The following is a 114,617-nucleotide window of genomic DNA, read 5'->3' as shown; positions in this document are numbered from 1 at the left end:
CCCCCATGCCGGGGGGGGCGGGGTCGACCAGCACGACCTCATGCCCCGCCTCAAGCAGGTCAAGCGCGATGGTCAAACCGACCACACCAGCGCCGATCACTGCGATTTCGGTTCGTTCCCGGGTAAACATTCACCTACTCCGATTCGCCCGCCGCACTGATGGGTGTGGCGGGCGCTGGCCCTTAGATGCAGGCCTGATAGAGCGCGCGGGTGTTGTCGCGCGTCATCGCCACCGGGTTGCCGCCGCAGGACGGGTCTTCCAGCGCCATGTCGGTCAGCATGTCCAGATCGGATGCCTTCACCCCCATCGCCGTCAGGTTTTCCGGGATCGCCAGCATCTTGCGAAGCTGCATGATACGGTCACGGAACCCGTCAAAGCCGCCCTTGATGCCAAGGTAGGCCGCCGCTGCCTCGATCCGCGTCTCGATGGCGGGGCGGTTGAAATCAAGAACCATCGGCATGACGACGGCGTTGGTGGTGCCGTGGTGGGTGCCGTAAACCGCGCCGACGGGATGCGACAGGGAATGGATCGCGCCCAGCCCCTTCTGGAACGCAACCGCGCCCATCGCTGCCGCCGACATCATATGCGCGCGGGCGTCAAGGTCATCGGGGGTGCCATAGACGCGCGGCAGGTTTTCAAAGACCAGCCGCATGCCTTCCAGCGCGATACCCTGGGACATCGGGTGGTAGAAGGGGGAGCTATAGGCCTCAAGGCAATGCGCCAGCGCGTCCATGCCGGTGCCTGCGGTGATGAACTTCGGCATCCCCACGGTCAGCGCCGGGTCGCAGATGGTGACAGCGGGCATCAGCTTGGGGTGGAAGATGATCTTCTTCTTGTGGGTTTCGCTGTTGGTCAGCACGCCCGCCCGGCCAACTTCGCTGCCGGTCCCGGCCGTGGTCGGCACCGCGATGATCGGGGCGATCCTGCCTGCATCGGCGCGGGTATACCAGTCGTCGATATCCTCCAGATCCCAGACGCTCAGGTCTTTGCGCTGATGCGCCATCAGGGCGATCATCTTGCCAAGGTCGAGCGCAGAGCCGCCGCCAAAGCAGATCACCCCGTCATGACCACCGGCAAGGTAGACCGCGATCCCGGCGGTCATGTTCGCCTCGTTCGGGTTCGGGTCCACGTCCGAGAACACGGCCCGGCCCATGCCCGCAGCGTCCAGCACATCCAGAGCTGTGGCGGTGATCGGCAGACTGGCCAGCGCCTTGTCGGTGACCAGCAGAGGCTTTTTCAGCCCGGCGCTGGCGGCGTGGTCGGCCAGTTCGGCGATCCGGCCGACGCCGAACTTGATGGCGGTGGGGTAGGACCAGTTGCGGCTGGGAACAGAGTGGCTGGCGGTTGCCATGGGGTCAGACCTTCTTCAGATGATAGGATTTCGGCCGGGTCACCGAATGGAACCCGAGGTAGGAAAGCGAGCCGCCGCGACCGGTGTCCTTGCAGCCGGTCCAGCAGAGCGCCGGGTCAAGATAGTCGGCGCGGTTCATGAAGACGGTGCCGGTTTCGACCTGCTGCCCGAGCTTTTCAGCGGTGTCGTAATCCTGCGTCCAGATGCTTGCGGTCAGGCCATAGGGCGAATCGTTCATCAGCCGCAACGCTTCGGCATCGTCCTTGACCTTCATGATGCCGACGACGGGGCCGAAGGATTCCTCGGTCATGACGCGCATGGAATGGTCAACGTTCACAAGCACTTGCGGTGCAAGATAAGCGCCGCCATCATCTGCCGGAAAGAGGGTCGGGTCGATCAAGGGCTTGGCCCCCTTGGCAACCGCCTCGGCGATCTGGTCGCGCACGACCTTGGCAAAGCGCTTGTTGGCCATAGGGCCAAGCGTGCTTTCGGGGTCAAAAGGGTTGCCCAGCTTCAGCGTCTTAACCCATGCCACGGCTTTTTCGACGAAGGCGTCGTAAAGGCCTTCATGGACATAGATCCGCTCGATCCCACAGCAGCATTGGCCCGCGTTATACATCGCCCCGTCCATCAGCGTATCGACCGCCGCGTCAAGGTTTGCATCGGCGCGGACATAGCCGGGGTCTTTGCCACCAAGCTCCAACCCCAGGGGGGTAAAGGTGCCGGCGGCGGCGCGTTCCATCGCCTGTCCGCCCGCGACGGAACCGGTAAAGTTCACAAACCCGAAGGACCGCGCGGCGATCAGCGCTTCGGTCGTGACGTGATCAAGGACGACATTCTGGAAGACATCCTCTGGCACGCCAGCGGCATGGAACGCCTCGGCCAGACGCTCGCCGACCAGCATGGTCTGGCTGGCATGCTTCAGGATCACCGTATTCCCGGCGATCAGAGCCGGGACCAGCGTGTTGATCGTGGTCAGGTAGGGATAGTTCCACGGGGCGACGATGAAGACGACGCCGACCGGATCACGCGCAATGTAGCGGCGGAAGTGGTCGCTGTCTTCGACCATCTGCGGGGCAAGGGTCGTGGCGGCAATGTCCGACATGTATTCGGTGCGGGCGTTCACGCCGCCGAATTCGCCGCCAAAGCGGGTGGGGCGGCCCATCTGCCAGGCGGTTTCCTCGACCACCACGTCCTTCATCTCGTTCAGGCGGGCCACCCCGGCCTTGACCAGCGCGATGCGGTCTTCCAGCGGGCGGGCGGCCCAGCCCTTCTGTGCGGCCTTGGCGCGGGCGACGGCGGCCTTTGCCGCGTCGGGGGTCAGAGGGGTGCGCGTGGCGTAGACAGAGCCATCAACGGGGGAAATCAGTTCGATCGGTTTCATTTGGTCCTCGTAGGTCGGGGCCTGCCCCGACATTCAGAAAAGAGTCGGGACGCAGGCCCCAACCTACAGTCTCGCGCCCGTTCAAGCCCGTTCCAGCAGTCGCTCGCGTTCAAAATCGGTGACGACGCGGTCGGTCTCGGCGATCTCCCACTGGGCGGCGTGGTGATAGTGGTCGACCACGTCGTCGCCAAAGGCCGCCCGCAGCATCTTTGAGCCGTGCAAGAGCGCCGCGGCATCGCGCAGGTTGTGCGGAATCTCGCGGATGCCGTCGGTATTGTACATGTCGCCGGACATTTCCGGTTCCAGTTCCATCTTGCCCTCGATCCCCGCCAGACCCGCCGCCAGAAGGGCGGCACAGGCAAGGTAGGGGTTCACGTCGCTGCCGGGGATGCGGCATTCGACGCGCACGGCCTTGGAATGGACGCCGCAGACGCGGAAGCCCGCGGTGCGGTTGTCCGCGCTCCATACCGCTTTCGTCGGGGCGAACATGCCCACGGTAAAGCGCTTGTAGCTGTTTACATATGGCGCAAGGAATGCCGTCAACTCTTGCGCGTGGACAAGCTGCCCGGCCATGTAATGCTTCATCGTCTGGGACATGCCGTGCGTGTCGCCCTTGTCGGCAAACACGGGCTTGCCGTCCTTGGTCCAAAGGCTTTGGTGGATGTGGCTGGAAGACCCGGCCTTCCTATGGTCATATTTGGCCATGAAGGTCACCGACTTGCCCTTGGTCCAGGCGATTTCCTTGATGCCGTTCTTGACGATCACATGGTTGTCGGCGGCATCCAGCGCGTCGGAATAGCGGTAGTTCACCTCTTCCTGACCTGCGTCCGCCTCACCCTTGGAGTTTTCCACCGGGATGCCAGCGCCATAAAGGCCGTTGCGGATCGCGCGCATCACGTCTTCTTCCTTGGTGGTCTGGAAGATGTGGTAATCCTCGTTATAGGCGCTGACGGGCTTCAGCGCGGCAAGGCCACCGTCGCGAAGGTTTTCGTAGCTGTTTTCAAACAGGTAGAACTCCAGCTCCGTCGCCATCATTGGCTCGAAGCCCAAGGCCCGCGCCCGTGCCACCTGACGTTTCAGCATCGCGCGGGGGGAATGGGGAACCTCATGGTGGTGGTGATCCAGCGTGTCACCCAGAACCAGCGCCGTCCCCGGCAGCCACGGGATCAGGCGCAGCGTCGCCATGTCGGGCTTCAGGATATAGTCGCCATATCCGGTCTGCCAGCTTGAGGATTTGTAGCCCTGAACGGTGGTCATCTCCATGTCCACGGTCAGAAGGTAGTTGCAGCAGTGGGTTTCTTCCCAACCGCCATCGACGAAGAACTGCGCGTGAAAGCGTTTGCCCATCAGGCGGCCCTGCATGTCGATGCCGGCCACCAGAACGGTGTCGATGTCGCCGCGTTTCACAGCGGACTTAAGGTCTTCAAGCGTCATGTTGCCGGGCATGTGTTGCCTCTTTCAAATATCAGATGTGGTGTCAGGAACCGCATGTTCCCGGTGGCGTGGCGGATGGGAAATACCCCTCTCCGCCGCCAAACTCGGGCTTGCGTGGCCAGCATGGACCACGGCTGGTGTCTTGCGGATCAGACCGCATCCTGACGTTCTCCCCAAACCACAGGTAACGACCCGTGAATTTGATCATTCATTCACAGGTCGGGCCCGGTTCGCAACCCCTTCCGCCATCTGTGACCGCGCGCCCATCACCGCATTCAGCGCGACGGCCGCCAGCAGCACCCCGCCGCCAACGAAGGTTGCGGGGCTTGCCGTCTCGCCAAGGACCACAAAGACCCACATAGGTGCCAGCAGCACCTCGATCAGCGACAAGAGCGTCAGTTCCGCTGCCGGAATGACCCTGCTGCCCAGCGTGTACATCACCATGCCCAGCGCAACGATCAGCGCACCGATGCTCATGGAGATGCCGATATCCCAGCCCGAGACAACGATTGGTGCGCCCTGTGCGGCCAGAACGCCGGCCGCGACACCGGCCGAGAATACCCCCCCAAGCATCGACACCGGCAACATCTGTTTCACCTTCCCCCAGCGCAGCGCGACCGAGAACGCCCCGAACCCCACTGCCGAAAGTAGCGCCGCGATGTTCCCTGCAAGCGCCCCCATCGCCAGCCCTTCGCGCACCATCAGATACATGCCAAAGACCGCCAGCCCGATCGCCGCCCAGGTCCATGGCTTCACCCGTTCACCCAAAAGGATCCAGCCGAAGATTGCCGCGACAAAGGGCGAGGCGGTGAACAGGAACACCGCATTGGCTATGGTGGTGGTCTGGATCGCATAGATCGCGCCGGCAAAGGCGAAGACAAGGCCGAAGCCCCCCACCGCGCCGGCAATTCCCACAGAACGTATCGCCGCAATCGGTCGGCCGTCAGAGGTGACATGGATGAAAAGCCATAGAACCGGCACCATGCCAAGCGACCGCCAGAACAGGATAGCCCAGACCGAGGCATCCTCGATCTGCCGCAAGCCAAGGCCCATCAGCGACCAAAGGCTGCCCGCCGCCAGAACCAAGGCAACACCTTGCCCATAACGCATTTTGCCCTCCGTTCAGCTATTGCTTGCACGGGGGCAGGGCTCAGGCTGTTCCGTTCCCGACCTCTGGATGTCAGTAGCCGCGCGCCCGGTCGACCAGATGCAGAAACGGCTCACCGGTCTCGCCGCGGCGGATGTTCTCGGCGATCACCCGTGCGGCCGAATATGCGCGGGTGTCGGCGGCGATATGTGGTGTCACTGTCACGCGTGGGTGGGTCCAGAAGGGGTGATCGGCTGGCAAGGGCTCCACCCGGAACACGTCCAGTGTGGCATGGCCGACATGCCCCGCATTCAGTGCCGCCAACAGCGCGCCATCGTCGATCAAGGCCCCACGCCCCGGGTTCAGGATCACCGCCCCTTGTGGCAACAGCGCCAGCCGTTCGCCGTTCAGCAGGTTTTCCGTCTCGGGCGTCTTTGGCAGCAGCAGAACCACGATCTGCGCCGAAGCCAGCGCCTGACGCAGCCCGTCTTCTCCATGCAGGCAGCCGGGCTTTTCGGTCCGGCTCCACCCCGTCACCGGAAAGTTGAGCGCCCGAAGCGCGGCCGCGCAGGCCGCCCCGAGCGCCCCCATGCCCAAGACCGCCACCGGGTGTTCGCGCGCCAGGGGCGGGCAGGTCGGATCCCAGACATGGCCGGGATTCACGATATGCCGGTCCATCCCCAGATGATGCCGCAAGGCGTGACCGACCACCCATTCCACCATGCCTTCGGTCAGGCCGGGATCGACCATCCGGCACAGTGGCTGGGTCAGGGTCTTGTTGCCGACCACGCGCTCCACCCCGGCCCAAAGGCTTAGAACAGCCTTGGTGCGGTGGTAGGCCGTGAAATCCTGCAAGGGCGAGGAGGGGGCATAGACGATGTAATCCACCACCTCTGGCGCGGCATCGATCACCACCTTGGCCTGCACCCCCGCCTCGGCCAGCGCCTTTGGCAATTCCGCCTGATATTCGGGCCAAAGGCTTGGCGCCGCGAAAAGGACCGTTGTCATGTTCTACCCTTGTCTGATCATCGCGGCCTGTGGACATGCGCACTTTGCACAAGCCCAAAGCCCACCAGCAGCACCAGCATCGCCGACCCCCCGTAAGACAGAAGCGGCAAAGGCACGCCCACCACCGGGGCCATGCCCATCACCATCGACAGGTTCACCGCGATGTAGAAGAAGAAGTTCGCCGCCACGCCCACGATCAGCAGGGCTGAAAACCGGTCGCGGTTCTGGAACGCCGCCACCAGACAGAACCCGATGATCAGCGCGTAAAGGCCAAGCAGGGAAAACGCCCCGATGAAGCCGAATTCCTCGGCCAGAGTGGTGAAGATGAAGTCGGTATGCTTTTCGGGCAGGAAATTCAGCCGGCTTTGCGTGCCTTGCATGAAACCCTTGCCCGACCAGCCGCCAGAGCCCAATGCGATCTTGGCCTGAATGATGTTGTAGCCTGCGCCCAATGGGTCTGCCGTCGGGTCCAGAAACGTGTCGATCCGCCGGTATTGGTAGTCATGCAGGAACTGCCATTCGGTGCCGCGCAGGGTGAAGACGCTGACCACGACTCCGACGCCCAGTGCCAGAACCGCGCCGAAATACCACAGGCTTACCCCGGCCGCGAACATCACCGCCGCACCCGCAAGCAACAGCAGAAGTGATGTCCCAAGGTTCGGCTGCATCAGCACCAGCACCGTTGGTGCGACCGTCAGCAGCACCGGGATCAGCACATAAAGCGGGCGAGAGACCTTCTTGTGATCCAGCCAGTCGTAATAGGCCGCCAGCATCATCACGAGGGTGAACTTCATCATCTCTGACGGCTGCAACCGGATGAAGCCAAGATCGATCCAGCGCTGCGCGCCCATCCCGACTTCGCCAAAGAACTCGACGAAGAGCAAAAGGATGAAGGCCACCAGATAGGCCAGCCCCGCCATGTTGCGCCAGAACCAGATTGGCACCATGGCGACGATGAACATCAGGACCATTCCGGCCGCAAAACGTTCCATCTGTGGCCGCGCCCAGGTATCAAGGTTGCCGCCTGCGATCGAATAGAGCATCAGGAAGCCGACGGAAGCGACAGCCGTTACCAGAACCACCAGCGGCCAGTTGATGAATAGGATCTTGCGCAGCCCCGCCGGTGCCTGTTTGAGGCGGTATTCAAGAAAGCTCATCCAGCCCCCCTACGCCCGGGTCCGGACAGTGGTGACCCCGGTTGCCGGGTCGCGCAACGGCAGTTCGTTGAGCATGCTTTCGATCCGGCCGCGCTGGCTTGCGGGGTAGGCGTCAAGCGGTGGCAGCCCGTCGGACAACGCGCGGAGCAGGATGTCGCGTGCAATCGGCGCGGCTGCGGTGGACCCGCCGCCGCCATGTTCCACCACAACGGCAATCGCATAACGCGGCGCGTCATAGGGCGCATAGCCGACAAACAGGGCGTGGTCCCGCCGGTTCCATGGCAGCTGGTCGTTCGAGATCACCCCCGCCTCACGCTCCGCCGCCGAGATGTTGCGAACCTGGCTTGTCCCGGTCTTGCCAGCCATCACCATGGTCGGTTCGACAACGCGGCTGGATTTGGCCGTTCCCTGATCGCTGTTCACGACCTCGTACATCCCGCGCTGGATCGCGGACAGGAATTCGGCCGTGATTCCCAAGGGGGCTGCCTCGACAACTGGCAATTCCCGATCATTCACCGTCCGCACAAGGCGCGGGGAAACGGCCCGCCCGGTGGCCAGCCGCGCGGTCATCACCGCCAGTTGCAGGGGTGAAGTCAGTACATATCCCTGCCCAATCGAGGCATTGATCGTATCGCCGATCCGCCATTCCGCCTTGTGCCGGTCCTGTTTCCACTGCTTGTCCGGCATGATGCCTTCGGTGATTGCCGACATGGGTATGTCAAAGCGCTGCCCCAGACCCAGCTTGCGCCCCATCTCGGCGATCTTGTCGATCCCCACGCGTTGCGCGATGTCATAATAGTAGACGTCACAGCTTTCACTGAGGCTGCGCGCAAGGTTGACGGACCCATGCCCGCCACGCTTCCAGCAGTGGAAGCGCCGCCCGCCAAACTCGATGTAGCCCGGACAGCGGACGCGGGTATCGGGTGTCGCTACCCCCGCCTCCAGTGCCGCCAGCGCGGTGACCATCTTGAAGGTCGAGCCGGGGGGATAGGCCCCCGAAACGGTCTTGTTGGCAAGCGGGCGGTGGTCATTTTCCATCAGGGCGTTGTAGTCGGTGTGGCTGATACCGCGCACGAAGAGGTTTGGGTCAAAGGACGGCGACGATGCGATGCAGATTACATCCCCGTTCGTCACATCCATGACCACCGCTGCGGCGCTTTCATCGCCCAGACGTGCCTGTGCGAAGTTCTGCACCTCGGCATCGATGGTCAGCCGGATGTCCGTTCCGGGGTCGCCCTCTTGCCGTTCCAGTTCGCGCATGACGCGGCCGGCCGAGTTCACTTCGATCCGCTTGGTCCCGGCGCGGCCCCGCAGGGTATCTTCCATCCACTTCTCGACGCCGATCTTGCCGATCTGGAACTTCGGAATCCGTAGCAAGGGGTCCGGCGTCTCCAGCGCCTCAAGATCCTTGTCGCTGACCGGGCCGACATAGCCGACAACATGCGCAAAATCGTGATCAAGGGGATAGCGCCGCGACAGACCCACCTCTGGCACGATGCCGGGCAGGGCGGGTGCGTTCAGCGCGACCTTGGAGAAATCTTCCCAGCTTAGCCGTTCGGCCACCGTGACAGGGACAAAGGCCCGCAGCGCCTTGACCTCTTCGATCGTGCGTTCCAGCTCCTCGGGGGTGATGGGGATGATCCCGGCCAGCCGCCGCAGCACCAGTTCGGCGTCCCCTGCCGCTTCCCGCGTGATCACGACCCGGTAGTTCTGTTCGTTGGCCGCGATCAACTGGCCGTTGCGATCCTGGATCAACCCGCGTTCAGGCGGGATCAGGCGGATGTTGATCCGGTTCTCCTCGGCCAAGAGCCTGAATTCGTCGGCCTGATCGACCTGAAGATACCGCATGCGCACACCAAGGACGGCGACCATTGCCGACATCGCGCCACCCAGCATCAAGGTGCGGCGGTTCAGGACGCGGGATGTCTCTTCGCTGTCGCGTGCCGTCCGTCTCACAGCCGCCTCCCGAAATCGTCCACTTCGCCCATCGCGGGCTTGCGAAGGTCAAGGACCAGCCGCGACAGGGCCACGACCAGAGGATAAAGCGCAATCGACCACAGAAACTGGACGATGGCAAAGCCGAAGGCCGGTTGGGGCACGACGGCCACCGCCAGTGCCAGACGGTAGGACAGCATCATCCCCAGCATGACCCCGGCGATCAGCATCCATTCGACCAGAAAGTTCAACTCGCGCGTCAGCGCCACGCGCGACCGCAGGAATTCGCTGGCCAGAACCACGATGGCGGTCCAAAGCCCCGGCGGGCGCATCAGGATCAGGTCTTCGGCCAGCATGACCGCAAGGATCAGCGGCATCGGCAGGAAATCGGGCCGCCGCACGACCCAGGCCATGATCAGGCAGATCAACAGATCCGGCCCCGGCAGCGCGCCCGGCTCGTGGCCCAGAGGCAGCAGCCGCATGAACAGCAGCACAAGGGCCAGACCAAGAAAGAGCCCGCGAAAGATCCAATGCTCCTGCCGCCAGAAATCACCCATCCCCGGCCTCCGATGCTGCACCTTCGGCAAGACCGGAACCGCTGGCCTCTACATCGCCGCCCTCGGTCCCTGTCGGCTGCGCGCCTGCTGCGGATTCGAGGGTCTCGGCGGAAGTGTCGGGCAAGGGCGACAGCAAGGGCGGGGCCACAAGGTTGCCTGGGTCGGTGATCGGTTCGAGCGCATGGCTGCGCAGCACGCGCAGGAATTCCAGCCGCTGATAATCGGCAGCAAGCACCACGCGCAGCCGCTTGTCGGTGCCGAGCGCCACCTGCCCGACCAGAAGCCCGGCCGGGAACACGCCGCCATCGCCAGAGGTCACAACCCGGTCGCCGGGGCGCACTTCATCGGTGTCCTCGATGAAATCCAGCGGCGGCAGGGGCGAGTTGTCGCCGCTGAGCAGCGCTTTTTGCCCGGAAGGCTGGATCGTCACTGGAATCCGGCTGTTGGAATCGGTGACAAGGATCACCCGCGCCGTCCGCGCCCCCACACCCGAGATCCGGCCCACCAGCCCGATCCCGTCCATCGTGGCCCATCCATCGCGAATGCCGTCGCGTTCGCCCACGTTCAACAGCACCGATTGGCGAAACGGGCTGCCGCTGTCGGCCATCACCACCCCGGTGACATAGGTCAGCTTCGGGTCCAGCCGCACCTTGTTCAGGTCCAGAAGCCGGGCGTTCTTCTGCTCCAGCTGCAAGGCGGCCTCTTTCCACGCCTTCATCTGCTGCAACTCACGTTTCAGCTCTTGATTCTGTTCGTAGATCCGGGTGTAGGACTGGAAATCGTCAATCATCCCGGCAGCCACGGTGACCGGACGCATCGCCCAGTCAAGGTTTGGCACCACGGCATCGATCAGCGCGGCGCGGAACCGCTCCACGCGCGGGCTGTCGACCCGCCACAAGAGGAACAGGCCAAGCAGCAAAAGCACGGCAATCGCCACCAGCAACCGTCGCAAGGGGCGTTGAAATTCTTCCGGTCCGATGCGTGTCTTCGCCACGGGTCAGCCTTTCCAAGCGGCGCGCATGCGCCCCGGTTCAGGTATCGTAGTCGATCACATGCCGAAGCTGCTTTTCATATTCCAGCGCTTTCCCGGTGCCGAGGGCAACACAATTCAGTGACTCGTTTGCCACCGAGATCGAAAGCCCGGTCTGTTCACGCAAGGAAAGGTCCAGATCGCCCAGCAGCGCGCCCCCACCCGTAAGCATGACGCCCCGGTCAACAATATCGGCTGCAAGGTCCGGCGGGGTGGCCTCCAGCGCCTGCATCACCGCGTCGCAGATCTGCTGCACGGGTTCGGCAAGGGCTTCGGCGACCTGCGCCTGATTGATCTCGGTTTCCTTCGGCACGCCGTTCAGAAGGTCGCGGCCCCGGATCGTCATGCTGGCGCCGCGCCCGTCATCGGGCATCCGCGCCGTGCCGATGGATGTCTTGATGCGTTCGGCCGTCGATTCCCCGATCAGCAGGTTCTGGTGGCGGCGCAGGTAGCTTACAATCGCCTCATCCATCCGGTCGCCACCAACGCGGACCGACCGGGCATAAACGATGTCACCCAAGGACAGCACAGCCACCTCGGTGGTGCCGCCGCCGATATCCACGACCATGTTGCCGGTGGGTTCGGTGATCGGCATGCCAGCCCCAATCGCTGCCGCGATGGGTTCGGCAATCAGCCCGGCCCGCTTTGCCCCGGCCGACAGCACCGACTGCCGGATCGCCCGCTTTTCCACCGGGGTCGCGCCATGCGGCACACAGACGATGATCTTGGGCTTTGAAAAGGTGGACCGCTTGTGAACCTTGCGGATGAAATGCTTGATCATCTCTTCCGCCGCTTCAAAGTCGGCGATAACGCCATCCCGCATCGGGCGGATCGCCTCGATCGTGCCGGGGGTCCGGCCCAGCATCAGCTTGGCATCCTCACCCACCGCAAGGACGACTTTCTTGCCATCCTTCACGTGATAGGCCACGACCGAGGGTTCGTTCAGCACGATCCCCTTGCCGCGAATGTAGACCAGTGTATTCGCCGTGCCGAGGTCGATCGCCATGTCAGACGAAAAAAGGCCGGAAAATAACGACATTCAGGTGGTCCCCACATGTAAGCCGCCGCGCAAGCGGCATTGTCCCGGCGACTCAAGGTCGAAGGCGGGCGCCTTCATATAAGGACCTGTGCTGGGGAGCGAAAGACCTTGTAGCACAGCGCGCGGAGCGCCGCCTACACAATCGTGGAGTTGCAGAAAACTGCTGTTTTCAGCCAGATTTCGGTGATCTGAAACGAGACAATTGACCTTCTCGAACCTTAGGCTGATCCTGATCTGGCCGGGTGCAGGAATTGGGGTGGGAAATGGCAGGCTTTGCGGGGCGTATTGCGCTGGTTACGGGGGCCGGATCGGCGGGGGGAATCGGCTTTGCCATCGCCCGGGGGCTGGTTGCGGGCGGGGCAAGGGTCTGCGTCACCGCCACAACGCCACGCATCCATGACCGCGCGGCAGAGCTGGGCTGCATGTCCCATATCGCCGACCTGACCGACCCGGCGCAGGTTTCTGGTCTTTTCGCGGCCGTCACGGACAGGCTTGGCCCGATCAGCATCCTGATCAACAATGCGGGCATGGTGCAGACCGGCAAGGACATCGACCGCCAGCCTCTTGCCGGGTGGACCGACGCGGCCTGGGCGCATCACATGGCGCTGAACATCAACACCACCTTCCACTGCTGCCGCGCCGCCCTTCCCGGTATGGCCGCCGCCGGCTATGGCCGCATCGTCAACATCAGTTCTGTCACCGGCCCGGTCGTCACCATCGACGGCAGTTCCGCCTATGCCACCGCCAAGGCCGCGATCACCGGCATGACCCGGTCAATCGCGTTGGAATACGGGCCCCACGGCATCACCTGCAACGCGGTGCTGCCCGGCTGGATCGCCACCGACAGCTCCAGCGCCAGCGAAATCCGCGCGGGCAAGCGCACCCCCGCAGGCCGCCCCGGCACCCCCGACGAGGTGGCGGCCTGCGCGCTGTTCCTTGCCTCGGCCGAGGCGTCTTACGTCACGGGTGCAATGCTGGTTGTGGACGGCGGCAATACGCTGCAAGAGATGAAAGGATGACCGATCCCGTTTTCCTTCCCGGCGTTCCCGCCGATGCCGTGCTTGCCGCGCTTGGCCGGTCCCCGGGGGGGGAGATTGCCTCGGGCAAGTTTGCCAGCCCCGAATCTTCGGCAGCGCTGGTGGCCAATACATTTGGCTGGTTCCTGAACCGGCCGCGCCAGTTGCCCGCCTTGCCCGGCGTTCCGATGGGCCCGGTGCAGACGGTCGCCATCGAAGCGGAAATGCGCTTTCCCTGGTCGGGCGGCCGCCATCCCTGGCTTGATGCCGAGATCACGACGGCCACCACGCTGGTCGGGGTGGAATCGAAACGGTACGAACCCTTTCGCCCCGGCAAGGCCGCAGAGTTCTCTGAAGCCTTCGATCGGCGCGACTGGGGGCCGGGCATGGCTCGCTATACCGGACTGAGAAAAGCTTTGGCGGCAGGGCAGCTGACCTATCGGCACATCGACGCGGCACAGCTTGTCAAGCACGCCTACGGGCTGAAGACCCAGGCCGTCAAACGGGGGCTGGGCGGGGTGCTGGTCTACTTGCATGCAGCGCCCACGCATTGGGCCAGCGGCAAGCCTGTCGACCCCAAGGCGATCAGCCGCCACGCCACCGAAATAGCCGACTTTGCCGCCCGCGTGAAAGGTGACGATGTGACCTTTGTCCCCCTGCGCTGGGGTGACATTCTGACCCAATGGTCCCAGACCCCGGCCACGGCGGCCCACGCCGCAGCCGTCCGGGGCTGGTTCGGCGGCCTTTAGGGGCCTCTTCGGTCCCTTGCGGTCCCTCATCGCCGGATCAGCGAAAAGGGACCGCAAGGGACCGATGAGCGGCCCTATTCGCCGTGATAGCTGACGGTCTTCACATCCTCGCCCGGGGCGGTTTTCTGGCGCCGCACGATCAGCCGGTTCAGCGCGTTTATATAGGCGCGCGTGCTGGCCACGATGGTGTCGGTATCGGCGGATGAACCGGTCACGATCCGTCCGTCTTCCTCCAGCCGGACGCTCACGGTCGCCTGTGCGTCCGTGCCTTCCGTCACCGCATGCACCTGATAGACCTGAAGCCGCGCCTTGTGCGGGAACAGCATCTTGACGCAGTTGAACGCGGCATCGACCGGACCGTCACCGGTGGCGTCGATGTGGTGCTCTACCCCGTCGATGGACAGGATCATGTCCGCCTCTTGCGGACCTTCGGTGCCACAGATCACCCGCAGCTTTTTCAGTTGCAGGAATTCATAGGCGTCGTTCGTCTGTTCATCCGTCACCAGCGCGATAAGGTCGTCATCGTAGACCTCTTTCTTGCGGTCGGCCAAGGCCTTGAACCGCACGAAAACATCGTTCAGCTGGTTGTCGGCCAGATCGAAGCCCAGATCCTTGAGCTTGGAACGCAGGGCCGCCCGACCGGAATGCTTGCCCATCGTCAGGTTCTTCTGGGTCAGGCCGATGTCTTCCGGTCGCATGATCTCGAACGTCTGGACGTTCTTGAGGACGCCATCCTGATGGATGCCGGATTCATGCAGGAAGGCGTTCTTGCCGACGATGGCCTTGTTGAACTGGACCGGAAAACCGGAAACCTGGGAAACCCTACGCGACAGGTTCATGATCTTCGTGGTGTCGATGCCGGTCTGGAACGGCAGGATGTCATTCCTTACCCGCATGGCCATCACGACTTCCTCGAGCGCGGTATTCCCGGCGCGTTCGCCAAGGCCGTTGATCGTGCATTCGATCTGCCGCGCGCCCGCCTCGACCGCTGCAAGGGCGTTGGCGGTCGCCATGCCAAGGTCGTTGTGGCAGTGGGTGGCGAAGATGATGCCGTCGGCACCCGGCACCCGCTCCAGCAGCATGCGGATGATCTGCGCGGATTCCATCGGGTAGGTGTAGCCGACCGTGTCGGGAATGTTGATCGTGGTCGCCCCGGCCTTGATCGCGATTTCCACCACGCGGCAGAGGTAGTCATGTTCCGTCCGGGTTGCGTCCATTGGCGACCACTGGACATTGTCGCAAAGGTTGCGGGCATGGGTCACGGTGTCATGGATCCGTTCCGCCATCTGGTCCATGTCGAGGTTCGGGATCGCGCGGTGCAGGGGCGAAGTGCCGATGAAGGTATGGATGCGCGGCGACCGGGCGTGCTTCACAGCCTCCCAGCAGCGGTCGATGTCCTTCTGGTTCGCCCGGGCAAGACCGCAGATCGTGGAGTTCTTCGCCCGCTTGGCAATCTCGGACACGGCGGCAAAGTCGCCTTCCGAGGCGATGGGAAAGCCCGCCTCGATGATGTCGACGCCCATTTCGTCAAGGAGGCCGGCAATCTCCAGCTTTTCCTCATGGGTCATGGTGGCGCCGGGCGATTGTTCGCCATCGCGGAGCGTGGTGTCGAAGATCACGACACGGTCTTGAGCGGTTCTGGTCATGGATGTGGTCCTGTTTTCCTAGCTGCGATCCTTTTGGGCGCTGGTCACCTCTGAGCGGTCGCGCCCGCAGGCACGCTCAGAGGCGGCTAAGAAGGAGGGCGCCAAGGGGCAATGCAGGGCGGATCGCCCCGGCGGTGGAGTGGATATGGTGTCCCTTGGTCATGGGCCGAGACTATACGAAGGAAATCGGGGAAGGGAAGGGGATTTCTGAACGGTCATGCCGCCCTTGGGGGCATCGAGCCCCCGCGGCCGGCGCTGCCGTGGGGCGTGTTGTGGGCTGGGCATGCCGTGGACGGTGCGCGAGCTGGGGTCGTCGGAGCCTCCGGCGGGAGTATTTCGGAAAAAGAGCAAGGCCATGGTCGGGCAGAGGCCTTGCCCTATCTGTGGGTGGGATGGGACGGAGAGATGATGCGGTCCTTGGTACTTGGGGCGTCGGGCGGAATCGGCGGGGCGCTGGTGGCGGAGTTGCGCGCACGCGGCGAGGTGGTGGCGTTGTCTCGCCGCGACGATGGTCTGGATGTGACGGATGAGACCTGCGTAGCCCGCAGCCTTGGCGCGCTTGTCGGGCCGTTCGACGTGGTGATTGTCGCCACGGGCGCCCTGGTGCTGGAAGGGGCGGGGCCGGAGAAGTCGCTGAAAGCGGTGACGGCGGAAGGCCTGGCGCGGCAGTTTGCCGTCAACGCGATCGGGCCAGCACTGGTGATCAAGCATGCCGTGCGATTGATGCCTCGGGACCGGGTGGCCAAGCTGGCCGTCCTGTCGGCCCGGGTGGGATCGATCGGGGATAATGCGCTTGGTGGCTGGTATGGCTACCGTGCCGCAAAGGCGGCGCTGAACCAGATCCTTCGGACTGCAAGCATCGAGGTGGCTCGGAGCCATCCGCAATCCGTGTTGGTGGCCCTGCATCCGGGGACGGTGGAGACCGGGCTGGCCCCGGTGCAGCGGGCAGGGCATCCCACGGTGGTGCCTTCGGTCGCGGCGGCGAACCTGCTGGCGGTGCTGGATGGTCTGGGGCCTGCGCAGTCTGGCGGGTTCTTCGACTGGCAGGGCAAGCCGGTGCCATGGTGAGGCTGGTTCTGGTTCTGGGCGACCAGTTGACGCCCGATATCGCTGCCTTGGCGGTGGCGGACAAGCGGCAGGATGTGGTCGTCATGGCCGAGGTGATGGGGGAAGGCCAGTCGGTAGCGCACCACCCGCAAAAGATCGCGCTGATCCTTGCCGCGATGCGCAAGTTCGCGGCCGTTTTGCAGGCCGAGGGTTGGCGCGTGGCCTATTCGCGGCTCGACGACCCCGAGAACAGCCAGACGATTTCGGGCGAGCTTTTGCGCCGGGCGGATGCGTTTGGCGCGTCCGAGGTTCTGGCGACCAGGCCCGGAGAATGGCGAGTGCTGCGGGATCTGGAAGACCTGCCGCTGTCCGTCAACCTGCTGGAAGATGACCGTTTCATCTGCCGGGAGGCCGAGTTTGCGGCTTGGGCCGAGGGGCGCAAGCAGTTGCGGATAGAATGGTTCTACCGTGACATGCGCCGCAAGACCGGGCTTTTGATGGCCGGCGGCAAGCCGGTTGGCGGCCAATGGAACTTTGACCATGACAACCGGAAACCTGCAAAGCGGGATCTCTTGCGGCCGCGTCCCGGGGATGTGGTGCCAGATGCGGTTGTCGAAGACGTGCTGACGCTGGTCGAGAGCCGGTTCGGTCATTTCGGACGTCTGCGACCGTTTCGCTGGGCGACAGACCGGGCGGGGGCCTTGGCGGCCTTGGCCGAGTTCGTGGCGGAGCGTTTGCCGCGCTTTGGCGAGGAGCAGGACGCGATGCTCGAGGGGGAGGCGTTTCTCAGCCATGCGGTGATCTCACCCTACCTGAACCTTGGACTCTTGTCGCCGATAGAGGTTTGCCGGGCCGCCGAGGCGGCGTGGCAGGCCGGAAAGGTGCCGATCGCGGCGGCCGAGGGGTTCATCCGGCAGGTCATTGGTTGGCGGGAATTCGTGCGGGGTATCTGGATGCAGGAAGGCCCGGCGTATCTTGAGCGGAACGAACTGGGACACGGGCGCGACTTGCCCGCGGTCTATTGGGGCGGAGAGACACGGATGGCCTGTATGGCCGCCGCTGTCGGGCAGACGCGGGATCTTGCCTATGCGCATCATATCCAGCGGCTGATGGTGACCGGGAACTTTGCGCTGTTGGCGGGGGTGGCCCCGGCCGCAGTGCATGAGTGGTATCTTTCGGTCTATATCGACGCCTTCGAATGGGTCGAGGCACCCAATACCATTGGCATGAGCCAGTTTGCCGACGGCGGGGTGTTGGGGTCAAAGCCCTACGTCTCGTCGGGGGCCTACATCGACCGGATGTCGGATCATTGCGGCGGCTGCGCCTACAAGGTGAAGGAAAAGACGGGTGCCGGGGCCTGTCCGTTCAACCTGCTTTACTGGCATTTTCTGAACCGTCACCGGGAAAGGTTCCGCTCGAACCCAAGGATGGGCCAGATGTACCGGGTTTGGGACGGGATGGACGAAGCCCACCGTGCGCGTGTTCTGGAGGGGGCGGGCCAGTTGCTGGAACGGCTGGACCGGGGCGAGGTGGTGTAAGGGGCGCCCCGGGGTGACCTGCCCATCCCGTTTGCGCATGTGGAAGCCAGTTTGATTGGTGCCTCCCTTCATGCGGCGACAGTCGTTTTGCGTCGACCACGCGGACCATCCGCGCAATCCGCACAACGACCGGCAGGCCAGCGCAGACAGGGCTAAGGGTCTGCTGGCTGCCGTCCGTCGGTCTGACAAACCCAGTGGGCCGCGCGCACCCGGTCGGGTGCATGTTCTGCCGTGCCTATCGGTCACGCCGGATCCACGCAGAACAGTGGTGCAATTTGTCCACATGTGGTAACAAATATGGAGAAATCCACAGTCATTAGCAGCTAACGCCTTCCATTGTGGAATGGCTTTGATACAATCCTATTCGGATGTTTTTGACTGACCGCGACGTAATCAAGAAGGAAAATCGCCATGAAAACCTTGCTCACCACGACGGGGATGCTTTCCGGGCTGCTGCTCGCAACCTCAGCCTCGGCCGAGGGGCTCAGCTTCGGCCTCGAGATCCCGATCCTGACCATCTATGCCGACCACGGTGCCGGCGAAATCGACGGCGGCAACGCCTGGTTCGATGAAGATGGTTCGGCCAACGCCTTCCGCATCACGGCCGCCTACGACATCTCCGAAAGTTTCGGCGTGCGTGGACGCGTCTTCAAGTTCGATGGCGAATTCGATGATCCGGACGATCAGTTCGACGCGCGCACGATCGACGTCGAAGCGGTCATGAACACGGATCTGGGCGGCCTTGACCTTGATGTCTTTGCCGGTCTGAGATCGGGCAGCGTCGACTGGTCGGACGAAGACGGAAGCACCGGCTATGGCTTTGACGGTGTTGGTCCGACCATTGGCCTTCAGGTCACACATTCCTTCGGCAACGGCCTCGGAATGATCGTCGGGGGGCGCTATTCGGCCATGCTTGGCGACACCACCGAACTTACCTCGGACGACACGGCTGACAACGTGGTTGTGTCATCGGTCGATCTGCGCATCGGGCTTGACTATGCGCGCGATCTGGCCAGCGGCGGGTCAATGACCTTCGGTGTCGGCGTGGAAAGCACCAGCTTCCTAAGCCTGTCTGGCAATGTGGACAACGACATCGACCCGGAAGACGTGAGCGTGACTCTGGCTGGCCCGTATCTGAGCCTTGGCTTCACTTTCTGATCTGAGGCCCGTGCCGGACAAGCGGTCCGGCGCGGGCGCCCCGGTCCTTCATCGGATCGGGAGCCCGGGCCTGCACGGGCAAAGTCGGCAGGGCTTTGCGCCTCTGTGACCGGCGATCCGATCCGGGCCGGTCATCCGGGGATCAGGGCTCTGTTCCCCCTTCCGGCACTGGCGCGGCCGCATCGGGGGCCACTTCGGCCGGTGACTCGGGCGGGGCGGTCAGGAGGCCGTTCTGCCAGATACCTTCGGCCACGTCGCCGCTGGCATAGGTCAGCTTGCCCTGCCCCTCGCGCCGGCCCGCCTTGAACGCCCCCACATAGGTATCGCCCGATGGATAGGTCGCGGTGCCTTGCCCCTCGATCTGGCCGGCGACCCACTGACCGGTATAGCGAAAACCGTCGGTGGTGGAAAACTCGCCGTCGCCATTCCGCAGCCCGGCCTTGAAGCCGCCCCTGTAAAGGCTGCCATCGGGGTAGACAGCCGCCCCCACGCCTTCGCGCTGGCCATCAAGCCAGTCGCCTTCATAGCGGTAGCCGTCGGGATGGGTCATCGTGCCGGTGCCATGCGGCTGGGCGTTCAGGAAGGCACCCTCGTAGACGCGGCCATCGGCATAGGTGGCGCGGCCCTGCCCGTTGATCAGCCCGCGCTCCCATGCGCCCTGATAGGTTGATCCGTCCGGATAAGTGATCGCGCCGGTGCCGTTCGGCTGATCGGCCAGCATCGCGCCGACATAGACCGCACCATCGGGATAGGTGATGGAGCCGGTCCCTTCCATCCGGCCCTCGACCCAGGACCCTTCATACTTGAAATCGTCAGCGGCGACGAAGGTTCCGGTGCCATGGCGGCGGTCGTTCAACCAGCTTCCGTCATAGACATCGCCGGAACTGTGGGTCAGGCGGCCCTGACCTTCGCGCTGGCCGTTGACGAAGTTGCCTTCGTAGACATCGCCGTTCGGCTGGGTCAGTCGGCCTTGCCCGTTGATCTGCCCATCAGCCCAATCCCCTTCGTAGACAAGGCCGTCCGGCATTGACAGCCGCCCGGAGCCGGACCGCTGGCCCTGCACGAGTGTGCCGTCATAGGTCGCGCCGTCGGGATAGGTGATCTTTCCGGTGCCTTCCTTGACACCCATCACCCACTGGCCTTCGTAGGTGTAGCCTGAAGGATTGGTCAGCTTGCCCCTGCCGTTATGGGTGCCGCGGGTGAAGGTGCCTTCGTAGGTCGAGCCATTGGCATATCGCGCGGTGCCTTGCCCGGTCATCTGGCCCTGCACCCAGGCGCCCTCGTAGGTGCGCCCGTCGGGGGCGGTGATCTTGCCGCGACCCTCTGGCTGGCCATTGACGAATGCGCCTTCGTAAATGGACCCGTTGGGATAGCGGGCGGTTCCTTGACCGATGATCTCGCCGTCAACCCATTCTCCCGAATACTCAAAGCCCGAGGGAAGGCGGTAAGTGCCGGTGCCATGCTGGCGACCATTGAGGAAGGTGCCTTCGTAGACGGACCCGTCATCATACTGCTTGGTCAGAACCTCGCCGTCCTGCGCCTGCGCCGGAGGGGCAAGGGTGGGAGCCGTGGCGAGGCAAAGTAGAACGGCAAGGCGGCGCATGGTCGATTCCCGTGGCTTTGGTCTGGGCTGGAACGGTAAGCGGGCGACAGGGGTGTGACAAGCAATGGTTGGATAGGCAATGGTCGGATGGGCAATGGTCGGATGGGTGGGGCGGCTTTCCCTTGGGCGTCAGTCTGCTAGAACAAGCCGATGTGATGGGGGATCCCGATGACCGACACGTTCCGTCTGATGCTGGCGCAGTTGAACCCCACCGTGGGGGATATTGCCGGGAACATGGCCAAGGCCCGCGCAGCCTGGGCTGAGGCGCGCGACGCCGGGGCCGATATGGTGGCGCTGACCGAAATGTTCGTGACCGGCTATCAGACGCAGGATCTGATCCTGAAACCTGCCTTCGTCAGCGCGGCCATTGCGGCGGTTGAGGCGATGGCGGCGGACTGTGCTGATGGCCCGGCGGTGGGGATCGGCGGTCCGGTGCGGATGGGCGGGCGCCTTTACAACGGGTATTATGTCTTGCAGGGCGGCAAGATTTCGGCCCGGGTCTTGAAACACCACCTGCCGAATGACGCGGTGTTTGACGAAAAGCGGGTCTTCGCCTCGGCGGATGTGCATGGGCCATATGTGGTCAACGGTGTGCGGATCGGCACGCCAATCTGCGAGGATGCCTGGCACCCTGACGTGGCCGAGACGCTGGCCGAGACGGGGGCAGAGATATTGCTGATCCCCAACGGCTCGCCTTACCATCGGGGCAAGCCGAACCTGCGGCTGAACCTGATGGTGTCGCGGGTGGTCGAGACGGGGTTGCCGCTGGTCTACCTGAACATGGTGGGCGGGCAGGATGATCAGGTGTTTGACGGGTCATCCATGGTGTTGAACCCTGGTGGCCGGCTGGCAGCGCAACTGCCGCAGTTCGATGAGACGCTGGTGATGGTCACCTTCCGGCGCGGGGCCGAGGGGTGGGAGGCGGACCCGGGCGAGATCAGTGACATCCCCCCGATTGGCGAGGCGGACTATCGCGCCTGCGTGCTGGCCTTGGGCGATTACATGCGCAAGACCGGGTTTTCGAAGGCGCTTCTGGGGCTGTCTGGGGGGATCGACAGTGCCATCGTGGCGGCGATGGCGGTGGATGCCTTGGGGCCGGAAAACGTGCGCTGCGTGATGCTGCCGTCCGAGTTTACCTCGGCCCATTCGCTTGAGGATGCGTCGGCGGCCGCAAAGGCGCTGGGCTGCCGGCTGGATACGGTGCCGATTTCGGGCGCGCAGGTGGCTGTGGGTGAGGCGCTGGGGCCACTGTTCGCCGGGACCGAACCAGGGGTGACCGAGGAAAACATCCAAAGCCGGTTGCGCGGGCTTTTGCTTATGGCGCTGTCGAACAAGTTTGGCGAGATGCTGTTGACGACCGGCAACAAGAGCGAAATGGCGGTTGGCTACTGCACGATCTACGGCGACATGAACGGCGGCTATAACCCGGTCAAGGACATGTACAAGACGCGGATGTTCCTGACTGCGAAGTGGCGGAACGACAACTACCGGGCCTGGATGAAAGGCCCGCCGGGCGAGGTGATCCCGAAGCGGATCATCGAAAAGCCCCCGTCAGCCGAGTTGCGCGCCAACCAGACCGATCAGGACAGCCTGCCGCCCTATGAGGTGCTGGACGCGATCCTTGAGGGGCTGGTGGAAAAGGAAATGTCTGTGGCCGAGATCGTGGCGCTGGGCTTTGACCGGGCCGTGGTCAAGAAGGTCGAACACCTGCTGTATCAGGCCGAATACAAGCGCTTCCAGTCCGCGCCGGGGGTGCGGCTGACGCAAAAGGCCTTCTGGCTGGACCGCCGCTATCCGATCGCGATGCGGTGGCGCGATGATAGTGGCGCGTGACGGCCATGCAGGATGGCGAGATCACCGTGGTCAATCATTACCGGATTCAGTCGGGACGTCCGGCCTTTCTGGCAGCGGTGACCGCCCTTGCCTGCCGCGTCGAGGCCGAAGGGCATCCGGGCGTTCCGGGCTACCGTTTCTTTTGCCCCGACGGCACGAATGATGCCCGCGCGGTCGTGCGATATCGCGACGCCGAGGCATGGCTTGGGCATCATGATCTGGTGATGGGCTGGCCGGAAATGACCGCGCTGCGCTCGGTGGCTGACCTTGACGAAATCAACCTGTTCGGTCCGATCACGGACCCGATGCGGGAATGGTTCGGTCGGATGGGTCTGGCTGGCAAGGTCCGGCATCATGGCGAGACTCTGGCGGGGTTTCGCAGGTGATTGCGGGATTGACCGCCTTGATCGGGTTGTGATCTGCGGCGGCGCGACGGATGGGCAAGGCCGGGGCCGTTGAAGGCTCCGGCACGATTTCTTCGAAGAAATCGGCCCGGTCAAACCGCCGACACCACACATTCCGACAAAAGGCGCATCACGTCTTCGGGGCGGCAAAGCTGGGTGGCGTCGCTCATCACGGCGGCAGAGGCGGCGGCAGAGCCGAGGGCCAGCGCATCGGCGTTCGATTGACCGCGTGACAGGGCAAGGACGAAGGCGGCGACAAAGCTGTCACCCGCGCCAACGGTGGACTTGACCTTGACCCTGGCGGCCTTGGCAAAAAGCCGGCTGTCCTTGTCGGCCAGCACGTTGCCTTCCGCTCCGCGGGCCACGATCACGATTTTCGCCACTCCGGCGCGGACCAGCGACTGGGCGAATTCGGCGGTATCTTCACGGGTGGGAAGCGGGCGATCGGCCAGCGCCTCACCCTCTTCGCCGTCCATGCGCAGGACTTCCAATCCGGGGATCGGGTGGCGCACTGCCTCGGTCAGGGCGGAGCCGGAGGTATCCAGCACCACCCGGCTTTCGGGCATCGAAGCGGCGAGTTGTGCGGGGAAATCGACCGGCACACCGGGCGGTTGGCTGCCCGAGATCACCGAAATGCCTCCGGGGCGCGCGGTGGCGCGCAGGAGGGTGAAGACGCGGGCGCGTTCGGCCTCGCCCCAGACGGGACCGGGCAGCATGAAGCGGAACTGCTTGCCGGTGGAGGCTTCGTTGACGGTCAGGGACTGGCGGGTTTCGCCGGGGCCAAGGATGGAGAGGAACGTCACCCCTTCGGCGCGGATCAGGCCGGCCAGACGGTCACCGGTAAGCCCGCCAATGGCCACCAGCGCCAGACTGTCCCCCCCCAGCGCCTTGATCGCGCGGCTGACGTTCAGCCCGCCACCACCGGGGTCAAGCTGTGGTTCGGAACAGCGCAGCTTGTGGCCGGGGATGATGTCATGCACCTCGGTCGCCATGTCGAGCGCGGGGTTGAGCGTAAGGGTCAGGATCGGGGCTTGGGTCATGCGGCACCTGTTCGTGTTACCGCTATCATAGAGCCTTCTGGCGGAAATGGAACTGCCCCCGACGCGGTGCGCCGGGGGCAGGCTGGGGCGCAAAAGTCTTCGAAAACTCTTGCAAGATCCTTCGAAGGATTTTGGGCCCGGGGTCAGCCGTTCAGCATCAGCTGGTAGCTGGCCGGGACGTAGCGGAAGCCTTCGCCCTGTGCCTCGACAAAACCCACGCCCGGGAAGGGCATGTGGTAGCCGATGAAGGGGATGCGGTCGGCGGCGATCATGCCGAACACCTGCTTGCGGGTTGCGGCCGCGGCGGCCTTGTCGGCGTCAAAACGCACTTCCCAATCCGGGCGCTGGAGCGACCAGACGTAGTGGTTGGCGGTGTCGGCGGTGATGGCAAGGCGCTGGCCTTCGGATTCCACCATGTAGATCATGTGGCCCGGGGTGTGACCGGCGGCGGCCATGGCGGTGATGCCGGAAAGCGGGCTGCCGCCATCGTCAATGAAGGTGATCTTGTCGTTCAGCGGCTTGACGGATCTGTCGAAGCCCTCGTTGGCGGCGGTGGACCAGTTGTTATGCTCGACGCTGCCGGTGACGTAGCGGGCGTTGGCAAAGGTCGGTGTCACGCCGTCAGCGCCCATCAGGCCGCCGATGTGGTCACCGTGCATGTGGGTCAGCACAACCACATCCACCTGATCGGCGGTGATTCCAGCGGCGGTGAGCGCGGCAAGCGTGCCTTCGGCGGAAAGTCCGGTGTCGAACAGCACCAGTTCAGCGCCGGTGTTGACCAGCGTCGGCGTAAAGAAGTTCTGCGTCAGGTCGGCGGGAATGAAGTTCGCGGCAGAAATCGCGGCAAAGTCTTCCGGCGTGGCGTTCATGCCGAAGGTTTCCTGCGGCTTGTCGCCTGCACGGGTGCCGACAAGAAGCGTTGTCACCTCAAACCCGCCCAGCTTGAATCGGTTCCACGGCGCAAAGCCCGACCCTTGCAGCGGTGCGTTGGCAAGGGCGGGTCGGGTCAGGAAGGAAGCGGCAAGCGGCATGGCGATGCCGGCGGCAAGGGCCTGGCGGCGGGATAGGGTGGTCATGTCGTCCTCCGATCGGTTGCGGTGAACTGCAAAATAGTGCGCTTTCTCCTCAAGTCCGGTCACGGACGCGTCAGGGCGAGTGCAGGGGCGCACAAAGCTTGTGCGGTCACTCCCACCAAGGGTCGATGTGGGCGATATCTTCGTCGGACCAGCCGAAATGATGCGCAAGTTCGTGGATCACGACATGGGCAACCATTTCGCCGATCGAGACATTGCCGCGTTCCGCCCATTCATCAAGGATCGGACGGCGGAACAGCCAGATCACATCGGGTCGGGTCATCTGATCGGCGGTGGATTTTTCGGTCAGGGGGATGCCTTCGTAAAGACCGGTCAGTTCGAACGGGTCGTTCAGGCCCAGCTCCTCGACCATCTCATCGGCGGGGAAGTCCTCGATCCGCAGCAGGATATGGGTTGCCGGTTCGCGAAACGGGGCGGGCAGGGTCGAGATCGCCTCATGCGCAAGCTGTTCGAGAAGGGCAAGCGAAGGGGCGATGCTTTCGGGGGCTGGGTTGGTCATGCTTGCAAGATAGGGGCGGGCGATGCCGGGGGGAAGGGGCGTGCGAAGCCGCGCATGGCTGCCGAAAGGGCGGCCAGCCTGCGGGGCATCGAGCCCCGCAGGCTGGCGTTGCCAAGGCATGCGGAACCGCCGGAGAGGGTTTTGCCGCAAACTGGACAAATGCGGGGCCATGTGACAGGGAGAAGCGCTTGAAGGAGCCCGTTTCATGCCCAGCACGCCCGCCACCGTCATCACCCGTTTCGCCCCCTCGCCAACCGGCTGGATCCATGTGGGCAACCTGCGCACGGCGCTGATGAATTATCTGATCGCCCGCAAGGCCGGGGGCGAGTTCATCCTGCGGTTGGACGACACCGATCAGGAACGGTCGAAGCAGGAATATATCGACGGTCTCAAGGCGGACCTCGATTGGCTGGGTATCCGCTATGACCGGATCGAGCAGCAGTCGAAACGGATGGCGCGCTATGCCGAGGCGGCCGAGCAGCTAAAGGGCGCCGGGCGGTTCTACGAGTGTTTCGAGACCCCGGTGGAACTGGACCTGAAGCGCAAGAAGCAGCTGAACATGGGAAAGCCCCCGGTCTATGATCGCGCGGCGCTGGGGCTGACCGAGGCGCAGAAGGCCGCATACCGCGCCGAGGGGCGGCAGGGCTATTGGCGCTTCAAGCTGGATCTGGAGCGGATCGAGTGGAAGGATGGGATCATCGGCGACATCTCGATCGATGCCGCTTCCGTCAGTGACCCGGTGCTGATCAAGGCAGACGGGCAGGTGTTGTATACGTTTGCTTCATCGGTCGATGACGTCGACATGGGGGTCACGCATATCGTGCGCGGCGCGGACCATGTAACGAACACGGCGACGCAGATCCAGATCATGAAGGCGCTGGGCGGCACCCCGCCTGTCTTTGCGCACCATTCGCTTCTGACCGGGCCGCAGGGCGAGGAATTGTCCAAGCGGCTGGGCGTTCTTTCCTTGCGCGACCTGCGGGCGCGGGGGGTGGAGCCGATGGCGCTGTTGTCCTTGATGGCGCGGCTGGGGTCATCAAAGCCGGTGGAACTGGTGGGGTCGATGGAGAAGCTGATCGAGGGCTTCGACGTGGGCAGTTTCGGCGCGGCGCCGACCAAGTTTGATGCCGAAGACCTGTTTCCGCTGACGCGCCACCATGTGCAGGGCCTGCCCTTCGCCGCCGTGAAGGCGCGGATTGCCGCTTTGGGCGTGCCGGAAGATCAGGCTGAGGCGTTCTGGGCGGTGGCCAAGGGCAATATTACCGTGCTGGCAGATCTTGAGGGCTGGTGGACCCTGTTCCGCGACGGCGCGGAACCGGTGATCGATTACGCGGACCGGGAATTTGTAGCGACCGCGCTGGCGCTTCTGCCAGCGCAGCCGTGGACCACTGCCACCTGGGGTGAGTGGACGGCGGCGGTGAAAGAGGCGACGGGGCGCAAGGGCAAGGATCTGTTCCGTCCCTTGCGCCGGGCTTTGACGGGCCGCGACGCGGGGCCGGAGATGGCCGATGTGATGCCGCTGTTGCGCAAGGTGCCGAACGTCGCAGCGGGCTGAAACGGCTGGGGGGCCGTCTGCCCCCCAGACCCCCCGAGGATATTTGGAGAAGAGAAAGGGTTTTGGCCGGTTTCTCTTCGGAGAGCGGGAATGGCCGAGCAACAGGCGAAGTTCGTCGAGGGGAACCTCTTCCGGCATGTCTCGGTTATGGCGCTGACCTCGTCGGTCGGGCTGATGGCGGTGTTTGTCGTCGATCTGATCAACATGCTTTACATCGCCATGCTGGGGCAGGCCGAGTTGGCGGCGGCGATCGGCTATGCGGGCGCGATCCTGTTCTTCACCACCAGTTTCGGAATCGGGATGTCGATTGCTGTGGGGGCATTGGTCGCGCGGGCGCTGGGGGCGCGGGATCCTGCCTCGGCCCGGGCGCGGGCGACGACGGGGTTGATCCTTGGGTTCGTGTTCGGGTCGGTCTTTGCGGCGTTGGTCTGGCTGATGCTGGGGCCATTGGTGGCGCTTTTGGGGGCCACGGGGCGGACGGCAGAACTGGCGGTGGATTTTCTGGCCATCGTGATCCCCTCGCAGCCCTTGCTGATGGTGGGGATGATCGGGGGCGCGATCCTGCGCAGCCATGGCGATGCGCGGGCGGCGATGATGGCGACGGTCTGGGGGGCCTTGGCGACGGCGGTGCTGGACCCGATCCTGATCTTCGGTTTCCGGATGGAGCTGACCGGGGCGGCCATTGGTTCTGTGGCGGCGCGGGTGGTGATTGCGGCGATGGCACTGCGGCCGATCGTGAAGCACTATGGCGGGTTTGACCGACCCACGCCGGGACAGGTGGTGGCCGACATGGGGCCGATCTGGGCGATTGCGGTGCCGGCGATCCTGACGCAGGTGGCAACCCCGGTGGGGCAGGCCTTCATCACGCGGGCGACGTCTTCCTACGGTGAGGCGGCGGTGGCGGGGATGGCGATTGCCGGGCGGCTGACGCCGGTGGCGTTCGGGGTGATCTTCGCGCTGTCGGGCGCGATGGGGCCGATCATCGGGCAGAACTTTGGTGCCGGGCGGATGGACCGGGTGCGGCGGGCGTTCCTTGACGGGCTGATCTTTACCGGGCTGGTGATCGTGGCAGTGTCGGCGCTGCTGTTTCTTTTGCGTGCCCCGATTGCGGATGCGTTTCAGGCCGAGGGGCTGACGCGGGATATCGTCTATCTCTTTTGCGGGCCGCTGGCGCTGTTGTGGTTCTTCAACGGCGTGATCTTTGTCGGCAATGCGGTCTGCAACAACCTTGGGCGGCCGTTCTGGTCAACCATGGTGAACTGGGGGCGGCATACGCTGGGGACGATCCCCCTTGCCCTGTGGCTGGGCGGCATCTGGGGCGCCGAGGGCGTGCTGGTGGGGCAGGCCTTGGGCGGCGTGGTCTTCGGCCTGGCAGCGGCCTGGCTGGCCATGCGGGCGATTGCTGCGCCTGCCGTAGCGCCCGCATCGAGCCTGCGCCCGGCAGCACCGTCTGCGCCAGAGGCAGAGTCGATCGCAAGCCCCGGAGAACGGCGCGCCTGAAGGGTTGGCCTTGCACGGCATACAGTCGTATTCCGATTTCCCCTTGCCCGATTGTGGGGCGATAGGCTAACCATCTTGCGTCAGGTTCGGGAGAATCCGGTGGGTGCGCAGCACCCGTCGGTGCCGAAGGAGCAACCGCCCCGGTAAACTCTCAGGCGCAAGGGACCGTATCTGACGTCAGACTCTGGAGAGTTCCCGGATCATCGGGACGCCGAAGGGATAACGATCTCAGGCGCGCCATCTGGCGCAAGGACAGAGGGGGCATCGCAGGGCAGGGATCAGCCTGTCTGACGGTGCCGGTATGCTTCCGGCCAGAAATGGAGGGGCGGCGATGGCCGACCTTGAGGGCGACAAGTTGCAGCGGCTGGGGCTGCATGACCTGCATGTGGAATTTGGCGGCAAGATGGTGCCGTTTGCCGGCTATGAGATGCCGGTGCAATATGCGCCCGGCGTGATGAAGGAACACCTGCACACCCGAGAGGCGGCGGGGTTGTTCGATGTCAGCCACATGGGGCAGGTGATCCTGCGGCCCAAAGGCTCTATGGCAGAGCTTGCGTCGGCATTCGAGGCGCTGATGCCCGTAGATGTGCTGGGACTTGCCGAAGGTCGGCAGCGTTATGGGCTGTTGACCAACGACACCGGCGGCATTCTTGATGACCTGATGTTCACCAACCGTGGCGACCATCTTTATGTGGTGGTGAACGCAGCCTGCAAGGCCGAGGATATCGCCCATATGACGGCAAGAATGCCTGAGGTGACGGTGGAGCAAGTGACCGAACGGGCATTGCTTGCGCTTCAGGGTCCGGGGGCCGAGGCGGCGCTGGAAGCGGTGTTGCCGGGGGTTTCGGCCATGCGGTTCATGGATCACCGGGTGTTCGGGGATGTCTGGGTGTCGCGGTCGGGCTACACCGGCGAGGACGGCTTCGAGATTTCCTTGCCGATGGCCGCAGCAGAGGGTTTTGCGCGCAAGCTGCTGGCAGAGCCGGGTGTGGCGCCGATCGGTCTGGGCGCGCGCGACTCGCTTCGGCTTGAGGCGGGGCTTTGCCTTTACGGCCATGACATCGACACCACGACCAGCCCGATCGAGGCGGCGCTGACCTGGGCGATCCAGAAATCGCGGCGGGCTGGCGGGGCGCGGGAAGGTGGTTTCCCCGGTGCCACGCGCATCCTGAGGGAACTGGCCGAGGGGCCAGAGCGTCTGCGCGTGGGGCTAGCCCCGGAAGGCCGGGCGCCGATGCGCGAGGGGGTGGAGCTTTTCGCCCCGAACGACACCCCTGTCGGCCGCGTGACCTCGGGCGGGTTCGGGCCTTCGGTCACGGCACCGATTGCCATGGGCTATGTGGCCTTGGCCTTTGCCACCCCCGGTACCCGACTTGCGGGCGAGGTGCGCGGCAAGCACCTGCCGCTGACTGTCGCCGAACTTCCCTTCCATCCAACCAGCTACAAGCGTTGAGGCATAGCGATGAAATACACCAAGGATCATGAATGGCTGCGCGTCGAGGGTGACCTTGTCGTCGTCGGCATCACCGAACATGCCGCGACCCAGCTGGGTGATGTGGTTTTCGTGGAGCTGCCGGAAACAGAAACGATGGTGGCCGAGGGCGATGAGGTCTGCGTGATCGAAAGCGTCAAGGCCGCATCCGACATCCTTGCCCCGATTGATGGCGAGATCGTCGCGGTGAACGAAAAGCTGGTCGATGCTCCGGCGCTGGTGAACGAGGATCCGACGGGTGCGGCATGGTTCTTCAAGATGAAGGTCGACGACCTGAGCGTGCTGGATCAGTTCATGGATGAGGATGAGTATCTGGACCTGATCGGCTGATTGCGCTGCCTTGTGACCGACCCCGGGGGCTGTCTGCCCCCGGACCCCCGAGGATATTTTCGGACAGATGAAAAAGGGAGCGGGTCAGATGTGACCCGATGCATCGCATGACCTTCACCCCCACCGACTACAACCCCTACGACTTCGCCAACCGCCGCCATATCGGCCCCTCTCCGGTCGAGATGGAGGAAATGCTGGCCGCCGTCGGGGTCCGCACTTTGGACGAGTTGATCGACCAGACCGTCCCGCCCTCGATCCGTCAGGCGAAGCCTTTGACTTGGCTGTCTTTGGCGGAACATGAATTGCTGGCCCGGATGAAAGAGGTCGCCGGCCGGAACCGGGTGATGACCAGCCTGATCGGGCAGGGCTATTATGGCACTGTCACGCCCCCCGCTATCCAGCGCAACATTCTGGAGAACCCGGCGTGGTATACCGCCTATACCCCCTATCAGCCCGAAATCGCGCAGGGCCGGCTTGAGGCCTTGTTGAACTATCAGACCATGGTCTGCGATCTGACCGGCCTTGATGTGGCCAACGCCAGCCTACTGGACGAGGCGACGGCAGCAGCCGAGGCGATGACCATGGCCGAGCGGTTGGCGAAGTCGAAGGCGCGCGCGTTCTTTGTGGACCGGTTCTGCCATCCGCAGACCATCGCCGTGATCCGCACCCGGGCGCTGCCCTTGGGTATCGAGATCATCGAGGATGTGGTGGAGAACCTTGACCCTGCGAAGGTCTTCGGCGCGGTCTTCCAGTATCCCGGCAGCTATGGCCATGTCCGCGATTTCACCGCCGAGATTGCCGCCTTGCACGCGGCGGGGGCAATTGCGGTGGTGGCGACGGACCTTCTGGCGCTGTGCCTGCTGAAGGAACCGGGCGCGATGGGGGCGGATATCGCCGTTGGCAGCGCGCAGCGGTTTGGCGTGCCGATGGGCTATGGCGGGCCGCATGCGGCCTTCATGGCGGTCAAGGGCGCGCACAAGCGGCAGATGCCGGGGCGGATTGTGGGCGTTTCCATCGATGCGCAGGGGGGCAAGGCCTACCGCCTTAGCCTGCAAACGCGCGAGCAGCATATCCGGCGGGAAAAGGCCACGTCGAACGTCTGCACGGCGCAGGCGCTTCTGGCGGTGATGGCCAGCTTCTACGCGGTCTTCCACGGACCCGAAGGCCTGCGCGCCATTGCCGAACGGGTGCATTTCCTGACCCAGCGCCTTGCGCGGGCGCTGAAGGCGGCGGGGGCGAAGGTCAGCCCGAAGGCGTTCTTCGACACGATCACGGTCGAGGTGGGCGTGGGGCAGGCTGGCATTCTTGCCGCCGCGCGGGCCGAGGGGCTGAACTTCCGCAAGATCGGCAATGACCGGGTCGGGATCAGTCTGGACGAGACGACGGATGAGCGGGTGCTGATCAAGGTGCTGCGCGCCTTTGGCATCGACGGCGTGCCACCGCACCGCGCGACCCTTGGTTTTCCCGAGGCGATGCTGCGGACCAGTGATTACCTGACCCATCCGGTCTTTCACATGAACCGGGCGGAATCCGAGATGATGCGCTACATGCGCCGCTTGTCGGACCGCGATCTGGCGCTGGATCGGGCGATGATCCCCCTTGGATCCTGCACGATGAAGCTGAACGCGGCGGCCGAGATGATGCCGATCACCTGGCCGGAGTTCGGGTCATTGCACCCCTTTGCCCCGCGTGATCAGGCGGCAGGCTACACCGAGGCGATTACCGACCTGTCGGAAAAGCTGTGCGAGATCACGGGCTATGACGCCATGTCGATGCAGCCGAACTCGGGCGCGCAGGGGGAATATGCGGGCCTTCTGACCATTCAGGCCTATCACCGATCGCGCGGGGACATGCACCGCAACATCTGTCTCATTCCGACCAGCGCCCACGGCACGAACCCGGCAAGTGCGCAGATGGCGGGGATGGAAGTGGTGGTGGTGAAATCAGCGCCGAACGGCGATGTGGATCTTGAAGATTTCCGCGCCAAGGCCGTGGCTGCGGGTGACAAGCTGGCCGCCTGCATGATCACCTACCCCTCCACCCATGGGGTGTTCGAAGAAACGGTCAAGGAGATCTGCAAGATCACCCATGACCACGGGGGGCAAGTCTATATCGACGGGGCGAACATGAACGCGCTGGTCGGTCTGGTGAAACCCGGAGAGATTGGCGGCGATGTCAGCCACCTGAACCTGCACAAGACCTTTGCCATCCCGCATGGCGGCGGGGGGCCGGGGATGGGGCCGATCGGCGTGAAGGCGCATCTTGCGCCGCATCTGCCGGGGCATCCGGAAACCGGGGGGGACGGCGCGGTTTCTGCCGCGCCCTATGGGTCGGCCTCGATCCTGCTGATCTCTTGGGCCTATTGCCTGATGATGGGCGGGCCGGGGTTGACGCAGGCGACGCGGGTCGCGATCCTGAACGCCAACTACATCGCGGCGCGGCTGGCTGGCAGCTATCCGATCCTCTTCATGGGCAACAAGGGGCGCGTGGCGCATGAGTGCATCCTTGACACCCGGCCCTTTGCCGAGGCCGGCGTGACGGTCGATGACATCGCCAAGCGACTGATCGACAATGGTTTCCACGCGCCTACGATGAGCTGGCCGGTAGCCGGAACGCTGATGGTGGAGCCGACGGAATCCGAGACCAAGGCCGAGATTGACCGCTTCATCACGGCGCTTCTGGCGATCCGCGAGGAGATTGCAGCCGTCGAGAAGGGTGAGATTTCGGCCGAGGACAGCCCCCTTCGGCATGCGCCGCATACCGTGGCTGCCTTGATCACCGACTGGGACCGCAAGTACAGCCGCGAACAGGGCTGCTTCCCGCCGGGCGCATTCCGGGTAGACAAGTACTGGCCTCCGGTTGGCCGGGTGGACAACGTCTTTGGCGACCGCAATCTTGTCTGCACCTGTCCGCCAGTGGAAAGCTACATGGCGGCGGCGGAGTAGGCCTCGCCCGGCCGTCGACGCCGGAAAACACCAAGGCCCGGTCATTTGTCCGGGCCTTTCGCTTCGTCCGGCCAGCGGCGGCGGTGTTTCCCGCCCATCTTTGCGGTCCCTTGGGCCGAGACGCGGCTTGCGCTGTTGCCCGGTCTGCGCGACCATGCGCAATGTCACGCAAGGGTGGGAGACAGCGACATGTTGGAAATCAGCCCGGCCAAAGTTGTCCACGTCATCTTCCTTGCGCGCGAGGCGGGGGTGGGTGAGGGCGAACTCCACGCCTTCATCGACGCGTTGAACGTCGAGGAAAAGGCGCAACTTACCGCCATTGCCTGGGTCGGCCGGGGTGCGTTCGAGCCCGAGGATTTTGACGAAGCGGTCACAACGGCAACCACCGAGGCAACGGTCCCCACCTCTGATTACCTTATGGGCATGCCTCATCTGGCCGAGAACCTTGAGGCGGGCCTGGATGCCCTTGGTGTCGATGTCACGGGCGAAGAGGAAGATTTTCTCTGATCATCAGTTGATTGGTGCAAGGGGGGCTTGTGCCGCGCGGCACTGCTCCACATATCCGCATGAATTGGAATATGAGGTGTGCCATGGCAGTTGCTGAAGCCGTCAAACTGACTTGCCCGACCTGTGGGCAGGCAAACCGGGTGCCGGTGGCCCGGCTTGCCGAAGGGCCGAAATGCGGGGTTTGTGGCAAGACACTTGTCGACGGTCTGGTGGCCGAACTTGACGCGTCCACGCATGACAAGGTGACGCGCGGTGACGGGATGCCGGTTCTGGTCGACTACTGGGCGCCCTGGTGCGGCCCGTGCCGGATGATGGCCCCAGAGTTTGCCAAGGCCGCCAGGGCGCTGGCCCCTGCGGTGCGGCTGATGAAGCTGAACACCGAAGATCATCCCGAAATCTCGGGCCGGGCGGGGATCCGTGGCATCCCCGCGCTGATCCTTTACAAGGGTGGTCGCGAGGTGGCGCGGCTTGCCGGCGCGCGGCCGGCCGCCGACATCATCGCCTTTGCGCGCCAGCACGGGGCGGGCTGAAACGGCGGTTTGGGCAGGCTTTCGGGCCGCTTGACAACTTTCAGCCGATGCGCGACACACCCGCGGGTGTGCTGACGGCACTCAGGTCTTTGGGGCAGTAGCTCAGTTGGGAGAGCGCGTCGTTCGCAATGACGAGGTCAGGGGTTCGATCCCCCTCTGCTCCACCAATGACCCTCAGCTAAGAATATGAAAAGACAGGAAAACCCGAAAGGGGATCAGCGCTGTCCCACCATCTAACCCACCACCGGGCCGCCGCTTCCCCATCATATCGTCCGATCAACCGCCGCAAGGCAATCGAGAGGATGAGACCATGCAGACCATTGCCGAAGCCTTCACCGCCTGGACCCAGATCGAGGCACAATTCCCCGAAGCCGACGAAGTGACCTTCAACCACCTCGCCCAGGAGCAAGCGCGGATCGAGGATGCCGCTGTCCTGCTGCCGGTGACTTCTGCGCTGGACGGGTGGCGGCTTATCGCCATGACGACCGAGGACGAAGTAATCCTCGTCCACCGACCGCACAACATAGGTCTTGCGCGCCCTACCGCGACCTCTGCATCACCGCCATTCAGGCCCGCAGCCTCACAAAGGCCTGACGACCAGCGGCACCGAGAAAAGCACATTCGCTCCCAAAGCGGTCGTTGACTTGGATCAGAGTGAACGACCGCTCCCCGCCCAACGCTGCCAGGCTTGTCTGCCCAAATCGCGAAAATCGAACGTGCGTTTCTTGCAGCTTTGTCGCATCCTACCACGTCAACCAACGGGCTGGCGGGCTGATCATCGGGATCGCCGGTGGGATGCTCTTTGCCCGAAGCGAAGGACGTCGATCTTTCATGACACGACGACAGCAGTACCTTATCCCCGCGGCGGCGGCATCTGGCGTGATCTACACAGGTCCGCGGCGTCAATGCCCTGTGTCGTCAATTCGACCGTTAGATCGTGATGCCGGGCTAAGGCAGCAGCGGCTCTGCCCAGTGCCGGTGCCATCATGATCCCGTAGCCACCTTGCGCCGCAAGCCAGAAGAAGTCCGGCACGGCATCGTCAAATCCGACGACGGGGCTGTCGTCTGAAACGAACGTGCGCAGGCCCGCCCAGCTGTGGCCGATCCGCTTGACGCTCAGTAGTGTCTCGCGCTGCAGCCAGTCGGCCAGCACGGCAATCTCCCACTCGTCGGGCTGGATATCCTGTGCCTCCACCGGGTCCTGATCGCCAAGCGAGGCCATGATCCGGTCGCCGTCCGGTTTGAAATAGGCATCTGTCGCGGTGAAATCGACGGTTGGCATGGACCGTGTATCAACGCCGGAAAGCCCATCGACGATAATCGCGGTGCGGCGCTTCGGGACCAGACCGATGGGCCGCACCCCGGCGAGGGCGGCCACATGGTCGGCCCATGCCCCGGCGGCGTTGACGATAACGCGGGCCTGAAACAGCGCGTCCGGCACACGCGCGGTCCACAGGCCGCCTTGATGGTCCAGCGCGCTGATCCGCTGGCCGCAGATCAGCTTTCCGCCCCGCCGCTTCAGTTCGCGCAGATAGCCCTGATGTAGCGCGGCTACGTCGATGTCGGCGACTCCCGGCTCATGCACTGCGGCCCCGATCCGTTCGGCACGCAAGATTGGGGCCAGCTTCAGTGCGGTCTCGCCGTCGATTGGATGCACGTCCCGACCTGGCGCGGAAAGGGCCAGCAGATCCTGCAGCAGGTGCTCCTGTCCAGGTTCGGCTATGGTCAATCCGCCGCGCAGAGCTAGAAGCGGATGATCGGTGAACCCGACGGGGGGCTTGGCAAAGAATGCAGCACTGGCACGGTTGATCGCCTGCACCAGCAGTGTGCCCTGATGCGGCGTGAACAGTGCCGCCGACCGTCCGGTGGCATGATAACCTGGGCTTGCCTCGGCCTCGACCAAAAGTACGCTGCCGTGGCTTGCAAGCTCACAGGCTGCAGCGGTGCCCGACAGGCCCGCCCCCACAACCAAGAAATCGTACTGCATGCTGGTGTCCCTTGGGTTAGCGGCGCGCGCCTGCTCTGGAAGGCCGCTCGACCTGCGTCGCACAGGGGCCCACCCTCCTGACAGAAGCGCCTCAAATGGGACGATGTGCAAGAAAAATAAAATCATTTTGATATCTGAAAGTTTACTGTCAGGGTTGCTGCATACGAAAGGAAGCCGCCAGATGCCCGATTCGCTACGCCATCGTCTGTCGGACTGCCTGACGGGGGCATCAAAGGCCGACCGCGCCATTGCGTCCTACATGCTGGCCGAGATGACGACGGTTCCGTTTGAGACAGCGGCCAGTCTTGCGGCAAAGGTGGGCGTGTCCGAACCAACCGTTGGCCGGTTCTGCCGGACGCTGGGCTACAAAAGCTTTCGCGACCTCAAGGACCATCTGCAACGCGACATCGGGGACCGGCCGTGGCTGATCGCCGATCGTCTGCGCGACTTCGAAGAACAGGCGCGCGGCGGTGAGGATCAGCTTGCCCGCGGCTTGAAGCTGGAAATGGCGGCGCTGGTCGCGGTCTACGAACTGGCACGGACGCCGGAGTGGACGGGCGTGGTCAAACGGCTGGCAACGGCCTCGGCGGTGTTTGCCGTCGGGTTCCAGACCGAACGGGGTATCGCACAGGTCTTCGTCAACCAACTGCAATACATCCGCGACCGGGTGCATCTGCTGGACCTTGCCGGGGGCAACTTTGCCGAACTGCTGGCGGGCGGGCAGGAGACCCCCTGCCTCGTGATCTTCGAAGGGCGGCGCTATTCGCGCATGGCGCAACTGCTGGCGCAGGATGCGAAACGGGCCGGCATCCCGGTGACGCTGGTCACCGACCCCTTCTGCGACTGGGGCCGCACCCTCGCCGACGAAATGTTCGTCGTGCCGACCGAGTTCAACCTTTTCTGGGAATCCGCCGCCCAGATGGCAAGCCTCGCCAATCTTCTGGTCAACGGCGTCTTTCTGGAACTGGGCCATTCCGTCGAACAGCGCATGAACGAAATTGCACGTCTTTACAGTCGGTTCACCGGGTATGTCGGCGATCCGACCGGCCCGGCCAGACCAAGTGATACGCCTCCGTCCGATAATTGAAGCGCCAAACGATACTTGAAAACGACAGTCAAAAGTCACACTCAACAGGGATACCAAAAATGAAAATCTTTGCCAGGCGCCTGCTCGCAGGGGCGCTGCTGTCTTCGACGTTTCTCATGTCAGGCTTTGCCGCCGTGGCGCAGGACGTCACCATGGTGCTTCCGGCCCGCGAGGTTGGCGCACCGACCTATGACCCGATCAGGGGCACCAAACTGAACGTCGCCACAACGCTGATCTATGACCGGATGATGTTGCAGGACGCCGACCAAAGCTTTCATGGCCAGCTTGCGACCGAATGGTCGGTGACCGAGGATGGCATGGAATGGGTCTTCAAGCTGCGCCCCGGCGTGAGCTTCCATGACGGCGAGCCCTTCAACGCCGCCACTATTGCCTGGTGGATACCGAAATTTGCCGGAACCGAAAACGCCTTCATGACCGAGGCGATTGCATCGGTCGAGATCATCGATGATCTGACCGTCAAGTTCACGATGAAGAACCCCGACCCAAACCTTCTGTCGAACATGGCCACCACCTTCATGGGCGTGCCCTCGCCCAAGGCTTATGACGCGATGGGCGATGGCTACGGTGTGACCGGCGCTGTCGGGACCGGGCCGTTCAAGCTGGAAAGCTTTACGGTCGGGCAGGAAACCGTGCTGGTGCGCAATGACGCCTATACCTCGGGGTCTGCCCTGTCGGAAAACAAGGGTCCCGCGCACATCGCCCGCCTGACCTTCCGCGAAATTGCGGATGACAGCACGGCATTTCTGGAACTGAAAACCGGCGGCGTCGACATGCTGCTGTCGGTGCCCGCCGACTTTCGCACCACGATGGAGGCCGAGGCCGGTCTGACCGTCGTCACCATGCCGGGGCGTGAGTTGTTCTACATGCCGATCAACACCACTGTCGCACCGTTTGATGACATCAAGGTGCGGCAGGCCGCAGCCCTTGCGGTCAACCAGCCCGAGATCCTCGCAAATCTTTATGGCGGCATCGGCGCTGTGGCCGACACGTTCCTGACCGCCGCCCTGCTGGAAGGCAAGGTCAAGGACGAACTGCGCATCAGCTATGACCCGGACCGCGCTAAGGCGCTGCTGGACGAAGCGGGCTGGGTTGCCGCCGCTGATGGCACGCGGTCAAAGGACGGCACGCCGATGACGGTCAAGCTCTGGACCCAGAACGGCACCGAGTTCCGCCGCATCACCGAGGTGATCCAGGCGCAGCTTGCTGCCGTCGGCATCACCGCCGAGATCACGGTTCTGGACCCGGCCAGCATCAACGACGAATACAAGAAAATGACCGAGCATCAGCTGGCGGTGCGCAGCTATTCCTATGAGAACGCCGATATCCTCGACTGGTTCTTCAGCGCCGAGCGGCTGGGCTATCCCAACGTGTCGATGTGGACCGATGCCGTGGCCGAAGAGCTGCGCATCAAGGCGATGACCGGCTCGCGCACCTGGGACGAGCGGGTGGTGAATTTCACCGCCTATCACGAATATGTCCTGACGCAGTTCGTCTTCGCGCCGATCTATCAGCCGGTGCAGTCCTATGCCTTTACCACCGACGCGCTGATGGTGCCCGAGGTGATCCGGTCAACCCGTGTGCAAAGCCAGACCTTCCTTGACATCATGGTCAAGTAACCCCCAGATCCGGGCGCGCCATCCGGTGCGCCCGGGCATTTTCGAACCACCGGGGGCCCGATGCTGCTGTTCATCGTCAAGCGACTGCTGCTGCTGATCCCGGTGTTTCTGGCGATCTCGGTGGTGATTTTCATGCTGGTGCATCTGGTGCCCGGCGATCCGATCGACAGTATCCTGCGCGTCGGGGCAACGCCTGCGGAACGCGCCGCGCTTGTGGCGCGGTATGGCCTCGATCAACCGATCCTGACGCAATACGTCACATGGTTCGGCAAGATGGTTCTGGGCGATCTGGGCGATGCGATCATCCTGCGCCGCCCGGTCGCCGACCTGATCGCGATGAACCTGCCGCATTCGCTGGCGCTGGGGTCGTTGGCCTTGGTGTTTTCCACCGTGGTCGGGATCACCGCCGGGGCGCTGGCAGCGATCTTTCGCGATACATGGTTTGACCGGGGGGTGATGACGCTGATCCTGCTGGGGTCCACCGTGCCCAGTTTCTGGCTTGGCCTCTTGATGATCATGCTGTTTGCCGTCACCCTTGGCTGGTTCCCGGTGTCGGGCGCGCGCACGGCCTCGGCGCTGGTGCTGCCGGTGCTGACCATCGGCCTTGGTGGCGTGGCACTGGTGGCGCGGGTGACCCGCGTTGCGATGATGGACATCGCCCGGCGCGATTTCGTGATGATGCTGCACGCAAAAGGCGTGTCGCGCTGGCGGATCGAGCTTGGGTCGGTCCTTCGCCATGCGATGATGCCGGTGGTCACCATCCTCAGCCTGCGGATCGGCTGGATTCTGGGCGGCGCGGTGGCGGTGGAGTTTGTCTTTGCAAGACCCGGGCTTGGGTCCCTGTTGATCACCTCGCTGAACCAGCGGGATTATCCGGTGGTGCAAGGCTGCCTGCTGATGCTGGCCATCGCGGTGATGCTGGGCACGCTGCTGGGCGACATCTTGCAGGCCATGATGGACCCGCGCATCCGCGAGGGCATGAAATGAGCGCGTTGCGGTTTCTGTGGGGCGTGGCCCGGACGCCGCGAGGTGCCGTATCGGCAGCGGTGCTGGTGCTGGTCATCCTCTGCGCGCTGTTTGCGCCGTGGCTGGCACCCTACGACTACGCGATCCAGAATCTGCCGGGCGCCAATACGTCCCCCAACGCCGCGCATTGGATGGGCACCGACGAATTCGGCCGGGACCTGATGTCCCGCATCATCCACGGCGCGCGCACGTCGTTGTCGGTTGCGATCACCGCCATCGGAATTTCGGTGGTTGCCGGCATGACGCTGGGGGCAATGGCGGGCTATTTCGGCGGCATTTTCGACCGCGTGGTGACGGCGGTGGTCGACCTGACATGGTCCTTCCCCGAGATTCTGATCGCGCTTTTGCTGATTGCCATCATCGGCACCGGCACCGAAAGCATCATCATCGCGATTGCTATCGCCTACCTCGCGCAGTTTACCCGGCTGACCCGTGCCCAAGTCATGGCGCTGCGGTCCGAGACTTATGTAGAGGCGACGGTGAACCTTGGCGCAGGCCATGCGCATGTGATCTTTCGCCACCTTTTGCCTAATGCGATCACGCCCGTCATCGTGGCCGGCATGCTGGCCACGGGTGATGCGATCATCCTCGAGGCGACGCTGGGCTTTTTCGGCCTTGGCGCGCAGCCCCCCACCCCAAGCTGGGGGGCGATGATGTCGTCGGGCACCGCGCAGATATTCATCGCGCCATGGATCATCCTGTTTCCGGGGGCTGCCATCGCGGTGACGGTGATCGCGATCAACCTCTTTGGTGACGCACTGATCGACGCGCTCGATATCCGCAACCGGCTGAGGGAGGTCTGACATGGCCCTTCTGACAGTCACAGGGCTTGGCGTCGCCATCGGCAATGTGACCCCGCTGGATGGTATATCGTTCGAGGCGCGAAAGGGCGAGATTCTGGGGCTGGTCGGCGAATCCGGGTCCGGCAAGTCGCTGACGGCCTTGGCGGTGATGGGCCTTTTGGGCCGCATCGGCGGGCGGGTTACCACCGGGTCTATCCTGTTCGACGGGCAGGAACTGACCATCTTGGCCGAACCCGCATTTCGCCGCCTGCGCGGCAAGCGGATCGCGCTGATCAGCCAGAACCCGATGACCTCGCTGGACCCTATCGTCCGGATCGGCGCGCAGATCGATCAGGTCTCACGCCTGCATCTGGGCCTGTCGAAACCGGCGGCAAAGGCGCGCAGCATCGACCTCATGCAGCAGTTGCGCATCCCTGACGCCGAAACCCTGCACGGCGCCTATCCGCACCAGCTTTCTGGGGGCATGAAGCAGCGCATCGTCATTGCCATGGCGCTGGCCGCCGACCCCGACCTGATCATCGCGGACGAACCCACAACCGCGCTCGATGTCACCATTCAGGCCCAGATCATCCAGATCATAGTGGACCTCGTGCGCGACCGGGGGCTGGCGCTGCTGCTGATCACCCATGACATGGGCGTCGTGGCGCAGGCCTGTGACCGGGTCGTGGTGCTGTATGCCGGGCGGGTGGCCGAGATGAACACCACGCAAGCCATCTTTGCCGCCCCGCGCCACCCCTACACCGCCAGCCTGATCGCCTGCATCCCCGCGCATGACCAGCCGGAAGGCACGCTTCTGGGCATTCCCGGCACCGTGCCTGGCGTGCTGAACTATCCGCCCGGTTGCCGGTTCCACCCGCGCTGCGCCCGGGCGATAGATGTCTGCCATGCCGAGGTTCCGGTTCTGCAAACGCTGACTGCGGGCAGCGTTGCCTGCTACCTGCAGGGGGTGCCCGCATGACGCCGCTTGTGTCCCTCAAGGGCCTGACCCGCGACTTCGCCTCCGGCTCGGGGTTTCTGAAACCCCGCCGCGTCATGCGGGCGGTGGATGATGTCACCCTCGACATCCCGCGCGGCAGCGTGACCGGGGTGGTCGGCGAGTCCGGTTGCGGCAAGTCCACGCTGGGGCGGCTTGTGCTGCGGTTGCTGGCCGCCACCTCCGGCTCGGTCACCTACGACGGGGCCGATATCGGCAGCCTGCCGCCTGCCGCCCTGCGCGCGATGCGCCGCAACATGCAGATGGTGTTTCAGGACCCCTATTCCGCCATCGACCCGCGCTACACCATCGGCCGCGCGGTAATGGAGCCCTATCAGGTGCAGCGCATCGCAGTGCTCGACCCCAAGGCAAGGCTGGCCGAGTTGATGGCCATGGTCGGCCTGAACCCCGGCCTTGCCGCCAGCTATCCGCATCAGCTTTCGGGCGGGCAGAAACAGCGTGTCGGCATTGCGCGGGCGCTGGCGCTGAACCCGGCGTTTCTGGTGCTGGACGAACCCACCGCCTCCTTGGATGTTTCAATCCAGGCCCAGATCATCGGTCTTCTGGAAGGGCTGCAGCGTGACCTTGGCCTGACCTATCTGTTCATCAGCCATGACCTCAGCCTGGTGCGCTATTTCTGCGACCGGGTGGTGGTGATGTATCTTGGCCGCGTGGTCGAGGTGCTGCCGCAGGCCCGCGCCACCCCGCGCCACCCTTATGCCCGCGCCCTGATGAACAGCCACTTCGAGCCAGACCCCGCCCGGCGCAAGACGGTGCAGATGCTGCGGGGAGTGATCCCCAGCCCCTTCAACCTGCCCCCCGGCTGTGCCTTTGCCGCCCGCTGCCCCGCCGCCACCGCCCTTTGCCAAACGGACCGGCCCGCGCTGGTGACAGGAACCGATGGCCACCAGATCGCCTGCCACCACCCCCAAGGCTGACCCAAGGACCCATGATGACCTTTACCGTTCTGACTGCCGAATTCGCGCATGAGTCCAACACGTTCAGCATCCGGCCAACCGACCTTGCTGCATTCCGGGCGCGGCTGTTCCTGCAGGGCGATGCCGCCGTTGCGCAGCGCGCGGATGCCAACACCGATATTGCGGGCTTCATGGATGTGGCGCGCGCGCAAAGCTGGCAGACCCGCCACGCCATCAGCGCCGCGGCCTCGCCCGCCGGGCCGGTCACCCGCGCAGCGTTTGACGAAATCGCCGGGTGTATCCTTGCTGCGGCCAAGGCTGGCCCACTGGACGGCATCCTTTTGGGCCTGCATGGCGCGATGGTGGTCGAGGATCATCCCGACGGCGAGGGCCTCCTTCTGGAACGCCTGCGTGCCGTCGTCGGCCCCGATATGCCGATTGGCATCACGCTGGACCCGCATGCCAATGTCACAGCCCGGATGTGCACCCTCGCGCAGGTCATGATGTCCTATTCGACCTATCCGCATGTCGACATGCGCGACACCGCCCGCCGCGCTGCCAATCTTTTGCACCGAACGATGACTGGAGAGATCGCCCCCCGCACCCTGCGCGTGACCCGCCCGATGCTGGAAGAGGCCAACAGCGGCCGCACAGATGAAGGCCCGATGATCGCCCGCCACGCCCTTGCCCGCGCGCACGAAGGCACCCCCGGCGCGCTGGCGGTCAGCATCAATGCGGGCTTCGGCAATGCCGATATCCCCGAGCTTGGGCCCACGGTTCTGGTCACTCATACTGGCGACGCGGGCCCGCATCTGGCCTTTGCCGAGGCGCTGGCCGATGACATCTGGGCCCGGCGGCATGACGTGTTGAACCGCTTCCTCACCCCGGCCGAAGCCGCGGCCGAGGCGCTGGCCCACAGCAGTCCCGGCCCGCTGGTGATCGCCGATTATTCCGACAATCCGGGCGCCGGCAGCTACGGCGACGCGCCGGGCCTCTTGTCCGCCCTGCTGGACGCGGGCGTGACCGGGGCCTGTTTCGGCCCGATGGTGGACCCCGAGGCTGCCGCCCTTCTTCACGCACAGACGGTCGGGGCCGAAGTCACCCTGCCCCTCGGCGGCAAGACCGATCCCCGCTTCGGTGGCGGGCCGATCAGGGTGACCGGAACCGTGGTACTGCTGTCGGACGGGCGCTATACCGGCGATGGCCCGATGATCGGCGGCCTGCCGGGGGACTGGGGGCCTACGGCAGTGCTGCGGGTGGGCGGTGTCGATGTGCTGGTCGTGACCAACCCCGGCCAGATGCTGGACCTGCAGCAATTCCGCGCCTTTGGCATTGACCCCGCGGCGCAGCGGATCGTCGCGCTGAAATCGCAGCAACACTTTCGCGCGGCATTTACGCCCATCGCCGCCAAAGTGATCGTCTGCGACAGTGGCGCCCTCTGTTCGCCCGACCTGCGACGCTTGCCGTTTCATCGCGTGCCACGGCCGATGTATCCGTTGGATTGACCCCGACATGGCGCAAGCGGTCGGCTGTTGTTCAGCAGCTTCGACTTGGAAAACGCGACCAGCGATCGGCACCACGTCGAATGACCGCAATTGAGGTGAGAGGCCACTCTATCGCGATAGGGCGAACGGCTGCTTTCCGCCCGACGCTACGACTCGACGCCACTAGCATGGTATCCTGTTGCTGTCGGCATGACCGAAGAAGGGAGGGCTTGGTGGACAGGAGGTACTCCTATGTCCATTGATCTTCTTCCTGCCCTCCGTCCTGACCGCGTCGCCTGGAACAAGGGCCGCATCATCGGTCAGAAGCGGCCGCTGCTGCCCCGGCATGTCTGGTCGATCAGGGTTCGCCTCGAGATGGCAGACAGCGCGCGCGACCTCGCGCTGTTCAACCGGGCCGTCGACAGCAAGCTCAGGGGCTGCGACTTGGTGAGCATCCGGGTCACTGACGTTTTCGCGGCTGGGCACGTGAAAGAGCGCGCATCGATCGTGCAGACCAAGACGGGCAAGCCGGTCCGGTTCGAGATCACCGAGACCACCCGCCTGTCCCTCGAACGGTGGATTAGCGATCCCTAGATGACCGGCCTTCAGTTCCTGTGGCCAAGCCGGCTCCACGGCAGCCCGCACCTGTCTACTCGGCAATATGCGCGGCTCGTTCGTGGCTGGGTCTCGTCTCTCGGTCTCGAGCCGAGCGCGTATGGCACCCATTCCATGCGCCGAACCAAGGTGGCGCAGATATACAAGAAGACAGGGAACTTGCGCGCCGTGCAACTGCTGCTGGGGCATACGAAGATGGACAGCACCGTGCGCTACCTCGGCGTAGATCTTGAGGACGCCTTAACTCTCTCGGAGGGGATCGACCTGTAAACGACTGCCCCGGCCGGCATGCTAGGTGCCGGTCGGCCCAGACCGGTCCTTCAGACAGGCTGCGGTAAGGCTCCGCTCCGTGCACTAATGTGACATTCGACCAAGTCGCGGCGGGATTGTGCACTTCGAAGCGAAACTGACGAGAACGGCACACAACGGTGGTTCGCTGCGAACTGGCGCGAATTCGGACGACGACGTAGCAGAACAATGTCGCCTTTAGTCGGAGGTCGAACAACGATCGAAATGAGCTGGATGCCGATCCTGGCCTTTATGCCAAGTTCACCGGCAAAAGTACCGAGATCTCAATGCCATTTGGTGCGCCTCATTTGCGAAAGGACGATCATGGTCAAGGTCATTGGAACCGGCTTCGGGCGAACAGGCACAGATTCCATGCGCGAGGCCTTGAACCTCTTGGGATATGGGCCCTGCCATCACATGCGGGAACTTTTGGCCGATGATGCGCATCGCGATCTGTGGAGGGAGTTGAACGCAAATCTGGATGGGCCCGAGCCTGTTCCTAGTTGGGGTGAGCTTCTTGGCGCTTACGGCTCCTGCGTTGACTGGCCTTCCGCCGCGTACTGGCCCTTACTTGTGGACGCCTTTCCTGAGGCAAAGGTTCTGCTGACCTATCGTAGCGCAGAGAGCTGGTGGGGCAGCTTCGAAAAAACTATTCTGCCGCTGATCTCGGTGGATCCGTCAGTCCCACAACCGCGGGGCTCTGACCTGATCAGTGGGCGGGTTTTTGGTGGCAATCTGGAGCGCGACCATTGCATCGCTCAATACGAGGCCAATGTGGCGCGCGTGAAGCGCGAAATTCCGGCGGACCGTCTGCTTGTGCATACGATCGGCGATGGTTGGGAGCCGCTCTGTGAGTTTTTGAACGTGTCCGTGCCAAGTGTGGCTTACCCAAGAAGCAATTCCACCGACGCATTCAATCGTGAACACGACAAGGACAGGTAACGGATCTCGCCTTTGCGGTGACGCTACTCTCCGTGCGCCTGCCACCGAAGGAGACGGACTTCCGCCAGTGGTAACCGTCGGCCTCGTCGGTCGTAGGCGTGCGATACGCCGCCAATGCAAGCCAACAATTTCGGCCCAAAGCTGCCGGTCAATCCTTTCAAACTCTGCAGAGCAGCATTGGCAAAAGTGGCCACTTCCCGCCACTGGGGTGAAGCTGGTTGGAACCGCCATATGTCTTCTTGCTGCCTAAAGCGGCAGAGAGGCCATCGCCGGTTCCGGTGGTATCGAAAGCTCTGCTTTCACGGCTAACCCCGCTGCGAGGATCACCGACTCAAGGGGCGCGCAGCGTTCAATCCGATAGCATCCTGCGGTTCTGCGCGATCCGTTGCTTCCGCGACTTTCTCAGGAACTCAGCCGTTTGGCTTGCCGATGTCCTTAAGGTTCTCAGAGGCGCTTTCCATGCTTGCCAGATAGAATCGGGCAAAACCCTTGGCCAGCGCCGCAGCATCAAGCGGCAGGCCCAAGGTGGCCAGCGACGTCTTGACCAAGGGCTTCGGGAAGACCGTGACTGCGGTGCCGGTCAGCAGGCCGCGTACATAAGCGGAGTCAAGCTCGGGGTGGACTTGAACCGACAGCGCCGGAAAATCATAGCGAAGGCCGCCATTTGGCGAGGCAGGTGAGGACAGAATGCCTGTTGCACTCGGGGGGGCGTCGATCACCTGATCCTGATGGAAAGACAGCGCAGCCAAGGGCGTGGCACCAAAGAGCGCCTGACCGGCGGGTTGAACGGCATGCAGATGTCGGCCGATGGTCCAGCCTGCCGGTGCGCGGTTTACACGACCGCCAAAGGCCTCGGCCAGCAGTTGATGGCCAAAGCAGATTCCCCCCATCGGAACGCCCGCGGCGCGGAGGGCGACGACATGGGCCTTCAGATCGGCGATCCAGGGGTCGCCGTCATGCACGCCAGCCCGCGAACCGGTGATCAGCACCGCATCCACAGCGCCGGGGTCGGGCGGCGCTTCGCCCCCGGCGACTAAGACCCGCGAAAACCGGGCCTGCGGCAAGGCAGGTGCCAGCCAGCGTTCGAACATGTCGGCATAGCTGCCAAACCGCGCCTGATCTTCAGGCGTCGGGCGGTCCGCCTCATAGATGCACAAATGCATAGGGGACCCTAACTCCGTTTGTCGCGTGTCACCACAACTGAGATCACGATCAGCACCAGCGATGCCAGCACGATCAGCGTGCCAACCGCGTTGATCTCTGGCGTCACGCCCCGGCGCATGGTCGAGTAGATATACATCGGCAGGGTATTGTCGCGGCCGGTCAGGAAGAAGGTAACGGGGATCTCGTCGAAGGACAGCACGAAAGACAGCAACCCGGCCCCGATGATGGCCGAGCGCAGGTTGGGCAGCGTGACATACAGAAACGTCCGCAGCGGCGTGGCGCCAAGGTCTCCGGACGCTTCGGCCAGCGATCGCGGCAGGCGTTGCAGGCGGGCGTAGACCTGCGTCACCACCACCCCCAAAAGCGCCGTCGCGTGACCAAAGATCACGGTTTCCAGCGACAGGGGAAAGCCGAACAGGCTGAACATGTTCAGCATGGAAATGCCGGTCACAATGCCGGGCAGCGTGATCGGCAACAGGATCAGGCGGCGAAACAGCGTCTTGCCGGGAAAGTCATAGCGGTGCAGGGCCATGGCGGCCGCCACGCCCACCATCAGCGCCAGCAGGGTGGCAAAGGTGGCAACGTAAAAGCTGTTCCAGACCGCTGTCTGCAGATCGGCGTTGGCGAACAGCTTGCGATACCAGTCCAGCGTGAAACCCGGAATGGGCCAGGTCAGTGAACGCGAGGACGAAAAGCTGAAGGTGATCAGCACCCAGATTGGGACATAGAGAAATGCCATCAACAGCGCCACAAAGGTCATGAAGGCCGTATCGGCTCCATAGCGCGAGATCAGACTGCGAGAGGATCGGCGGGCCATCCTAATGTGCTCCTATCCGGGACGACCGTTCCAGCCGGTCTGAAAGCGAGACGATCGACAGCACGATCACCAGCATCACGATGGACAGGGCAGACCCCAGCGGCCAGTTCAGTGCCGAGCCGAACTGCGTCTGGATCACGCCGGCAATCAGGTTGCCGTCCGGCCCGCCCACCAGAAACGGGGCGATGAAATCGCCGAACGACAGGCAGAACGTCAGGGTGAACCCGGCCGCGATGCCGGGTGTGGACAGGGGAAGTGTGACCTTGCGAAAGGTTTGCCACGGGGTCTGGCCTAGATCGGCCGAGGCTTCGGCAAGGTTCGGCGGAATACGCTCCAGCGCGGTATAGATCGGCATCACCATGAACGGGATGAAGATATAGGTCAGCGTCAGGATCATCGCGAATTGGTTATACAGAAAGATGTCAGACGGCGCGTCGGTGAACCCGGCCCACATCAGGAACGAATTCAGGATGCCTTCGGTGCCAAGGATGGTCTTCCAGATATAGGCGCGCAGCAGATAGCTGACCCACAAGGGCGCGATGACGGCCATATAAAGCCATGTCCGCACCCCGGCCGAGCGGCAGCGGAACACCAGCCAATAAGCAAAGGGATAGGCCAGCGCCAGCGATGCCACCGACACCAGCGCGCTGATCTTCAGCGTGCGCAGAAGAACCTGCAGATATTGCGGATCGGTGAACAGGGTAGCGTAATTGCCGAACTGGAAGTCTGGCTGGAAGGTCGGGTAGGTCTTGGTCCAGAAGCTGTAGGTGCCGATGATCGCATAGGGCACCAGCATGAAGATCACGATCCAAGCCAGGGGAATGCCCAGAACCAGCACACCTGCAAGGTGACGGCGCAGCAAGGTCATGCCTGCACCTCGCCGGCAAAGACAAAGATGTTGCACGGCTCTACCGCGGCGCGGGCAGGGGCTCCGGTCTTGGGAATGGCGCTGCGCCGCAGGGTATCGGTCAGCAAAGTGTCGATGAACAGGCTGCCGCCATCGGGCAGCGTGATTGCCGTGCGCAAGCCAAGACCATAATAAATGACTTCGGAAATCTTGCCCTCAAGCATGTTGGGCGCGGTCTCGCCCTCGGCCAGCAGGCGGGTCTTTTCCGGGCGAAAGCCCAGCGTCACCCGTGCGCCCGATTGCGGCGGTGTGTCTGTCAGCACCTCCAGCCGCGCCCCGGCGCAGTTAAAGGTGGCGCGGTCCGCCTGCACATCGGTCACCGTGGCAGGCAGGAAATTCGTCGTGCCGATAAAGTTGGCAACATAGGGAGAGATCGGGCGATCATAGATATCTTGCGGCTGCCCATCCTGCGCGACGCGGCCGTTCTCCATCACTACGATGCGGTCTGACATGGTCAGCGCCTCTTCCTGATCATGGGTGACCATAATGAAAGTGATGCCAACCTTTTCGTGCAGATGTTTCAGCTCGATCCGCATCTGGTCGCGCATCCGCGCATCCAGCGCTGACAGCGGCTCGTCCAAAAGCAACACTTTGGGTCTGCGCACGATCGCCCGGGCAAGCGCGATGCGCTGGCGCTGCCCCCCAGAAAGCTGGTCCGGCCGCTGGTCAACCTTGTCGGGCAGCCCCACAAGCTCCAGCGCCTCAAGGGCCTTGGCGCGCGCGGATTTACGGTCGGCACCGGCCATCTTCAGGCCATAGGCGATGTTCTGGCCCACGGTCATGTGCGGAAACAGGGCGTAGTCCTGAAACACCATATTCACCTCGCGGCGGTAGGGCGGCTCCCATGTCACGTCGCGACCTGCCAGATGGATCGTGCCTTGCGTCGGTTCTTCAAAGCCGCCGATCATCCGCAGCAACGTGGATTTGCCACAACCCGAAGGCCCCAGCAGGGTGACAAACTCGCCATCTTCGACAGACAGCGAGACATCGTCGACGCCGATGATGGTTTTCGAATAATGCTTCGAGAGCCCCCGAAGCTCAATGATCGCTGCCATGTCGGCCTGTTCCCCAATTGTCGGTCGTGATGGCGGCGGCGTGCCACATTCGGGCCGCCGCCGCCCGGTCTTGCCGGCCTATTGCGCCTTCACGGCGTTCCAGGCGTTGGTATAGGCTTCGAACCGTTCGCCAAGCGGGGTCCAGATGAACAGGCTGTCCAGATAGTCGGGATCATCCTGATGCAGGGCGGCAAACTGTTCGGGCGACATGCAGGCCTTGGCCGCCGCCGCATTGACCGCCGAATAGCCGTTCACATTGGCCACGCCGCATTGCCCCTGTTCGGACAATTGCATGTTCAGGAACTTATAGGCGCATTCCTTGTTTGGCGTTTCCTTCACCACCATCCATGCGTCCATCCAGCCCTCGGCGCCTTCGGTCGGGATGAACTCCACCACCTCGATGCCCTCGGCCGCCAGCAGACTGGACTGATAGCCCGCCCAGGTGTTCGAGATGACAACCTCTCCCGCCTTGTACAGATCAACCAGCTCTCCGGCAGTGGCCCAGTATTTCCGAACCAGCGGCTTTTGTTCCACAAGTGCTGCCTTGGCGTTTTCGATCTGCGCGTCGGTCAGGTTGTAGATATCCATATCGCCATTCTTGCGCGCGGCGACATAGATCGCGCTTTTGTCATCCCAAAGCGAGATCTTGCCAGCCAGCTCGGGGTTCCACAGATCCGCGATCGAGGTGGGCGGGGTGGTGAAGGCATCCTTGCGATACATGAAGGCAATCGCGCCCCAACTGTAGGGCATCCCGTAATAGGCCCCGTCCCGCTGGATGCCCTCCAGCGCAAGGAACTTGGGATAGATGTCATTCCAGCCGGCAAGGGCGGCCGTGTCCAGCGGCTCGACCACGCCCAGATCGATCATCAGCGCGGTGGTGTCGATGGATGGGGTGATAAGGTCATAGACGCCGCCGCCAGACATCAACTTGGGTGCAAAATCGTCGTTCGAGCCCACATAGGTGGCGCTGACCTTGCAGCCGCTGTCTTCTTCGAATTTGGCGATGAAGGATGCGTCGGTATACCCCTCCCAGGTCAGCACGTTCACGGTGCCTTCGGCCCAGACGGGGCCTGCGGCCAAGGACAGGGCAAGGGTGGCGGTCAATGTTCTTTTCATGGTGTTCTCCTTTGTTGGTTGAGGCCCGGCCCATTCAGGGCTCTTTTCGTTTGGTCTTTCTTACGATCGTTCCGATATCGACGCCGAGGGCCGTCGCGGCCTTGCGTTTGCTGCCATGCTCCTTGATTGCGGCAGCGATGATGTTTGACTCGACGGCGGCAATGCGCTCGCGCAGAGTACCCGCCCCGCCCGCGCCCGGATCTGCGACCTGCACCGGATTTTGCAGCCGGCGCGGCAAATCCTGTTCGTGATCGCCCAGAACGCTGATCTGTTGCAGAAGGTTGGCCAGCTCGCGAATATTGCCCGGATAGCGATAGGCCTTCAGCCGCTGCATCAGACTGTCGGAGATTTGCAGCGGTGTTGTCCGGCGTTGATTGATAGCCGTCAGGAACCGCTCGATCAGATGTTCCAGCAGTTCCGGCATCTCGCGCAGCGGCTTGATCGGCATGTTCACAACGGCCAGCCGGTAATACAGATCCTCGCGAAAGCTGCGGTCTTCCGACATTTGCAGCAGGTCGCGGTTGGTGGCCGAGATAAAGCGCATGTTCACCCGGCGCGGCTTGGTGGAACCCACCCGCAGAAAAAGACCGTCTTCCAGAAAGCTCAGAAGCTTGGCTTGCATGGTCAAGGGGATTTCGCCGATCTCGTCCAGGAACAGCGTGCCCCCTTCGGCGGCTTCGATCAGGCCCTTCTTGCCATCGGTCGACGCCCCCGTGAAGGCGCCCTTCTCATAGCCGAAAAATTCGGTCTCAAAGAGGCTTTCGGGAATGGCCGCGCAGTTGACGGCCACAAATGGATCCGTCGCATTGGCCACGAAACTGTGCAGATGGCGGGCGATTTCGGTTTTGCCCACGCCGCTTTCACCGGTGATGATGACGCGCGCGCCTTGCAAAAGCGCCCGCTCGCCACGCGCGATGATCCGGTCAAGATAGGGGGACAGCTGGCGCTGGCGCGAGAAGTCGGGCCGCAAGCGCCGTTCGACCGTAGAGGTGAAGCTGGCCGGATCGCGCTGCCCCGAAGCCATGCGCCGGGCATGATCCAGCACCGCAAGATCGCGCAGGGTGATGACGACCGCGCCGGGCACCTCTGCCACACGGCGCAGGGTGACAAAGATTGATCCGATGGTTTCGGACCGGATGATAACCTCGCCGGTGCGCGCCTCGGCCAGCATCTCCAGAACAGGCGTCCAGTTCAGCGGGCTGTCGGGGGCCGCCTCGGGCAACGGCCGGCCGATCACGCCCTTGGCGGACAGACCCGCAATCGCTGCAGCTTCGCGGTTCATCTGCACGACGCGGGCGGCAGGATCCAGCACCACGATTCCATCGGGCGACGCATCAAACGCTGCCAGCAAAAGCCGCGCCCGGTCACGCTCGGCGGCCGAGGCGCCGTCAAGGGCTTGTGGGGGGCGTGACATGCTCATCCGCCCCCCACAATCGCAGAAAGGCGGGCACCGCGTTCCACCGCGCGCGGCACATGGCGCAGACAAACGGCCAGCAGGGTATCGCCCCGCATCCCAAAGGTCTGGGCCGTTCCTTCGACCTTCACCCTGCCGCCGGGAAGCCGCACTTGCGCGACAAAAGGCTCTCGGGCGGTGGAGACGGCGGACACGCGCGCATCGGCAAAAAGCCCCGCCAAGGATCCTGCCACTTCGATCAGATCGTCAAAGCGTCGCAGGCTCAGCCGGTCTGAAGGGGTTTCGAACAGTGCCTCGGCGGCCATGTTGGCAAAGACCATGCTTCCTTCGCTGTCCAGCACCAGCACCGGGTCGGGAAGGGCGGCCAGCACCACCTGCAAAAAGGCAATCTCATCGCGCAGTTCGGTCTCGCGGCGGATGTGTTTTGATACATCGCGGACCGTGCCCCACATGCGGAACAACCGATTGCCGCGAATATGCCCACGGACATCGTTTTCCACGTCGATGAACAGCCCGTCATACCGCAGATCGCGCGACGGCGACCCGTTCATGTCGAAATCCGCGCGGATCAGGCGGCGGATGAAATCCTCGTTTTCCGGCGTGCGGGGAAAGGTTTCGGCTACCGGACGATCATTGAAATCCGCGCCCGGCGGTGTGCGATAAAGTCGCGCCATGGCGTCATTGCAGAACCGCCAGCGCGGGCCGTTCTCGAACACCTGACGGACGATCTCATGCTCGGGCGCGGACAGATCCACCGGATCGGCCCATTCCATGCACCACCCGGCATCGGCCGATGCCGCGACGATGCCCGACAGAACCTCGTTCGCTTCGGCCAGGGTGGCCACATCATCCAGATCGCTGCCCGCAGGCCATTTGCACAGGCGCAGGCAAAGCCCGCGCCCGGGATTGTCAAAAAGCTCGGCCACCGCCGTGGTGGGCACCAGCGTGCCATCTGCCGCCCGCAGGGTCAGCGGAAGAACCCTCGGCAGCGGCGACAGAAGGGAGAATTGCGCCGCGATACGTTCGCGCGCCTCAAGCGTGTAGACCCGCGCCCAAGGCTGACCCACCAGATCCGCGCCCCCAAGACGTGCGGCCTGAGCGTCATCCATGGACACGAAACTGCCATCGGATGACAAGACATCGACCATCCGGCCCGACTTGAACGGGAAGGGGGGGGGTGTTCGCGTCACGTCGTCTCCTTTTCTGTCGCCCGGTGCGGGCTGTTACGGCACGCAATGCAGATAGCGCTCGACGTCCCAGTTGGTGACTTCGCGCAGGAACCGGGTCCATTCATCGCGCTTGTAGTCATCGAACACCTCATAAAGCCGTCCGGGAAGCGCTGATTTGACCACCTCGTCCCTCTTCAGGGCCTCCAGCGCATCATGCAGGTTCAAGGGAATCAGCTTTACCGGCTCGCCAGCTTGCCAAACCGTGGTAACATTGCGCGTTTCGGGGGGGCCGGGGTCAATCTTATTCTTGATGCCGTCATCCATCGCCTTCAGCAGCGCGCCGCAGAACAGGTGCGGGTTGACCATGCTGTCTACTGCCCGGAATTCGAACCGGTCGGGCGAAGAGATGCGGATGGTGCAACTGCGGTTCTGCAATCCCCAGTTGGCCCCGATCGGTGCCCAGAGGCCATAATCGTTGAACCGCCGATAACTGTTGACGGTAGAGGCCCCAAGGCAGGTCAGCGCGTCAATGTGTTTCAGGCTGCCACCCAGAATATGGTGGCCCAGTTCTGTCGGCAACCAGCCGCCGTCCTTGTTCTCAAATTCGTTCACGCCGCCTTTGGAATAGTGGAACAGCTCTTCCATCCCCGGCAAGTCGCCGGGCACCAGCTGCTGCATCTCGCGCGATCCGCCGGTCCAGACAGAACAGTTGTGATGGCACCCGTTGGCGGCATAGCCCATGAAGGGCTTGGCCATGAAACAGGCGATCAGGCCCCGCTGGCGGGCCACTTCGGCGCAGATCTGGCGATAGGTCGTCATCCGGTCACAGGTGGGCAGGGCGTCGTCGAACTGGTAGTTCAGCTCGATCTGGCCGGGGGCGTCTTCGCAATCGCCCTGAATCATGTCCAGACCCATGGCCAGCGCATAGTCTGACACCTGTTTCCAGACCTCGCGGGCGTTTTCAAACTGGCCGATGTGATAGGCGAAAGGCTCGGTGATGCCGTCATAGGGGCGCACTTCGCCATCCTTGGGCGTCAGCCAGACCATTTCCGGTTCCAGCCCAACCCGCAGGTGCAGGCCGTTGTGATCGGCCCGGAACTGCTGGTCGAACCGCTTCAGGTTTCCGCGCGTATCATGTTCGTAATACTGGCCGGGAGAGGTGTAGTCTTCAAGGCTGTAATACAGCGTGCAAAAGACACGGGCGATCCGCTTGTCCCAAGGCAATTGGCAAAACGTATCGGGGTCCGGCAGCGCGATGCATTCCATCGCGTTGGAATCGAAACCGATCAGATTGCCCTTGAAATCCGGCGTTACGTTGGCCACGCCGCCCATCCAGGTCTGCACCCCCTTGCGGGCCTGCGTCTCCCAGTGGCGCGCCGGGGCGGCCTTGCCCATCACCCGTCCGGTGATCGAGATGTATTGGTAATAGATATAGTCGATCCCCATGGCGTCGATCTTCTGACGCACGCGATTGACCAGTTCAGCCCGGCCGGGGGCTTCGATATCGCGGTGATAGTCGGTGTCGGTATGCACTGTTTTTCTCCCTGTTGTCTCTTAGGCCTCAAGGTAGCGGGCGCGCTCTTCGGCGCTGACCGCTTTGGCGAGGCTGGCGTATTCGGCGCGGCAGGCGGCCACGAAATTGTCGGTAAAGGCATCGCCCCAGATGCGGCGGACGGTGGCGCTGTCGGCCATCCGGTCGGCGGCATCGGCAAGGTCGCGGGGAAAGCGCTGGGCGCCTTCGGGCACATGGTCCGGCCCACCGGACAGGGTGGCAGCCGGGGCGGGCAGATTGCGCTCAATCCCGTCCAGCCCGGCACCCAGCATCATCGCCAGCGTCAGATAGGTGTTGCAATCGGCGGGCGGCACCCGGAATTCCAGCCGCGCCGACGGCCCCGCATGCGGCGCGGACCGCACCGCCACGGTAAAGGGATGCTCCGCCCAAGTCAGCGATTTCGGCGCCCAACTGCCCGGAGCCAGACGGCGATAGGCGTTCACCGTGCTGGTACACATGGCGAAGGCTTGCGGCACGATCTCCATCATGCCGGCGATGAACTGGCCGGCCAGCGCATTGGTCTTGCCATCAGGGCTGGAGAACAGGTTCTTGCCGGTTTTCGCATCGCGCAAGGACAGGCAGCAATGGCCGCCGATGCCGGGATATTCCGCACCCAGATAGGGCATGAAGCTGGCGGTCTTGCCGTGCTTGCGGGCAAAGGACCTTGCGGCCAGACGGAAGAACGCCGCATCATCCGCCGCGCGCAGCCCTTCGGTCGCGGCCAGCGTGCCTTCCAGACAGCCCGGCCCCAATTCGACGCCAAGGCCGTGCAGCGCAATGTCGTGGCCCAGCACTTCGGCCTCGAACGCGGCAATGAAGGCGGCTTCGGCATTGGCCGTGGTGCCGGACCAGCATTTGTTGTCGGGGGCGAATTTCTGCAGGCCTTCAAATCCCTTGGCCCGCACCGATTGCGCGTCTTCGTCCAGCAGGATCACTTCGAATTCAAAGGCGGCATCCACCTTGAACCCCATCTTCGCCGCCCGCTCGATCTGGCGGCGCAGCACCTGGCGCGGCATCAGCTCTTTTGCATCGCCGGACAATTCCGCGATCATCGTTACCGCGCCCGGCTCGCTGGGGTTGCGCCGGATCGATGAAGAGTCGATTTCCACCGTTTCGGTGTAGAACCGGTTGCCGCCGAACAGACTGTCGGCGATGTCCCAATGCGCGATCACATTGGCAAAGCGCGGGTCTTCGGCCCATTGCACGAACTGTGCCCGGCGCAGGCGGCGCTCGCGGAAGACCGAGGCAAGGTCGAACTGCCCCACATGCACAACCTCGGCGCCAAGCCGGTCCAGAGCGTCCTTCAGGTCCGTCATCACACTCTCCCTTTCGGTGCGGTTCATGCCGCCACTGCTTCATTCAAGACGCGATCAAGGCGCGCGCGGTGCTGCGCCAGTGCAGCGGGTGCAGCACCAAGGCCAAGGATGCCGACGGGCCGCCCTGCGCGGCGGTATTCGACCAGACAGGGTGATTGGCCAACGGCGGCCAACTCGCCTTCCAGCACCCGAATTTCGTCGCCCAGACCGGGCGCGCCAAAGCTTTGCAGCCGCAGCCCGTGCTGATCACTCCAAAAGCCGGGCAGCGGGGCAAAGCGCGCTGGCGGTTCTGCCCCGGCGGTTCGCGCCGCGATGGTTTCGGCAGCGCGTCTGGCGGTCAGACCGGGGATCGACCAATGTTCCACACGGCGTGGCGTGGCGTCGAACAGCGCGTTCGGAAAGCGCGCCACGTCGCCCACGGCAAGGATGCGGTCGCTGCCCAGTGCGGTCAGCGTGGCATCACACAAGACACCATTCGTCAGATCCAGCCCGGCGCCGGATAGCCATTCGACATTCGGCACCGATCCCACCGACTCGACCGTCAGATCCCCGTCGATCCGGCTGCCGTCCGACAAGATCAGCGCGCCGTTCTCATCCCCGGTGACCGATAGGCCGCAGCGCAGATCCACCCCTCGCGCCCGATGAAAACCGGCCATCGCCGCAGCCACATCTGGCCCCAGAGCCGCCAGCATCGGCTGTGCTGCCGGCTCGATCACGCTTGCGGAAAGGCCCAGCTTCATCGCCGTTGCGGCCAGTTCACAACCGATGAACCCGGCACCGACCACAAGCATCCGCGCGCCGGGGCGTATCGCTGCCGCCAGCTGCCGGGCATCGTCAATGCCGCGCAGCACATGCCGCGCCTCGCCCCCCGGAAAGGCCAGCCGTCGGGGCCGCAGGCCCGACGCGGCGATCAGCCAGTCATAGGGCAGCGCCTCGCCATCGCCCAGCCGAACGGCACGGTTCGCCGCATCGACAGAGATCGCCCGCGCCCCCAACCGCCACGTTACCGCGCCTGCGTCCAGCCGGTGCCGGAAGGTTAGCTTGTCCAGCCCTGCGTCGCCCGCAACTAGCCCGGCCAATGCCTCCTTTGACAAGGGCGGGCGATTGTAGGGCGCGTGCGGCTCGTCGCCTACCAGCGTGACCCGCGCGTCCGGCAGTGCCGCCAGCACCGCCTCGGCGCTGCGCAACCCGGCCAGTGAGGACCCAATGACAAGGACGCGCGGACCCACCGTCAGCCGTCGATCACTATGGCCTGCTCGGGGCAGGCATCGGCGGCGGCCTCGGCATCACTGCGCAAGCCTTCGTCGCAATCGGCAATCCAGACCAGACCGCCGTCATCATTGAAGGAAAACACCTGCGGGGCCGCAATGACGCATTGTCCATGCAGCAGGCAGATCGACATATCGACGTGAACCTTCATTCAAAACCCCAGTTTTATTGACATTTCACCGCATCATGCCTTGTCGAAAGCCAACGGCATGCTGACTGCGCCCGTATTGCCGCTATCGGGCAGCCATACTACCTCGCCGGCAAAACGCGGGTTCTTCATCCGGGCCGCCATCAGCGCCAAAGCCGCCGTCATGTCACCGCGAGCGATGAAGTGGCCAAGGCAATGATGCGTGCCGCCGCCAAAGCCGAAATGCGGTTTGCGCGCGGCGGTGATGTCAAAACTTTCGGCATTCTCCATCGCCGCAGGGTCCATTGCTGCCGCTTGACCCCACAGATGCAGCGTGGTGCCTTCGGCGATTTTCAGGCCCTGAAATTCGAAATCCTCGGTCGCGGCGCGGGTGACCCAGGTGGTGGTCGGGCGGGTGCGCATCACCTCTTCGACCGCGGCTTTCGCCAGTTCGGGCCGGTCGCCGAGCAGCGCCCATTGGTCGGGGTGTTGCACGAACATGTCCATCGCCAGCCCGATCTGGTTGCGCGTGGTGTCGATGCCGCCAAAGATGGCCAGCACGATCATGTCCAGCATTTCCTGCCGCGACAGCTGATCCGGATTTTCGCGGTTGGCCTTGACCAGCAGGCCGATGAAATCTTCGGACGGGTTGGCCTCGCGGTCGATCACCAGCTGTTCGGCGTAATCGAATAGGCGGGCGACGGCGGTTTCGATCTTCGGAAGGTCTTGCTTGAAGGTCACCCCCAGCGCCAGCCCCATGTCGGCGGCAATATCGGCCAGTTCGCGCCATTTCTCAAACGGCAAGCCAAGCAGGTCGCAGATCACCCCCGTGGCATAGGGTTCGGTGAACTCGGCGATGAAGTCACATGTCCCACGGTCGATGAAGGCGTCAATCAATCGGTTTGCCAGCACCTGAAACTTGGGCTGCAGATCGGCAATCAGCTTGGGGCTGAACGCCGGGTTCGCCATCCGCCGCAGGCGCCCGTGCGTGTCGCCCTCGACGCAAAGCAGCATGTTGCACCACCATGTCGCGAACTTGCCGTCCGTCACGCCATTGTGCTGCGGCCAAAGATGGCTTCCCTGCCGCAGTTTCGGATGGCGCAGCATCTTCTGCACTTCGTCATAGCGCAGCACTGCAAGGCCATAGGGCGTGCGGGCATACCAATTGCGCGCTCGCGCATCGCTGACCTGTTGAGAGCGGATTGAAAAATCAGGGTCAGCGACGTTTAGGTAAGCAGCATCAGCAAGCGGAGCATCGGTCATGGCGGTCTTCCAGGTTTGGCCTCTTTCCTTCCTGTGAGCATATTTCGTGCCAGAACTGCCATGGCAGGCTTAAGTATATCTAAAATCGTTAGAAATTTCTTTTGCTGGCAATTTCTGAGTCCCGAATGCCGGTATCGCGCATGGGGCATTTGCTGCGGATTTCCACTGCCGCTGCACGTCTGCATCAGTGAGAGCGCTATTTGCTACCGGCACCGGCCCTTGCAGCTCACCGTCATCTATCAGGTTTGGTGCGAACCGGATTTGGATGCCACAGCCCGGATGGCTGCTGAAGTGAGGCCTCCTAAGTGCGGTTCGGCGATCTGATGAACGCTTGGTCTCGGTTCGCTACAGGCGCCACCTCGGGCGAGGTGGTCCAGTTGGTGCGGGCATGAACGAGGACGAGGGGCCACCCGACCTGGAAGCGCTGGCTAGGTTTCGCAAAGAGCAGCGAGCCTATCTTCGCGAATACGAGGCGGACCTAGAGGCGACCCAGACGATCCTAGACCGCATGGTGTGCCTGCTCGCGTGGCTTTACAGGCAGAAGTTACGATCGGAAAACCTTCTAGACCCGAGGACCTGGCCCGATGTGTGGCTGATGGATTGGCCGGTACTGCGCGATCTGGTTTTCGTTGATCCGCTACTCTTCGACCTTGCGCGCTATCAGGCAGCGACCGACTTGACCGAGGAGGCGCGCGATCCTCTGGTCGAACCCGCGCTTGACGGATTCGACCAGTCCGGCGGGGAAGCCCGCAGGCATCTGCGCTAAGGCCTCGGCAAACGCCTTTTCGGCGTCTGCTTCGATTTCCTTGAAAATCTGACCAAGTTGCTCGCGCGAAAATCCTGCGGCCAGACCTGTTTCGATGAAGTGACGCCCCAGAATTTCCGAGACCTTGTAGTGGCGGCTTTTGCCCACCCGCATTGCGATCTTCATGTCCTTGATCTGAAGCTGACCCGCCTCCAGCGTTGGCTGCACGGTGAGGACATCATAGAGCGGGGTCATCGTAAAACGCCCGCCTGGTGTTAGTGCTATGCTGAAGTTCTTGGCGTGACCATCTGTAGCGCCGATCAGCCAGAACAGCACATTGGCCTTGAAGAAATTGGCGCGGTCGCGGAGCGGCTCGTCACTCCCTTGGAGCAGTTCGCAGATTTCGACGATCCCAGGACCGCCTTCATTCTGATATTTGCGCGTCGGCGGCACAGACAGTGCCTGGCAGCAATCCTCTTGCGGCAGGCGGATCAGCCTTCCGTCGCGAGTGCGCAGCCGGTCGAAGCGCTCAATGATCAGCACCTTCGTGTCTGCGAAGGTAGCAATCTCGGTGCTGGCAACCGGCAAGCCGAAACCAGCCAGCAACCGCAAGCAGAAATGCTCGTTCTCGATACTGTCGGTCAAGTCCATCCCGTTCGGCAGCCTGCCGATGGCAGGCTTGAAAATATGCGTTGTTGGCGTCGTGCCTGTGGGCTCGATCCATTGCCCATCATGAAAGAGCAACGCTGTCTTTTCCTGCGCACCGGCGACCGAAATCCGGAAGTCATTCTCTCGCCGGATGCCGAGCGGCGTAAGTTTGAGGTCTTTCAGCATGGCGGCGATCTGATCGTCGCTCAGGGGCTCACCGCTCAGGCCTTCTGAAGCCTCTGGGACTTCGCCTTCCGGCAAAAACTGCAAAGCGCCCACACAGTCCCGTCCGATGCGAGCGAGCAGGCTGTAAGCATCCAGCCCGTCTGCGCCGATGCGTTCAGCAACGCGTCTGCGGATATCGTCATTGTCGGGCAGCAGGTTGTCGAAGACGGCTATGACCGGCGGGCCAACATAGCGCTCCTTTCGCAGCGGAAGGGAGCGCGAGATTGGCAGGGTGTTGCTCCAGTCCAGCCACTCAGGCGCATAGTCGAAGGCAAATGCCCCGTCAGGCTCGCGGAAGAACTGCCCGACCTTGCGGCGGTTCATGAAGACATCGAGCGGCGCGTAAGTCCGTTTACGGCCCATCAGAAGATGTCCTCAAGCTCGCCAGGCTTCATCTTGCTGCGCGGTACGATCTGGATTTCGAGGTCAAGTGCGGCGAGAAGGTCGAAGACCGTGTCAAGCTTCGCACCGCTGGCATTGGTCTCGATGGTGGAGACGGTGCGCTGCCAGATGCCGGAGCGGCTGGCTAGCTCCGCCTGAGTGAGCTTCTTTGCCTTACGCGCGGCGCGCAGGGCGTGGCCGATGTCCTTCGGTGTGCGTGCAATTTGTTTCATGACGATGATCCTTCTATCCGATATTATGATCTAAGGATCATACCTTGTCAATATGTCCTGTGGATCATAATGAAGTAAAATGTTCTTTGGATCATAAACCAAGAGCATGATCTATGGGACATAAGTAGGTGCGGACCGTGCCGATGCCGCTGAACCATCTGCTCGCGCTGAAACTGTGCTGCGAGGTTTTGCTTTTCGGCTAGAGCTTCGGCTTCTTTAGCCCAGGCTTTCAGCTTTGGCGTCATACGCTCCGAGACAAATGCCTTTGCTTGCTCGACCGATTGAAGGTCGAGCGCGTCACCGAGACGGGCTTGCAGGTCCTTGGCCTTGGCTCCGGTGGTACGGCTTAGGGAGTAGATCTCGCCGCGCCAGTCCACGGCGACGTAGCCGCGCTGATCACCGCGCGCGAGGAAATACCCACGCTCCCGCAGGGCTGTTTCGAACGCTTGGCCGCTATCCGATCCGGCCCAACACTGCTGCATGGTTTCCATGATCGCTTTGGGGTCTTGCTTTGTCCGCTTTGAGCGTCCCAGCGCAGCGAGCACTCGCCCCAATGCTAGATGGTCTTCCACAGGGTTGGTGTTGCGACGCCGAACCTGCGGGAGGTCGCCATCAAAGAGCCTGGCCTTGATGTAGGCAGCTAGCGGCACGCCATTCGCTGCCGCTTCCAATTTGGCGCGCTCTTCAAAGGTCAGGCGCACCGAGAACGGAGCCTCGCGCTTGCCTTTGGCTATCTTGTTGAAATCATGGCGCGTGATGGTCATTGCCGCACCCCAGACCCTCAAGGTCTAATGATGCGAGATGGTGCTCCCAGTCCTGAAGAACTTGGAAAAGGAGGTTCGAGCTTTCCTCGCTCAAGTCCACCAATGACCGCATTGTGTTCCCGCATCACGATGCCTTCGCGCCCCGGACATCAAGCCGGGCTGCGTAAACACAGGGCAATCACTCGGCCACTTGCACGGCGGTTCCCCATGCCTCGCATTTCCGCATCAGGTCGGGCGGCAGGGGCAGGTCGGTGAACAATGTGGTGATTTCCGACAACGAGGCCAGCCGCGCTGGGGCGGAGCGGTCCAGCTTGGAGTGATCGCAGACCAGAAAGGTCTTGCGTGATTGCTGGACGATGGCCTTGGACACCCGCACTTCGGCAAGGTCGAAGTCCAAGAGATCGCCGTCGCGGTCCAGCGCCGAGACGCCGATCACCGCGTAATCGACCTTGAACTGCTCGAAGAACTGGGTGGTCAGTTCGCCCACAAGGCCACCGTCGGTGCGGCGCAGGGCGCCACCGGCCACCACGATTTCGCAGCCCGGATTGGCGACAAGGATGTTCGCCACGTTCATGTTGTTGGTGATCACCGTGATGTTGCGGTGGGTCAGCAATTCCCGCGCGACGGCCTCGGTCGTGGTGCCAAGGTTCAGGATCAGGCTGCAATTGTCGGGGATCGCCGCCGCGCAGGCCTTGGCGATGGCGGCCTTGGCGCCTTCGTGCATTCGCCGCCGCGCTTCATAGCCGATGTTGGCCACCCCGGTGCGCAGAACGGCCCCGCCATGCACCCGGTCCAGATGGCCTGCATCGGCAAGATCGGACAGGTCGCGCCTTATGGTCTGCAAGGTGACATCGAAACGGTGGGAGAGGTCTTCAACCACCACGCGGCCTTCGGCGCGGGCAATCTCCAGAATCTCGGTCTGACGGAAGTTGAGCGCCACCCGCTATCCTTTCTTTTCGTTCATTCAGGTTTTCTGTTCTGCCATGATGCGAAGCGTCTGTCAGCGCCTTTCTAAAGCGTGAAACGTTTCGTTTGTTTGCTTCTGCAGCAAAGAATGGCAGCGTGTGCAGAAATGTCGTTGAGAAACTGCGCGATAATGTTCGCTTTGGGAAAAAGCGCATCAAAACGAAAAAAGACATTGACGGAATCGTCGCAACTGGGACAGGTTGGCGCCGGGGGAGGAACCCAGTTGAAAGATACGCAGTCAGGGGTCGTCAGCGACCTTTTCATCATCGGCGGTGGCATCAACGGCTGCGGCATTGCCCGTGACGCCACGGGTCGGGGTCTGTCGGTCACTTTGGCCGAACAGGGCGATCTGGCGCAGGGGACGTCGTCGGCCTCGACCAAGCTCTTTCACGGCGGGTTGCGGTATCTGGAGTACTTCGAGTTTCGTCTGGTTCGCGAGGCGCTGGAAGAGCGCGAGACGCTGCTGGTCGCCATGCCACATATCAGTTGGCCGATGCGCTTTGTGCTGCCGCTGTCGCCTGAGATGCGGTTTGAAAGCGATACGCCCACCTCTCGGCTTCTGCGTTGGGTGATGCCTTGGGCCAAGGGTCGCCGTCCGGCGTGGCTGATCCGGCTGGGGCTGTTCATGTATGACACGATGGGCGGTCGCAAGATCCTGCCCGCGACCCGCAGCCTTGACCTGACCCGCGATCCGGCGGGCAAGCCATTGAAGCCAGGCTTTCGCCGCGCCTTTGAATATTCCGATTGCTGGGTGGAAGATTCGCGCCTTGTGGTTCTGAACGCCCGCGATGCCGCTGCGCGGGGCGCGCGGATAATGACCCGGACGCGGGTGATCAGCGCCGAACGGCAGGGCGATCTGTGGCAGATCACCACCGAAGGCCCGCAGGGCCGCCAGTTGCATCAGGCCCGCGCGCTGGTCAACGCGGGGGGGCCGTGGGTCGAGGATGTGATCCGCAACGTCGCGCGCATCAACTCGACCGAAGGGGTGCGGCTGGTGCGCGGCAGCCATATCGTCACGCGCAGGCTTTATGACCATGACCGCTGCTATTTCTTCCAGGGTAGCGACGGGCGGATCATTTTTGCCATCCCCTATGAGCAGGACTTCACCCTGATCGGCACCACCGACAAGGTTCATGCCGGCGCCCCGAAAGAGGCGGTCTGCACCGAGGAAGAACGCGACTATCTTCTGACCTTCGCGTCCCAGTATTTCGCCAAGCCGGTCACCAAGGATGATGTGGTCTGGACCTATTCCGGCGTCCGGCCGCTTTACAATGACGGGGCCAAGTCCGCCACAGCGGCGACGCGGGATTACGTCCTCAGCCTTGACCAGAACGGCGCGCCGCTCTTGAACGTCTTTGGCGGCAAGATCACAACCTATCGCCGGCTTGCGGAATCCGCTCTGGCCAAGCTGACGCCCTTCTTCCCGAAGGCGACTGCCGCCTGGACGGCGCGCGTGGCGCTTCCGGGCGGCGATTTTCCGCAAGGCGATGTGGCTGCGCTGACCGCAAGGCTGGCCGCGCAGTTTCCGTTCCTGACGCCCTATTGGGCGGGCCGGATGATCCGCGCCTATGGGACCGAGGCTTTCACGATCCTTGGACAGGCTGGCACCGTCGATGCGCTGGGGCAGGATTTCGGCGCCACGCTCACCGAGGCCGAGGTGCGCTGGCTGATGAGCCGGGAATACGCGGCGATGGCGGCAGATGTGGTCTGGCGGCGGTCAAAGCTGGGGCTGCGGATGACGGCGGATCAGATCGCGGCGCTTGACCGCTTCATGGCGGAAGCCGGATCGCGGGCGATCCGTCCGGCAGCGGAATAGGGGGGGCGGGATGACGCTTGAACTGCAAGGGGTGTCTCGGTCGGTTGCGGGCAGGGTGCATATCCAGCCTACCGAACTGACGCTGAAGAACGGCACCATGAACGTCCTGCTTGGCCCGACCCTTTCGGGCAAGACCAGCCTGATGCGCCTGATGGCCGGGCTGGATCAGCCATCCGCCGGCCGCATCCTGTGGGAAGGCCGCGATGTGACCGGCGTCAAGGTTCAGGACCGCCGCGTGGCCATGGTCTACCAGCAGTTCATCAACTACCCGGCAATGACAGTCTACGACAACATCGCCTCGCCTTTGAAACTGATGGGCAAGCCGAAGGACGAGATTGACCGTGCGGTGCGCGAAACCGCCGACATGCTGCGCCTGACGCCGATGCTGTCGCGCAAGCCGCTGGAGCTGTCGGGCGGCCAGCAACAACGCTGCGCGCTGGCGCGGGCGCTGGTCAAGGGCGCGGGGCTGGTGCTTCTGGACGAACCGCTGGCAAACCTTGACTACAAGCTGCGCGAGGAGTTGCGGATCGAGATTCCCCGGATCTTCGAGGCTTCGGGCGCGATCTTTGTCTACGCCACTACAGAGCCGGAAGAAGCCCTTCTGCTGGGCGGCAATACCGCGACACTTTGGGAAGGCCGGGTCACCCAGTTCGGCCCGACGCCATCGGTCTACCGGCTGCCGGGTGACGCGACCACGGCGCGGGTCTTTTCCGATCCGCCGATGAACTTCGTGTCCTGCCGGAAAGAGGCCGCGCGCCTGACTTTTGGCGATGCGGCCCATGCATCTGCCACCGGCGCGATGGCAGCCCTGCCGGATGGGGAGTTCGTGGCGGGTTTCCGCGCGAACCACGTCACGCTGAACCGCCATTCCGGCGACGCGGTAGAGTTTCGCTGCACCGTCGGGGCAACCGAGATCACCGGGTCGGAAACCTTTATCCACCTGAACCACGGGCCGGACCGCTGGGTTGGCCTGATCCACGGCGTGCATCCCATGGACGCCGGGGCGCAGGTGTCGATCTATCTCGACCCGGCGCATGTCTATCTGTTCGACACCGCGGGCCGCCTTGCCGCCCCCGCGCCTTATGCATTGGCGGCCTGAATGTCCCGGATCACGCTTTCAAACCTTGCGCACAGCTACCTGCCCAATCCCAAGGGCGAGGACGATTTCGCCCTGAAGGAAATGGACCATATCTGGGAAGATGGCGGCGCCTATGCGCTGCTGGGTGCCTCGGGCTGTGGCAAGACCACGCTTCTGAATATCATTTCCGGACTGGTGCGCCCGTCGCAAGGCCGTGTCCTCTTCGGCGAGCGTGACGTGACCGACGCCGAGACGACGGAACGGAACATCGCGCAGGTGTTCCAGTTTCCGGTGGTCTACGACACGATGACCGTGCGGCAGAACCTTGCCTTTCCCTTGCGCAACCGGGGCATGGACCCCGCCTATATCGCGCGGCGCATCGACCAGATCGCCGCGATGATCGGGATGGAGGCGATGCTGGACCGCAAGGCGCGCGGGCTGACGGCCGATGCCAAGCAGAAGATCAGCCTTGGTCGCGGCATGGTGCGCGAGGACGTGAACGCCATTCTGTTCGACGAACCCCTGACCGTGATCGACCCCCACATGAAGTGGGAATTGCGGACCCAGCTGAAATCGCTCCACCGCGAGTTTGGGCATACGATGATCTATGTCACCCATGACCAGACCGAAGCGCTGACTTTCGCCGACAAGGTGGTGGTCATGCATGACGGTCGCGTGGTGCAGATGGGAACGCCCGAAGAACTCTTCGAGACCCCGGCGCATACCTTTGTCGGCTACTTCATCGGCTCGCCGGGGATGAACCTCCTGGACGCCGAAATCGCTGGATCCGAGGCGCGCCTGCAAGGCGTTTCGGTGCCACTGGGTGCGGCCTATGGGCCAACAACGGGCCGCACCCAGATCGGCATCCGGCCGGAATATGTGCTGATCTCGGATGAAGGCCTGCCGGTGACGGTCAAGAGGGTCGAGGATGTCGGGCGACACCGGATTGTGCGCGCCGAACTGGCGGGCCAACCATTTAGCGCCATCCTGCCCGAGGGGATGAGCGTTCCGGCAGATGGCGCGCGGGTCAGCTTCGCGACGGGCAAGGTGAATGTCTACGCAAACGACTGGCGTGTTGCGCCGGCCGAGACTCGGGGGGGGGCCTGAGCCATGGAAAAGACCCAGAACAACAAGGCCTGGTTCCTGATCCTGCCCGTGCTGGTGCTGGTGGCCTTTTCGGCGGTCCTGCCGCTGATGACAGTGGTGAACTATTCGGTAAACGACACCTTCGGGAACAACGCCTTCTTCTGGACCGGGCTGGAGTGGTTCGAGGAAATGGTCACCTCCAGCCGCCTGCATGACGCGCTGGGCCGGCAGATACTGTTTTCGTTGATCATTTTGGCAATTCAGGTGCCGCTGGGCATCTTCATTGCACTCAACATGCCGAAAAAGGGCTTCTGGGCCAGCTTCTGCCTTGTGCTGATGGCGCTGCCCTTGCTGATCCCGTTCAACGTTGTCGGCACGATCTGGCAGATCTTCGGCCGGGTGGACATTGGCCTTCTGGGTCACACGCTGGCTGCCATGGGGTTTGACTACAACTACACCAACGACCCGCTTGATGCCTGGATCACGGTTGTGGTGATGGACGTTTGGCATTGGACATCGCTTGTCGCACTGCTGTGCTACGCCGGTCTTCAGTCGATCCCGCAGGCCTATTATCAGGCGGCCAAGATCGATCAGGCGACCCGCTGGTCCGTGTTTCGCTATATCGAGTTGCCAAAGATGAAGGGCGTGCTGCTGATCGCTGTCCTGCTGCGCTTCATGGACAGTTTCATGATCTATACGGAACCTTTCGTGCTGACCGGCGGCGGTCCCGGAAATTCGACCACCTTCCTGTCGATCGACCTTGCGAAGATGGCGACCGGCCAGTTCGACCTTGGCCCCGCCGCCGCGTTCAGCCTGATGTATTACTGCGTCATCCTGTTGATCTCATGGGTTTTCTACACCGTCATGACCAACCTTGACCGCGAGGAGAACCGCTGATGCGTATCCGCAGCTCTGCCATCGTGATGACGCTTTATCTCTTGTTCCTGCTGATCCCGATCTACTGGCTGATCAACATGAGCCTGAAGACGAATACCGAGATCACCTCATCCTTCACGCTGTTCCCGGCGGACCTGACCTTCCGCAACTACATCGTGATCCTGACCGATCCGTCGTGGTACATGGGGTATGTCAACTCGATGATCTACGTCACGTTGAACGTGGTCATCACCATCACCGTGGCGCTCCCTGCGGCCTATGCCTTCAGCCGCTACAACTTCATGGGCGACAAGCACCTGTTCTTCTGGCTCTTGACCAACCGCATGGCACCCCCGGCGGTGTTCGCGCTGCCGTTCTTCCAGCTTTATTCGGCGATGAACCTGATCGACACGCATATCGCGGTGGCGCTTGCGCATTGTCTGTTCAACATCCCGCTGGCGGTCTGGATCCTTGAAGGCTTCATGCGCGGCGTGCCGAAGGAAATTGACGAAACGGCCTATATCGACGGCTATTCCTTCCCGCGCTTCTTCGTGAAGATCTTCATGCCGCTGATCGCGTCGGGCATCGGCGTCGCGGCCTTCTTCTGCTTCATGTTCTCGTGGGTGGAGCTGCTTCTCAGCCGCACCCTGACCACCACCTTCGCCAAGCCCATCGCCGCCACGATGACCCGCACGGTGTCAGCCTCGGGCATGGACTGGGGGGTGCTGGCCGCCGCCGGGGTGCTGACCATCGTGCCGGGTGCCTTGGTGATCTACTTCGTCCGCAACTACATCGCCAAGGGCTTCGCCCTGGGGAGGGTCTGATGACAACCACCCGCTGGACCACGATCTACGCCGGGCTTGCCGCCCTGATGGCCACGATCCTTGCGCTTCTTGTCTGGGCGGTGCCGGTCAGCGGCGATGGCGTGAAGGACTGGACCGGCCAGCTTGTGCCGGGCTTCTGGATGGCGTGGAGCTTTCCGGTCGCGCTGTTCTTCTGGATCATCGCCAGCCTTCTGATGGTCATGACGCTGCTGGCGATCCGGTTTCCCGAAACCCCGCGCGTGGGCATCCTGCGCATCGAGACCACGCGCGGTGACCGGCTGTTCATTTCGCTTCTGGGCTCGGCCTTCATCAATCTGGGCTGGCTCTTTTTCCTCGGCACGCCGCTTTGGGGCGCGCTGATCGTCTCCCTTGTCTATGCCGTGGCGGTCTTCCGCTGGGTCTAGGCAGGGCAAAAAAAGGCCACCGGGCGGGCGAGGAGACCTGGCCGGGAGCAGAAGGAACGACAAACGTCTCACATTCTGGGAGGAATCACATGAGACTTCGGAAAACCGGAACGGCCATGGCGCTTGCGCTGATGGCCATGCAGGCCCCGGCCTGGGCTGATATCGAGGCGGCGAAAGCCTTCCTCGACGCCGAAATCGGCGAGCTTTCAACGATGTCCCGCGCCGAGCAGGAAGCGGAGATGCAGTGGTTCATCGACGCCGCCGCCCCCTATGCGGGGATGGAGATCAAGGTCGTCTCCGAAACCATCACCACGCATGAATACGAGGCCAAGGTTCTGGCCCCGGCCTTTACCGCGATGACCGGGATCAAGATCACGCATGACCTGATCGGCGAAGGCGATGTGGTCGAAAAGCTGCAAACGCAGATGCAGTCGGGCGAAAACATCTATGACGCCTATATCAATGACTCGGACCTGATCGGCACCCACTGGCGCTATCAGCAGGTTCGCATCCTTGATGACTGGATGGTTGGCGAAGGCGCCGCCGTCACCAACCCGAACCTTGATGTCGCCGACTTCATCGGCACGTCCTTCACCACCGCGCCGGATGGCAAGCTTTACCAGCTTCCCACCCAGCAGTTCGCGAACCTTTACTGGTTCCGCTATGACTGGTTCAACGATCCCAAGACCCAGGAAGACTTCAAGGCTGCCTATGGCTATGACCTTGGCGTTCCCCTGAACTGGTCAGCCTATGAGGACATTGCCGAGTTCTTTACCGGACGCGACATGACCTATGCCGGTGGCCCGGCCTCGGCCTGGGGCAACATGGACTACGGCAAGAAAGACCCGTCGCTTGGCTGGCGCTACACCGATGCGTGGATGTCGATGGCCGGTATGGGCGATGTCGGTGAGCCGAACGGCTTGCCGGTTGACGAATGGGGTATCCGCGTCAACGAAAACTCGCAGCCTGTCGGGTCTTGCGTTGTGCGTGGCGGTGCCACCAACGACGCGGCGGCGGTCTACGCCGTGACCAAGGCGATTGACTGGTTGCAGCGGTTCACTCCGCCGGAAGCCCAGGGCATGACCTTCGGCGAGGCTGGCCCGGTTCCGGCCCAAGGCCAGATCGCCCAGCAGATGTTCTGGTATACTGCCTTCACCGCCGACATGGTCAAGGATGGCCTGCCCGTGATGAACGAGGACGGCACGCCCAAGTGGCGCATGGCCCCCTCGCCGCACGGCGCCTATTGGCAGGACGGCATGAAGGTCGGCTATCAGGACGCGGGTTCGTGGACGCTGATGAAGTCCACCCCGGTGGACCGCGCGCAGGCCGCATGGCTTTATGCACAATTCGTGGTGTCCAAGACTGTGGACGTGAAGAAATCCCACGTCGGGCTGACCTTCATCCGCGAATCCACCATCCAGCACCCGTCCTTCACCGAACGTGCGCCGAAGCTTGGCGGTCTGGTGGAATTCTACCGCTCGCCCGCACGGGTGCAGTGGTCGCCCACCGGCACCAACGTGCCTGACTATCCGAAGCTGGCGCAGCTGTGGTGGCAGAACATCGGTGACGCCATGTCAGGGGCGAAAACCCCGCAGGCGGCCCTTGATGCGCTGTGCGAAGAGCAGGAAAAGGTGATGGAGCGGATCGAGCGTGCCGGCGTTCAGGGCGACATCGGCCCGAAGATGAACGAACCGCAGGACGCGCAGGTCTGGCTTGACGCTCCCGGAGCCCCGGTGGCCAAGCTTGAGAACGAAAAGCCGCAAGGCGAAACGATCTCGTATGACGAGCTGATCAAGTCCTGGCAGTAAGCGACCAAGGGGCGGGCGGTGCCATCCGGTGCCGCCCGCGCCAAATCTACTGGAAGAAATCTGCAAGAATTTTCGAAAATTCTTGCGCTCCAGCGGTAGCGTTGCGCTGATCAGATTTTCCCACCCCGTCACCGCTGTCCTTTCGCCGGACACGTCTTCGCAGGCCCGAACCCATGACCCAGATCCTTGCCATCGACCAGGGAACCACTTCTTCCCGCGCGATCCTGTTTGACGCGAGCCAGTCTGGCGTTCTGCGTCCCATCGCGTCCGCGCAAGAAGAGTTTCCGCAGTCTTATCCGCGCCCCGGTTGGGTGGAACATGACCCAGCCGACCTTTGGTCCACCGTCGCCGGAACCGCGCGGGCCGCGATAGAAAAGGCAGGCATCGGGGCCAACGGCATCGCCGGGATCGGCATCACCAACCAGCGCGAGACAACCCTGATATGGGACCGCAAGACGGGCCAGCCGATCCACCCCGCGATTGTCTGGCAGGACCGCCGCACCGCAGACACCTGCGCTGCGCTGAAGGCTGCCGGGCATGAGCCGATGATCACCGCCCGCACCGGATTGCTGCTGGACCCGTATTTCTCTGGTACCAAGATCAAGTGGCTTTTGGACCATGTGGACGGCGCCCGCGCCCGCGCGCAGCGGGGCGAGCTTGCCTTTGGCACCGTGGACAGCTGGCTGATCTGGAACCTGACCGGCGGCAAGGTCCACGCGACCGACGCCACCAATGCCGCGCGGACGCTGATCTACAACATCGCCAAGGGCGAATGGGACGAAGACATCTGCAGGCTTCTGGAAATCCCCATGGCGCTCTTGCCCGAGGTCCGCGATTGCGCCGCATCCTTCGGGGTCACACGGCCCGATCTTTTCGGGCGCGAGATCCCGATCCTTGGCGTGGCGGGTGACCAGCAGGCGGCAACTGTCGGGCAGGCCTGCTTCAGTCCGGGCATGATGAAATCCACATATGGGACCGGCTGCTTTGCGCTGCTGAACACCGGGGCGGACATGGTGCCTTCAACCAACCGGCTTTTGACCACCATCGCCTATCAGTTGAACGGCAAGCCGACCTATGCGCTGGAAGGCTCGATCTTCATTGCGGGGGCCGTGGTGCAATGGCTGCGCGACGGGCTCAAGATCATCCGCGAGGCAGGTGAGACCCAGCCCCTTGCCCATGCCGCCGAAGAAGCACAGGGCGTGATCCTTGTTCCCGCCTTTACCGGCCTAGGCGCGCCCTATTGGCGGCCCGATTGCCGGGGAGCGGTGTTCGGGCTGACCCGCAACTCCGGCCCGGCCGAGTTTGCGCGCGCCGCACTGGAAAGCGTGGGCTACCAGACCCGCGATCTCTTGGAGGCGATGCGGGCTGACTGGGGGGCCGCTGCCGACGGGGTGTTGCGGGTGGACGGCGGCATGACGGCAAGCGACTGGACGATGCAATTCCTGTCCGACATCATTGGCGCCCCCGTCGATCGGCCCAAGGTGACAGAGACGACCGCCTTGGGAGCGGCCTTCCTTGCCGGGATGCAGGCTGGTGTTACCGGTGGACCGGAAGAATTTGCCAAGGGCTGGGCGCTGGACCGCCGGTTCGAGCCGCAGATGGATGCCGCGACCCGGGATGCCAAATACGCCCGCTGGGGCAAGGCGGTTGCCGCCACGATGAGCCTGTGACCCCCTTCGCCATTTCGGCCCCGCCGCGCATCCTGTTTGGCCGGGGCGAGGCGGCGAAATCCCCGGGCCTGATCCGGGCATTCGGTGCGCGGGGGGTGTTGGTGCATGGCGCGAACCCGGCGCGGGCGGGCTGGCTTGTGGCTGGGCTGGGGCCGGATGTCCTGACAATCGGATGTGGTGGAGAGCCGACCCTGCCGGACCTTCTGGCCGCGCTGCATCTGGCGCGGGCGCACCGGCCGGATTGGGTGGTGGCGCTTGGCGGCGGGGCTGCGCTGGACATGGGCAAGGCGCTGGCCGGGCTGATCCCCGCGCCCGGCGACCCGATGCAACATCTTGAGATCGTGGGCCAGGCCCTGCCCCTGACCGCAGCGCCCTTGCCCTTCATCGCCTTGCCCACGACATCCGGCACCGGGGCCGAAGTCACGAAAAACGCGGTGATCGGTCTTCCGGACCATGGCCGCAAGGTATCCTTGCGCGACGATGGGATGATCGCGCGGCTGGCGATTGTGGACCCGGCGCTGACGGACGGCTGCCCTTGGCCGGTCACTCTGGCCTCGGGGCTTGATGCGGTGACGCAGGTGATTGAACCCTTCGTCTCGATCAAGGCAACGCCCTACACCGACGCGCTGACCCGGCCGGTGATCGGGCCGGGGTTGACGGCATTGCGGCGTCTGGAGGCGGGCGAAGACGCCGAAGCCCGCGACAGGTTGGCCTGGACCAGCCTGTGCGGGGGGCTTGCCTTGTCGAACGCGGGGCTTGGGGCGGTGCATGGCTTTGCCGGGGTGATCGGCGGCATGACCGGGGCCGCGCATGGCGCGATCTGCGGCGCGCTGCTGGGGCCGGTGCTGGCGGCGAACCGGGCGGCGGCGGATGGGGCGGCGCGGGCAAGGCTGGACGAGGTGTGCGGGATACTGGCGGATGTGCTGGGCTGCACTGCAAGCGAGGCACCCACGGCGTTGCAGGCTTGGGCGCGTGGGGCCGGGCTGCCGGATCTGCTGGCGCTTGGGGTCACGCATGACATGCATGCGGCGATTGTCGAGGCATCGGTGATGGCATCGTCGATGAAGGGCAACCCTGTGGCCCTAACAGTCACAGCGCTGCGAAATGCGCTGGCGGCGGCCTGAGTCTGCAAGCCAGCCTGCACCGCCAGCTCTTCTGAAAATCCGCCGTCGCATGACAAGGATCAAGGCACGGCTTCTCGGGTCTGTTAAAATCCAAACATTGCGAGCGGAAGCGGAGGGTTTTTCCAGATGCGCCTGATGATGATCCTGTTTTCCATGATCGGTACTGCCCTTGCCGGATCGGGGGTGGTTCTTGTCCTGACCATGGGTCTTGGAACACTTTGGCCGATCGTGGCGGCGGCGGCAGCCGGTGCGGTTCTGGCCCTGCCGGTCAGTTGGCTGGTCGCGCGCGAGATCGGCTGATCGGGTCAGGCCTCGAGAAAGACGTGGACGGTCTCTTCGAACTCGCGTGGTTTTTCGGCGTGAAGCCAGTGGCCCGCGCCGGGGATCTTGGCAAAGCGCGCCGTGGGAAAAAGGGTGCGGATCGTTTCGCGGTTTTCGGGGCGGACGTAGGTGCTTTCGGCGCCGGTGAGGAACAGGGTGGGACCGTCAAAGCGGCCTTTGGTGTCTGGCCAGCCGACGATCTTCGGCATCTCGGCTTCAAGCACCGGCAGGTTCAGCCGCCAGTGGGGCGGACGTGTCCGCAGGTCAAGCGATTGCAGGAAGAAGGCACGGAGGGCGGGGTCTTCCACCGCGCTGGCCAGTGCGGCGTCAGCCTCGGCCCTTGTGGTGATGTGTGTCAGGTCAAGCCCGGCCATTGCATGGACATGGCGCGTCTGGTCGTGGGTATAGGCGACGGGCGCGATATCGGCGACGATCAGTCGGCGGATCAGGTGCGGCTGGGTCAGGGCCAGTTGCATCGCGGCCTTGCCCCCCATCGAATGGCCCAGAAGATCAACCGGCGGCGCAAGGCTCTGGACAACTTCGGCCAGATCGGCGGCCATGTCGGGGTAGGACTGGCTTTCCGCCCTTGGGCTTTCGCCGTGGTTGCGCATGTCGACTGCCACGACCGCGCGCCGGTCTGCAAGGCGACGGGCGATGACCCCCCAGTTCCGGCCCGACCCGTAAAGCCCATGCGCGATGACAAGTGTTGGTGAAACCTCGGCTTCGCGGGCGGAGTGGTGGATCTGGTTCAGCATGCCTGTTCATAACCGCGCAGCGGGCATCGGACCAGAGCAGTTGAACGATTTCGCAATAGATCGTAGGGTCTTGTTCGGATTCTGGAGGACTTCGGGATGAGTGCGGTAGCGATCCAGCAAATGGCGGATCGAGTGGCAGGGCTGATGGAAGAGCGGCTGAAGGTCGGCGGTCGCGATCTTTCGGCAAAGCTGCGGCGGGGTCGGCGGCTTTTGCCGAAGAAAGAGCGTGACGCAGCGCAACTTCTGGCCGCAGCGGCGGAAAAGTCGAAGAACCCAAAGCTGCTTGGCCAGATCGACATGGGCGAGGTGGCTGATTCCTATGACGTCTGCGTGCGGCATCTGATGACGGTTGATCCCGCCGGGCGTCGGCGTGACACCATTGCCGGGATGCTCGCGTCGGTGGGCTTCGGGGTACTGGTGCTGATCCTCGGGATCATCGCGCTCTTGGCGTGGCGTGGATATCTGTAGCGACCGCCACGAAAAAATGCGTCTGTCCAGCCGGTTTCCGGGCCTCCTGCTTCAGACAGAAGGCCCGGTGAAGTGAAGCGTCGGGTTCAGAGATCCGGATAGATCGGGAAGCGCTGGCACAGGGCTTCAACCTCGGCCTTCACCTTGGCTTCCACCGCGCCGTTCCCGTCTTCGCCGTTTGCTGCAAGGCCATCGACGACCTCGATGATCCAGCGGGCGATCTGGCGGAACTCTGCCTCACCGAAACCGCGCGTGGTGCCTGCCGGAGTGCCAAGCCGCACGCCCGAGGTGATGGTGGGCTTTTCGGTGTCGAAGGGGATGCCGTTCTTGTTGCAGGTGATGTGCGCGCGACCCAGCGCCTTTTCGGTGGCGTTGCCCTTCACGCCCTTGGGGCGCAGGTCAACCAGCATCAGGTGCGTATCCGTGCCGCCGGTGACGATATCAAGGCCACCCTTCATCAATTCATCCGCAAGCGCCTGCGCGTTCTTGATGACCTGGGCTTGATAGGTCTTGAATTCCGGCCTCAGCGCCTCGCCAAAGGCCACGGCCTTGGCGGCGATGACATGCATCAGGGGGCCGCCCTGGATGCCGGGGAAGATTGCCGAGTTGCACTTCTTGGCGATGGCTTCGTCGTTGGTTAGGATCATCCCGCCGCGCGGACCGCGTAGGGTCTTGTGGGTGGTGGTAGTCGCGACATGAGCATGCGGGAAGGGGCTGGGGTAGAGGCCCGCAGCCACGAGACCGGCGAAATGCGCCATGTCGACGAGCAGGTAGGCGCCGACCGAATCCGCAATTTCGCGCATGCGGGCGAAGTCGATGATCCGGGGGATGGCCGAACCGCCAGCGATGATCATCTTCGGCTGGTGTTCGGTGGCAAGGGCCTGCACCTGATCATAGTCCAGCGTCAGATCCTGCTTTCGGACACCATACTGGATGGCATTGAACCACTTGCCGGACTGGTTCGGCGCGGCGCCGTGGGTCAGGTGGCCGCCGGCATCTAGGCTCATGCCCAGAATGGTATCGCCGGGCTTGATCAGCGCCTGAAACACGCCCTGATTGGCCTGAGAGCCAGAGTTCGGCTGGACGTTGGCAAAGGTGCAGCCAAACAGCTGGCACGCACGGTCGATGGCAAGGTTTTCGGCCACGTCGACGAACTGGCAGCCACCATAGTAGCGCTTGCCGGGATACCCTTCGGCGTATTTGTTGGTCATCACCGACCCTTGCGCCTCCATCACCGCGCGAGAGACGATGTTTTCCGAAGCGATCAGCTCGATCTCATGGCGCTGGCGGCCAAGTTCCGAGGTGATGGAGCTGAAAAGCTCGGGGTCGCGAGAGGCGAGGGATTCGGTGAAGAAACCGGTGTCGCGGTGCGGGGCGTTCATGCTGTGGACCTCTCGGCGATGGATGTGACGGCTATTTAGAGCACGGGTTGCCTGTCGAAAAGGCAAGAAAGCGACATCCTGCGCAGATCAGGCGAAATATTCTTACCCCGGCAAAAGGGTCGCAGGGCAAGGCGAAGCCGGACGAGGACCGAGGCGAACGGGGAGGAGGGCTTGAGTTCGCCACCTTACCCGGCCAAGACTGGGCATGGCAGTAGATTTGCCGGGGGAACACAAGCGTGCGCATCAGGTTCACAGCCAGCAAGGCTCCGGCGGCGATTGCGGCCTATGCTGCGCTGACGGCAGCCTATGGGCAGGCCGACGCCCGCACGGCCGAGGTGATCGTGGCACTTGGCGGTGACGGCTTCATGTTGCAGACGCTGCACGCGGCGCAGGGCCGGGGGTTGCCGGTCTATGGCATGAACTGCGGCACGATCGGTTTTCTGATGAACGCCTATGCGGCCGAAGACCTGCCGGCACGGCTGGCCGCGGCAGAGGAAACTGTGATCCACCCCTTGTCGATGCGGGCGGAAAACACGCGCGGCAAGGTGACCGAGGCCTTGGCGATCAACGAGGTGTCGCTGTTGCGGCAGGGGCCGCAGGCGGCGAAACTGCGGGTCTTCATCGACGGCCGGGAACGGCTGGACGAACTGGTTTGTGACGGTGCGCTGGTGGCGACACCTGCCGGTTCCACGGCCTACAACTATTCGGCGCATGGGCCGATCCTGCCGATCGGGTCTGATGTTCTGGCACTGACCGCGATGTCTGCGTTCCGGCCCCGGCGTTGGCGGGGGGCGCTTTTGCCCAGTGCTGCTGTCGTGCGCTTCGAAGTGCTGGAGGCCGCGAAACGCCCGGTGATGGCGGATGCCGACAGCCGGTCATCGGTCCGCGATGTGATCAGCGTCGAGGTTCGGTCTGAACCTTCGGTCACGCACCGGCTGATGTTTGACCCCGGGCATGGGCTGGAAGAACGGCTGATCGGCGAGCAGTTCACCTGAGGGAAAGCGGCGGCGGCGGAAAGCGGGTGCCGACAAGGGCTGCGGCGTTATCCAGTCCGGGCTTTCCAGCCTTCGATCTTGCGATAGAGCGTTGAGGGAGACACATCCAGAACCCGCGCCGCGCGCGGGACGGACCCTGCGTGATGCGCCAGAGTTGCCTCGATCAACTGGCGTTCTGCTTCGGCAAGGGTCAGGCCGATCAGGCTTTCCAATTGCCCGGCGCCAGGCGCTGCGGCAGCTTCTGTGCCAGAGGTCTGCCGTTCGACAGGCTCGCTGGCCACACCCGGTGGCAACATCTGCTGCGTGACCCAGCCGCCATCGTTCAGAACCACCACGTTGCGAATGACGTTCAGAAGCTGGCGAACATTTCCCGGCCATGGCAGACGCGGCAACATTGCCCGGACAGTGGGGTCAAGACCGTGGAACGCCCGGCCCTCTTCCTCGGCAAAGCGTTGCAGGGCGGCTTCCGCAATTTCGATCACGTCCTCACCCCGGTCGCGCAGGGGCGGCATGTGGATCGGAACGACAAACAGCCGGTAGTACAGGTCTTCACGAAAATGACCGCGACGGACCGCATCCAGTGGATCGCGGTTGGTGGCGCATACGATACGCACATTGACCTTCTTGGGCCGGGTGGCGCCAACGGGTTGAACGGTCGAGGTCTGGAGGAACCGCAGCAGCTTGGTTTGCAGCGCCGGGGCCATCTCGCAGATCTCGTCAAGGAAAAGCGTCCCGCCATCCGCCGCTGTGGCTGCGCCGGGCTTGTCCGAGATTGCGCCGGTGAAGCTGCCCTTCATATGGCCGAAAACTTCGGATTCCAGCAGATCTTGCGGGATGGCGCCGCAGTTCAGCGCGATGAAGGGGCCAGAGGCGCGGGCAGAATTGGCGTGCACGGCAAGGGCGCACAACTCCTTGCCGGTGCCGCTTTCGCCGGTAATGAAGACGGTGGCCATCGACCGCGCGACCGAGGCGATGGTGCCATGAATTCGACGCATCGCTTCGGATGATCCGATGAAGCCAGAAGTGTCGGCCAAAGCCGGGCGTTCCGAGAGCGCGGCTACCGACTGGGATTCGGTCTGGCGAGCCGACCTTTCGGCAAGGGCATTCTGGACCGCGCTGAGAAAGCGGTTCTCGTCAAACGGCTTGACCAGAAAGTCATGCGCACCGGCACGCATCGCCTCAACCGCCCGGTTGACCGAACCGTTTGCGGTTATGGCGATCACGGCGGTGTCGGGTTGCTGGGTCAGGAATTCCTGCATCAGGTCCAGCCCGTCCCGATCTGGCAGGATCAGGTCCAGTAGCACCACCGCAGGTTTCAGGGCCTGAAACTGGGCCAGCCCCTCTGCAGCCGACCCGGCGACGGAAACGCGAAACCCGGCCGAAGACAGGATCGAGCGATAGACCATCTGCAAGGAAATCGTATCCTCGATCAGCAAAAGCGGGGTGCGTGCGCTGCCGGGTGATCTCATGATCTGATCTTCGCAGGTGCAGGGGTGGCGCGGACAAGGTCGATAAGTGCTTCAAGTTCCGCCAGAAGGTCAGGCACAAGCGCCTTCACGGTGCTGCTGTCCTGTCTGTGCGCGGCAGCATTCAGCGTTTCGGCCAGAGCTTGCAACGAAAGCGCCCCGACCGAACCCGCAAGCGAGATAAGAACATGCGTGCCTTCACGCAGAGCGGTCCAGTCGGCGGGGTCTGCCCCGGCCAGCATGATGGTGCGGCAGTTGGAAAGGTCGTCAACAAGATGGGCCAGCAAGGTGCCGGCCATCCTTGGACCGGTCAGTTCAAGCAGACGCTGAAAGCGCTGTGGGTCATAGTCGCGCAGGCCCGAGGCGGCAGGCCTTGCCCTTTGGGAAAGACGGTCGGTCGCAGCCTGCAACTGGGAAAGATCTGCCAGGTCATCGGTGCCTTGCAGCCGTGGGGCAAGCGCCAGGATCGCCTTGCGCAGGTCAGCCAAGGCAATGGAGCGAGGATCGGACGTCATGAGGCCACCCCGCAGCCTTGCCGGTCCGTCATGCGAAATGCGAAAGCCCTTTGCATAATGCAATGATTGCCGCAGACGGGGCCTTCTGTCCAGTGTCCGGTGAGTTCTGATCCAATTCAGCTTTGCGCCAGACCAAGGCTTTGCAGCGCCTCGGTGATTTCATCCAGAATGGCAGGGTCGTCGATCGTGGCAGGCATCTTCCATGGCTGGTTGTCGGCGATCTTGACCATGGTGCCGCGCAGGATCTTGCCGGACCGGGTCTTGGGCAACCGGTCCACCACCACGGCGCGCTTGAAGTCGGCGACAGGGCCGATCTTTTCGCGCATCAGGGCCACGCATTCGCGCACCACATCGGCATGGTCGCGACCCGATCCCTTGTTGAGGCACAAGAACCCCAAGGGCGACTGGCCCTTGAGCGCATCGGCCACCCCGATCACCGCACATTCGGCCACGTCCTTGTGACCCGCCAGCACCTCTTCCATGGCACCGGTGGACAGCCGGTGTCCGGCGACGTTGATCACGTCATCGGTGCGCGCCATGATGTAAAGGTAGCCGTCCGCATCAACGTAGCCTGCATCGCCCGTCTCGTAATAGCCGGGGAAATGGCTAAGGTAGCTCTTGATGAAGCGGTCCTCGGCGTTCCACAAGGTTGGCAGGGTGCCGGGGGGCAGGGGCAGCTTGATGGCGATGGCACCCAGAGTGCCGGGGGAAACCGGATGGCCGCCCTCGTCCAGAACCTGCACGTCAAATCCGGGCATGGGGACCGAGGGGGAACCGATCTTGACCGGAAGCTGTTCGATGCCCAATGGGTTGGCGGCGATGGCATAGCCGGTCTCGGTCTGCCACCAGTGGTCGATGACCGGCACGTTCAGGTGCCGTTGCGCCCATTCGATCGTGTCGGGGTCGGCGCGTTCACCGGCAAGGAAAAGGGCTTGCAGGTTTGGCATCGGGTGGCGGCTGACCAGCTTGCCTTCGGGGTCATCACGCTTGATCGCCCGCAGGGCGGTGGGGGCGGTAAAGAAGCTGCGGACATTATGTTCCGAGATCACGCGCCAGAAGGCGGCGGCGTCGGGGGTGCCGACGGGTTTGCCTTCATAGACCACCGTGGTGCAGCCGGCGATCAGCGGCGCATAGCAGATGTAGCTGTGACCAACGACCCAACCCACGTCGGACGCCGCCCAGAACACATCGCCAATGCCGCAGTTGTAGATCGCGCGCATGGTCCAGTTGAGCGCCACCAGATGCCCGGCGGTGGGGCGCACGACGCCCTTGGGCGCGCCGGTGGTGCCGGAGGTGTAAAGGATATAGGCCGGATGATTGCCCTCGACGGGGGTGCATTCGGCGGTTTCGACGCCAAACTGGAATTCATGCCACGACAGATCGCGGCCCGGGATCAGCTTGGCGACCTCTTGCTCGCGCTGAAAGATCACGCAGAAGTCGGGTTTGTGGCTGGCCATGTCGATGGCAGCGTCAAGCAGGGGTTTGTAGTGAACGACGCGGTTCGGCTCGATCCCGCAAGAGGCGGCGATGATCGCTTTGGGTGTGCAGTCGTCGATCCGCACGGCAAGTTCGCTGGCCGCAAAGCCGCCGAACACGACCGAATGGATCGCGCCAAGCCGGGCGCAGGCCAGCATCGCCTCCAGCGCCTCGGGAACCATGGGCATGTAGATGATCACCCGGTCACCCTTGGCAACGCCCCTTGCCTTCAGCGCCCCGGCAAGGCGGGACACGCGGTCCTGCAACTCGGCGTAGGTGATGACGTGCTTGGTGCCGGTGACGGGGCTGTCATGGATGATCGCGGCTTGCGCGCCGCGACCTGCTTCGACATGGCGGTCCACCGCGTTCCAGCAGGTGTTGACTGTGGCGTCGGTGAACCATTCATACAAGGGCGCGCGACTGGAGTTCAGGGCCTGGGTGGGCGGTTTCACCCAGTCGATCGCACCGGCGGCGGCAAGCCAGAAGCCTTCGGGATCGTCCCGCCATTGCCCGTACATCTGCGCATAAGTCATCGCGTCCTCCCCCGACAGCCGGTCTCCCTGACAGCGTTGTTACGGCAGGATACTGCAATCGCGCAACGCTGTTACCGGAAACGCCGGAGGGAATATTTGCAGAATTTGCCCTTTGCGGCCGTCAGTATTTGCAAAGTTGACGATGGACACCTGCCGGGGCTTGGAAACAGCCCCGGTTTGCAAACTGCACGGGGGCGGCGGTGTGGACCACCCCCGCTGATTCTAACCGTAATGTGCCACTGGCGTTCCGGCGATGGCCGACATGTTCAAAAGACCCCGAGCCGTGATCGCAGGCGTCACCACATGCGCCTTGTTGCCCATGCCCATCAGGATAGGCCCGACCTCAAGCCCACCAGACTTGACCTTCAGGATATTGCGCACGCCGGATGCCACCTCGGACGAGGCAAAGACCAGCACATTCGCCGAGCCGTCGTAGCGTGAGCCGGGCAGCAACCGGTCACGGATCGACTGATCAAGGGCGGCGTCGATATTCATCTCGCCCTCATAGGCGAAGTCGGGTTCTCGGGCGTCCAGCATCTCCAGCGCGGCGCGCATCCGTTGGGCGTTGCTGTTGTCCATGTTGCCAAACTGGCTTTGCGTGCAAAGCGCGATTTTCGGCGTCAGGCCAAAGCGGCGGACGTGGCGGGCGGCCCCGATCACGGTATGCATGATCTGTTCGGGCGTGGGTTCGGTGTTCACATGGGTGTCGGCAATGAAGAGCGGGCCGTCCTCAAGGATCATCATCGACAGCGCGGCCACCGGATGCAGGCCGCCCCGCGCAAGGATCTGCCGGACATAGCCGAGGTGCCAGAGGTATTGCCCCAGCGTGCCGCAGATCATGCTGTCAGCCTCGCCCCTGTGGACCATGATCGCGGCGATGGCGGTGGTGTTGGTGCGCATCACGGCGCGGGCGGTATCCGGCGTCACGCCGCGCCGGGCCATCAGGTCGTGATAGGTACCCCAATAATCGCGGTAGCGGTGGTCGTTTTCCGGGTTCACCATGTGAAAGTCGGTTCCTGGGCGGATCGGCAGGCCAAAGCGTTCGCAGCGTGCCGCGATCACCTCGGGGCGACCGATCAGAATGGGAACCTCGGTGGTTTCTTCCAGCATCGCATTGGCGGCGCGCAGGACGCGTTCATCCTCGCCCTCGGCAAAGACGATGCGGCGGGCGACGGTGCGGGCGGCCTCGAACACCGGGCGCATGAGGAGGGCGGATTTGAACACCGACCCGTCAAGCTTGCGCTTGTAGGTGTCAAGATCGGCGATGGGACGCGCGGCGACGCCGGTTTCCATCGCGGCCTTGGCCACGGCGCTGGCGACAACGCCGATCAGACGGGGGTCAAAGGGTTTGGGGATCAGGTATTCCGGGCCAAAGGCCATCGTCTCGCCTCGATAGGCGGCAGCGGCCTCGGCTGAGGTGGTGGCGCGGGCAAGGGCGGCGATGCCTTCGATGCAGGCGATTTCCATCTCGTCGTTGATGGTGGTGGCCCCCACATCCAGCGCGCCCCGGAAGATGAAGGGGAAGCAGAGGACGTTGTTGACCTGATTGGGAAAATCGCTGCGGCCCGTGGCCATGATCGCATCGGGTGCCACTGCGCGGACGGCATCGGGCAGAATCTCGGGCGTCGGGTTGGCAAGGGCAAAGATGATTGGCTTTGGCGCCATAGTTGCCACCATCTCGGGCGTCAGTACGCCGGGACCGGACAGGCCAAGGAACAGGTCCGCGCCGCCAATGACATCGGCAAGGTTGGCGGGAGTGGTGCCTTGGGCGAAGGCTTCCTTCTGCGGCGTCATCTGCGCTTCGCGGCCCTGATAGACCAGCCCCTCGAGGTCACAAAGCCAGATGTTTCGGCGTTGGACGCCCAGTTTCACCAGCATTTCAAGGCAGGCGATCCCCGCTGCCCCACCACCGGTCGAGACCACCTTGATGTCGGAAAATTTCTTGCCCGCCACGATCATCGCATTGGTCGCGGCGGCCCCGACGACGATGGCCGTGCCATGTTGGTCATCGTGGAAAACCGGAATGTTCATCCGCTCACGGCAGATCTTTTCGACGATGAAACAGTCGGGCGCCTTGATGTCTTCAAGGTTGATCGCGCCGAAGGTCGGCTCCAGCGCGCAGACGATGTCGGCGAGTTTGTAGGGATCGGGTTCGTTCACCTCGATGTCGAAGCAGTCGATGCTGGCGAACTTCTTGAACAGGACCGCCTTGCCCTCCATCACCGGCTTGGAGGCCAGCGCGCCGATGTTGCCAAGGCCAAGCACGGCGGTACCGTTTGACACCACGGCCACAAGGTTTCCCTTGGAGGTATAGCGGCTGGCGGTGGTTGGGTCGGCCTTGATCTCAAGGCAGGCTTCGGCAACGCCGGGGGAATAGGCGCGGGCAAGGTCGCGACCGTTGGCCAAAGGCTTGGTCGCCCGGATTTCCAGTTTTCCGGGCTTTGGAAATTCATGATAGTCCAGCGCCGCCTGCCGCGCGTTGTCGTTGCGAGCCTCGTCCATCTACCCCTCCCGAAAAACTGGTTTAGGGTTAAACCAGTTTTCTTGCCCTGCCAATGCTGCATCGATTGAAGCCGTTTCCTGCGCAGCTTGCAAATCGTTGCGGTGCCGATCACCATGCCGACATAGCACGGGGAATGCCATGCCAGAAACACGGCCAGAAACACAGATTGAAACACGCGCCGAACTGCGTCTGCCGACGAACGAGCTGCGCGACGATCTGCCGTTCTTTACCAGGACACTGAAGATGAGGCTGGACATGATCTATCCAGCGGATAACCCCGAGGTGGCGGTGCTGTCCGGCCACGGCCTGCGGCTGCGGATCGAGAAGGGCGCGAAAGAGGCCCCAGGCACGATCCGTATCCTGACCGAAGACCCCGAAGGCTTTGCCGATGGCCAGCGCGTTCTGACCGCCCCCAACGGCACCCGGGTCGAGATTGACGAACTGAACCCGCCCCTTGTCCTGCCAAAGACCGAACATGCCTTCGTCGTCCGCCGCCTTGCCGATCAGGCCCCTTGGGTGATCGGTCGCGCCGGGATGGAGTATCGGGATCTGATCCCCACCCGCCTTGGTGGCGCGATGATCGCAAGCCATATCCGCGTGCCGGATGGCCCGGTGCCGGACATGGTGCATTTCCACAAGGTCGGGTTCCAGCTGATCTTCTGCGTCGCCGGTTGGGTGGATGTTCTTTATGAAGATCAAGGCGATGTGCGCCGCATCCATGCGGGCGACTGTTTCATCCAGCCACCCGGCATCCGCCACAAGGTGCTGCATTCCGAAGGCGTGCAGGTGGTGGAAATCGGCGTTCCGGCCGAACATGTGACCGAGATCGACCATGAGATGACGCTGCCCACCCCGCATTTCCGCCCCGACCGGGAATGGGACGGCCAGCGCTTCGTGCATGATATCGGCGCGCAGGGGCTGTTCCACCCGTTCCGCATTCCGGGGTTCAAGGCGCGGGATACATCGATCAACGCGAACACGCGCGGGGTTGCCTCGGTCATGGTGGCGCGACCCACTGGCCCCGCGCCATGGACGGTGCATGACGGCGATATCCTGTTCAGCTTCGTGATGTCTGGTGGCATGACGCTGGAAGGCGAAGGCAAAGACCCTTACCGCCTGTCGCCCGGCGATGCTTTTGTGATCCCGCCGGGGATGGCCACCCGCTACAGCGACGCCACGCCTGACCTTGAGCTTCTGGAAGTGACGCTGCCCGGCAATCCGCCGACCCGGGTGCTTTGATCCGCTTGCAGAAACGCCGCGCACGGCCCACACTCTGACCAAATGGTCAGGGAGAGTGGCATGGCGCTTTTGCAGGCGGCGACGGCGGTCAGAGAACGGGCCTATGCGCCCTACTCGCGGTTCAAGGTGGGGGCGGCCCTGCGGTCCACCATTGGAACGGTGCATGTGGGGTGCAACGTGGAAAACGTGGCCTACCCCGAAGGCACCTGCGCCGAAGCCGGTGCGATTGCAGCGATGATCGCGGCGGGGGATACGGCAATCGCCGAGGTTCTGGTGATTGCCGACAGTCCTGACCCTGTGCCCCCCTGCGGTGGCTGCCGCCAGAAGATCGCGGAATTTGCAGCACAGGATGTGCGCGTCACCCTATGCACCATTGATGGCAAGCAAAAGGTCATGACCGTGGCCGACCTTCTGCCCGGCGTCTTTACCGCCGCGCATATGGACCGGACATGACCGACGCGCGAAGCATAATCGCCCGGGTCCGCGACGGGGGGCAGCCTTCACGCGATGAGTTGCGCTGGTTTGCAGCAGGCCTTGCCTCGGGCGCGGTGACCGATGCGCAGGCCGGGGCCTTTGCAATGGCGGTGCTTTTGAAGGGGCTGAACGAGGAAGGCCGCGTCGCCCTGACGCGTGGGATGCGAGACAGCGGCAAGGTGATGGCGTGGGACTTGCCCGGCCCGGTGGCGGACAAGCATTCCACGGGCGGGATCGGGGATTGCACCTCGCTTTTGCTGGCACCCGCGCTGGTGGCCTGCGGGGCCTATGTGCCGATGGTCTCGGGGCGCGGCCTTGGCCATACCGGCGGCACGCTGGACAAGCTGGAGGCGATCCCGGGCTTTCGCACCGGGCTGACGGAAGATGCGCTGCGCAAGCAGATGGCCGAGGTGAAATGCGCCATCGTTGCCGCCAGCGCCGACCTCGCCCCCGCTGACCGGCGGCTTTACGCGATCCGCGATGTGTCGGGGACGGTGGAGAGTATCGACCTGATCACCGCCTCGATCCTGTCAAAGAAGCTGGCTGCGGGGCTGGAGGCCTTGGTGCTGGATGTGAAATGCGGGTCCGGTGCCTTCATGAAAACGCCCGAACGGGCCGAGGCCCTGGCCCGCGCGCTGGTGGCGACGGCGCAAGGGGCGGGCTGCATGACCAGCGCGCTGATCACCGACATGTCGCAACCCTTGGCCACCGCAGCGGGCAACGCGCTTGAGGTGATCGAGGTGATGGAGACGCTGACCGGCACCTCCGTCAACACGGCACTTTGGGATCTGACGGTGGCCTTGGGCGGTGAGGCTCTGGCCTTGGCCGGGCTGGCGGCGGACCCCGCGGACGGTGAAGGTCGCATTGCCGAAGCCCTGCAATCAGGTGCCGCTGCCGAGATTTTCGGCCGGATGGTCGCAGCGCAGGGCGGGCCTGCCGATTTTGTGGAACGCTGGCCGGACCGGCTGCCGTCGGCCCCGGTGGTGCTGGAAGTGCCGGCGCTGGCGGATGGTTTCGTTGCCCGGATTGACGGCGAGGCATTGGGCCTCGCGGTCGTGCATCTGGGGGGCGGGCGCCTGCGCGAGGGTGACCGGGTGAACCCGTCTGTCGGCCTGTCCGACCTTGCCGGAATTAGTGAAGAGGCGGGGGCAGGGGTGCCGCTGGCCATGGTCCACGCCGCCACGGAAGACGCGGCGCGGGCGGCGGTCAGGGCGGTTCAGGCGGCCTATGTGATTGCTGACGACATGCCCGAAGAACCTGCCCTGATCCAGAAAAGGATCGCCTGATGCCCCGCGCGTTTCTGATCGTGTTGGATTCGGTAGGCTGCGGCGGTGCGCCCGACGCTGCGGACTTTGGCGACGAAGGTGCCAACACGCTGGCCCATATCGCCCAAGCCTGTGCCATGGGGCAGGCCGATGCTGGGCGGTCCGGGTTTCTGAAGCTGCCGAACCTTGACCGGCTGGGGCTGGGGGCGGCGATCCGGCTGGCCTCGGGGGCCGACGTGCCGGGGCTCGATGCGGTGCCAGAGGGCCTTTGGGGAGCCGCCACGGAAATCAGCCGGGGCAAGGATACGCCATCGGGGCATTGGGAACTCGCGGGTGTGCCGGTGCCATGGGACTGGACCTATTTCCCGACCACCACGCCCGCATTTCCACCTGATCTGGTGGCCGAAGTCTGCCGTCTTGCCGGGACAGACGGCATCCTTGGCAACTGCCACGCCTCGGGCGTGCCGATCATCGCCGACCATTGCGAAGAACACCTGCGGACCGGCTGGCCGATCTGTTACACCAGCGCCGACAGCGTCTTTCAGATTGCTGCGCATGAAGAGGCGTTCGGGCTGGAACGTCTGCTGAAACTTTGCGCCGATCTGGCGCCCAGCTTGCATGCAAGGAAAGTTGGCCGGGTCATCGCGCGGCCTTTCACCGGAACCTGCGATGATTTCAGGCGCACCGCGAACCGCAAGGATTTCGCCATAGCGCCACCCGCGCCGACCTTGCTCGATTGGGCGCAAGACGCAGGCCGGATGACGCATGCGGTGGGCAAGATCGGCGACATCTTTTCCATGCGTGGGATCAGCAAGCTGCACAAAGGCAAAAGCGATGCTGACCTTTTCGAACACCTGCTGGGGCTGGGAGCCGAAGCAGAGCCCGGTTCCTTGACCTTTGCGAACTTCGTGGAATTCGACAGCCTTTATGGCCATCCCCGCGACGTGGCTGGATATGCCCGCGCGCTGGAATGGTTCGACGCTGCTATCCCCCGGTTCCTTGCCACGTTGCGGCCCGGCGATCTTGCGATCTTCACCGCGGATCATGGCAACGATCCGACCTTTCGTGGCACGGAACATACACGCGAGAGGGTGCCGGTGGTTGGCTGGGGGGCCGGTCGGCGCGACGTGGGCTTGCGGGGGTTCGTGGATGTGGGGGCCTCGGTGGCTGCGCATCTGGGGGTGGCGTCACAGGGACCAGGGCGGAGTTTTCTGTGACCAGTCGCCGGGGGTTTCACAACCCCCGGACCCCTGTGGAGTATTTGTCAAAAGAGCAAGTCAGGAGTGTTGCGTGATTGGATTGCCGAAGGTCGAGTTGCATCTGCATCTGGAGGGGGCGGCACCGCCCGCCTTCATCCGAAGGTTGGCGCAGGAGAAGCATCTGGACATAGCCGGGATCTTCGATGAACGCGGCCACTACAAGTACCTGGATTTCTGGGATTTCCTGAAGGTCTATGAGGCGGCAACCTCGGCTTTGCAGACGCCGGAGGACTACCATCGCCTGACCCTTGCGGTGCTTGAAGCCTCGGCTGCATCCGGGGTCGTCTATACCGAGACCTTTCTGTCGCCCGACTTCTGCGGTGGGCGCGACATGGGGGCGTGGCGCGAATATCTGCATGCCATCCGCGAGGCTGCGGATCAGGCAGAAAGGCAAATGGGTATCACATTACGCGGTATAATTACCTGCATACGACACTTTGGGCCGGACAAAGCACGAGAAACGGCACTTTGTGCGGCCGATACGGCTGGAAGCTGGATCGTGGGTTTCGGGATCGCGGGAGATGAGAAGGTTGGTCAGCCCAAGGACTTCCGCTGGTCGTTCGACTGCGCCCGGGAGGCGGGCTTGCGTCTGACCGCCCATGCCGGGGAATGGGGCGGGCCGGAAAGCGTGCGGGCGGCGCTGCACGATCTGGAAGTGGAGCGGATTGGCCACGGTGTCCGCGCCATCGAAGATCTGGCGCTGGTGGACGAACTGGCAGAGCGCGGCACGGTGCTGGAGGTTTGTCCGGGGTCGAACGTGGCGCTTGGCCTTTACCCGACCTTCCGCGATCACCCGATTGCCGAACTGGATCGTCGGGGGGTGAAGGTCACCGTCTCGACCGACGATCCGCCGTTCTTTCACACCACGATGGCGCGGGAATACGAAGAACTGCACCGCGCCTTTGACTGGGATGAAGGGCAATTCCGGCGCATCGCCCGTCAGTCGCTTGACGCGGCCTTCTGTGATGCCGATACCAGAACCAGAATCGCGAAACTGCTGGAGGCCTGAGCAATGCTGGATCACCTGACCGTCGTGTCGCACCCGCTGGTCCAGCACAAGCTGAGCCTGATGCGTGACAAGGACACCTCGACTGCCAGTTTCCGCAGGCTTCTGCGTGAGATCAGCCTTTTGCTGGCCTATGAGGTTACCCGCGAACTGCCGATGACCACGCGCCGGATCGAAACGCCGCTGGAAGAAATGGACGCCCCGGTGATCGAGGGCAAGAAGCTGGCGCTGATCAGCATCTTGCGGGCGGGCAACGGGTTGCTGGACGGGATCCTGGAGCTGATCCCGGCGGCGCGGGTGGGCTTTGTCGGCCTTTACCGTGACCCTGAAACGCTGCAACCCGTGCAATATTACTGCAAGCTTCCAGACCATATGGAGGACAGGATCAGCATCGTGGTTGATCCGATGCTTGCCACCGGAAATTCCAGCGCCGCAGCTGTTTCGTTGCTGAAGAAGGCTGGGGCAAGGCAGATCCGCTTTCTGTGCCTCTTGGCGGCACCCGAAGGCATTGCCCGCATGAAAGATGCACATCCCGATGTGCCGATCGTGACCGCGGCAGTGGATAGCCACCTGAACGATCATGGCTATATCGTGCCGGGCCTTGGCGATGCCGGGGACCGGATGTTCGGCACGAAATAGGGTAGAAGGGCGATGCGGGCGGCAAAGCAGGGCTGGATCACGTCTTTGGTGAGCTTGGGGCTGCTGCTTCTTGCTTCTGCGGGGCAGGCGCAGGATCGGGTCGTTCCAGCCGAACTTCCGCCGGCCGATTTTCGCGGGCAGCAGTATATGGACAGCAAGGGCTGTCTGTTCCTGCGGGCGGGTGAGGCGGAAGCGACGATATGGGTGCCGCGGGTCACCCGAACCGGGTTGGCGATCTGCGGCAATACTGTCGAAGGTGGCGGCGTTCCCGGCTCGGAAACGGCAAAGGCAGGGTCAGGCGGCTATCTGGTTGTGGTCGGAAGATATTCCCGCAAGGCCAATGCCGACAGAGCTGCGGCGCGGGTCGAGGCCATCGGGTATCCCGTTGCGCGGCGGCGGGCCGAGGGCGCAATCAGGCCCATGGAGCAGATATTTGCGGGGCCATTCGACAGCGCGGCAGCCGCGGCAGCTGCACAACGCGCCTTGCGCAGCGCCGGATTCTCTGGGGCCTCTGTAACCGGACCCTGACCTGCTTCCAAGGGTCGCCGTGGCGCGGATCTGTCAGGCCCGGTGCCTTGCGGGCAAGCCAATGTCAGCCGTCGCACAGTCCTTGCAGGGCCACCCAGGATTCATCGGGTATCAATGGGGTGGGGGACAGACCCTTGTAAGGGTCGCCCGCCGCAAGTCCTGCCATCAGCTTGCCTTCCGGGTCCACCGCCATTGCAAAGGGCGTGGCCGGAATCTGGGCGGACTCGAAAGCTGCAATCAAGGTGGAATCGGCCATTGCCATCGGGGCGGCGCGCAAGCTTGCCTCGCCGTAGCCGCGCAGCGCCTCGTCGGGCAGACCCGCGGTTGTCAGAAGCTGGAAGGTTGCGCGAAGGCCGGCATGTTCCAGAAGCGGGATGATCGGGTCGCGCGCCCGGGCTCGCAGCCGCTCTACAAGGGCAGCCCCGGCAGCGGCTTCCGGCCCGTTGGCCTGCTCCAACAGGCGCCGTGGCAGCACGATCACATCGCCCGGCAGGTGAAGCGGCGAGTCCACGCCCTCGGGCATAACATAAAGAATGGGAGTGTCGACCGGGCCGAAAACCCTTTCGGCCAGACGGGCAAGCGCCTCCAGGCCCAGTTGGTTGTCACATGGCGCACCTGTCACGCGTGCCAGATCGTCCAGGGCGCGCTGGCCGATTTCCGCCCGCTGCGCCGCAGGCACAACCGATGCGGTATGCGTGACAAGCGCGCCAGGCAACCAGAACGCCCCACCTGCCAGAACCACAAGGGTCATGCCGCCAAGAAACAAGCCACGCAAGCGGCCCGGCCGCGCAACCGCGGCCTTTACCGCCGCACGCACCGCATCAAGTGCGGCCACCATGTCGGGATCCGTCAACTCAAGGCTCTCGCCCGAGTCCGCCCCCGGGGCAAACACTGGCGGCTCCTCACCCATGTTCAGCCGTTCGATCGCAGGCAGCGACCAGTGGCTCAGCGCCGTTCCGCTTTTCGGGTCGATCAGGATCAAGGTCGCTTCGCCAAAGCGCACCTCCACCTCACGGCGCTGGTCCTGCGGTGTCTCGCGCCACAGGCCCGAGCATTCCAGCCGTTGATACTTTTTCAGCGCCGTCATCGGCTGCGGGATCTCTGCCTGTTTTGCCGGGCAGTCTAGCCCTTGCGGATCATCTTCACAATCACCCAAGCTGTGCCATGCCGCATCCTTGCCAATCCGCGACCGGTTCTTCCGGCAATGCGTCGCCTTCAGGCAGGCACAGGCCATCTTGCAAGGGCATCAAGTCTCCATGACAGGCAAGCAGACATGACCGAACGTCCGAACCGAACGTTGGCAGCGGCAGGCGCCGTCCTGATCTATGCCTGCGTGATCGCCTTTACCGACAACTATGTGCGCGTGATCGCCGAGGATGCGGGGCTGTGGCAGTTTCATGCCACCCGCACGGCGATGGCGGTGGTGCTTCTGGCCCTGTTGGCGGTGCCGCTTGGCCTGCGCCTGCGCCCGCGTCGATTCAAGGCAGTCTTTGCCCGGTCGGCCATCCATGGTTTGGCGATGCTGATCTATTTCGGGGCGCTGGCCTTTCTGCCGGTGGCGCAGGTGGCGGCAGGCCTTTTCACCGCGCCGATCTTCGTGCTTCTGATCCAGCGGTTCGGTTATGGACAGCCGATCAGGGGCCTTCAGACGCTGGCTGTCGCCGTCGGTTTTGCCGGGGTCGTCATGGTGCTTGGCCCCGAAGCGATGTCGGGCGCATCCTTTGCAGCACTTTTGCCGGTCATCGCCGGGGCGCTTTACGCGATGGGCAACATCGCAACCCGCGAATGGTGCGCCGGAGAGACGGCCGAGACGATGGTCGCCGGCTTCTTCGGCATGCTTGGGGTGCTGGGCCTGATCGGGATGGCAGTTCTGACCCTTGCTCCACTTGCCGTGCCGGCCGGGGCCGAGGGATTTTTGCAGCGTGGGCCGGTCTGGCCGACGGCTACCTTCCTGTGGTGGACTTTCGTGCAGGCTGCGGGGTCGCTTCTGGGGGTCGCGATGATCATCAAGGCCTACCAGATCGCAGATGCTTCGCGCGTGTCGGTGTTTGAATATGTGATCCTGCCGGCATCGGCGGCCTGGGGATTTGCGCTTTGGGGCGAACAGCTTACCTGGTTGGCCATCGGTGGCATGGGGCTGATCGCCCTTGCCGGAGTGCTGATCGCGCGTCAGTCTTCCACAGCTTCGCGCCAGTGACGGCGGCAAAGCGAGACGTAGGTTTCGTTGCCGCCGATCACCACCTGATCGCCGTCCTTCAAAGCCTTCCCGTCAGGGCCTTTGCGCACCACCATCGTGGCCTTCTTGCCGCAATGGCAGATCGTGCGGACCTCGCGCATTTCATCGGCCCAGGCCAGAAGGGCGGCTGAACCGGGAAAGAGGTTGCCCTGAAAATCCACCCGCAACCCGTAAGCCATGACCGGTACGCCCAGATCATCCACCGCGCGGGCCAGTTGCCAGACCTGCTCTTTCGACAGGAACTGCGCCTCGTCGATGAAGACGCAAGCAACCTTGCCAGCCGCAAACCGCGCCTTGAGCTTGGCAAACAGGTCTTCGCCCGGCGCAAAGGTATCGGCCGACTCGCCTATCCCGATCCGGCTGGCAATGCGGCCTTCGCCGGCGCGGTTGTCGAACTGCGCGGTGATGAGATAGGTCACCATCCCCCCCTCGCGATAGTTGTGCGACGCCTGAAGAAGCGAGGTCGATTTCCCCGCGTTCATGGTGGAGAAGTGGAAATACAGCTTGGCCATGGCACCGATGCCCTAGCCCATTGCCGGGGTGCGGCGCAAGCCGAAGGCGTGTTGCGCCTGGCAATGGGCGAATACACCTCGACGGGATGGGTCTGCGGACCCGGCAAACTGACAACTGACGCAAGCAGGCGTCGCACTGGTGAACAAGCCGGGTCCGCCGCACTGGAGCTGTTGCCGCGGGTCTGGCATGGTCGAGCCTCTGCGGCGGAGCCCAAAAAAACCGATGCTGGGGACATCGGCATACTCGTCAACGTTCCGGTCTGGCCGGAACCTCTTTATGAATGACAATGCTTTGCCAGATGGTTAATGGGAAAATCGGAATGTGTTTCCCCGGCTTCGATCGTCGAGGTGCCGAGTTGGAGTGGCCTATGTCAGTTGCGTCTTATCTGAAGAAACACACCGAAGCGCTGGTCAAGGATGTCGGGATCGAGGCCGCCTGCGAGCTTACTGGCCGGTCGAAAGCCACTTTGGGGCGCTATTACTCTGATAGCGAAGAACATGATGACCGTTTCATGCCGGTCGATGTCGTTGCCGCGCTGGAAGCGGCAAGCCGATTTCCGCATGTGACTGTGGCCTTGGCCGATCTGCGCGGGATTACACTGTCTTATGACGCCGAAAAACGGAATGCTTCGTCCAGGGGCGTAAATCAGGATGTGGTCGCCCTCGCACAGCGCTTTGGCATGCTGATGGCGGAATACAATCAGGCAATTGGCGACGGGAAGATCTCGGCCAACGAGGCCAGACGTCTCTTGCGAGAGACGCTGGCCATTCAGCAGGTCATTCTTGAAATGAAACTGAACCTTGAGGAAGAGGCGGGCTGAACCCGCCTCTGATCCTGTCTCAGCCCGGGCGGCGCTTTGCTCCGCCGCCGCCTTCGGCCCGACGCGGTGCAAAGCTGCCACCCTGCGGCTTTGCCCCACCTCCGCTGCGCGGCTTCTGGCCACCCGGACGCTGACCCTGCGGCTTGGCCGGAGGCTGCGCACCGGATTTCTGACCGCCGCGCCCACCGGGACGCTGGCCACGGTTTTGCCCCGGCTTCGGGGCCGCAGCCACCATTTCCGCAGACCACGGCGCGCCACCCAGCACCGGGATCGGCTTTTTCAACAGCTTCTCGATTGCCTGCAATTCGCCCATCTCGGCGGGCGCGCAGAAGGCAACGGCCGTCCCTTCCGCCCCAGCGCGCGCGGTGCGGCCAATGCGGTGGACATAGTTTTCCGGCACGTTCGGCAGGTCGAAGTTGTAGACATGGCGCACGGTGGGGATGTCGATGCCGCGCGCGGCCACATCGGTTGCGACAAGCACGTCAAGTTCGCCGCCGCGGAATTCGCTTAGCGTGCGGTCGCGCTGGTTCTGGCTCTTGTTGCCGTGGATCGAGCCGACCTTGAAGCCCCATGTCGCCAGAAGCTTGCACAGTTTTTCCGACCCGTGCTTGGTGCGGCCAAAGACCAGTGCCTGCTCGCCCGGGTGCTTTTTCAGGTAAGTTTCCAACAAGCGCGCCTTGTCACCGTTGGGGATGAAGTAGACACCCTGCACGATCCGCTCGATCGGCTTGCCGGGGGGCGCGACCTGAACCTTGATCGGGTCACGCAGATAGGTATCGGCGATTTCCGAGATGTCCTTCGGCATGGTGGCCGAGAACAGCAGGGTCTGGCGCTTCAGCGGGATGTGCTTGGCGATCTTGCGCAGGGAATGGATGAAACCCATGTCCAGCATGTGGTCAGCCTCGTCCAGCACCAGATAGGCGCATTTTTCAAGGCTGACATCGCCGCGTTCCAGAAGGTCGATCAGACGGCCGGGGGTGGCCACCAGAATGTCGGTGCCTTTCGACAGCGCCTGTGCCTGCTTGAAAAGCGAAGCGCCGCCGACAACCATCGTCACCTTGACGGCGGTGCCTTTGGTGAAAACCTCGAAGTTGTCCTTGATCTGACCGATCAGTTCCCGCGTCGGCGCAAGGATCAGCGCGCGCACGTTCTTTGGTCCCGGTGGGTGGCCAAGGTCCAGAAGCCGGTGCAGAAGTGGCAGGCCGAATGCCGCCGTCTTGCCGGTGCCGGTCTGGGCCAGACCCATCAGGTCACGGCCCTGCATGATATGGGGAATGGCCTGCGCCTGAATGGGCGTGGGTGTCTTGAGTGTGGTCTTTTCCAGCGCCTTCAGAATAGCTGGCGAAAGGCCGAGTTCGGCAAAAGTGGTCATTGGGTGGTCCCGTATCGACAAAGGGCCTGCGACCCTCGCCCCGGGCCAATGCCCGTGACCGTGCCGCAAGCGGCGCCCCTGCGTGAATTTGGGAACCAGATGTCCGGGGCTTTCGGTGCTCACGCGGCACGGCCTTCGGACTGGGCGCACATGGGGCCTTTCACGCCTGAAGTCAAGCGAAAGGCTGGAGAGGCCGGAAAACACGGCTCGGCGCTGCCGAATGCGGCGCCGTGTCGCTTGTCTGGACGTTTTCACCTTATGGGCGTATCAATTCGCCGCGATCCTGGGAACGGGTCGGAGCCGGATGCCACGTCGTCGCAGAACCGGCATGACGGCGATGAAATACGTTTTATCAATCACATACCGAGAAAAATCCGCCATGTTCAGGTTCCATCGCATCGCCGCATTCTGTGTTCTGGCCGCCGCTGGCGCATGGATCGCAACCGGGGAATTCTCCTCTGTCGGCAGTGCGCAAGGGACGGCTGGTCCGGAATCCCCTACTGATACGGTGCCGGTGGCCGACAGGAAACCCGTCCTGCGCACGGTCGCGGCCGTTGATCCGGTGTTCATCGACCACACCCGCACCATCCGCCTTTCCGGCATCACCGCAGCCGACAAGCGGGTGGCGCTGGCCGCGCGCGCTGACGGGGTGATCGCCTCGCTTGGGCTGGTCAAGGGCGGCACGGTGGAACAGGGGACGGTTGTCCTGACGCTGGAAGGCCCGGAAACCGTGGCGCAGGCAGAGATTGCCGAGATTGCCCTTGCCCAGCGCGAACGCGAGCTGGAACTGGCCGAACGGCTGTTCGCGGGCGGCAACACGCCCGAGATTCAGCTGACCAACGCCCGGTCCGCCCGCGACGCCGCTGCCGCCGAACTGGCCCGCGCGACGGCGGCGATGGATTTGCTGGAACTGAAGGCCCCCTTCCCCGGTATCGTTGATGCGGTGCAGGTAGAACTGGGCGAATGGGTGCAGACCGGCACCCCGGTGGCCACGATCCTGTCACTTGATCCGATCCTTGTGACGGCAGAGGTCAGCGAGGTTGACGTCGGCGCAATTGCGGTCGGGTCCAAGGCCCGGGTCCGGCTGGTGAACGGGACCGAGATGGAAGGCACCGTCCGGCTGGTGTCGCGCGAGGCCTCGGCGCAGACCCGGACCTTTCCGGTCGAAATCGCGCTGCCGAACCCCGGCAATGCGCTGCCCTCCGGCATGACGGCCGCGGTGCTGCTGGCCGCCGCCCCTGCCCGCGCCGTAGTCGTGCCGCGGTCGGTCATTACGCTGGCGGAAACCGGTGAATTGGGTGTCCGCGTCATCGGCCCTGACAACATCGCGGGCTTTGCCGCCGTGTCCATCATGGATGACACGCCCGATGGCCTTGTGGTCAGGGGTATTCCCGAGGGTCTGCGCATCATCGTTGCCGGGCAGGATCTTGTGCGCAACGGCGAGACAGTCGCGGTTGCCCCGGCGCCGGGTGCCACCCAGGGTGCCACGCCATGAAGATCGTCGAGACCGCCATCGCCAACGCGCGGCTGACGCTTTCGGTTCTGATCTTTCTGATGATCGCCGGGGCGATGGCCTATGTGAACATCCCCAAAGAGGCGGAACCGGATGTCCAGATTCCGATCCTTTACGTCAGCCTGCACTATGATGGCATCTCGCCCGAGGACAGCGAACGGCTGCTGTTGCGCCCGATGGAATCGGCACTGAAGTCGATCAGCGGCATCAAGAAGATGACCTCTACCGCCTATCAGGGCGGCGGCAACGTGCTGATCGAGTTTCAGGCCGGCGCCGATCTGGGCAAGGCGCTGGACGATGTCAGGAACAAGGTGGCGCAGGCGCGGCCCGAATTGCCGGCAGGGGTGGACGAACCCAGCGTCAATGAGGTGAACCTGTCCGAGTTTCCGATTCTGGTCATCACCCTTTCCGGCGATGTGCCGGAACGGGTGCTGGCGCAGGCAGGGAGGGAATTGCGCGACCGGATCGAAGATCTGCCATCGGTCCTGAACGCGAACCTGCAAGGTGTGCGCGATGATCTGGTCGAGGTGGTGATCGACCCCGGCAAGCTGGCCACCTATGGCTTGCGCCCCGATATCCTGATTGCCGGATTTGCCGCCGGAAACCAGCTTGTTGCCGCTGGCGCACTGGAAGGGGCGATGGGGCGCTACGCGATCAAGGTGCCGTCTCTGCTGGAAACCGCCGCCGATGTGGCCAACCTGCCGGTGATCTCGACCGGAACGGCGGTGGTCCGGGTGCGCGACATTGCCTCGATCCTGCCGACCTTCAAGGAAGCCGAAACCGTGACCCGGCTTGACGGCGCGCCCGCCGTGGCGATCGAGGTGTCAAAGCGCAGCGGTGCCAACCTGATCGAGACCGTCGATCAGGTGAAGGCCATCACCGAGGAATTCCGCGCCCTGCTGCCCGAAGGCACCGAAATCGGCTTCAGTCAGGACAAGTCCAAGGACGTGCGCCAACTGCTGTTCGATTTGCAGAATTCGGTGCTGACGGCGGTCATCCTTGTCTTCATCGTCATCCTGTACGCGCTGTCGGCCCGGGCCTCGCTTCTGATCGGGCTGGCCATTCCGGCCTCGTTCCTGATGGGGATGCTGGCCTTGTCGCTTTGGGGCTATACGGTCAATATCGTCGTCCTCTTTTCGCTGATCCTTGCGGTGGGGATGCTGGTGGATGACGCCATCATCGTCACCGAATTTGCCGAACGCCGGATGTCGGAAGGCATGGGCAAACGTGAGGCCTTCGCGCTGGCCTCGCACCGGATGGCGGGGCCGGTGACGGCCGCCACGGCAACGCGGGTTGCAGCCTTTTCGCCGCTGCTGTTCTGGCCGGGCATCGTGGGCGAGTTCATGAAATACCTGCCGATCACCCTGATCGTCACGCTTTCCGCCTCGCTCATCTATGCGCTGATCTTCGTGCCGACCCTTGGCGCGCTGATAGCCAAGCCGTTCAAGCACCCGCCGCAGCACAGGGACGGGGCCTATATGTGGCTGGTCGGCAAGGCCGTGCGGCATCCGGTCATCGTGCTGTTTCTGGCGCTTGGGCTTTTGGTGTCAGTGCCTTACGCCTATACGCAATACGGCAAGGGGGCCGAGTTCTTCCCCGATGTAGAGCCGGAGTTCGGCCTTCTTTACGTCAAGGCGCGCGGCAACCTGTCAATTCAGGAAAAGGATGCGCTTGTGGCGCAGGCCGAGGCGCGGATCCTTGGCTGGCCCGGCATTGCCACCGTCTACACTCGCACGGGTGGGGGTGGTGGTGGCGGGGTCGATCTGGCCCCGGATGTGATCGGCACCATCCAGTATGAATTCCTGGACTGGCGCGAAAGAAAGAACGCAAACGCCATCCTTGCCGACCTGCGCGAGGCGATGGTCGGCATCCCCGGCGTCGAGATCGAGGTTTCCGTGCCGCAGGCCGGGCCGCCCACCGGAAAGGCGATCCAGATCCAGCTTTCCGCAGCCGACCCGACCTATCTGAACGACGTGGCCCGCACGGTGGCCGACCGGCTGGCAACGGTGCCGGATGTCATCGACATCTCGAACGGCCTGCCGCCGCCCGGTGTGGACTGGGAGTTGCAGGTTGACCGTGCCGCCGCCGCGCGCCATGGCATTTCACCCTCGACCGTGGGGGCGATGGTGCAGCTGGTCACCGGAGGGCTGAAGCTTTCCGATTTCCGCCCTGCCGGATCGGACGATGCGGTGGATATCGTGTTGCGCCTGCCTGCCGACCTGCGCACCATTTCGGCGCTGGATCAGTTGCGGATCCAGACGGCGGAAGGGTCGGTCCCGATTTCCAATTTTGTCACCCGAAGCGCGGCACCCACCACCGGCACGCTGACCCGGCTTGACGGCGCGCGCACTGTCACCGTGCAGGCGGGTATCCGGGAAGGCGTGCAGGCCGATGGCGTGCGCGCTGCGGTGACGGCAGCCCTGCAGGCGGCAGAGCTGGACAAGCTGGGCATCCGCTGGAAACTGGCGGGCGAGGATGAGGAACAGGCCGAGGCGATGGCCTTCCTGTCCAAGGCCTTTGGTGCGGCGATCTTCCTGATCTTTGTCGTGCTTCTGGCGCAGTTCAACAGCTTTACCTCGGTCGGTCTGGTGCTGTCGGCGGTGATCATGTCCACCATCGGTGTCTTGTTGGGCCTGATGATCATGGGCCAGCCGTTCAGCGTGGTCATGACCGGAATCGGCGTCATCGCTCTGGCAGGGGTGGTGGTGAACAACAACATCGTGCTGATCGACACCTTTGACACCCTGCGCCGTGAGGGCCGCCCGAAGATCGAGGCGATTCTGCAAACCTGCCGCGAACGGGCGCGGCCCGTGGTTCTGACCGCGCTGACGGCGATTCTGGGCGTGCTGCCGATTGCCTTTGGTCTGAACCTTGAACTTCTGAACCACGAGGTGACAATCGGCGCCCCGTCAACCCAGTGGTGGATCGCGCTGTCCAGTGCCATCGTCTACGGGCTGACCTTCGCCACGGTGCTGACGCTGGTCATCATCCCGTCGCTTCTTATGCTGGTCACCCGCGCCGACAACCCACGCCCGTGGTTCTGGCAACGCACGAAGCGCCGGGCGTGGAAGGCCGCGAACGGGCGGGGTCGCGCGGCAAGCCCGGCCGAGTGATCATGGGGCCTGACTGTCTGGACAAGGCTGCCCCCTGAATGTGCAAGCGCGTGGCGCAAAATGAAAAAGGGCGGTCAGAACCGCCCTTCTTTCATCAGTTTCTCTTTGGTGGAGCCAGGGAGGATCGAACTCCCGACCTCTTGAATGCCATTCAAGCGCTCTCCCATCTGAGCTATGACCCCACCGGAGAAACCACGACGTTGCCGCCGCGATGCCGGGTATGTAGGTTAGGTCGCCGGGGGGTGCAAGGGGATTTTTCATTCCCCCGCGCTGGTCCCGGCGGCCTGCCTCAGACCTCTTCCTCGTCGCCTGCGACATCCGCCAGATCGTCCAGCGAAACGTTGTCGTCGGCGTCGTCTTCCAGAAGATCATCGTCCAGTTCGGTGTCGTCAGCGACGGCATCCGCCAGGAGATCGTCTTCGGCTTCCAGATCCTCGACCAGGACATCTTCGTCCTTTTCGGGAACCGCGCGCGAAATGACCGAGGCGGCCATCTTGCGGCGGACAGATTCGATATCCACGACCTCGCCCGTGTAGGGGCTGACGATCGGGCTGCGGTTCAGGTCGTAAAAGCGCTTGCCTGTCGTCGGGCAGATACGCTTCGTGCCCCATTCTGCTTTGGGCATGGTCATCCCTTCGGGTGGTGGGTAACGGAAAAAGGTCGCTTGCCACAGGCGCGGGCGACTGTCAAAGCCTTTCGTGCAGCGCCGCAGATGGCTATTCTCGGGCGAAAGATCAAGGGGTTTTCATGCCGGTTCTGCCAGGCTCGCCGCCGGTTGAGGTGCATCTGAAACGCGTGGCATCGGCGCGGCGATTCTCGCTGCGGGTTTCGCGGCTGGATGGCAAGGTCACGCTCTCCATGCCGCTGCGTGCGCGTGAGGGAGAGGCGATGGCTTTCCTGCGCGGTCACGAGGGCTGGCTGCGCGAAACGCTGGAGGCGATGCCTGATTCTGCCGTCCGATCCATAGGCATCGGGTCGCTGGTCCCGGTGGAAGGGCGCGAGATGCTGCTGGCCCCTGGAACCGGGCGGGCGATCCGGGCCGAGGGCGATCAGCTTCTGGTGCCGGGTGACCCTGCCTCGGCTGGCGCGCGGGTGGCGGCATGGCTGAAGGTGCTGGCGCGTGACCGGCTGGCCCGCGCCTCCTCCCATTATGCGGGGTTGGTGGGGCGAAGCTATTCCAGCCTTGCCTTGCGGGACACCCGGTCGCGCTGGGGGTCTTGTTCGCCTCATGGCCGCCTGATGTATTCGTGGCGGCTGATCATGGCCCCGGCGTCGGTACTGGATTATGTAGCCGCGCATGAGGTGGCGCATCTGGTAGAGATGAACCATTCCCCCGCCTATTGGGCGGTGGTCAGCCGCATCTATCCCGGCTGGCAGGCTGAACGGAACTGGCTGCACGGCCATGGGCAGGCGCTGCACCGGATGCGCTTTCAGGATTGACCCCCAGACGCCGGGGGTGTTTCCCTTGGCCCCATGCCGATCACGCCCCGCCCCACCGACCCCAACGCCGCAGCGCATGAGCGGCTTTACCGGTCGCTGCGCCAGCAGGTCATGCATGGCGAGATGGACCCCGGCCAGTCACTGACCCTGCGCGGGCTTGGCAAGACCTATGGCGTGTCGATGACCCCCGCGCGTGAAGCGGTGCGGCGGCTGGTGGCTGAGGGCGCGCTGACGCTGTCGTCTTCGGGCCGGATCTCCACCCCTGAACTGACGCCCGAACGGATCGAGGAACTTGCCGCGATCCGCGCCCTACTGGAACCGGAGATGGCCGCCCGCGCCTTGCCGCGCGCCCATTTTGCGCTGATCGAACGGCTTGCCGCGATCAACATGCTGAACGGCGAGGCCGCGGTGAAGGGGGATGCCGTCGGTTATGTCCGCACCAACCTTGAGTTTCACCGCACGCTTTACCTGCGCGCCCAGACCCCGGCGATGTTGGCAATGTGTGAAACAGTCTGGCTGCAACTTGGCCCCACGATGCGGGCTGTCTATGCGAGGGTGAAACGGAGGGAGCCACCGCAGCACCATCGGATGATCCTGGCCGCGCTCAAGGCAGGAGATGAACCCGGCCTGAGGCTGGCTGTACGGACGGATGTCACGCAAGGGCTGCGGCATCTGGCGGGATAGTGTCCACTGTGGACAAAGGCGGTGGGGTAAGTGAAATCAATGGGTTGGTTGCGGGCGTTAGGGGTTTGTATAGGAATGCCCGCAGGCCTTGCCTTGTCCGGTCCGTCGGCGCTGGCAAAGCGGGGGAAGCCTGTTATCCTGGCACACATGAAGACAAACGACGTGGCGCAGACTTGGGGTATGATCGCATGAGCGCAAGGCGCAGCATGGGAATAGGTGATTGGATCAACGCGGCCTTTCTGGTCGTGATTGGCGTGCTTCTGGGCTTGGCCGCCAACGGCCTTGCAGGGCTTGTCCTGGACGGAGCCTGGCTATTTGCCCTGATGCTTCTAGTGATTTGCGGCGGAGCAGTGCTGTTGTTTTTCCTGTTCGATGGGCTGCTAGACAGGCTGTTCGCCCGCGTCTTCCCAGGTGGGGTGCGGCCCGCAGCGGTGTCTTATCCTGCGGCCCGCAAACCGCTTGCTTTGCTGGCCAGCCTGCCCGGCGGTCTTGTCCTGGGCGTGTTTCTTGCGCAGTCAGGGCTGGCGCCGACGATTCTTGGCTTGTTTTAAGCATCCTGCCAGACAAAGCGGAGCGGCCGGGTAAGGGCTTCGTGCATTTTTGCACAGGGACCGCCCGGAAACGCGCCTTGGCGGCTCGCTCTCTTGCCCCCATCTTCTGCGGCAACAGCAATTCAGGAGACAGCCCATGTCCATTCGCCCCGTGATCGAGACCCGCCGCGCGCAGCCCCATGTCGAGGGCGCCGGCGTTCATCTGCACCGCGCCTTCGGGTTTCAGGATCCGACCGAGGCAGACCCGTTCCTTTTGTTTGACGATTTCCGGGGGGATCGCCCGCGCGATTACATGGCGGGGTTTCCGTGGCACCCCCACCGCGGGATCGAGACGATCACCTATGTCCTTGCCGGCACGGTCGAACATGGCGATTCGCTTGGCAACCGGGGCATCCTTGGGCCGGGCTCGCTGCAATTGATGACCGCCGGGCGGGGTATCCTGCATCAGGAAATGCCGAAGGGCGATGCGATGGGACGGATGCATGGGTTCCAATTGTGGGGCAACCTGCCGCGCGCTCTCAAGATGACCGATCCGCGCTATCAGGATATTCCGGGCCAGGAACTGCCCGAGCGGTTCGAGGATGACGGCACCAGCATCCGCGTGGTCATCGGCGATTATCGTGGGGTGAAAAGCCCGGTCGAGGGGATTGCAGCCGATCCGCAGTATCTGGATATCTTTGTGCCAGCGGGGAAGCAGAAGGTCTTCAAGGTGGATACGCGGCGCAGGGCCTTTGCTTATGTGTTTGAAGGTGCTGGAAATTTCCGTGACGCTGCCCGGCCCGAAGGCGTGCTGTTGGAAAAGGAAGTGCGGGGACAAGAGGTCAATATTCGCGACCTTTCGGGCAACCGGACGCTGGTGCGCTTTGGTGCGGGAGATGAAGTCACAGTGAAGGCGGGGCCGGATGGGGTGCGGTTTCTACTGATTTCAGGCGCGCCGATAGAAGAGCCGGTCGCGTGGGCTGGGCCGATCGTGATGAACTCGGAAGCCGAACTGCGGCAGGCCTTTGCGGAACTGCGCAACGGGACATTCATCAAGCCCGCACACTGACCGGGGCTCGCACGATTCCGTCAGGCGGCCCCAAGAATTTTCATCGAAGATTCTTGGGGCTGGTCCAGTTTCAGGCGTGGATCGCGCCGTCACCGCAGGCCAGGGCTGCTTCGCGCACGGCCTCGGAATAGGTCGGATGCGCGTGGGATGTCAGCGCCACATCCTGCGCTGACGCGCCAAATTCCATTGCAACGCAAATCTCGTGGATCAGGTCTCCGGCCATCGGGCCGATGATGTGTGCGCCCAGAATGCGGTCGGTACTGGCATCGGCGAGAATCTTGACGAAGCCGTCGCCCTGAAACACCGCCTTGGCGCGGGCGTTGCCCATGAAGGGAAACTTGCCTGCCTTGTAGGCGATGCCTTCTTCTTTCAGTTGTTCTTCGGTTTTCCCCACATTGGCCACCTCGGGGGTTGTATATATCACGCCAGGGACTAACCCATAGTTAACGTGCCCGTGCTTGCCAGCGAGAATTTCTGCAACGGCCATGCCGTCGTCTTCGGCCTTGTGCGCAAGCATCGGGCCGACAATGGCGTCTCCGATAGCGTATATCCCCTTGATATTGGTCTGGAAATGCGCGTCGGTCTTGATCTGGCCGCGCGGCAGCATCTCAACCCCCAAAGCCTCCAGCCCGAGGCCAGAGGTATATGGTTTGCGTCCCGTGGCGACCAGTACAACCTCGGCCTCAAGGCTGGCCTCAGCGTCGGTCTTGCGCAGTTTGTAAGCGACGGTCGCCCCCTTCTTGCCCGTCGTGACGCCCTGGACAGCGGCACCAAGAATGAACTTGAGCCCTTGTTTTGACAGGATGCGCTGGAAAGTCTTGGCAAGGTCGGCGTCCATGCCGGGGGTAATGGCGTCAAGGTATTCGATGACGGTCACCTCGGTGCCAAGCCGGGCGTAGACGGAGCCCATTTCAAGCCCGATGACGCCTGCGCCGATCACGACCATGGTTTTCGGGATTTTTGGCAGGGTCAGGGCGCCGGTGGAGGTGATCACGGTCTTTTCGTCGACGGTGACACCGGGGAGGCTGGAAGCCTCGGAACCCGTTGCGATCACGATGTTTTTCGTCTCGTGAACCTCATCGCCGACCTTGACCTGACCGGGCGCGGAAATGCTGCCCCAGCCCTTGATCCAGGTAACCTTGTTCTTCTTGAACAGGAACTCGATCCCCTTGGTATTCTGGCCGACGACATCATCCTTGTAGCCAAGCATCTTGGCCCAATCGACCTTGGGCGAAGCCCCGATCAGGCCCATTTTCGCAAAGTTTTCATGGGTTTCGTGGAGAAGGTGGGTCGCGTGCAATAGTGCCTTTGACGGGATGCAGCCGACGTTGAGGCAGGTGCCGCCCAGCGTCTCGCGCCCCTCGACAACGGCGACCTTCAGCCCCAGTTGCGCGGCGCGGATGGCCGAGACATAGCCGCCGGGGCCGGCGCCGATATAGATCACGTCAAAGCTTGCCATGGGTCGTTTTCCTTAACATTTGCCGGGTTCCGGCGATCTTCATTCCGTCTTGCTGGCGTCTTGCTTCCGTCTCTACGCGCGGGGCGTCAAGGACGTCAGACAAGCGCCGCGATGATCATCGTCAGAGTCGCGAAAAAGCCTACTGTCCAGATTGCGGTACGCCAAGGGCGCAGGCCGAGGGCATAGGCGGGGACGTAAAGGACGCGCGCGCCAAGATAGGCCCAGGCGGCGATTTGGGTGACTTGGGTGGACTGGTTGCCGAGGGTCACGACGACGACCGCGAGGGTAAAGAGGATCAGCCCTTCGAAATGGTTGTTCATCGCGCGTTGCAGGCGGCCGGTGAGGGGGGAAAGCTGCCGTGACGGCGGGCGGTCGCGGGGGCCGGAGGTGTAGCCGACGCCAAGCTCGATGTTCGCGGGTGTGGCGAAAAGGACGAATTGCACGGCCTGCAGCAGACCGGCGAGGGCGAGGGCGCTGAGTTCGGGGGTCATTCGAAGGCCTTTGGCAGGGTCCGATCAAGGAGGGTGAAGCCGAACTGGTAAAGCGTTGTTTGCCAATCGGGATGGGCGTCGCAGAACTGCCTGACATCCGCGAACGGGGTGTCGTCGGCGGGCAGGAGGTTTTCGGGGCGGGCGGCCTCGGTGAAGGCGGCAATGGCCTCGGGCGCGACGTTGTTGGCGGTCAGGGTGGCGATGGCGGCGGCGGCGTCGGCCTGCCAGCCCTGGGTGATCAGGGGGTGGGAAAGGCTGTCGAGCGATGAGCAGGTCAGGAAGACGCGCTGTTCGGTTATGGCTTGCGACAGGAGAATATCGGCGGCGGGGGTGCCGGTGGGGATGATCTGGGCGAGGGCGGGGGTGGTGAGGGCGAGGGTAAAGGCCAGCGCGAGGCCCCCCGCCCCCATCCCTTCCCCACGAGGGGGAGAGGAGGCGCGTGTCGCGGCGGTGGGGGTGGGGTGGGTCATTTGGGGTCCGGGGTGGGGGTTGCTGATTTTGCGGATCGTGTCAGCGTCTTAACCAACTGTCACCACGGCCCGGGTTCCGCATGCGAGCAGACTGATCTTCAGCAGCTTTCTTTGCCGCTTCCTTGTTTTCGCCCTCTATTGACGCTGGAGAGAGCACGAGTGGGACCGAAAATTTTACGCGACTAACTTGTTCATTTTGACGCGTGTGTCGACCATCAGCGCCAGCTTCAAAGGCTAAGACTTTCAATCCGGCTTTTCCGCCACCTGTGCTTTCCGATGAAGCAGTTACGGCGACATCAAACTCAATAACTTCAACTCTGCGATAGCGGTGCCGGATGTCGGAGTGTTCATAGAGGTCGCGCTCTTGCAGAGACACCGGCGGGTTTATGATTACGCCGTCCTTCTCGAATTGCTCCTGCAGTTCTTGGGTCGCTTCGACCAGGCCAATAACTGTTTCCTTGATGAAGTCTTTGAGGTCCAATTCAACTCCCTTTCACATCAGGAAAGCGGCGGGGCACGCCCCGCCCTACGCATTGACGTAGGTCGGGGCGTGCCCCGACTCCCCCTCACAAATCCATCAGCAGCCGACGCGGATCCTCCAGCGCTTCCTTTACCCGCACCAGGAACGTCACCGCGCCTTTGCCGTCCACGATGCGGTGGTCGTAGCTGAGGGCGAGGTACATCATCGGGCGGATGACGATCTGGCCGCCGACGACAACCGGGCGGTCCTGGATCTTGTGCATGCCGAGGATGCCGGATTGCGGGGGGTTGAGGATTGGGGAGGACATCAGCGAGCCGTAGACGCCGCCGTTGGAGATGGTGAAGGAGCCGCCCTGCATCTCGGCCATGCTCAGTTTGCCGTCGCGGGCGCGGAGGCCAAGCTCGGCGATCTTCTTTTCGATGGCGGCAAAGCCCATCTGGTCGGCATCGCGCACCACGGGGACGACGAGGCCCGAGGGGGTGCCGACGGCGACGCCCATGTGGACGTAGTTCTTGTAGACCACGTCCTGGCCGTCGATCTCGGCGTTGACTTCTGGCACCTCGTTCAGGGCATGGGTGCAGGCCTTGACGAAGAAGGACATGAAGCCAAGCTTGACGCCGTGCTTTTTCTCGAAGGCGTCCTTGTATTCGTTGCGCAAGGACATGATGCCGGACATGTCGACCTCGTTGTAGGTCGTGAGCATCGCGGCGGTGTTTTGCGCGTCTTTCAGGCGGCGGGCGATGGTGGCGCGCAGGCGGGTCATCTTGACCCGTTCCTCACGCGCGGCGTCGTCGGCTGGGACGGGCGCACGGGGCAGGGCAGCCGGGGCCGGGGCGGGGGCCGCAGCGGCGGCTTCGGCGCCAGCTGCACCTGCGACGGCGCGGGCCACGTCTTCCTTCATGATGCGGCCATCACGGCCGGTGCCTTGCACCTGGTCGGCGGTGAGGTTCGCTTCGGCCATCGCCTTCTTGGCGCTGGGGGCGTCTTCCACGGCCTTGGCCGCAGGGGCGGGCGCTGGTGCCGGTGCGGCTTCGGCCTTGGGTGCGGGCGCGGCGGCTGCGGCGCCTTCGGTCACGATGGCAAGGCGGGCATTCGCGGCCACGGTCGAGCCTTCGGGGGCGATGATCTCAGCCAGGACGCCCGAAACCGGGCTTGGCACCTCGACAGAGACCTTGTCGGTCTCAAGCTCGCACAGCATTTCGTCCTGTTTCACCGCGTCGCCCGGTTTCTTGAACCAGGTGGATACGGTCGCCTCGGACACGGATTCGCCAAGGGCGGGAACCATAACGTCAGTCATTCTTTGTCTCCGGTCTTCGGTGTCAAAGGCCAAGGGCCTGGGCGACGAGGGTTTGTTGTTCATGCTTGTGGCGCGAGGCAAGGCCCGTGGCGGGCGAAGCCGAGGCAGAGCGGCCCGCATAGGACATCCGGGTGGTCTTACCGCGCACCTTGGTCAGGACGGTTTCAATTTCGGGCTCGATGAAGGACCAGGCGCCCTGGTTCTTCGGTTCTTCCTGACACCAGATGAATTCGGCTTTCGGGAAGCGGGACAGCTCCTGCGTCAGGGACATCGTCGGCACCGGGTAAAGCTGTTCGACGCGGAGCAGGTAGACATCCTCCAGCTTTTGCGCGTCACGTTCGGCCAGAAGGTCATAGTAGACCTTGCCCGAACACAAGACGACGCGCTTGATCTTGTCATCGGCCTTCAACTTTGCCGTCGAGTTGCCCTTTTGCGCGTCATCCCACAAGACGCGGTGGAAGGTGGAACCGTCGGTGAAATCCTCGGCCCGGCTGATGCACATCGGGTGACGCAGAAGCGACTTCGGCGTCATCAGGATCAGCGGTTTGCGATAGGTCCGGTGCAGCTGGCGGCGCAGGATGTGGAAATAGTTCGCCGGAGTCGTGCAGTTGGCGACGATCCAGTTATCCTGCGCGGAAAGCTGGAGGAACCGTTCGAGCCGGGCGGAGGAATGTTCCGGCCCCTGACCTTCGTAGCCGTGCGGCAGCAGCATCACGAGGCCAGACATGCGCAGCCATTTGCTTTCGCCCGAGTTGATGAACTGGTCGATCATGATCTGCGCGCCATTGGCGAAATCGCCGAACTGGGCTTCCCAAAGGGTCAGCGCGTTCGGTTCCGACAGCGAGTAGCCATATTCGAAACCAAGCACGGCGTATTCCGACAGCATGCTGTCGATCACCTCATACCGCGCTTGCCCTGCGCGGATGTGGTTCAGGGGGTAATGGCGTTCCTCGGTCGTCTGGTCGACCCAGCCGGAATGGCGCTGGGAGAAGGTGCCGCGGGTGCAGTCCTGGCCCGAAAGCCGGACGGCAAAGCCTTCGGTCTGGAGTGAGCCAAAGGCCAGCGCCTCGGACGTGGCCCAGTCGAAGCCTTCGCCCTTGGCGAACATTTCCTTTTTCGCCTCAAGCTGGCGGGTGACGGTCTTGTGCATGTCGAAACCGTCAGGGATGCGGGTCAGGGCCGCGCCGACCTCGGCCAAGGTTTCGGCCTTGATCCAGGTTTCGCCGCGCTGGTAGTTGTTCAGATCCTTGGTCGCAAGGTTCTTCCAGCGGCCATCCAGCCAGTCGGCCTTGTTGGGCAGGAAGGCCTTGCCGGCCTCGAATTCCTCGTTCAGGCGGGCCTGAAAGGCGGCCTTCATATCCTCGATCTCACCCTCGGGGATCAGCCCGTCGGCCACCAGCCGTTCGGTGTAAAGCTGGAGCGTGGTCTTTTGCTTGCGGATCCGGGTGTACATCGCCGGGTTGGTGAACATCGGCTCGTCGCCTTCGTTGTGACCGAAGCGGCGGTAGCAGAAGATGTCGATGACCACATCCTTGTGGAACTTCTGGCGGAACTCGGTCGCGACGCGGGCGGCGTGAACCACGGCTTCGGGGTCGTCACCGTTGACGTGGAAGATCGGCGCCTCGACCATCAGCGCGATGTCGGTCGGGTAGGGCGAGGTGCGGCTGAAGGCGGGTGCCGTGGTAAAGCCGATCTGGTTGTTGACGATGATGTGGATACAGCCACCGGTGCGGTGGCCCTTGATGCCGGAAAGCTGAAGACATTCGGCCACAACGCCCTGACCCGCGAAGGCGGCATCGCCGTGCAGCAGGATCGGCAGCACAGCGATACGGTCAGTCGTGTCATTCACCTGATCCTGCTTGGCGCGGACCTTGCCAAGGACGACCGGGTTGACCGCCTCAAGATGGCTGGGGTTGGCGGTCAGCGACAGGTGGACCTTGTTGCCGTCAAATTCGCGGTCCGAGGACGCGCCAAGGTGGTATTTCACGTCGCCGGAGCCGTCCACGTCTTCGGGCTTGTAAGAGCCACCCTGAAATTCGTGGAAGATCGCGCGGTAGGGTTTCATCATCACATTGGCCAAGACCGACAGACGGCCCCGGTGCGGCATGCCGATGGCAACCTCTTTCACGCCAAGCGCACCACCGCGCTTGACGATCTGTTCCATCGCCGGGATCAGCGCCTCGCCGCCGTCAAGGCCGAAGCGCTTGGTTCCCATGTATTTGACGTGGAGGAATTTCTCATACCCCTCGGCCTCGACCAGCTTGTTCAGGATCGCCCTGCGGCCCTCGCGGGTGAAGGCGACTTCCTTGCCGTAGCCTTCGATCCGCTCCTTGAGCCACGCCGATTGTTCGGGGTCAGAGATGTGCATGTATTGCAGCGCGAAGGTGCCGCAATAGGTGCGCTTGAGGATGTCGATGATCGTGCGCATCGAGGCGGTTTCCAGCCCCAGCACGTTGTCGATGAAGATCGGGCGGTCCATGTCCGCGTCAGAAAAGCCGTAGGAGGCTGGGTCAAGCTCCGGGTGGCTGCCGCGTTCGGTGATCCCAAGCGGGTCAAGGTCGGCGGCAAGGTGGCCCCTGATCCGGTAGGCGCGGATGATCATCAGCGCGCGGATGCTGTCAAGGACAGCGCGCTGGATCTGGTCATCGGTCAGGCTGACCCCGGCCTCGGCGGCCTTGGCGGCGATCTTTGCGCCCGCAGCCCGGGCTTCCTTGGCCGGTGGCGGGGCGGCCCATTCACCGGTCAGCGCGGCGGTCAGATCATCCACCGGCTGCGGCGGCCAGTCGGCGCGCGCCCACGAAGGGCCTTCGGCGGCGCGCTTGGCGTCAATCTCGCTGTCACCGAGGGCGCGGAAGAACTCGGCCCACTGGGGATCGACCGAGTTCGGGTCGGCGGCATGGCGCGCGGCCAGCTGGTCGACGTAATCGGCGTTGGCCCCGTCAAGGAAGGACGAGGCGGTGAAGGCGGCGGTGGGGGACTGGTTGGTCATAGTGCGCTTCCTTGTGGGGCGGGGCGTCCCCCGCCAAGAAAAAGAGTCGGGCTGAAGCCCGACCTACGCTTTGATTGCCTTGAGGACGGCCTCGCCCAGACCCGCGGGGCTGTCGGCCACCACGATCCCGGCGCTGAGCATCGCTTGAATCTTGGACTCCGCGTCGCCTTTGCCACCGGCCACGATGGCCCCGGCGTGGCCCATGCGGCGGCCGGGGGGGGCGGTGCGGCCGGCGATGAAACCGGCGGTGGGCTTCCAGCGGCCCTTCTTCTTTTCATCGGCAAGGAACTGGGCGGCTTCCTCCTCGGCGGATCCGCCGATCTCGCCGATCATGATGATCGAATGGGTCTCGGGGTCAGCGAGGAACATCTCGAGCACGTCGATGTGTTCGGTGCCCTTGATCGGGTCGCCGCCGATGCCCACTGCGGTGGTCTGGCCAAGGCCCACGTCGGTTGTCTGTTTCACAGCCTCATACGTAAGTGTCCCCGACCGTGACACAACCCCGACCGAGCCCTTGGAGAAGATCGAGCCAGGCATGATGCCGATCTTGCATTCGCCGGGGGTCAGCACGCCGGGGCAGTTCGGGCCGATCAGGCGGGACTTCGAATTGATCAGCGCGCGCTTGACCTTCATCATGTCGAGGACCGGAATGCCCTCGGTGATGCAGACGATCAGCGGGATTTCAGCGTCAATGGCCTCAAGGATCGAGTCGGCCGCGAAGGGCGGGGGGACGTAGATCGCCGTGGCATTTGCACCGGTTTTAGCCACGGCGTCGTGGACACTGTCGAAAACAGGCAGGCCGAGGTGTTCGGTGCCGCCCTTTCCGGGGGTCACGCCGCCGACCATCTGGGTGCCGTAAGCGATGGCCTGTTCGGAATGGAAGGTGCCTTGGCTGCCGGTGAAGCCCTGGCAGATGACGCGGGTGGATTTGTTGACGAGGACGGACATTCGCGTGTTTCCTAACTCAGAGCTGTTTCAAGGGGCTAAAGTCAGTTCGACACCAAGCCGTTCGACGCGTGCGACGAGCACCATTGCTTGGACTGAATGAAGCCAATTCTTCCGGTAGACTGTGAGTGCGTCCGGTGCATCTAGGGCTCCGGAGGCTTCCAACATGGCGTCTCGTTCGGTGCGGCAAGTTGCCGAGAACACGAGTTCTGCGAGATCAAGCATGTTGTCCTGTAAGGGTTCTAGTTGTGTTGCCCAATGTGCCAAGCACTGGGTCAGCGCGTCTGTGGAGTCAGTTGCCTGCGCGGTCTCAGCTTGCGCAGTTGGCAAGTTGAGAACCAAGCAAAATGCGCAGGCAAACCACCGAGTCATTGCTTACCCCCGCACCGCCTTGACGATCTTTTCCGCTCCGTCCTTCAGGTCATCGGCGGCGATGACGTTCAGGCCGGATTTGCGGATGATGTCCTTGCCAAGTTCGACATTGGTGCCTTCGAGGCGCACCACCAGCGGCACTTGCAGGCCCACCTCTTTTACCGCCGCGATCACACCTTCTGCGATGATGTCGCAGCGCATGATGCCGCCGAAGATGTTGACGAGGATGCCCTTCACCTGCGGGTCGGAGGTGATGATCTTGAAGGCCTCGGTCACCTTTTCCTTGGTCGCGCCGCCGCCGACGTCAAGGAAGTTGGCAGGCTCGGCCCCGTAAAGCTTGATGATGTCCATCGTGGCCATCGCGAGGCCCGCGCCGTTGACCATGCAACCGATCTCGCCATCCAGCGCGATGTAGTTCAGGTCGAATTTCGAGGCGGCGAGTTCCTTCGGATCTTCCTCGGTCTCGTCGCGCAGGGCGGCGATGTCGGGGTGGCGGTAGATCGCGTTGCCGTCAAAGGCCATCTTGGCGTCAAGGAGCTTCAGCGAGCCGTCCTTGAGGGCGCAGAACGGGTTGATCTCCAGCATGTCCATGTCCTTGTCGGTGAACATGCGGTAGAGGTTCTTCACGATCTGGACGCAGGATTTCACCTGCGCGCCCGAAAGCCCCAGCGCAAAGGCGACGCGGCGGCCGTGGAAATCCTGCAAGCCGGTGGCGGGATCAATGGTGAAGGTGTGGATCAGTTCGGGCGTGTCGTGGGCAACGTCTTCGATGCTCATCCCGCCTTCGGTCGAGGCGACGATGGAGATGCGGCTGGACTGGCGGTCGATCAGGAAGGCGAGGTAGAACTCGCGGTCGATGTCGCTGCCGTCTTCGATGTAGATGCGGTTGACCTGCTTGCCGGTGTCTCCGGTCTGGATCGTCACCAAGGTGCGGCCCAGCATCTGGCGGGCGAACTCGGCGGCCTCACCTACTGAGCGGGCAAGACGGACACCGCCCTTTTCGCCAGCCTCGGGTTCCTTGAAGTGGCCCTTGCCGCGACCACCGGCGTGGATCTGCGCCTTGACGACCCAGAGCGGCCCGTCCAACTCGCCTGCGGCAGTCTTGGCCTCTTCGGCCTTGAGGACGACACGGCCGTCGGAAACCGGGATGCCATAACTGCGCAAAAGCGCCTTGGCCTGGTACTCGTGAATGTTCATCTGGGCCGCCCCGTTCTTGTGGTGGTTTGGCTGGGTGATGGCACGGATACGCAAGGATTCCTACGGGAATTCCCTGATGTTAGCGCCGGACAGCGCGGAAAAATGCATATCGTGATCACGAATTCGAACCGTGTGATCACATTGCTGAAAAGTGTGATCACACGTTAAGCTGTCCGGCCTTTACGTCGATTCGCAGCCGCACGGCGGCCCGGATTCCACGCCGAACCTTGCCCCTGCCCGATCCCGGTTCGGTCAGTTCAGAAAGACCGCAAACAGGATCGCATCGCCCGAGACCATCCGTTCAAAGTCGTTCCAGGCGGTGGTGCTGACGCGGTTGCCCTTTTCGGCATAGGGCAACAGTCCCTCGCCCTGAACCCATGTGATCAGGTCAACGGGGGGTGGGGTCTCGAACATCTTTTTCAGGTTGATCCCAGCCTCGGCGCCGAAACGCCAATGCGGGATCAGGAGTTCGCCAGTCAGCAGCATTTCGGCATCCGCCAGCACGGCCTGCCAGCGCTGTCCCGTTCCGGGCGGCATCCTGATGCCAAGGCCGGATACCTGATTGTCATTCGGCACCCATTCGCGGTCGTTGTCAGTCTCTTGCGCCACCAGTGACCAGAAGCGGCGGTTTTCCCTGATCATCGCCAGCAGATGCGCGTGGGCGTTCTGCGCCATCGCCTTGTCGGGAGTGTTCGACAGGGCGAAAAGCACCATGGCGATCCGGTCGACCTGACGACCGAACATCATGTCAAGGGCA

102 protein-coding genes, 2 tRNA genes, 1 pseudogene and 1 riboswitch (2 of these 106 only partly in view) are annotated in these 114,617 nt (G+C 63.3%); of the genes and pseudogenes, 52 read left to right on the top strand and 53 right to left on the bottom strand.

All coding sequences use genetic code 11. The annotated features are described in order from the left end of the window. The 11 genes from QUV21_RS14215 to QUV21_RS14165 form a co-directional block, all read right to left on the bottom strand. Positions 1-130, bottom strand: partial view of an FAD-dependent oxidoreductase gene (locus QUV21_RS14215; protein WP_300855835.1) — the start only. 1,112 nt of this gene lie to the left of the window's left edge; only the first 130 of its 1,242 coding nucleotides appear in the window; its start codon is at positions 128-130; the stop codon falls past the left edge of the window. Positions 131-182: 52 nt separating this feature from the next. Then, positions 183-1,352: an iron-containing alcohol dehydrogenase gene (locus QUV21_RS14210; RefSeq protein WP_300855834.1), complete on the bottom strand. Its 1,170-nt coding sequence runs from the start codon at positions 1,350-1,352 to the stop codon at positions 183-185. Between the two features lie 4 nt (positions 1,353-1,356). After that, entirely contained in the window at positions 1,357-2,736 is a 1,380-nt protein-coding gene (locus QUV21_RS14205) for an aldehyde dehydrogenase family protein (protein ID WP_300855833.1), read from the bottom strand. Between the two features lie 81 nt (positions 2,737-2,817). Then, positions 2,818-4,182: a glutamine synthetase family protein gene (locus tag QUV21_RS14200; protein WP_300855832.1), complete on the bottom strand. Its 1,365-nt coding sequence runs from the start codon at positions 4,180-4,182 to the stop codon at positions 2,818-2,820. A 192-nt stretch (positions 4,183-4,374) separates the two neighbouring features. Then, the gene (locus tag QUV21_RS14195; protein ID WP_300855831.1) at positions 4,375-5,280 is read right to left on the bottom strand and encodes a DMT family transporter; all 906 of its coding nucleotides are present in this window, start codon (positions 5,278-5,280) and stop codon (positions 4,375-4,377) included. Positions 5,281-5,350: 70 nt separating this feature from the next. Continuing rightward, the gene (locus QUV21_RS14190) at positions 5,351-6,265 is read right to left on the bottom strand and encodes a glyoxylate/hydroxypyruvate reductase A (RefSeq protein WP_300855830.1); all 915 of its coding nucleotides are present in this window, start codon (positions 6,263-6,265) and stop codon (positions 5,351-5,353) included. Positions 6,266-6,282: 17 nt separating this feature from the next. Continuing rightward, complete coding sequence (gene rodA / locus QUV21_RS14185) at positions 6,283-7,422, bottom strand: rod shape-determining protein RodA (protein ID WP_300855829.1); 1,140 nt, start codon at positions 7,420-7,422, stop codon at positions 6,283-6,285. Between the two features lie 9 nt (positions 7,423-7,431). Then, entirely contained in the window at positions 7,432-9,378 is a 1,947-nt protein-coding gene (gene mrdA / locus QUV21_RS14180; RefSeq protein WP_300855828.1) for a penicillin-binding protein 2, read from the bottom strand. Then, positions 9,375-9,914: a rod shape-determining protein MreD gene (locus QUV21_RS14175; protein ID WP_300855827.1), complete on the bottom strand. Its 540-nt coding sequence runs from the start codon at positions 9,912-9,914 to the stop codon at positions 9,375-9,377. Before QUV21_RS14175 ends, mrdA begins: the two co-directional genes overlap by 4 nt. Further along, on the bottom strand, positions 9,907-10,908 hold the full coding sequence (gene mreC / locus QUV21_RS14170; RefSeq protein ID WP_300855826.1) for a rod shape-determining protein MreC: 1,002 nt from the start codon (positions 10,906-10,908) through the stop codon (positions 9,907-9,909). Before mreC ends, QUV21_RS14175 begins: the two co-directional genes overlap by 8 nt. 37 nt (positions 10,909-10,945) lie before the next feature. Then, a complete protein-coding gene (locus QUV21_RS14165; RefSeq protein WP_300855825.1) occupies positions 10,946-11,983 on the bottom strand; it encodes a rod shape-determining protein in 1,038 nt (345 codons plus the stop codon). Positions 11,984-12,246: 263 nt separating this feature from the next. On the opposite strand from QUV21_RS14165, the gene QUV21_RS14160 reads away from it, so the two are divergent. After that, positions 12,247-13,002, top strand: a complete 756-nt coding sequence (locus QUV21_RS14160) for an SDR family NAD(P)-dependent oxidoreductase (RefSeq protein WP_300855824.1) — start codon at positions 12,247-12,249, stop codon at positions 13,000-13,002. Next, positions 12,999-13,748 carry a hypothetical protein gene (locus QUV21_RS14155; RefSeq protein ID WP_300855823.1) on the top strand — a complete coding sequence of 250 codons (750 nt, stop codon included), beginning with the start codon at positions 12,999-13,001 and terminating at the stop codon, positions 13,746-13,748. The genes QUV21_RS14160 and QUV21_RS14155 overlap by 4 nt, the downstream gene beginning before the upstream one ends. Before the next feature lie 74 nt (positions 13,749-13,822). Here the strand turns inward: QUV21_RS14155 and QUV21_RS14150 are convergent, their stop codons facing one another. Further along, the gene (locus QUV21_RS14150; RefSeq protein WP_300855822.1) at positions 13,823-15,394 is read right to left on the bottom strand and encodes a 2-isopropylmalate synthase; all 1,572 of its coding nucleotides are present in this window, start codon (positions 15,392-15,394) and stop codon (positions 13,823-13,825) included. A 408-nt stretch (positions 15,395-15,802) separates the two neighbouring features. Between QUV21_RS14150 and QUV21_RS14145 the strand changes: the two genes are divergently transcribed. From QUV21_RS14145 to QUV21_RS14135, 3 genes are all read left to right on the top strand, one after another. Further along, a complete protein-coding gene (locus tag QUV21_RS14145; protein ID WP_300856074.1) occupies positions 15,803-16,462 on the top strand; it encodes an SDR family NAD(P)-dependent oxidoreductase in 660 nt (219 codons plus the stop codon). Next, entirely contained in the window at positions 16,456-17,979 is a 1,524-nt protein-coding gene (locus QUV21_RS14140; protein ID WP_300855821.1) for a cryptochrome/photolyase family protein, read from the top strand. The genes QUV21_RS14145 and QUV21_RS14140 overlap by 7 nt, the downstream gene beginning before the upstream one ends. 411 nt (positions 17,980-18,390) lie before the next feature. Then, the gene (locus QUV21_RS14135; RefSeq protein ID WP_300855820.1) at positions 18,391-19,137 is read left to right on the top strand and encodes an Lpg1974 family pore-forming outer membrane protein; all 747 of its coding nucleotides are present in this window, start codon (positions 18,391-18,393) and stop codon (positions 19,135-19,137) included. A 142-nt stretch (positions 19,138-19,279) separates the two neighbouring features. Here the strand turns inward: QUV21_RS14135 and QUV21_RS14130 are convergent, their stop codons facing one another. After that, positions 19,280-20,740: a 2-isopropylmalate synthase gene (locus QUV21_RS14130; RefSeq protein WP_300855818.1), complete on the bottom strand. Its 1,461-nt coding sequence runs from the start codon at positions 20,738-20,740 to the stop codon at positions 19,280-19,282. Positions 20,741-20,908: 168 nt separating this feature from the next. On the opposite strand from QUV21_RS14130, the gene QUV21_RS14125 reads away from it, so the two are divergent. Together QUV21_RS14125 and QUV21_RS14120 are read left to right on the top strand one after the other, a co-directional pair. Then, entirely contained in the window at positions 20,909-22,573 is a 1,665-nt protein-coding gene (locus QUV21_RS14125; RefSeq protein WP_300855817.1) for an NAD+ synthase, read from the top strand. Beyond that, a complete protein-coding gene (locus tag QUV21_RS14120; protein WP_300855816.1) occupies positions 22,570-22,959 on the top strand; it encodes a hypothetical protein in 390 nt (129 codons plus the stop codon). Before QUV21_RS14125 ends, QUV21_RS14120 begins: the two co-directional genes overlap by 4 nt. 110 nt (positions 22,960-23,069) lie before the next feature. Here the strand turns inward: QUV21_RS14120 and QUV21_RS14115 are convergent, their stop codons facing one another. The 3 genes from QUV21_RS14115 to QUV21_RS14105 all read right to left on the bottom strand — a co-directional run bounded on the left by QUV21_RS14115 (position 23,070) and on the right by QUV21_RS14105 (position 25,610). Beyond that, positions 23,070-24,017 (bottom strand): 1-phosphofructokinase family hexose kinase, encoded by a 948-nt coding sequence (locus QUV21_RS14115; protein WP_300855815.1) that lies wholly within the window; start codon positions 24,015-24,017, stop codon positions 23,070-23,072. 143 nt (positions 24,018-24,160) lie between these two features. Beyond that, positions 24,161-25,093, bottom strand: a complete 933-nt coding sequence (locus tag QUV21_RS14110; RefSeq protein WP_300855814.1) for an MBL fold metallo-hydrolase — start codon at positions 25,091-25,093, stop codon at positions 24,161-24,163. Positions 25,094-25,199: 106 nt separating this feature from the next. Then, complete coding sequence (locus QUV21_RS14105) at positions 25,200-25,610, bottom strand: metallopeptidase family protein (protein WP_300856073.1); 411 nt, start codon at positions 25,608-25,610, stop codon at positions 25,200-25,202. 205 nt (positions 25,611-25,815) lie between these two features. On the opposite strand from QUV21_RS14105, the gene gltX reads away from it, so the two are divergent. The 9 genes from gltX to QUV21_RS14060 all read left to right on the top strand — a co-directional run bounded on the left by gltX (position 25,816) and on the right by QUV21_RS14060 (position 35,112). Beyond that, positions 25,816-27,165, top strand: a complete 1,350-nt coding sequence (gltX, locus tag QUV21_RS14100) for a glutamate--tRNA ligase (RefSeq protein ID WP_300855812.1) — start codon at positions 25,816-25,818, stop codon at positions 27,163-27,165. A gap of 90 nt (positions 27,166-27,255) precedes the next feature. Further along, positions 27,256-28,665 (top strand): MATE family efflux transporter, encoded by a 1,410-nt coding sequence (locus QUV21_RS14095; RefSeq protein WP_300855810.1) that lies wholly within the window; start codon positions 27,256-27,258, stop codon positions 28,663-28,665. 77 nt (positions 28,666-28,742) lie between these two features. Then, a riboswitch (glycine riboswitch) is annotated at positions 28,743-28,843 on the top strand. 153 nt (positions 28,844-28,996) lie between these two features. Then, complete coding sequence (gene gcvT, locus QUV21_RS14090) at positions 28,997-30,118, top strand: glycine cleavage system aminomethyltransferase GcvT (protein ID WP_300855809.1); 1,122 nt, start codon at positions 28,997-28,999, stop codon at positions 30,116-30,118. Positions 30,119-30,127: 9 nt separating this feature from the next. After that, positions 30,128-30,487, top strand: a complete 360-nt coding sequence (gene gcvH / locus QUV21_RS14085; protein WP_300855807.1) for a glycine cleavage system protein GcvH — start codon at positions 30,128-30,130, stop codon at positions 30,485-30,487. 107 nt (positions 30,488-30,594) lie between these two features. Further along, positions 30,595-33,432 (top strand): aminomethyl-transferring glycine dehydrogenase, encoded by a 2,838-nt coding sequence (gene gcvP, locus QUV21_RS14080; protein WP_300855806.1) that lies wholly within the window; start codon positions 30,595-30,597, stop codon positions 33,430-33,432. A gap of 189 nt (positions 33,433-33,621) precedes the next feature. Next, positions 33,622-33,939: a DUF3775 domain-containing protein gene (locus QUV21_RS14075; RefSeq protein ID WP_300855804.1), complete on the top strand. Its 318-nt coding sequence runs from the start codon at positions 33,622-33,624 to the stop codon at positions 33,937-33,939. An 83-nt stretch (positions 33,940-34,022) separates the two neighbouring features. After that, positions 34,023-34,469 (top strand): thioredoxin TrxC, encoded by a 447-nt coding sequence (gene trxC / locus QUV21_RS14070; protein WP_300855803.1) that lies wholly within the window; start codon positions 34,023-34,025, stop codon positions 34,467-34,469. Positions 34,470-34,560: 91 nt separating this feature from the next. Next, positions 34,561-34,636: transfer RNA gene (locus QUV21_RS14065), tRNA-Ala, on the top strand. 143 nt (positions 34,637-34,779) lie between these two features. Further along, entirely contained in the window at positions 34,780-35,112 is a 333-nt protein-coding gene (locus QUV21_RS14060; protein ID WP_300855793.1) for a hypothetical protein, read from the top strand. Between the two features lie 210 nt (positions 35,113-35,322). Here QUV21_RS14060 and QUV21_RS14055 read toward each other — a convergent pair whose 3' ends face one another. Next, entirely contained in the window at positions 35,323-36,456 is a 1,134-nt protein-coding gene (locus tag QUV21_RS14055) for an FAD-dependent oxidoreductase (protein WP_300855792.1), read from the bottom strand. Positions 36,457-36,637: 181 nt separating this feature from the next. Here QUV21_RS14055 and QUV21_RS14050 point away from each other — a divergent pair, with 181 nt between their 5' ends. From QUV21_RS14050 to QUV21_RS14010, 9 genes and pseudogenes are all read left to right on the top strand, one after another. Beyond that, the gene (locus QUV21_RS14050) at positions 36,638-37,543 is read left to right on the top strand and encodes a MurR/RpiR family transcriptional regulator (protein ID WP_300855790.1); all 906 of its coding nucleotides are present in this window, start codon (positions 36,638-36,640) and stop codon (positions 37,541-37,543) included. Between the two features lie 59 nt (positions 37,544-37,602). Further along, positions 37,603-39,180 carry an ABC transporter substrate-binding protein gene (locus tag QUV21_RS14045; RefSeq protein WP_300855788.1) on the top strand — a complete coding sequence of 526 codons (1,578 nt, stop codon included), beginning with the start codon at positions 37,603-37,605 and terminating at the stop codon, positions 39,178-39,180. Between the two features lie 60 nt (positions 39,181-39,240). Further along, a complete protein-coding gene (locus tag QUV21_RS14040) occupies positions 39,241-40,167 on the top strand; it encodes an ABC transporter permease (protein ID WP_300855787.1) in 927 nt (308 codons plus the stop codon). Next, positions 40,164-41,009: an ABC transporter permease gene (locus QUV21_RS14035; RefSeq protein WP_300855786.1), complete on the top strand. Its 846-nt coding sequence runs from the start codon at positions 40,164-40,166 to the stop codon at positions 41,007-41,009. Before QUV21_RS14040 ends, QUV21_RS14035 begins: the two co-directional genes overlap by 4 nt. A 1-nt stretch (position 41,010) precedes the next feature. Further along, on the top strand, positions 41,011-41,967 hold the full coding sequence (locus QUV21_RS14030; RefSeq protein WP_300855785.1) for an ABC transporter ATP-binding protein: 957 nt from the start codon (positions 41,011-41,013) through the stop codon (positions 41,965-41,967). Then, complete coding sequence (locus QUV21_RS14025; RefSeq protein WP_300855784.1) at positions 41,964-42,920, top strand: ABC transporter ATP-binding protein; 957 nt, start codon at positions 41,964-41,966, stop codon at positions 42,918-42,920. The genes QUV21_RS14030 and QUV21_RS14025 overlap by 4 nt, the downstream gene beginning before the upstream one ends. A gap of 14 nt (positions 42,921-42,934) precedes the next feature. Beyond that, entirely contained in the window at positions 42,935-44,404 is a 1,470-nt protein-coding gene (locus QUV21_RS14020) for a M81 family metallopeptidase (protein WP_300855783.1), read from the top strand. 231 nt (positions 44,405-44,635) lie between these two features. After that, positions 44,636-45,268, top strand: a pseudogene (locus tag QUV21_RS14015) (tyrosine-type recombinase/integrase). A 342-nt stretch (positions 45,269-45,610) separates the two neighbouring features. Then, positions 45,611-46,228 (top strand): sulfotransferase family protein, encoded by a 618-nt coding sequence (locus tag QUV21_RS14010; protein ID WP_300855782.1) that lies wholly within the window; start codon positions 45,611-45,613, stop codon positions 46,226-46,228. Between the two features lie 410 nt (positions 46,229-46,638). On the opposite strand, the gene QUV21_RS14005 is transcribed toward QUV21_RS14010, so the two are convergent. The 16 genes from QUV21_RS14005 to QUV21_RS13930 form a co-directional block, all read right to left on the bottom strand. Next, positions 46,639-47,391 carry a type 1 glutamine amidotransferase gene (locus tag QUV21_RS14005; RefSeq protein ID WP_300855781.1) on the bottom strand — a complete coding sequence of 251 codons (753 nt, stop codon included), beginning with the start codon at positions 47,389-47,391 and terminating at the stop codon, positions 46,639-46,641. 8 nt (positions 47,392-47,399) lie between these two features. After that, entirely contained in the window at positions 47,400-48,209 is an 810-nt protein-coding gene (locus QUV21_RS14000) for an ABC transporter permease (RefSeq protein WP_300855779.1), read from the bottom strand. A 1-nt stretch (position 48,210) separates the two neighbouring features. Next, entirely contained in the window at positions 48,211-49,077 is an 867-nt protein-coding gene (locus QUV21_RS13995; protein WP_300855777.1) for an ABC transporter permease, read from the bottom strand. Further along, a complete protein-coding gene (locus QUV21_RS13990) occupies positions 49,074-50,171 on the bottom strand; it encodes an ABC transporter ATP-binding protein (RefSeq protein WP_300855774.1) in 1,098 nt (365 codons plus the stop codon). The genes QUV21_RS13995 and QUV21_RS13990 overlap by 4 nt, the downstream gene beginning before the upstream one ends. Positions 50,172-50,249: 78 nt before the next feature. After that, entirely contained in the window at positions 50,250-51,287 is a 1,038-nt protein-coding gene (locus QUV21_RS13985) for an extracellular solute-binding protein (RefSeq protein WP_300855772.1), read from the bottom strand. A 34-nt stretch (positions 51,288-51,321) separates the two neighbouring features. Continuing rightward, the gene (locus tag QUV21_RS13980) at positions 51,322-52,701 is read right to left on the bottom strand and encodes a sigma 54-interacting transcriptional regulator (RefSeq protein ID WP_300855770.1); all 1,380 of its coding nucleotides are present in this window, start codon (positions 52,699-52,701) and stop codon (positions 51,322-51,324) included. 2 nt (positions 52,702-52,703) lie between these two features. Continuing rightward, positions 52,704-53,891: a PAS domain-containing protein gene (locus QUV21_RS13975; RefSeq protein WP_300855768.1), complete on the bottom strand. Its 1,188-nt coding sequence runs from the start codon at positions 53,889-53,891 to the stop codon at positions 52,704-52,706. A 33-nt stretch (positions 53,892-53,924) separates the two neighbouring features. Further along, positions 53,925-55,403, bottom strand: coding sequence for a glutamine synthetase (locus QUV21_RS13970; protein ID WP_300855766.1), 1,479 nt, complete (start codon positions 55,401-55,403; stop codon positions 53,925-53,927). Between the two features lie 21 nt (positions 55,404-55,424). Then, a complete protein-coding gene (locus tag QUV21_RS13965; protein WP_300855764.1) occupies positions 55,425-56,738 on the bottom strand; it encodes a hypothetical protein in 1,314 nt (437 codons plus the stop codon). A 23-nt stretch (positions 56,739-56,761) separates the two neighbouring features. Then, complete coding sequence (locus QUV21_RS13960; protein WP_300855762.1) at positions 56,762-57,967, bottom strand: NAD(P)/FAD-dependent oxidoreductase; 1,206 nt, start codon at positions 57,965-57,967, stop codon at positions 56,762-56,764. A gap of 2 nt (positions 57,968-57,969) precedes the next feature. Further along, complete coding sequence (locus QUV21_RS13955) at positions 57,970-58,158, bottom strand: ferredoxin (protein ID WP_300855760.1); 189 nt, start codon at positions 58,156-58,158, stop codon at positions 57,970-57,972. A 33-nt stretch (positions 58,159-58,191) separates the two neighbouring features. Further along, a complete protein-coding gene (locus QUV21_RS13950; protein WP_300855758.1) occupies positions 58,192-59,397 on the bottom strand; it encodes a cytochrome P450 in 1,206 nt (401 codons plus the stop codon). A 637-nt stretch (positions 59,398-60,034) separates the two neighbouring features. Further along, on the bottom strand, positions 60,035-61,378 hold the full coding sequence (locus QUV21_RS13945; protein WP_300855757.1) for a type II toxin-antitoxin system HipA family toxin: 1,344 nt from the start codon (positions 61,376-61,378) through the stop codon (positions 60,035-60,037). Continuing rightward, the gene (locus QUV21_RS13940) at positions 61,378-61,629 is read right to left on the bottom strand and encodes a helix-turn-helix domain-containing protein (protein ID WP_300855755.1); all 252 of its coding nucleotides are present in this window, start codon (positions 61,627-61,629) and stop codon (positions 61,378-61,380) included. Before QUV21_RS13940 ends, QUV21_RS13945 begins: the two co-directional genes overlap by 1 nt. Positions 61,630-61,676: 47 nt before the next feature. Further along, on the bottom strand, positions 61,677-62,393 hold the full coding sequence (locus QUV21_RS13935) for a hypothetical protein (protein WP_300855753.1): 717 nt from the start codon (positions 62,391-62,393) through the stop codon (positions 61,677-61,679). A gap of 178 nt (positions 62,394-62,571) precedes the next feature. Further along, positions 62,572-63,333, bottom strand: a complete 762-nt coding sequence (locus QUV21_RS13930; RefSeq protein WP_300855751.1) for a DeoR/GlpR family DNA-binding transcription regulator — start codon at positions 63,331-63,333, stop codon at positions 62,572-62,574. Between the two features lie 249 nt (positions 63,334-63,582). On the opposite strand from QUV21_RS13930, the gene glpD reads away from it, so the two are divergent. The 10 genes from glpD to QUV21_RS13880 all read left to right on the top strand — a co-directional run bounded on the left by glpD (position 63,583) and on the right by QUV21_RS13880 (position 74,345). Next, a complete protein-coding gene (gene glpD, locus QUV21_RS13925) occupies positions 63,583-65,175 on the top strand; it encodes a glycerol-3-phosphate dehydrogenase (RefSeq protein ID WP_300855750.1) in 1,593 nt (530 codons plus the stop codon). A 10-nt stretch (positions 65,176-65,185) separates the two neighbouring features. Further along, positions 65,186-66,274 (top strand): ABC transporter ATP-binding protein, encoded by a 1,089-nt coding sequence (locus QUV21_RS13920; RefSeq protein WP_300855749.1) that lies wholly within the window; start codon positions 65,186-65,188, stop codon positions 66,272-66,274. Further along, the gene (locus QUV21_RS13915) at positions 66,275-67,360 is read left to right on the top strand and encodes an ABC transporter ATP-binding protein (RefSeq protein ID WP_300855748.1); all 1,086 of its coding nucleotides are present in this window, start codon (positions 66,275-66,277) and stop codon (positions 67,358-67,360) included. Positions 67,361-67,363: 3 nt separating this feature from the next. Beyond that, positions 67,364-68,236, top strand: coding sequence for a sugar ABC transporter permease (locus QUV21_RS13910; protein WP_300855747.1), 873 nt, complete (start codon positions 67,364-67,366; stop codon positions 68,234-68,236). After that, positions 68,236-69,039 carry a carbohydrate ABC transporter permease gene (locus QUV21_RS13905; RefSeq protein ID WP_300855746.1) on the top strand — a complete coding sequence of 268 codons (804 nt, stop codon included), beginning with the start codon at positions 68,236-68,238 and terminating at the stop codon, positions 69,037-69,039. The genes QUV21_RS13910 and QUV21_RS13905 overlap by 1 nt, the downstream gene beginning before the upstream one ends. Next, a complete protein-coding gene (locus tag QUV21_RS13900; RefSeq protein WP_300855745.1) occupies positions 69,039-69,443 on the top strand; it encodes a DUF2160 domain-containing protein in 405 nt (134 codons plus the stop codon). The genes QUV21_RS13905 and QUV21_RS13900 overlap by 1 nt, the downstream gene beginning before the upstream one ends. An 89-nt stretch (positions 69,444-69,532) precedes the next feature. Beyond that, positions 69,533-71,251 carry an ABC transporter substrate-binding protein gene (locus QUV21_RS13895; RefSeq protein ID WP_300855744.1) on the top strand — a complete coding sequence of 573 codons (1,719 nt, stop codon included), beginning with the start codon at positions 69,533-69,535 and terminating at the stop codon, positions 71,249-71,251. Positions 71,252-71,424: 173 nt separating this feature from the next. Continuing rightward, the gene (gene glpK, locus QUV21_RS13890) at positions 71,425-72,921 is read left to right on the top strand and encodes a glycerol kinase GlpK (RefSeq protein WP_300855743.1); all 1,497 of its coding nucleotides are present in this window, start codon (positions 71,425-71,427) and stop codon (positions 72,919-72,921) included. Beyond that, the gene (locus QUV21_RS13885) at positions 72,918-74,045 is read left to right on the top strand and encodes an iron-containing alcohol dehydrogenase (RefSeq protein ID WP_300855742.1); all 1,128 of its coding nucleotides are present in this window, start codon (positions 72,918-72,920) and stop codon (positions 74,043-74,045) included. Before glpK ends, QUV21_RS13885 begins: the two co-directional genes overlap by 4 nt. Positions 74,046-74,171: 126 nt before the next feature. Continuing rightward, positions 74,172-74,345, top strand: coding sequence for a hypothetical protein (locus tag QUV21_RS13880; RefSeq protein ID WP_300855741.1), 174 nt, complete (start codon positions 74,172-74,174; stop codon positions 74,343-74,345). 5 nt (positions 74,346-74,350) lie between these two features. On the opposite strand, the gene QUV21_RS13875 is transcribed toward QUV21_RS13880, so the two are convergent. Then, positions 74,351-75,121, bottom strand: a complete 771-nt coding sequence (locus tag QUV21_RS13875) for an alpha/beta fold hydrolase (protein WP_300855740.1) — start codon at positions 75,119-75,121, stop codon at positions 74,351-74,353. A 96-nt stretch (positions 75,122-75,217) separates the two neighbouring features. Here QUV21_RS13875 and QUV21_RS13870 point away from each other — a divergent pair, with 96 nt between their 5' ends. Beyond that, the gene (locus QUV21_RS13870; protein WP_300855739.1) at positions 75,218-75,589 is read left to right on the top strand and encodes a hypothetical protein; all 372 of its coding nucleotides are present in this window, start codon (positions 75,218-75,220) and stop codon (positions 75,587-75,589) included. An 86-nt stretch (positions 75,590-75,675) separates the two neighbouring features. On the opposite strand, the gene glyA is transcribed toward QUV21_RS13870, so the two are convergent. Then, complete coding sequence (glyA, locus tag QUV21_RS13865; RefSeq protein WP_300855738.1) at positions 75,676-76,971, bottom strand: serine hydroxymethyltransferase; 1,296 nt, start codon at positions 76,969-76,971, stop codon at positions 75,676-75,678. Between the two features lie 236 nt (positions 76,972-77,207). On the opposite strand from glyA, the gene QUV21_RS13860 reads away from it, so the two are divergent. Then, entirely contained in the window at positions 77,208-77,966 is a 759-nt protein-coding gene (locus QUV21_RS13860) for an NAD kinase (RefSeq protein ID WP_300855737.1), read from the top strand. 47 nt (positions 77,967-78,013) lie between these two features. Here QUV21_RS13860 and QUV21_RS13855 read toward each other — a convergent pair whose 3' ends face one another. The 4 genes from QUV21_RS13855 to QUV21_RS13840 form a co-directional block, all read right to left on the bottom strand. Then, positions 78,014-79,435 carry a sigma-54 dependent transcriptional regulator gene (locus QUV21_RS13855; protein WP_300855736.1) on the bottom strand — a complete coding sequence of 474 codons (1,422 nt, stop codon included), beginning with the start codon at positions 79,433-79,435 and terminating at the stop codon, positions 78,014-78,016. Beyond that, entirely contained in the window at positions 79,432-79,947 is a 516-nt protein-coding gene (locus tag QUV21_RS13850) for an Hpt domain-containing protein (protein WP_300855734.1), read from the bottom strand. Before QUV21_RS13850 ends, QUV21_RS13855 begins: the two co-directional genes overlap by 4 nt. A gap of 116 nt (positions 79,948-80,063) precedes the next feature. Then, positions 80,064-81,956 carry a propionyl-CoA synthetase gene (locus QUV21_RS13845; RefSeq protein ID WP_300855733.1) on the bottom strand — a complete coding sequence of 631 codons (1,893 nt, stop codon included), beginning with the start codon at positions 81,954-81,956 and terminating at the stop codon, positions 80,064-80,066. A gap of 222 nt (positions 81,957-82,178) precedes the next feature. Then, positions 82,179-84,458: an NADP-dependent malic enzyme gene (locus QUV21_RS13840; protein ID WP_300855732.1), complete on the bottom strand. Its 2,280-nt coding sequence runs from the start codon at positions 84,456-84,458 to the stop codon at positions 82,179-82,181. A 139-nt stretch (positions 84,459-84,597) separates the two neighbouring features. On the opposite strand from QUV21_RS13840, the gene QUV21_RS13835 reads away from it, so the two are divergent. The 7 genes from QUV21_RS13835 (at position 84,598) to QUV21_RS13805 (ending at position 90,869) form a co-directional block, all read left to right on the top strand. Next, a complete protein-coding gene (locus QUV21_RS13835; RefSeq protein WP_300855731.1) occupies positions 84,598-85,698 on the top strand; it encodes a cupin domain-containing protein in 1,101 nt (366 codons plus the stop codon). 60 nt (positions 85,699-85,758) lie between these two features. Beyond that, the gene (locus QUV21_RS13830; protein ID WP_366908063.1) at positions 85,759-86,151 is read left to right on the top strand and encodes a cytidine deaminase; all 393 of its coding nucleotides are present in this window, start codon (positions 85,759-85,761) and stop codon (positions 86,149-86,151) included. Continuing rightward, entirely contained in the window at positions 86,148-87,458 is a 1,311-nt protein-coding gene (locus QUV21_RS13825) for a thymidine phosphorylase (RefSeq protein ID WP_300855729.1), read from the top strand. The genes QUV21_RS13830 and QUV21_RS13825 overlap by 4 nt, the downstream gene beginning before the upstream one ends. Then, positions 87,458-88,654 carry a phosphopentomutase gene (locus QUV21_RS13820; protein ID WP_300855728.1) on the top strand — a complete coding sequence of 399 codons (1,197 nt, stop codon included), beginning with the start codon at positions 87,458-87,460 and terminating at the stop codon, positions 88,652-88,654. The genes QUV21_RS13825 and QUV21_RS13820 overlap by 1 nt, the downstream gene beginning before the upstream one ends. Before the next feature lie 76 nt (positions 88,655-88,730). Further along, positions 88,731-89,705, top strand: coding sequence for an adenosine deaminase (locus QUV21_RS13815; RefSeq protein WP_300856072.1), 975 nt, complete (start codon positions 88,731-88,733; stop codon positions 89,703-89,705). 3 nt (positions 89,706-89,708) lie between these two features. Further along, positions 89,709-90,341: a uracil phosphoribosyltransferase gene (gene upp / locus QUV21_RS13810; RefSeq protein WP_300855727.1), complete on the top strand. Its 633-nt coding sequence runs from the start codon at positions 89,709-89,711 to the stop codon at positions 90,339-90,341. 12 nt (positions 90,342-90,353) lie between these two features. After that, complete coding sequence (locus tag QUV21_RS13805) at positions 90,354-90,869, top strand: SPOR domain-containing protein (protein ID WP_300855726.1); 516 nt, start codon at positions 90,354-90,356, stop codon at positions 90,867-90,869. A gap of 64 nt (positions 90,870-90,933) precedes the next feature. On the opposite strand, the gene QUV21_RS13800 is transcribed toward QUV21_RS13805, so the two are convergent. Beyond that, complete coding sequence (locus QUV21_RS13800) at positions 90,934-91,956, bottom strand: hypothetical protein (protein WP_300855724.1); 1,023 nt, start codon at positions 91,954-91,956, stop codon at positions 90,934-90,936. Between the two features lie 186 nt (positions 91,957-92,142). Here QUV21_RS13800 and QUV21_RS13795 point away from each other — a divergent pair, with 186 nt between their 5' ends. Then, positions 92,143-93,066, top strand: a complete 924-nt coding sequence (locus QUV21_RS13795; protein ID WP_300855723.1) for a DMT family transporter — start codon at positions 92,143-92,145, stop codon at positions 93,064-93,066. On the opposite strand, the gene QUV21_RS13790 is transcribed toward QUV21_RS13795, so the two are convergent. Then, positions 93,039-93,617 (bottom strand): thymidine kinase, encoded by a 579-nt coding sequence (locus QUV21_RS13790; RefSeq protein WP_300855721.1) that lies wholly within the window; start codon positions 93,615-93,617, stop codon positions 93,039-93,041. The two genes, QUV21_RS13795 and QUV21_RS13790, sit on opposite strands and share 28 nt — an antisense overlap. Positions 93,618-93,985: 368 nt before the next feature. On the opposite strand from QUV21_RS13790, the gene QUV21_RS13785 reads away from it, so the two are divergent. Further along, positions 93,986-94,438, top strand: a complete 453-nt coding sequence (locus tag QUV21_RS13785) for a hypothetical protein (protein ID WP_300855719.1) — start codon at positions 93,986-93,988, stop codon at positions 94,436-94,438. A gap of 19 nt (positions 94,439-94,457) precedes the next feature. Here QUV21_RS13785 and QUV21_RS13780 read toward each other — a convergent pair whose 3' ends face one another. Next, positions 94,458-95,810, bottom strand: a complete 1,353-nt coding sequence (locus QUV21_RS13780) for a DEAD/DEAH box helicase (protein WP_300855717.1) — start codon at positions 95,808-95,810, stop codon at positions 94,458-94,460. A gap of 379 nt (positions 95,811-96,189) precedes the next feature. Between QUV21_RS13780 and QUV21_RS13775 the strand changes: the two genes are divergently transcribed. Together QUV21_RS13775 and QUV21_RS13770 are read left to right on the top strand one after the other, a co-directional pair. After that, positions 96,190-97,305, top strand: a complete 1,116-nt coding sequence (locus QUV21_RS13775) for an efflux RND transporter periplasmic adaptor subunit (RefSeq protein WP_300855716.1) — start codon at positions 96,190-96,192, stop codon at positions 97,303-97,305. Continuing rightward, positions 97,302-100,436: an efflux RND transporter permease subunit gene (locus QUV21_RS13770; protein ID WP_300855715.1), complete on the top strand. Its 3,135-nt coding sequence runs from the start codon at positions 97,302-97,304 to the stop codon at positions 100,434-100,436. The genes QUV21_RS13775 and QUV21_RS13770 overlap by 4 nt, the downstream gene beginning before the upstream one ends. A 106-nt stretch (positions 100,437-100,542) precedes the next feature. Here the strand turns inward: QUV21_RS13770 and QUV21_RS13765 are convergent. Beyond that, a tRNA-Ala gene (locus QUV21_RS13765) sits at positions 100,543-100,618 on the bottom strand. A 107-nt stretch (positions 100,619-100,725) separates the two neighbouring features. Next, positions 100,726-101,061 (bottom strand): TIGR02300 family protein, encoded by a 336-nt coding sequence (locus QUV21_RS13760; RefSeq protein WP_300855713.1) that lies wholly within the window; start codon positions 101,059-101,061, stop codon positions 100,726-100,728. Between the two features lie 122 nt (positions 101,062-101,183). Here QUV21_RS13760 and QUV21_RS13755 point away from each other — a divergent pair, with 122 nt between their 5' ends. The 4 genes from QUV21_RS13755 to QUV21_RS13740 all read left to right on the top strand — a co-directional run bounded on the left by QUV21_RS13755 (position 101,184) and on the right by QUV21_RS13740 (position 104,159). Continuing rightward, on the top strand, positions 101,184-101,876 hold the full coding sequence (locus QUV21_RS13755; protein ID WP_300855712.1) for a SprT family zinc-dependent metalloprotease: 693 nt from the start codon (positions 101,184-101,186) through the stop codon (positions 101,874-101,876). A 33-nt stretch (positions 101,877-101,909) separates the two neighbouring features. Then, the gene (locus QUV21_RS13750; RefSeq protein WP_300855710.1) at positions 101,910-102,560 is read left to right on the top strand and encodes a GntR family transcriptional regulator; all 651 of its coding nucleotides are present in this window, start codon (positions 101,910-101,912) and stop codon (positions 102,558-102,560) included. Positions 102,561-102,748: 188 nt separating this feature from the next. Next, complete coding sequence (locus tag QUV21_RS13745) at positions 102,749-103,111, top strand: hypothetical protein (protein ID WP_300855709.1); 363 nt, start codon at positions 102,749-102,751, stop codon at positions 103,109-103,111. 136 nt (positions 103,112-103,247) lie between these two features. Continuing rightward, on the top strand, positions 103,248-104,159 hold the full coding sequence (locus tag QUV21_RS13740) for a pirin family protein (protein ID WP_300855707.1): 912 nt from the start codon (positions 103,248-103,250) through the stop codon (positions 104,157-104,159). A 70-nt stretch (positions 104,160-104,229) separates the two neighbouring features. Here the strand turns inward: QUV21_RS13740 and lpdA are convergent, their stop codons facing one another. From lpdA to QUV21_RS13695, 9 genes are all read right to left on the bottom strand, one after another. Beyond that, positions 104,230-105,618, bottom strand: a complete 1,389-nt coding sequence (gene lpdA / locus QUV21_RS13735) for a dihydrolipoyl dehydrogenase (protein WP_300855705.1) — start codon at positions 105,616-105,618, stop codon at positions 104,230-104,232. Between the two features lie 95 nt (positions 105,619-105,713). Next, positions 105,714-106,109: an MAPEG family protein gene (locus QUV21_RS13730; RefSeq protein WP_300855704.1), complete on the bottom strand. Its 396-nt coding sequence runs from the start codon at positions 106,107-106,109 to the stop codon at positions 105,714-105,716. Further along, on the bottom strand, positions 106,106-106,579 hold the full coding sequence (locus tag QUV21_RS13725; RefSeq protein WP_300855702.1) for a hypothetical protein: 474 nt from the start codon (positions 106,577-106,579) through the stop codon (positions 106,106-106,108). Before QUV21_RS13725 ends, QUV21_RS13730 begins: the two co-directional genes overlap by 4 nt. Before the next feature lie 40 nt (positions 106,580-106,619). Further along, the gene (locus QUV21_RS13720) at positions 106,620-107,060 is read right to left on the bottom strand and encodes a trypco2 family protein (protein ID WP_300855700.1); all 441 of its coding nucleotides are present in this window, start codon (positions 107,058-107,060) and stop codon (positions 106,620-106,622) included. A gap of 85 nt (positions 107,061-107,145) precedes the next feature. Beyond that, complete coding sequence (gene odhB / locus QUV21_RS13715) at positions 107,146-108,357, bottom strand: 2-oxoglutarate dehydrogenase complex dihydrolipoyllysine-residue succinyltransferase (protein ID WP_300855698.1); 1,212 nt, start codon at positions 108,355-108,357, stop codon at positions 107,146-107,148. 22 nt (positions 108,358-108,379) lie between these two features. Continuing rightward, positions 108,380-111,346 (bottom strand): 2-oxoglutarate dehydrogenase E1 component, encoded by a 2,967-nt coding sequence (locus QUV21_RS13710; RefSeq protein WP_300855697.1) that lies wholly within the window; start codon positions 111,344-111,346, stop codon positions 108,380-108,382. Positions 111,347-111,409: 63 nt separating this feature from the next. Beyond that, the gene (gene sucD / locus QUV21_RS13705; protein WP_300855696.1) at positions 111,410-112,294 is read right to left on the bottom strand and encodes a succinate--CoA ligase subunit alpha; all 885 of its coding nucleotides are present in this window, start codon (positions 112,292-112,294) and stop codon (positions 111,410-111,412) included. Positions 112,295-112,666: 372 nt separating this feature from the next. After that, positions 112,667-113,860: an ADP-forming succinate--CoA ligase subunit beta gene (gene sucC / locus QUV21_RS13700; RefSeq protein ID WP_300855695.1), complete on the bottom strand. Its 1,194-nt coding sequence runs from the start codon at positions 113,858-113,860 to the stop codon at positions 112,667-112,669. A 252-nt stretch (positions 113,861-114,112) separates the two neighbouring features. After that, a protein-coding gene (locus tag QUV21_RS13695; protein WP_300855694.1) for a hypothetical protein crosses the window boundary here: on the bottom strand, positions 114,113-114,617 show its 3' end. It continues 683 nt past the right edge of the window; only the last 505 of its 1,188 coding nucleotides appear in the window; its start codon lies off the right edge, out of view; the stop codon is at positions 114,113-114,115.

The sequence above is a fragment of the Tabrizicola sp. genome (assembly GCF_030373185.1).
Classification (GTDB): Bacteria; Pseudomonadota; Alphaproteobacteria; order Rhodobacterales; family Rhodobacteraceae; genus Tabrizicola.
Note: the sequence above shows the minus strand (reverse complement) of the source record. Positions and strands in the feature narration are given on the sequence as shown.

Excerpts from the sequence above, each read along its gene's own strand:
- QUV21_RS14210 (WP_300855834.1), bottom strand. The coding sequence starts at position 1,352 with ATGGCAACCGCCAGCCACTCTGTTCCCAGCCGCAACTGGTCCTACCCC.
- QUV21_RS14205 (WP_300855833.1), bottom strand. The coding sequence starts at position 2,736 with ATGAAACCGATCGAACTGATTTCCCCCGTTGATGGCTCTGTCTACGCC.
- QUV21_RS14200 (WP_300855832.1), bottom strand. The coding sequence starts at position 4,182 with ATGCCCGGCAACATGACGCTTGAAGACCTTAAGTCCGCTGTGAAACGC.
- QUV21_RS14195 (WP_300855831.1), bottom strand. The coding sequence starts at position 5,280 with ATGCGTTATGGGCAAGGTGTTGCCTTGGTTCTGGCGGCGGGCAGCCTT.
- QUV21_RS14190 (WP_300855830.1), bottom strand. The coding sequence starts at position 6,265 with ATGACAACGGTCCTTTTCGCGGCGCCAAGCCTTTGGCCCGAATATCAG.
- rodA (WP_300855829.1), bottom strand. The coding sequence starts at position 7,422 with ATGAGCTTTCTTGAATACCGCCTCAAACAGGCACCGGCGGGGCTGCGC.
- QUV21_RS14175 (WP_300855827.1), bottom strand. The coding sequence starts at position 9,914 with ATGGGTGATTTCTGGCGGCAGGAGCATTGGATCTTTCGCGGGCTCTTT.
- QUV21_RS14165 (WP_300855825.1), bottom strand. The coding sequence starts at position 11,983 with ATGTCGTTATTTTCCGGCCTTTTTTCGTCTGACATGGCGATCGACCTC.
- QUV21_RS14160 (WP_300855824.1), top strand. The coding sequence starts at position 12,247 with ATGGCAGGCTTTGCGGGGCGTATTGCGCTGGTTACGGGGGCCGGATCG.
- QUV21_RS14155 (WP_300855823.1), top strand. The coding sequence starts at position 12,999 with ATGACCGATCCCGTTTTCCTTCCCGGCGTTCCCGCCGATGCCGTGCTT.
- QUV21_RS14150 (WP_300855822.1), bottom strand. The coding sequence starts at position 15,394 with ATGACCAGAACCGCTCAAGACCGTGTCGTGATCTTCGACACCACGCTC.
- QUV21_RS14145 (WP_300856074.1), top strand. The coding sequence starts at position 15,803 with ATGCGGTCCTTGGTACTTGGGGCGTCGGGCGGAATCGGCGGGGCGCTG.
- QUV21_RS14140 (WP_300855821.1), top strand. The coding sequence starts at position 16,456 with ATGGTGAGGCTGGTTCTGGTTCTGGGCGACCAGTTGACGCCCGATATC.
- QUV21_RS14135 (WP_300855820.1), top strand. The coding sequence starts at position 18,391 with ATGAAAACCTTGCTCACCACGACGGGGATGCTTTCCGGGCTGCTGCTC.
- QUV21_RS14130 (WP_300855818.1), bottom strand. The coding sequence starts at position 20,740 with ATGCGCCGCCTTGCCGTTCTACTTTGCCTCGCCACGGCTCCCACCCTT.
- QUV21_RS14125 (WP_300855817.1), top strand. The coding sequence starts at position 20,909 with ATGACCGACACGTTCCGTCTGATGCTGGCGCAGTTGAACCCCACCGTG.
- QUV21_RS14115 (WP_300855815.1), bottom strand. The coding sequence starts at position 24,017 with ATGACCCAAGCCCCGATCCTGACCCTTACGCTCAACCCCGCGCTCGAC.
- QUV21_RS14110 (WP_300855814.1), bottom strand. The coding sequence starts at position 25,093 with ATGACCACCCTATCCCGCCGCCAGGCCCTTGCCGCCGGCATCGCCATG.
- QUV21_RS14105 (WP_300856073.1), bottom strand. The coding sequence starts at position 25,610 with ATGACCAACCCAGCCCCCGAAAGCATCGCCCCTTCGCTTGCCCTTCTC.
- gltX (WP_300855812.1), top strand. The coding sequence starts at position 25,816 with ATGCCCAGCACGCCCGCCACCGTCATCACCCGTTTCGCCCCCTCGCCA.
- QUV21_RS14095 (WP_300855810.1), top strand. The coding sequence starts at position 27,256 with ATGGCCGAGCAACAGGCGAAGTTCGTCGAGGGGAACCTCTTCCGGCAT.
- gcvT (WP_300855809.1), top strand. The coding sequence starts at position 28,997 with ATGGCCGACCTTGAGGGCGACAAGTTGCAGCGGCTGGGGCTGCATGAC.
- gcvH (WP_300855807.1), top strand. The coding sequence starts at position 30,128 with ATGAAATACACCAAGGATCATGAATGGCTGCGCGTCGAGGGTGACCTT.
- gcvP (WP_300855806.1), top strand. The coding sequence starts at position 30,595 with ATGACCTTCACCCCCACCGACTACAACCCCTACGACTTCGCCAACCGC.
- QUV21_RS14075 (WP_300855804.1), top strand. The coding sequence starts at position 33,622 with ATGTTGGAAATCAGCCCGGCCAAAGTTGTCCACGTCATCTTCCTTGCG.
- trxC (WP_300855803.1), top strand. The coding sequence starts at position 34,023 with ATGGCAGTTGCTGAAGCCGTCAAACTGACTTGCCCGACCTGTGGGCAG.
- QUV21_RS14060 (WP_300855793.1), top strand. The coding sequence starts at position 34,780 with ATGCAGACCATTGCCGAAGCCTTCACCGCCTGGACCCAGATCGAGGCA.
- QUV21_RS14055 (WP_300855792.1), bottom strand. The coding sequence starts at position 36,456 with ATGCAGTACGATTTCTTGGTTGTGGGGGCGGGCCTGTCGGGCACCGCT.
- QUV21_RS14050 (WP_300855790.1), top strand. The coding sequence starts at position 36,638 with ATGCCCGATTCGCTACGCCATCGTCTGTCGGACTGCCTGACGGGGGCA.
- QUV21_RS14045 (WP_300855788.1), top strand. The coding sequence starts at position 37,603 with ATGAAAATCTTTGCCAGGCGCCTGCTCGCAGGGGCGCTGCTGTCTTCG.
- QUV21_RS14040 (WP_300855787.1), top strand. The coding sequence starts at position 39,241 with ATGCTGCTGTTCATCGTCAAGCGACTGCTGCTGCTGATCCCGGTGTTT.
- QUV21_RS14035 (WP_300855786.1), top strand. The coding sequence starts at position 40,164 with ATGAGCGCGTTGCGGTTTCTGTGGGGCGTGGCCCGGACGCCGCGAGGT.
- QUV21_RS14030 (WP_300855785.1), top strand. The coding sequence starts at position 41,011 with ATGGCCCTTCTGACAGTCACAGGGCTTGGCGTCGCCATCGGCAATGTG.
- QUV21_RS14025 (WP_300855784.1), top strand. The coding sequence starts at position 41,964 with ATGACGCCGCTTGTGTCCCTCAAGGGCCTGACCCGCGACTTCGCCTCC.
- QUV21_RS14020 (WP_300855783.1), top strand. The coding sequence starts at position 42,935 with ATGACCTTTACCGTTCTGACTGCCGAATTCGCGCATGAGTCCAACACG.
- QUV21_RS14010 (WP_300855782.1), top strand. The coding sequence starts at position 45,611 with ATGGTCAAGGTCATTGGAACCGGCTTCGGGCGAACAGGCACAGATTCC.
- QUV21_RS14005 (WP_300855781.1), bottom strand. The coding sequence starts at position 47,391 with ATGCATTTGTGCATCTATGAGGCGGACCGCCCGACGCCTGAAGATCAG.
- QUV21_RS14000 (WP_300855779.1), bottom strand. The coding sequence starts at position 48,209 with ATGGCCCGCCGATCCTCTCGCAGTCTGATCTCGCGCTATGGAGCCGAT.
- QUV21_RS13995 (WP_300855777.1), bottom strand. The coding sequence starts at position 49,077 with ATGACCTTGCTGCGCCGTCACCTTGCAGGTGTGCTGGTTCTGGGCATT.
- QUV21_RS13990 (WP_300855774.1), bottom strand. The coding sequence starts at position 50,171 with ATGGCAGCGATCATTGAGCTTCGGGGGCTCTCGAAGCATTATTCGAAA.
- QUV21_RS13985 (WP_300855772.1), bottom strand. The coding sequence starts at position 51,287 with ATGAAAAGAACATTGACCGCCACCCTTGCCCTGTCCTTGGCCGCAGGC.
- QUV21_RS13980 (WP_300855770.1), bottom strand. The coding sequence starts at position 52,701 with ATGTCACGCCCCCCACAAGCCCTTGACGGCGCCTCGGCCGCCGAGCGT.
- QUV21_RS13965 (WP_300855764.1), bottom strand. The coding sequence starts at position 56,738 with ATGACGGACCTGAAGGACGCTCTGGACCGGCTTGGCGCCGAGGTTGTG.
- QUV21_RS13955 (WP_300855760.1), bottom strand. The coding sequence starts at position 58,158 with ATGAAGGTTCACGTCGATATGTCGATCTGCCTGCTGCATGGACAATGC.
- QUV21_RS13950 (WP_300855758.1), bottom strand. The coding sequence starts at position 59,397 with ATGACCGATGCTCCGCTTGCTGATGCTGCTTACCTAAACGTCGCTGAC.
- QUV21_RS13945 (WP_300855757.1), bottom strand. The coding sequence starts at position 61,378 with ATGGGCCGTAAACGGACTTACGCGCCGCTCGATGTCTTCATGAACCGC.
- QUV21_RS13940 (WP_300855755.1), bottom strand. The coding sequence starts at position 61,629 with ATGAAACAAATTGCACGCACACCGAAGGACATCGGCCACGCCCTGCGC.
- QUV21_RS13935 (WP_300855753.1), bottom strand. The coding sequence starts at position 62,393 with ATGACCATCACGCGCCATGATTTCAACAAGATAGCCAAAGGCAAGCGC.
- QUV21_RS13920 (WP_300855749.1), top strand. The coding sequence starts at position 65,186 with ATGACGCTTGAACTGCAAGGGGTGTCTCGGTCGGTTGCGGGCAGGGTG.
- QUV21_RS13915 (WP_300855748.1), top strand. The coding sequence starts at position 66,275 with ATGTCCCGGATCACGCTTTCAAACCTTGCGCACAGCTACCTGCCCAAT.
- QUV21_RS13910 (WP_300855747.1), top strand. The coding sequence starts at position 67,364 with ATGGAAAAGACCCAGAACAACAAGGCCTGGTTCCTGATCCTGCCCGTG.
- QUV21_RS13905 (WP_300855746.1), top strand. The coding sequence starts at position 68,236 with ATGCGTATCCGCAGCTCTGCCATCGTGATGACGCTTTATCTCTTGTTC.
- QUV21_RS13900 (WP_300855745.1), top strand. The coding sequence starts at position 69,039 with ATGACAACCACCCGCTGGACCACGATCTACGCCGGGCTTGCCGCCCTG.
- QUV21_RS13895 (WP_300855744.1), top strand. The coding sequence starts at position 69,533 with ATGAGACTTCGGAAAACCGGAACGGCCATGGCGCTTGCGCTGATGGCC.
- glpK (WP_300855743.1), top strand. The coding sequence starts at position 71,425 with ATGACCCAGATCCTTGCCATCGACCAGGGAACCACTTCTTCCCGCGCG.
- QUV21_RS13880 (WP_300855741.1), top strand. The coding sequence starts at position 74,172 with ATGCGCCTGATGATGATCCTGTTTTCCATGATCGGTACTGCCCTTGCC.
- QUV21_RS13875 (WP_300855740.1), bottom strand. The coding sequence starts at position 75,121 with ATGCTGAACCAGATCCACCACTCCGCCCGCGAAGCCGAGGTTTCACCA.
- QUV21_RS13870 (WP_300855739.1), top strand. The coding sequence starts at position 75,218 with ATGAGTGCGGTAGCGATCCAGCAAATGGCGGATCGAGTGGCAGGGCTG.
- glyA (WP_300855738.1), bottom strand. The coding sequence starts at position 76,971 with ATGAACGCCCCGCACCGCGACACCGGTTTCTTCACCGAATCCCTCGCC.
- QUV21_RS13855 (WP_300855736.1), bottom strand. The coding sequence starts at position 79,435 with ATGAGATCACCCGGCAGCGCACGCACCCCGCTTTTGCTGATCGAGGAT.
- QUV21_RS13850 (WP_300855734.1), bottom strand. The coding sequence starts at position 79,947 with ATGACGTCCGATCCTCGCTCCATTGCCTTGGCTGACCTGCGCAAGGCG.
- QUV21_RS13845 (WP_300855733.1), bottom strand. The coding sequence starts at position 81,956 with ATGACTTATGCGCAGATGTACGGGCAATGGCGGGACGATCCCGAAGGC.
- QUV21_RS13840 (WP_300855732.1), bottom strand. The coding sequence starts at position 84,458 with ATGGACGAGGCTCGCAACGACAACGCGCGGCAGGCGGCGCTGGACTAT.
- QUV21_RS13835 (WP_300855731.1), top strand. The coding sequence starts at position 84,598 with ATGCCAGAAACACGGCCAGAAACACAGATTGAAACACGCGCCGAACTG.
- QUV21_RS13830 (WP_366908063.1), top strand. The coding sequence starts at position 85,759 with ATGGCGCTTTTGCAGGCGGCGACGGCGGTCAGAGAACGGGCCTATGCG.
- QUV21_RS13825 (WP_300855729.1), top strand. The coding sequence starts at position 86,148 with ATGACCGACGCGCGAAGCATAATCGCCCGGGTCCGCGACGGGGGGCAG.
- QUV21_RS13820 (WP_300855728.1), top strand. The coding sequence starts at position 87,458 with ATGCCCCGCGCGTTTCTGATCGTGTTGGATTCGGTAGGCTGCGGCGGT.
- upp (WP_300855727.1), top strand. The coding sequence starts at position 89,709 with ATGCTGGATCACCTGACCGTCGTGTCGCACCCGCTGGTCCAGCACAAG.
- QUV21_RS13805 (WP_300855726.1), top strand. The coding sequence starts at position 90,354 with ATGCGGGCGGCAAAGCAGGGCTGGATCACGTCTTTGGTGAGCTTGGGG.
- QUV21_RS13800 (WP_300855724.1), bottom strand. The coding sequence starts at position 91,956 with ATGACGGCGCTGAAAAAGTATCAACGGCTGGAATGCTCGGGCCTGTGG.
- QUV21_RS13795 (WP_300855723.1), top strand. The coding sequence starts at position 92,143 with ATGACCGAACGTCCGAACCGAACGTTGGCAGCGGCAGGCGCCGTCCTG.
- QUV21_RS13790 (WP_300855721.1), bottom strand. The coding sequence starts at position 93,617 with ATGGCCAAGCTGTATTTCCACTTCTCCACCATGAACGCGGGGAAATCG.
- QUV21_RS13785 (WP_300855719.1), top strand. The coding sequence starts at position 93,986 with ATGTCAGTTGCGTCTTATCTGAAGAAACACACCGAAGCGCTGGTCAAG.
- QUV21_RS13780 (WP_300855717.1), bottom strand. The coding sequence starts at position 95,810 with ATGACCACTTTTGCCGAACTCGGCCTTTCGCCAGCTATTCTGAAGGCG.
- QUV21_RS13775 (WP_300855716.1), top strand. The coding sequence starts at position 96,190 with ATGTTCAGGTTCCATCGCATCGCCGCATTCTGTGTTCTGGCCGCCGCT.
- QUV21_RS13770 (WP_300855715.1), top strand. The coding sequence starts at position 97,302 with ATGAAGATCGTCGAGACCGCCATCGCCAACGCGCGGCTGACGCTTTCG.
- QUV21_RS13760 (WP_300855713.1), bottom strand. The coding sequence starts at position 101,061 with ATGCCCAAAGCAGAATGGGGCACGAAGCGTATCTGCCCGACGACAGGC.
- QUV21_RS13755 (WP_300855712.1), top strand. The coding sequence starts at position 101,184 with ATGCCGGTTCTGCCAGGCTCGCCGCCGGTTGAGGTGCATCTGAAACGC.
- QUV21_RS13750 (WP_300855710.1), top strand. The coding sequence starts at position 101,910 with ATGCCGATCACGCCCCGCCCCACCGACCCCAACGCCGCAGCGCATGAG.
- QUV21_RS13745 (WP_300855709.1), top strand. The coding sequence starts at position 102,749 with ATGAGCGCAAGGCGCAGCATGGGAATAGGTGATTGGATCAACGCGGCC.
- QUV21_RS13740 (WP_300855707.1), top strand. The coding sequence starts at position 103,248 with ATGTCCATTCGCCCCGTGATCGAGACCCGCCGCGCGCAGCCCCATGTC.
- lpdA (WP_300855705.1), bottom strand. The coding sequence starts at position 105,618 with ATGGCAAGCTTTGACGTGATCTATATCGGCGCCGGCCCCGGCGGCTAT.
- QUV21_RS13730 (WP_300855704.1), bottom strand. The coding sequence starts at position 106,109 with ATGACCCCCGAACTCAGCGCCCTCGCCCTCGCCGGTCTGCTGCAGGCC.
- QUV21_RS13725 (WP_300855702.1), bottom strand. The coding sequence starts at position 106,579 with ATGACCCACCCCACCCCCACCGCCGCGACACGCGCCTCCTCTCCCCCT.
- odhB (WP_300855698.1), bottom strand. The coding sequence starts at position 108,357 with ATGACTGACGTTATGGTTCCCGCCCTTGGCGAATCCGTGTCCGAGGCG.
- QUV21_RS13710 (WP_300855697.1), bottom strand. The coding sequence starts at position 111,346 with ATGACCAACCAGTCCCCCACCGCCGCCTTCACCGCCTCGTCCTTCCTT.
- sucD (WP_300855696.1), bottom strand. The coding sequence starts at position 112,294 with ATGTCCGTCCTCGTCAACAAATCCACCCGCGTCATCTGCCAGGGCTTC.
- sucC (WP_300855695.1), bottom strand. The coding sequence starts at position 113,860 with ATGAACATTCACGAGTACCAGGCCAAGGCGCTTTTGCGCAGTTATGGC.